This is a genomic window from Pantoea sp. GCM10028869, assembly GCF_042666835.1.
GTDB lineage: Bacteria > Pseudomonadota > Gammaproteobacteria > Enterobacterales > Enterobacteriaceae > Pantoea > Pantoea leporis.
The window spans coordinates 457,751-573,093 of sequence record NZ_JBHTGO010000004.1; the positions used below are offsets into that span (position 1 = coordinate 457,751).

Here is a 115,343-nt window from a genome sequence, read left to right on the forward strand (position 1 = left end):
GGCATATCGATTTCCGGGATCACTTCGATGTTGCGCGCCTGCGCATATTTGACGATCTCGATATAATCGGCGCGGCTGAAATGTCCGGTTCCGTTGTTATTCGTGAGCGGGCCGGAGCCCAATTGCGGCAGAAGACATTGCTGCTCAGTCAGATCGTGACAACGCTTACTGCCGACGTCGGTCAACTCTGGCAGACCGGGGATTTCGATACGCCAGGCTTCGTCATCGGTCAGGTGGAAGTGGAATTTATTCATCTTCCACGCCGCCATTTGATCGAGCATGCGCAGCACCGCTTGCTTGCTGTGGAAATTACGCGCCACATCGAGGAAGGCACCGCGATAGGCAAAGCGCGGTGCATCTTTCGCTTCAAGCGTGGCGATAATCGGTTTACCTTCAGCCGGCACCAGCGACAGTAACGACATTAAGCCGTAGTAAACGCCAGCCTGATCGTAACCAATGATATCGGTGCCGCGCGGTGTGATGCGCAGTTCATAAGCACCGGAAACCGCCTCTGCGCCGTGGAAATGATTGACGGCGATACGGGTATGAATGTCATAACCCGCTGACTGCGGTTTGAGCCCCATCAAATCGAAACGCTGTTTAACTGCATCGGCCTGGTTGTCCGCCAATACCTCAAGATGCAAGGCAACGCCACGGCTCAGATCGACATCCGCCGCATGAACTTTCACCGAACGCGGCGTTGGGGTGATTTGTCCGCGCAGCGCACTGGCAGGCAGTTGCGCCACATCGGCATTCTTTGAGAAGCGACTTTGCGGCAGCATTAACACGTTTTTATCGTCGGCAATGCGCTTCCATTGGCCGCCAAACGGCTTAACAAAGTCGCTGAGGTTTTCGGTATCGGTGCTGGTGATAATTTTTGGCGTGGCATTGGCGGCGGTGACATACCAGCGCGGCATCACGTCGGTGATAAACAGCTGCCAGTATTCATTGACGATAGGGATCTCAATCGACTCACCCGCCGCGATACCTTTGAATTTCTCCGTCGGTTCCAGACGGGTTAAATCGCCGACGATATGGGTCATTTTGAACTGATCGTTATCCACCCGCAGCGTTTCGTGCACGTTGCTCATGTAGATTGCCCAGTTTTTACTGGTGAGCGCCGGACCGTTGTTGGTCAGCGTGATGGTAGCGGTGTTGCAGGATGCCCAATCGGCACCGAGTTTCGCGCAGTTCACGCCGTGATCGGCCGCCTGGTTGTCAGTGACCTGATACTGCACGCCGAACTGACTGATTTGATCGACGACCTGCTGATTACTGCGCGGGGATGAACTGCAGGCGGCAAGGCTCATCACGCTCAGCGCCAGTAAACTGATTTTTAACTTTTTCATGTTGTTATCCTTCTCCACGGAGGTAAGTCTCTGGCTCCTGCCAGATCGGGGTCAAAACAGGGTGAATGGCGCGACGACCATAAATTTGATGTCTTTCTCGTCCTGGAAGATGTTGCCGTAGCCGCCGCTATAGCTGGGAAGATCGCTGTGATTGTCGTAGCGGGTGTAGTGCAGTTTGAATTGGGTGTCTTTGGCGCGGCCTTGCTGGATGGTGTAAACCAGGTCGAGGCTCCACGCTGATTCTTTCAGGCGCTGATTTTGGTCGTAGAGGGGATTGGTGGAAGGCTTCGCGTCCCAACCGTAGGCGTACGATGTACCGACTTGCCAGCCAGGTAATTGCCAGTGTCCCAGATCCACCATCACACCGGCGAAGAGCGCTTTCTCACCGTTGGCATTCCAGTCTGAGCGTGAATCCCACCACACGTCCATGCGGCCATTCGAGCTGGCGTAAGACGGCGTCATACGTTGCAGGAAGAAGCCCTGATTACCCTCGGCTTTTACCCATGTGCCTTCGAGGCGGAAATCGAACGCGCCGAGCGTGTAGCCGAACGTCAGCGCCTGCAGCCACGCGAGACCATCGTAAACATCGTTGATCTGGCCAACGCCGCTGTTGTCACGATCCTTCGCGCCATAAAACTGATAACTGGTGCGCAACGGTGCATCGGCCAGCGGCAGCTGATAAGAGGCTTTGGCGAAATACTGATCCATGTAATTCGCCGCCTGGCCGTAGGCACCTTCCAGCACCAGCGCGTTTTTAAAATCGTATTTGGCACCAAAGGATTGCAGCCACGGAATCTCCGTCACGCCATCGGCTTTACGGAAGTTGTACATGTCGCGATACCACGGCGCTTTGTATTCGTCAGTCCACATCCAGGAGACGGAAAGGGCGCCGGCGTCGCTAAAATCAAAGGTGGTGCCGGCCTCAACGCCGCGATAGGTGCCGGGCAGGAAGCTCCAGTGCGGTGCCAGCAGCGTCTGCCCGGTGGGCTGCAGATAGCCTACGCGCAGCCAGTTATCCTGCCATTTTGCCTTGATGGCGGCTTTATAGAGACTTAAGCCGCTCTTATCTCCGCTCCAGTCCTCATCCCAGCGCGTACGGGCATTGCTGAAACCAATTTCATTCGGTGCCGCCGGGCCGCCGTTGCTTAACTCCAGCGCGCCAAACGCTGCCAGATCGAGGCCGATCACCTCGCCGGCGTAACCGGATGAGAAGTCGAGATTGGCATTCGCAGAGGCGTGATGCAGATTGGCATCATACTGACCGTACGAGCCTTTTTGCGGATCCATCTCTTTGCGATCGCGCTGGCGTTGCCAGTAAAACAGATTGCCAGAGAGAGTGGCGTCTTCGACAAAACCCACGGCGTGGGCGGAGGGAACCGGCACAAAAGTGCCGGCAAACAGGGCAGAGACAATGGCCGCAGAGAGCGGCGCGCGTGGAATCCGACGCATAGCAAATCCTCCGTGATGCTTCCATAAACAATTAACAAATCCGTATTGTTTCGTCATGAAACAAGTTGCCGGGGATGCTATTTTTCGCGACGCGAATTATCAATGGGATTTATTACAAAGTATGACGCAGCACGCAAAAAAGCGTCGTTTTAAGGCGTTTTATCAATAAGTTACATGAATGTGTAATTTGTTACTTTGTGAGCCAGATTCCAGGAAAGCGGCGTTTACTTGCTTTACCCCAACTTGTTCCCTATGCTCGCCAACGTAGTTTTGACTCGGGGTGCCCCTTTAATACAGGGCTGAGATACACCCGCCGACCTGATCTGGATAATGCCAGCGTAGGGAAGTCAGATGCCTGACCGCATTCGCCTTCTTGATCGCCGGTTGGGAGCCTTATGAAACAGCCTGACCTTCTTTCCCCCGCGCAACTCGCGCACTCTCTGCAACTGCTGCGTCAGCAAGCGCCGCTGGTGCACTGCATGACCAATGACGTGGTGCAAACCTTTACTGCCAACGTGCTGCTGGCACTGCAAGCTTCGCCCGCGATGGTGATCGATCCTGAAGAAGCGGCGCAGTTTGCCGGTTTTGCCGATGCGTTGTTGATAAACGTAGGTACGCTGACGCGCGACCGTCGTGATGCGATGTGGGCGGCGGTGCAAGCGGCGCAAACCGCAGGCACGCCGTGGACGCTGGATCCGGTGGCGGTCGGCGCACTAACGCTGCGCACCGCATTCGGCCAACAGTTACTGAGCCTGCAACCGGCGGCGATTCGCGGTAACGCTTCAGAAATTCTCGCCTTGGCGCAACAGGCTAGCGGCGGACGCGGTGTCGACAGTCTGCATCAGGCCGATGCCGCGTTAAGCGCTGCCCAGCAGCTGGCGCGTGATTACCACACCGTTGTGGCGGTGACCGGTGAAGTGGATTATGTCACTGACGGCGTGCAGACATTCGCCATCCCCGGCGGCAGCCCGCTGATGACGCGCGTGGTTGGCACCGGCTGCGCGTTGACGGCGGTGGTTGCCGCCTGCACCAGCTTGCCGGGCGATCGCCTGCAGCATGTCGCTGCGGCCTGCCGCGTGATGTCGCTGGCGGGTGAGCAGACAGCGCGCCAGGTCGCCGGGCCAGGCAGCTTTGCCGCTGCTTTCCTCGATACGCTGTGGACGCTGGAGGTCGAGGCATGAAACGCATCAATGCATTGACCATTGCTGGCACCGATCCGAGCGGCGGCGCAGGTATTCAGGCCGACCTCAAAGCTTTCTCCGCGCTGGGCGCGTATGGCACCAGCGTCATCACCGCGCTGGTGGCGCAGAACACCTGCGGCGTGCAGTCGGTGTATCGGATCGAACCTGATTTTATTGGCGCACAGCTCGATTCGGTGCTGAATGATGTGCGCATTGATGCTGCGAAGATTGGCATGCTGTCAGAAACCGCGATTGTCGAGGTGGTCGCCGAGCGGCTGAAACGGGCCAGCCTGCCGTTTGTGGTGCTGGATACGGTGATGATTGCCAAAAGTGGCGATGCGCTGCTGTCGCCGGATGCGGTGGCCAGCGTGCGCGAATTGCTGCTGCCGCAGGTATCGCTGATCACACCAAACCTGCCGGAAGCCGCCGCGCTGCTGGGACGCGCGATGGCGCAGGATGAGAAAACCATGTTGCAGCAGGGCGATGCGCTGCTCGATCTTGGCTGCGAAGCGGTGCTGATGAAGGGCGGACACCTTAGCGATGCCGAAAGCCCGGACTGGCTGATTACCCGCGACGGACGTCAGCGCTTTACCGCGCCGCGCGTCAATACGCGCCACACGCACGGCACCGGATGCTCGCTTTCAGCCGCGCTGGCGGCGTTGCGTCCGCGCCATGATAGCTGGGCAGCGACGGTCGCTGAAGCCAAGGCGTGGCTGCAACAGGCGTTGCTGCACGCCGATTCGCTGGAGGTCGGTAAAGGCATTGGGCCGGTGCACCATTTCCATCAATGGTGGTAGGGCGTAACGCCAGATTGCCGCTTTTTCACTGCGCATCCGTCTGAAAAATGGAGTCAGCAATTTGCCAGCCTGGCGCTTTCCGGTCCAGCCTGTTGGGGGCGAATCGGCAACGGCCGGTTCCAATCCAGCCATTTATCAGGAGCGAACATGACGGACATCGTACAGTTATTGGGCAAAGAGGCGGATAGCCTTCTTCAACATCGCTGCATGACCATTCCAGCGGATAGCCTCTATTTACCCGGCGCGGATTATGTTGATCGCGTGATGATCGACAACAATCGTTCTCCTGCCGTACTGCGCAACATGCAAACGCTATACAACACCGGACGTTTAGCCGGCACCGGCTATTTGTCGATTTTGCCGGTCGATCAGGGCGTTGAGCACTCGGCGGGCGCATCCTTTGCGGCCAATCCAGCTTATTTTGATCCAAAAAACATTGTTGAGCTGGCGATTGAAGCCGGCTGTAACTGCGTCGCCTCTACCTACGGCGTGCTGGCTTCGGTTTCTCGTCGCTACGCGCACCGCATTCCGTTTATGGTGAAGCTAAACCACAACGAAACGCTGAGCTATCCGACGCAATACGATCAGACGTTGTACGCCAGCGTGGAACAGGCCTTTAATCTGGGCGCGGTGGCGGTTGGCGCCACCATCTACTTCGGTTCTGAACAATCACGTCGCCAGATTGAAGAGATCTCGGCGGCCTTTGAACGTGCGCACGAGCTGGGCATGGTGACGGTGCTGTGGGCCTATCTGCGTAATGATGCGTTCAAGAAAGAGGGCGTCGATTACCACGCCAGCGCCGATTTAACCGGCCAGGCCAACCATCTGGCGGCGACCATCGGTGCGGATATCGTCAAGCAGAAGATGGCGGAGAATAACGGCGGCTATAACGCGGTGAAGTTTGGTCACACCGATGAGCGCGTCTACAGCAAGCTGACGACGGAAAACCCGATTGATTTGGTGCGTTACCAGTTGGCGAACTGCTATATGGGACGCGCAGGTTTGATCAATTCCGGCGGCGCTTCTGCGGGCGAAACGGATATCGCGGAGTCAGTGCGTACGGCGGTGATCAATAAGCGTGCCGGCGGCATGGGGCTGATTCTGGGGCGCAAGGCGTTTAAGAAGACGTTGAAAGAGGGCGTGCAGCTGATTAATGCGGTGCAGGATGTGTATTTGTCGAAGGATGTGACGATTGCTTGATTGAGTGGGGGCTGTGCTGATTTTCCCCCTCCTCGGTCCTCCTTAATAAGTGCGTGCTGTCCCCCTCCTCGGTCCTCCCCCATGGATGGGGGAGGAAGATGCTGCCATATGTCAGTGTTAAAGCTGCATGTGGCAGCATCTCCTTCCCCCGCTCGCGGGGGAAGGCCGGGATGGGGGACAGCGAGCACTAAATCAAGGCGCCTCAAACCACTCACTATTACGCTCGGCAATCGGCGTAATGGTCAAAATCATCTCCTGCAGATGACGGCGCATCGCGCTTTCAGCTGCCTCAACATCATGCGCTTTCAAGGCGTTATAGATATCTTCATGCTGCTGAATCAAACGCTCCGGCGGTGACACTTCGCTCAGGGTCAGAAAGCGCACGCGGTCCATGGTAGCTTTGATGTTCTCCACCGTTTCCCACGCCAGCAGGCAATTAATCCCTTCAGCAATTAAGCGGTGAAACTCATCGTCCAGCCCCAGGAAAGCCTGGCTGTCATGACGTTCAGCGGCGAGACGCTGCAGCTGCAGGTTATGCTCCAGCGCCATCAATCCGGTCGCACCCATCTCCTGCGCGGCGCGGCGAACCACGGCGATCTCTACCGCTTCACGGATAAAGCGACCGTCGGCCACGCGCTGAGCGGAGATTTTGCGCACGAAGGTGCCGCGCTGCGGTAGCACCTGCACCAGTCCGGCTTCCGCCAGCTTGATAAAGGCTTCACGTACCGGCTGACGTGACACGTTAAAACGCGCCGACACTTCCTTCTCCGACAGCAGCGAGCCCGGATGAATAACGCAGGTCACAATATCTTTGCGCAGATAACGATAGATCTGCTGATTTACCGGTTCGCTGGTGGTTATGGTATAGGCAGTCGACATGCAGCAATATCCGTATTACGGCTGGCATCTGCCAGCCCGTTAAGAAAGGTTCAGTCTAATCAGCACGCTGCGTCTGCGCTACACATTTGTGCAGGCGCTTAGCCTTGTGTGACGAGGCTTTGAACGGTGGCGCGCGCGCCCTGTTTAACCAGTTGCTGATAGAGTTCAGTCACGCGTGAGATAAAGGCGGGCTGCTGCTGCAGATCGTCACCGAACACGGCGTTGAGGCTGAGCAACGCCTTAACACGTGGCGCACCGTCCTCACTGTTGCCCACAATCTCCGCCAGCTGATCTTTCAGCGGATCGCGAATCTCAATGGCCTGACCTTGCTCATCCACACCGCTGACATAGCGCATCCAGCCCGCCACACCCAGCAACACGAAATCGCACGAGGTGCCATTGCGCAGATGCCAGCGCGCGCTATCCAGCAGGCGCTGCGGCAGTTTTTGCGTGCCATCGGTGGCGATTTGATAGGTACGATGTTTGATGGCGCGATTCTCGTAACGCGCAATCAGGGAATCAGCGTAGGCTTCGAGATCGACGCCCTGCGTGCGCAGCGTCGGCGCCTGATCCTGCAACATCAACGCGCGCGCCGCCGCACGATAGCTGGCATCCGCCATGCAATCGCTGATGTGTTCATAACCGGCGAGAAAACCGAGATACGCGAGGAACGAGTGGCTGCCGTTGAGCATCCGCAGCTTCATCTCTTCGAACGGCAGCACATCGCTGACCAACTCAGCGCCCGCGTTTTCCCACGCCGGACGTCCGTTAACGAAGTTATCTTCGATGACCCACTGGAAAAACGGTTCGGCTTCAACCGCCACCGGATCGCGGCTGCCCAAACGTTCCGCCAGCGTGTCGAACGCGGCATCGGTCATGGCCGGGACGATGCGATCAACCATGGTCGAAGGGAAAGTAATGTGCGCCTGGATATACTCCGCCAGCGCAGGGTTGTGGCGCGCGGCCAACTGGGTGATCACGTTGCGCGTGACATGACCGTTCTCTGGCATATTGTCGCAGGACATCACGCTAAACGGCGGCAGATTGCGTTCGCGGCGGCGGATAATGGCCGCCAGAATCAAGCCGGGCAGCGAACGTGGCTCACCAGGATGAGCGAGGTCGTGCACAATATCGGGATGATCGGGATTGAGCTTGCCGCTCGACGGCATGTAGCAATAACCTTTCTCGGTTACGGTCATCGAGACAATCGCCACGTCCGGCTGGCTCATCGCCTCGATCACCGCCTCAATGCCGTCGCCTTTGCCATGCAGCGCTTGCGTCACCACGCCAATCACCCGCGTGTGTAATCTCTCATCCGCCATTTCGGTTAGCGTGTAGAGCAGATCCTGCTGACGCAGCGCCTGAATCAGCGTGCCGCTGTTGAGATTCACCTCGCAATAACCCCAGTCGCTGCCCTGAGCGGCCAGCTTATCGGTCGCCAGCGCCTGATGCGCGCGGTGGAAGGCGCCAAAGCCGATGTGCACCATGCGGGTCTTGAGTTGGCTACGATCGTAAGCGGGGCGTTGGACATCAGCGGGGAGGCGTTCAAGCTCTAACATAGTCATTCCTTTTAGCAAATGGGGCGCTCAGCGCCCCATGAGAATTACACTGAAACCGGTTTATTGGTGGCTTTAGGTTCACGAATCACCAGCAGTACCAGCAGCGCGCCGACGCCAGCCACCGCACCTGCGAGGATAAAGGCGCTGTCAAACTTACCGGAGTGCTGCACGATGAAGCCAGTCACCACCGGGCCGATCACACCGGACAAGCTACCAATCAGATGGATAAAGCCACTGATGCTGCCGACACGGCTTTTGTGCACCACGTCCTGCACAATCGCCCAGTAAATTGCGCCGGTGATGTAGAGGAAGAAGATCGAGATCGACATCATGATCACCGCCGAGTTGACCTCTTTTATCGTACCTGCCAGCGCCACGCAAATCGCCGCGGCGGTAAGTGAAACCACCAGCACAATTTTTCGTGAAAGCAGCAGCTTGCCGGTGATGTTGAAAATCTTATCGGAGATCCAGCCACCCAGCGCCAGGCCCACGAAGCCAACAATCCACGGGATCATGGTGGTGATGCTCATCGCTTTGATATCGAGGCCGTGCGCCTGCACCAGATACGCCGGGAACCAGCTCAGGAAGAAGAACAGAATGTAGTTGTAGCAGAAGAAGGCAAAGGCGGTGACCAGAATGATCGGCTGGCGCAGATAAAAGCCTAAACCATGCGCGGCGCCGCTTGAGTCGATCACGTCGGCCGGTTCTTCGGCTTTCAGTTTTTCTACTAAGGCACGCTCTTCTGCCGATACGCGCTTACTTTTCGCCGGATTATCTGACGCGAAGAAGAACCACAGCGCCAGCCAGACGAAGCCAATCGCGGCGATCACTACAAATGCCGGACGCCAGCCGAACGACAGCGCCAGATAGCCAACAATCGGACCGGCAACCGCGCCACCCAGCGGTGAACCCGAGCTGAGTAAGCCCATTGCGGTGGCGGCCTGTTTTTTCGGGAACCAGCCGTTAATGGCTTTGTTCGCTGAGGCAGAGATGGGGCCTTCCGCCATGCCAAACAGCACGCGCAGAATCATCATCGACCAGAAGCCAGTCGCCATCGCGGTCAGGCCGCAGAACAGCGACCACATGCCAACGGCGGTGCCGAGCACGATGGTCGGGCCAAATTTATCCGTCGCCAGGCCACCGATGAAGTTAAACAGGGCATAACCGAAGAAGAAGCTGCCGAAAATCATGCCGAACTGCTCGGCGTTGATCATCAGGTCTTTTTCCACCAGCGGTACCGTCAAAGAGAGGGCGATACGATCAAGGTAGTTGATCATAAACACCAGGAACAACAGCAGTACGAGGGTCCAGCGCAGGTTCTTAAACATAGAAACTCCGTCATCGTCATTTTTTATAGTAATAATGCCGGCGGGTAAGGGACCGGCATGGGGACACCTGGTGTGCGGGTTAACTTAACCCATTTGTAGGATCACTTTGCAGCAGGTGCGGGGATCTTTTTCGAACAGCGTCATGGCTTGCTCAACGTCTGCCAGCGGGAAATAGTGCGTCACCAGTTTCTCCGGCTGGATTTGGCCTTGCTCAATCCACTCAATCACCTGCGGGAAGCGATTGCTGTTGAGACGCGAGGTGAACAGCGACAGCTCTTTACTGGTGAGACTTTGCTGCGTGATGCTGCACGGCTCGCCAGAAAAACCCAGCAGGCCGATACGCGCCGCCGGTGAGGCGATGGCGGCGGCTTCTGCCAGGATCGAAGGGTGACAGGCGGCGTCGATAATCAGCGTTGGCTGCACGCCTTCCAGCTGCGCGGCGAGTGGAATTTCGCTGTTGTTGAACACCTGATCGGCACCGTTTTCCTGCGCCAGCGACAGCCGTTCTGGCAGACGATCAACCACTAATACCTGTTCAACGCCATACACGCCTTTCAGCACCTGAATGGCGGTGAGGCCCATTGGCCCGGCACCGTAAATCAGCGCCACATCGTTTGGCTGTGGTTTGAGGAAGGCGGTGATATTGGCCGCGATGGTGAAAGGTTCGACCATGCTGGCGAGTTTGTCGGGAACGCTATCCGGCAGGCGGAAGGCGTTTTTTGCTGGCGCCACGGCATATTCGCTAAAGCCACCGTCGCGGTGCACGCCAATCACCTGTAGCGCTGTGCAGACGTTCGGGCGTCCAATCGAGCAGGGATAGCAGTGACCGCAGCTGACGACCGGATCGACCGCCACACGTTCGCCAATGCGGCTGGCGGCAACGTCATCGCCGACCGCATCAATCAGGCCGAAGAATTCGTGACCAATCACGCGCGGATATTTAGCGAAAGGATTGTGACCGTGCCAGATATGCACGTCGGAACCGCAGATGCTGGCAAATTGCACCTTCACGCGTACTTCACCGGCAGCGGGTTGCGGCAGCGGACGCTCTGCCACTACCAGTTCACCCGGTTGCTCAATCACTACACTTTTCATCATTAACTCCAACGGGAATGCAATGATGAAAAAATACGCGCACTAATACTACCATACAAGTCGGCGTTAAAGAGTTGTGAAGAGAATCACAGAGGAACAGTTACGTAGGGGCGCCATTCATGGCGACCAGGGAATCACGGCCACCCTAAATGGCGACGCTGAAATGACAAAAACCCGCTCAGGTTTCCCTGAGCGGGTTTTTTAAATTTGGCTCCTCTGACTGGGATCGCCTTTGCCAGCAAGTGGCTAATAAGTAAGCTAAACCTGAATTCACTTGTTGTCAAGACCACCAGAATGACCACCATTTTTCTTGGCTTTTCCTTCCGGCACGCAGGTCCAGTATTATGGCCTGTATGCTATATGGCTAACTAACTCCTGGAAGCGAAGCGTTATTGATGCTTCAATCAGCCTTACTGACTTAGGATCTGGTGACGGCCTTGTTGCAGGCATAGATTGTGGAATTTTAGACTCACTCCTTACATAACAGCGGAAGCCGGGGAATACACTCAGGCATTCGTTATGTATGTTGCACGTTTACAGCCTCATCACAAATCACATCAAAAACGTATCTTTAGGTACGACAAGTACAACCGCAGATATGGATTTCAACCATATAAAAAATATGGGCTTAAGCTTCTGACATTTGCATAATGTCAGGTAAAATAAGCACGTAACTACCATAACGGTTGCGATTGGGCCTAGCATAATAAGTGCCTGTACCACCTTTCGAATACAAGTCGTCTCGCGAGTATTTCACATAGTCCTCTAACGCTGTGTTTAGTGCGTTAATACGTCCATATCCGATTTTCAAAATGCAGTTGTGCCAGAAGGAATTGAAGACATGCAATTCGAACAAAATCACTACATTCGACATCTTCCATTACCACAAAGTGTCAGAGATGCCATTACCGAAGCAAGAAAACAGGCCGGTACGTTTTACGCTTTTACCGAAGCAGATACACCACTACTGATTCAATCCCAGGATGGTACGGCGAGCGGTAAAAGCTATAACGTTTTCGCTCAATACATCGAAAGCGTAAATCCAGCAATCAACCCTGGCAATAGTCATCGCAATCTGGTGTTTATCACACCCTTGAAATCACAAATTGACATCCCGGAACAACTCATCGCTCGCGCCAGTGATAAGAAGATTGAATTGTTACCTTATCTTTCGCAAGGGGATATCGCAGATCTTGACTTTACGTCATGGGTCAAACCTCCTGAAGGGAAAACACCTACAAACCGGGAACGTTATCGTCACTGGATCAAGCAAGCCAACAAATTGATGTCGGGTGAAATTCAGCTTATTTTTCAACGCCTGAAAGCGGAAGTTGATGCGCGTAATAGTTTGAAAGTACGTCTGGAAACAGAGATTAAAGTAGGGGCAACGTTTGAACAAAAACGTCTGGAGGATGAGTTACGTCTCAATAGTTTTCATTTAGCAGGTCGCTTACAGGAAGCGACTGTGGCGATGCTTAATGCCTTGAATCAGAATCTGGAGGTTTTACTTGATGGGGAAACGACTAACCCTCGATATGCACTGGCGACGGAAATGGTTAAACATCTTTTCCCGTTTCAAATTGCACTGTATCGCCGATGTATCCTGCTGGCCACGACGAAAAAGTTCGATGGCAGTGTGCTGTTACTGAAACGCGATAAAGAAGGCGGCTATCACCGAAGTTCACAACAGCTGGACCACGTTCTGGGTCAGAAAAAAAGCCTCCAAGTGAATCCGTTAGGTGAGATTGCTAACCAGACTAATCTACAGCGAATTGAGAGCTTAAAAGAGCAATATTGGATAACCGACGAAGACTCACCTTTTGTACAACGTGATATTCGTTTTACATTAGTTCTGGACGAAGAGCACGAAGCCTATCGTATCTTCCAACAGAGTGTTTGCCAGACATTAATGAACGACGACCAGCAACTTCCTTCGTTACTGGCAATTTTACATCGTGTACTGGAATATGTGGATGAATGTTCTTCAGATGAAAGAGCGCCAGGGTATACCCCTCTGAAAAATTATGTCGATGAGATCAACAAAGCCTTATTACAATGTGATTTACGACCAGATTTCGAACTTAAGAAGCTGACCAGACTCTTTAGAAATAGTTTGCTTGATATCGTCGTCGATAGCCGTAATGCTGAGCAGGTTATCGCGTTAATTGGTAATATTTTCAGTTATCAGATTCAGCGATTTTACCGTGAGTCAGATCTTCGTCGAATTCATTTACGTAGTCACGGGCGTCACTCATACACTGAAGTCTATGTTTCTGAAGATGAAAAAAAAGTTCCAGATGAATTTACCTTATATGAACTGTATCAGACACTAACCGCTCTATTATTAGCCTCTGCCCGGCTGGAAACACCCAAACATGTCTGCGATTTGCTGGCACAGCAGGAGATGGCAAATCAGAATAACCCATTATCAGTTTTCATTCGTAAAGCCCAAAGCATTAAAGGAGATATAGATCATTTATCTTCCAGTGAGCCTCAGAAAGAACAGTTGATAGATGACTTTTTTACCTATTTTCGACCTAAAACATTGTTTTCCCTTTCGCCACGTGAACAGGTAAGAATTGAGGCTGAACAACTGAGGGGATGGGTATTACTCAAATTTCGGATGGAGTTAATTAAGGAGTTACCCGAAATAGCATTATTACGTGTGCTTTATAATACACGTAATACTATTATTTTACTGTCTGCTACAGCAGGATTTCCTGCAACGTATAATGGGCAGTACAGCCGACCGTTTCTGGATAAATACGCCCGTGACTTGAACTATCGCATCAGGCAGAGGAATGTTGATTCTGCTTCGCCCCTGTCGGCGATCCGTGACAACAGAAACCTTCATCGTCCTGTAGCACTGGAGGTATTTGACGATCAGGAACTAGAGTTTTTACCACAAAACGAGGAGTCTGAGTTCAGGAATGCATATCGTTTTTGGCTCAAAATGCTTCAACCATACTCTACAGCAGTTCAGTTTAATCGCTATCATAAACGAGAATTTCATCGCCAATTACAGTGTATGTTACTTGCAGCTTATACTGGTCGGCACATTTTATGTATCGGGATCAGTAACCGTTTTTTTGCGATTATAGGGAATTTTCTTCGTGCCAATAAGTTAAGTGCAAATCCCTATCGCGGGGTTGCCATTCTTGACAATGAAACACGTCGGGGGAATGATTTACCTCGTGTATTTGAAATTACCCCTTTTGCTGAGCGGCACAGATTGCGTGTCGTCATGTTTGATTCAAAACTCAACCGGGAAGATCCGGTAAGAGACTATCTGCAAATTGATCATCAAAATTTAGCAATATGCATGGTTTCCCATTTCCAGGGGGCCGGGACAGGACTTAATTATTATGTCACTTATCCGGCATCGCCAGAACCTGCAGGAGCAGATTCAGAGCAAATTGACTTTGATGAATTAGCCATGGTCTGCGGTAGTTACTGGAGTCAGATTAATGCAACTCCATCGCGAAATACGCTGGAAAATTATATTACCTTACTCAAGCATTATGCTCATGGAAGTGTGCCTCGTCAGGTTGGTGATTTCGATACGGATTTAGTTGATTCTGATGCGGCCCAATTGCTGAATACTGAACATACCGTCGAGCTTCATAAAATAGCAATGCAAACTATTGGCCGTACAGAACGGCGCGATGCCCAAATGAATGGGATTATTCGTTTACCTTCTGGTGTTCATCATAATGCATTGTGTGTTTTTCGGGATTTGGATCGTCACCCAAATGCACAATCGTTACTTGCTTCCCTAAGTCTGCATAACCACCTATGGTTTAAACGCTCAAAAAAGGATTTATTAAAAGCCAGTTTTTCTTCCGATAGTCAACGTAGCGAATTTGAAAATAAAGTTGCTAAAGCAATAGATATGTATAGCGACTTTGAAGCTGAACTGAAGAATAAAATTCTGCCGCTGGCAAGACAAGGTGATCAAGATGCAATTGAGTTAAATGAAGCATTGCGTCACCGGGACAGTTTTGCCGATCCTCAATCATATATAAAGCGTCTTAAACGCAACGCGATTATTAAGAAAAATACTTACTTTAGCGACTGTGTAAGCCATTTTTATCTGGAGCGTACTGCCGATTGGAAAAATGTAATACTGGCTAAAACCTTAGATGGTTATGGATTAACAGATATTTCAGCTGGAGCAAATCCATACAAACCGGAATATTTTTTACCCCAATATCATGAAGCTATGACTGAAGAGTCATCCGGAACTGAACAGCGTATTTTTGCGAAGATTCTGGGATTAGATGCCACGCATTTACAACAATACATCCCCATACCTTCATTGATGCCACTTCTAATTGGCAATATTGGGGAATGGCAATTACACCTTGTGCTCCAGGAAATGAATATTACGCCCATTCCACCACAAGAGCTATCACACTATTTGGATAGTCATTGTTATGAGTTGTTTGATGTGTATTGCATTAACAAGAACCGAATTGTTGCAATTGATGTAAAAAACTGGCGAATGCAAGGAAATAATCGTCAATTAGCGAAAAAAATGCATAATAACTCATTGAGGAAAATCAGTAAGTTGCAGGAAATAGTTGCAGCAAAAACACAGTTTGATGGTGTTGACGTCGTTTATCTTAATACCCGATATGCTTTAAACAGCCTCAACATTCGTGCCGAACACTCTAAACATAAGGGCATCTGCTATTATAACCTTTTTAAAAATATTTCATCTTATGAAAAAGATAATGGCAAAAATCCTTATGATGCAAAAATAAAATCAGAATTAAGAATAAATCAATACTTACTTAATCTCTTAGGAGTGAATTATGACTGATGTAACTGATAGTCTACAGCATAATGAAACGGATGTTGTGATGGCTGCCGAATGGGACCTTCAGCCTCCAGATTATGCACCTAAAGCACGAACACAGCTCTTTGATATTCATGATGCTGCAGATGTAACGTTGGAAAAACTTCTGCAATTACCCTCGGCAAATGGTTGGGGAATTGATGCAATCTGTATCAACAAGGTAAAAGAATACACCATGAAATGGGATGATTTTTTTATTGAATTGCACAGAGAGATTCAAAATATATTATCCTTAAAACTAGGTGTGAAGAATAACAGAGATTTCCAGTATCAAACGTTAAGAAAAGCAAACAGCTATCTTGTGATGTTTCTGTCACCTGATGCCCGTCCGTATCATCAATGGGTTAATGAACTAAAAATTAAGGGCTTTGATCAATATAAAATTGCTCAAACTGTGCTCGGGTTGCGCCTGAAACTATATTTTTTAGAGAATGCCGGGAAGTATTTTGAGGTGAGTCATGGGGCCTATAATAGCGAAGTTTTTCTGGGTGCCGTTGTACAAAAAGAAGAACCAGACAAGAGAGGAAACTATTACGTCGATGCATTGCAAAGTGACCTCTTTTACAGCCCAGATTATGGTGACCTCACCTTTACCCTGAAAGGGGTCTGCTTCAGAGCTAAAGCGGAAGAGCTTGGTGTACTCAGCGATTATGGCCGGATTATAGTTAAGGGTAAAAAATCATTGCAGTTGCTCGAAAAAGTGGATGGCAGAAAATACCGGAAAATGCCCTATATGCGTTTTGTCAGTAAAACTTATTCTGGCTGCAAAAATCATGCAGAAAATCTGGTTCAGAGCGTGCTCTGTAATATCCTGTCTCAGGCTGACATAACTTTTTCACCACGTGTTTTTTGTGCAACCCACTGTCAGTTAAACTTTTTAACGACCGATGCTAAAATACTCCAGCGTCCGTTAGTTATTATAGATAATATTAATAGTGGAGAAGATCCAAAGGCGCATCAGCGATTTATTCAATATCTGAAAAAAGAATTAGATGCAGTAGATATAATTTCACCTCGGGAACTTATTGATCTTGATAAAGATGTTAACTATCTGGTACTGAATCAGTCCAAAAAAATAAATGGGTCTAGCATTTCTCTTGGTGAAGATACCTTTTTAAACTCTACCTGGCAGGCACTAAATGAGGCAAAAGCAGGTAAAAAAGATCTGTTAGATTATTATTCTAGACTAAAAGTGGATTTTATCCTTGATTTTGATAAAAATTATCAGCGAGTCTTTCAGGGATGTAATATTGAAGCCATAGAGCAGAATAAAAAAGATCCTGTTAACCTGGTGGTTAAAAAAGTTCTTAATCCTGTGTCTGTCGCTAAGTTGGAAATGATTCGCAGCGAACTCTGGCTAAAAGAAGCTGTGCTGGTGAGAAAGAAACTTACCGGTTTTAGCATTAACGATGGTGAGTATATTCTTGTCTCAATTCGGTGTTCCTCTTCCGGAAACAGAAGAGGGAATGATTTTTATGGCGTTGCTACGCCGGTAGTATTCAGCCATGGCGTAATGAACATCGCAGAGCCGAAAATGTATACCGATGAGAACGATTTGCGTAATAATGTTCAAGGGATGAATATCAACTGTATTGATAAATTGCGTGATGATAATTTCTATCTTGTTGATACAATAAATCAGGTTGTGATTAAGCGATACAATACTGTTCGTATTCCGAGATTATTAGGTTCTGCAGAGCGTTGTTCTCTTCAGATAGCAGAAGAGAATTATGATAAAATTAATAAATTTGGTGCAGCGGATAAAACATGTTTGCCTTACTATTTAACGCCAAAACCTAAAAGTCATGCTGTCAGCCAGTATCAACAACTCTTTATTGAAAAACGAGGTAATGAAGCATTACTTTTTTGTACCAAAAGTAACCAGCCCAACCAGATTATGGACAGAGCAACCTTAGTTTATAATCTGGTGGCGACAACATTTGACGGCAAAGAGGCTGATGTGATGGTGCAACCAGCAACTGAATTATTGTTGCGAACTTTAACTTACGATACCACACGCTATAATGAAGTCAGTCAGACATCTCTTCTGGAAAAAATATCGCGTCTGATGCTGCATAACTAATTTTATCAGCGTTTAACGTGGGTTATTTTTGATCAGGCCATGTGCTATGGCCTGATAATTTTAATGTCTGATAGTATTGATCCTGTTTGTTTACTGAATCAATTCCGGCAACCTATAAAGCAAACGCCTTGCAGATGGCCAGCCTGCATCCATAAAAATATCCAGACTTTCTAACAAACAGGTGCTTCGATGTTCTTCTTCAAAAATGATTTTATAGTCGGCAAGAAACATCCCCATCATTTTTACCAGTTGTTCCATTCCCATATGTTCATTCTGGAAACCAAACCTTGTTCCGTGACGTAAGGCATGGGCCATCAGATCAAAACATTTTGCTGGATCGACAGGAACAAGCGTTTCCAGCAGTTCCAGAAGGTAGTAAATAGTATGTGGCGTGCTGCAATCACCAATGCGCCGCATGTGCAGTTCAGTTTCGTTTAGAAATCTCTTAAGTTCTTCTTCTGCTAATGATTTCTCAGGATTATCTTTCCCTTCACAAACAAAGCGAAATTGCAGACATGCTCCGTCTATAATGGCAAAACAGCGTCTTACTTCTTCCAGTTCAACCTCTGTCAGATCGGTGCGGGGTGAATACTCTTCCAGTTTTTTTCCGGCAGCATCAATAATGCTATAGGCTATATCTAACGCCCGTCGTCTGATTCCAATGTCTTTCGGTGTACTCTGTTCGGTAAAGCCAAGAACGAATCCATCGCTTAATGTAAATAAAATTTGTTTAAGTTCAAGGCTATAAATAGTGGGATCGACAATCCAGCATTGAAGAATATCATATGCTTCTCTAATTTCATGGACTCCCCAGAGAATTGCCAGATCGATGCTAACTATCTTGCGAATGCGATGCTGCCGTTCAGGATCGTTACTAAAACGTCCCAGCAGTTTCTGGATAAGACAGAAAGCACGCATCGGGTCGATATATTGCAGACGTCTGATTCCCTCCCCAACCATATGCTCTATTATGCCGGTATTGATTTCCTGCTCCACGCGTTCATTCAGGAAATGCCATACGCTATCCGGAGCAATATCCCACAACCTTAACAGGCGTGTTGATGCCTGAAGACGAACGGCCGGGTGAGGGTCAATCAGCATCCTTTCGATATCAGGTTTCAGTCGGTCATACAGATCGGGACGTAAAGGAATTACATCCAGAAAAATTCGTGCAGCATCAATCCTCGGTGAAGGAGAGCCCCAGCTAACGCAGTTGGCAAAATTATCCTCGGTATCTTCATTGACAGTTGGAGATATTGCGCGAGAAGTCATATGCAATAAATCCAAAAAATGAGGGGTCAGTTCATCTACCGGGTTGTCATTGGTAGGTGGTAATAATTTCTGTTCAACAGCCGCAGCGCAGGCCCGAACAAGAACATCCTCTGCAGTTGTGCGCACATAGGTATGAATATTTACAGCATTGAGTTGTTCACGAAGCGGCTCGAGAATGCCAAAAACATCTTCCAGCGATAATTCAGAGGAGAGTGTATTATTTGTCGTTAACCCCAGTGCAGTTTTCACTGTTTTAACAGCACTGATAAGCATGGCATTGGCTGGCTCATTTCGATCCAGACCTTCGATAAAATCATAAGGTATACCCGTACTAATGTTGACCGGAGAAATATCGAAAAGCCTTTTATTTCCTGATATTTCATCATCCCCCTGCGTTTTATTCAGAAAGTCCCGGGCGGCTTCAGTAGAAAGATTATCTGATCCAATCGTGTTGAAAAGGTGATATAACAGTTGTTTCTTTGCTTCTTCCGGGTAAATATAGTCAGAGAAATTATACTGGAATGCTGCATTCTCCAGCATTTGCCGTTCCTCCAGTGGACGCCGGGCAATTCCTTTGCTGACCAAATCGATAGCATCTTTACGAGTATCTTCGTTCCGGATAAACGCTTCCTGCGATGCAATGGGCCAGAGAAAATCAACCAGGCTATCATTACGTTCATTTGCCCCCAGAAAGAGCCTGGCCCAGAAGATTGCCAGTGAGGCTTTTTGACGAATAAGTTCTGCGAGAACTAACACGTCTGGTTCAGTCGCGCTTTTCAAATGCCGAAATAGTTTCTTAATCAGTACTTCTCCGTCATGCGCGTGTTCGCCTGTAGGATTGTACGCCCATATGTGGCTGTGATCGGCTTTAAGAGAGATATCATTCCCGGAAATGGATAAATGCATCACAGGGGAATCGACAGGATGGTACCGGGCAACGTATCCATTTAAAGCGTTGACGGCAGCATCAACAGCCTGTTCGGGATGTTGTTCGAGAAAATGGGAGAAAAACTCACCGAGGGAATAACGAGCCGATTCATAGTCCTGTCGGGCGTTTGATCTCAGAGGCAGAATTCGGCTGTTCCCCAGCGTTGTTTCCCGTTCTTCGGTGACATCGTAGCGATAGACAAACTCGAATACTTTGGCAACAAACTCAGGTGCACGATCCGCGATTTTCTTGATGTTGTAACAGAGTATGGGAATTTCCTCTGAACCATAACGCTGGAGACGTTCGACGGAAATAATTTGCTCCAGTAAACAGCAAGATGAATCAACATCGGTATTGATCGTATCTGCAACGAGAGGTATAGCACTTCTGACAAAATAGCCCGGCTCACACTGCTTAAGGCCATAAGAAAGCAGGGCGCGGCAGGTTGTACCCAGAATATTGCGTAGATCAGGATCAGTCACCTGTTTAGTAAGCGGATGCAGCAAAAATCGCAACGTCTCCGCGACTTTATTGATGTCAGGCGTTAAAGCAGAGACCAGATATACCCACGGAAGCAGAGCCACTTCTTTTTCATCTTCAAACCTAATTGCCAGCGCACCGCAGAGATGACTGAGCGTAGAAATAACGTTCTGATCGTCCATTGCCACACGTTTAGCGAGCCAGAGCAGGTCGTTTTGTTCAACAGGATATTCAGCCGCAATTCGGCCTGTCGAACTACGGATAATGGGATCGCCATCGCTATCATTAACCAGATGACTTACCGCTTGCCAGAAGCCGTGATGATCCTCGTTATAATGCCAGATTTCCTGAAGCACAAAACCCAGTGCGGGAGAAAGCATCAACCCCATAGCCTGCTGTTTAGGAAAATGCAAGGTTCCCGCAATAAGTGCGTCAGGATCGAATGATATTTTTGCCGCAGCATAGTCAAAGAGCAGATGATGACGAAACTGTACCCAGCGATCGTTAGTCTCCCTGACGACAACGCCTTCACGAGAGAGTGTATCAATCATATCAGCATCTGCGCCCGTCAACAGGGATGGAGTCCTGAGTGAACGAGTGGCAATCATATGATTAACCAGAGCCTTAATACACTGCCGGGCGCTCAGCCCATATTTCTCAACGCGATACTGCCAGTAGAGTTTTAATAATTCGCTCTGGGATGAAATACGACTCAGATTAATATCCGCATGTTGCGAAACCAGGTCGGCCAGCAATCGTGTATTAAATGGTACTTTTGCTAAATCGCGAAGCCTGTCAGAAAGCTGCTTGAGTGCTGCTGTCAGCGCCGAAGATTGTTCAAGTAACTGGCTGAATTCGTTATCTGACCAGCGTGGAATAACAATATGGCGAACCGAAGAAAACTGCGTATCGGCACATTCCGACACTGGAGGATGTCCTTTAAACAGTTCGCGAAGCTTCACACCCATACGTAAATCGAAACTGCGAATGGAGGCAATAACGCGCCATCGCCCCTTTTGATTCAGTACCTGTTCAATCAGGGGACGAAAAACGGCCTCACCTTTCCCCCCACGGGTCGCATCCAGTGCATCAATAATCAGCCAGCCGTGAGACGTACCATCCCATGCTTCAAGCACTTCAGTCAGACAATGTTCTAGCCGGAGTTCACGGCTCAGTCCTTCGAGCGACTCAACCGAATAGTGATCAACCGCCAGTTCAAGAACATCGTCCCCACGATTGCGCAGGCTACGTGCCAGCACATTTAGTACGCCGCTTTTACCGGCTCCGGGTTCACCAATAATTAATAACGAGCCGGACTGCACAGCCTGCTCAACTGCATCCTGGCATTCCCTGCGCAAAGTAAGCGGCTGGCCGGAGGGATTATCGATGGTTTCATACTGCTGCAAGACATCAGCAACGTGCTGAGAATGGCGGATAAGTTGATGGATATCCGCCTGATATTGTGGCGGTGCGGCCAGTTTAATCCCTTTTCCTGCCAGCAGGTTACGTAATAATAATGCATCACAGCCATCACGTCGGGACATCATCTCCCCACAGGTGGTGACAAGAATACTCAGAGCTGCTGCTGAGTCAGTTTCTCTGGCAAGGCTGCGGCTAAGTCGCATCTGAAGTATTGATGCGATATTTTCAACATCAACAACGTGAATGACAATCAGACGGGCAAGTTCGGCTAACAGATCTGATGGCCGGGGCTCCGTGGTAATCCGTACCCACGCGGTCAACACACAGCGTTCGAGAATATCAGACGCTGATTTCTGTTTCCTGTTCATAGCTCCGCGACCTTGCTGGGAAAGATGGTGTAACGCGGCGGAAAGATCGGTCCGAACAGCCGCTGATGCTTTGGTGCTTACGGATAAAATTAGCCGATCTTTCTCCGCCGAAAGAGGGCGGTTCCACGCCAGAGAACCATCACCATCCCGACAGGTTAGCCAGTGTCGGACGAACTGTTCAATCGTCCGGTAAAAAGGACTCTTTTCATTGTCTGAAAGTGAGACGGTTGTTTTTGCCTGAATTGCGAGAAATCCGCCCACAGATGTTGCCACAAGAATATCATCAACTGGCGCTTCAGTTTCGAAACGAAGCCGAACAGGTGATGCATCACCCAGTATCAATGAAGGATCCAACGGGTCATTATTCAGGATCTGAGCGGCAAAAAACGCGCCTAATTGTTGTTGAAAGACAATACCGCTGCTGGTTGCCGCGCCACCACCGTTTGAGGGGCTGCTCAGATTCGTATCAGACAAGTTCCACCTACATAGCATGAATTCCGTGTTGGCGTTTATTTTACGGACAGGCGATTGGTAAAACAAAGAGATAAAAATACAGTACCCGGGTAAAACCGTCATTGCGACAATGGCATTTCAAATGCGGGCTCTTGCCGCCCATCGCCAAATGCAGTATCCGTAATCCGCGCCTGCAAAATCAGGTGCCGGGATTGGAACCCTGAGAAATGTTACAGGCGACATACGACGCGCCCGCGTCTTTTTTTATGTCGTGCGCTTGGCTATACCTCAATGGTGGGCTGGGCGGGGGCACCGAAAGGTGCGCCGGTTGCCTGTAACGCCGGTAGTTCCAACCCCGTTCAGTCCACCACCATGAGATTGGAACCTCTGGTGGTGGGTTTTTAACCCGTTACAGGATAATGTCTTTATGGCTACGATCCCCACTCAAGCACTCCCGTCACTTGCTGTTCCTTTCAGTGCCACCACGGATTTCACCGTACTCGCCGGTCACTGCGAAACCTTTGCCGAAATCCTGATTGAAAGCAACGACCCCGCGTTGGCTGCGTACTGCCGGTGGCGTGAAGTTTATCGACGGTGTGGAGGTCAGAGCATGATTAAGTCTGTCTGGCATCCTGCCGACATTATCGCCGGGCTGAAAAAACGTGGCACTTCGCTGTCAGCACTTTCTCGTCAGGCGGGGCTGGCATCCTCCACGCTGGCTAATGCGCTTACCCGCCGCTGACCTAAAGGTGAAAGGTTAATTGCCGAAGCGTTAGATATCGCGCCTGAGCAAATCTGGCCTTCGCGCTACCGCTGATGTTCCTACGGCACAGCCCGGATACGGAAGCTGCGCCGCATTTTGTTTATCCGATCCGTCATAATCCTTTGAACTGCAAAAACAGTTTTCTATTATCGGCCTTCTTTGTTACGCACTAAGCTCCCGCCTGTACAAAATGCTTCATGACCTGAAAGAAGCGCCTTGTGTATCAGGATGGTCGCCGTTTTTTCGGCAACGCCGCCTTTGAAAACGGCTGGATCTGTCCTTCGATGGATTAAGGCTTTCTTCACGCTTTATTACGCTAAGGAAATCACAATGAATCAGATGAATAATTGTGCATCGCCTGCTGTAGATGTTATATTAAAATATAATATCAGGAGGTGCTCTATGTATACAACTCGCCTGAAAAAGGTCGGCGGATCCATCATGCTGGCAGTTCCCCCCGCCGTGCTGAAAACGCTGGAGCTGTCGATGGGCAGCGAAGTGGGTATGACTATTGATAATGGCTGCCTGATTATTGAACCCCAGAAACGGCCCCGTTATTCGCTTGAGGAACTGCTGGCGCAGTGCGATCCGCACGCCGAAATGAGTGAAGAGGATCGGGAATGGATTGATGCGCCTGCGGTGGGCAAGGAGATCCTGTAAATGGACAGAGGGGAAATCTGGCTTGTTTCACTGGATCCGATTGCCGGCCACGAGCAAAGCGGAAAACGTCCGGTGCTTATCGTATCGAAGGCATCATTTAACACGCTCACCCGGTTGCCCGTTGTTGTCCCTGTGACCAGCGGCGGAAACTTTGCTCGCGAAGCCGGTTTCACCGTTTCACTGGACGGGGCGGGAACAAAAACAACGGGCGTGATCCGCTGCGACCAGCCCAGAACCATTGATATGGGAGCCCGAAATGGTAAGCGACTGGAGCGCATACCCGACGCTGTCGTGAATGAGGTGCTGGCTCGACTGGAAGCCATTCTGAGCTGATATTTTTTATGTAACCTGAACGAGGGCGCTGTCACATACAGCGCCCTCATTTTTTATAACAACAAGTGATTAAAAAATCTTTTGCAGGTAAAAACAGTTTCTTTTTCCCCCGCCAGCGGCACTGGCGTAGTCTCCCCCTTGCTCTATGCTGTCGTAGACAGCGCCCAACGCTTCACAACCTGAAAGAACCGCCTGTTATCAGGACGCTTGATCCGTTTACCGGTGCAGACCTCTGCAAACACCGGGTCGCAGAACATCGCGACGAAGGCCCGAGTTTTAACACGATACGTCCTTTACTGCGCCAGCCTGCTGGTCTGAATTTGCACCGTGCCGGAATTTTCCTGGCTAACCTGTACCCTCAGCGCCTTTTACCTTACGGACTGCGGCCTGCATTGCCGCAAGGCTTTCCTGCTGCGTGGTCGTAAAACTACACCAACAATAAATTTTCAGACACTGCACCAGTCCAGTGCGCCACTTTAACCGCGCAGAGCGGGAAGTGACGCACGCAGCCTTTTCGACCTGCACCAGAAAACTCAACTGCGCCAGCTCACGGCTGGATCCTGACACCGCCTTTTCAGGCCATTTGACCAAAAAGGAGAACATGAACCGATACCAGAGGGGAATCAGGACGATCCGGGGGATGACCCGCTAAGGCGGGCCGCTGCTCAGAGAGCACAACCGAAGCCCCACCACACCTCAACAGCGACCGCCCCGGCGCTCAGGTATCGTTCGCAGCCCCGACAAAAAAACAGGGGCTATCGGCCTACGCGCCGGGGAAAGCTGTATCAGTGTAGGGTTTTTGGAATGAGTTTGCGGCATTCATGAAAAGGGGAATGTATGGAAATACTGGAGCAGGAAATGAAGCGGCTTGCGCAGCAGGCAGGCGCAGAGCGAGCGACTGAACAACTGTTCTCTTGGTCTGTCTGGCGCATCCCGTAACGGTACAAAGCTGGCGATCACGTCGGAGCACTATCTTATCTGGCGCAGGGATTTTGTGAGAAGGAAGCGCTGGCAATGATGGCGATGGATTTGGGGCACGGCGACGGGCGCGGGCTGTATGTGGCGCAGGTTTACGGGCGAAAGGATGACATTGATAGTCTAAGGCTTGCAATATGGTGTTATTCATCGGTTTTAACCCAAAATTATTTGACCCCAAATCTGACCACCAAATTCTCCCGATGCGGAGGGAAAACTGAAAATACAGCGGGAAGATTTTCACACCCACTGATTGCTTCAACGCCATACAGGCAGGGGCTCCAGCGCATAAAAAAGCAAAAATCCCGCTTAGTTTCCTAAGCGGGCTTCTCTAAATTTGGCTCCTCTGACTGGACTCGAACCAGTGACATACGGATTAACAGTCCGCCGTTCTACCGACTGAACTACAGAGGAATCGTTTGAACGGGGCGCATATTATCGAGCGGCCCTCGCCTTGTCAAAACTCTTTTTCACAATTCGTTCTGACTGCTGAATAAAGCGTCAATTGCGCGCTATGAGCGGACTCAGCGCGGCAAAATCACGACTGATACAACCTCTTTTGTGACGATGATCACCATCTCTATGCAAAATTACATTCTGATTTGTCGATTTTGTCAGATACCTCGCATGCATGATCACAGATATTTCATTTCGCCGTTGTCGGGGCCAAAAGCGAAACATATATTCCAGATCAACTCTTAAGCGAACGCGGGAATAGTCATGAATAAAGTCAGAATTGGAATGATTGGCAGTGGTTACATCGGTCGTTGTCACGCGATTGCTTACGCTCAGGCACCTACGGTTTTTGCCCTGAAAGGTGAGATCGTGCGTGAAATGCTGGCGGAAGTGAACCCAGAGCTGGCAGCAAAACAGGCGGCAACTTTTGGCTTTGCCCGTTCTACCGGCGACTGGCACGAGTTGGTGCGCGATCCGAACATCGATGTGGTTGATATCTGCGCGCCGAACTTCCTGCATAAAGAAATGGCACTGGAAGCGATTCGCAACGGCAAGCACGTTTACTCAGAGAAACCGCTATCGCTATCAGTGGCCGATGCGGAAGAGATGGTACAAGCGGCGCAGCAGGCCGGCGTTAAAACGCTGGTCGGCTTTAACTACATGAAAAACCCCACTAGCCAACTGGCGCGCGAGATTATCGCGCGTGGTGAAATCGGCGATGTGGTGCACTTCTACGGCACGCACAATGAAGATTATCTGGCACGTCCGGAAACGCCGCTCGACTGGCACTGCCAGAAAGCGCTGGCCGGATTAGGCGCACTCGGCGACCTCGCTGCGCATATTGTGAATATGGCGCACTATCTGGTCGGTGATATTGAAGAAGTCAGCGGCGATATGATGACGGTGATTAAAGAGCGTCCGGATCCGAAGGATGCTTCACGCCTGCTGCCGGTGGAAAACGAAGATCAGGCCAGCGCCTTGCTGCGCTTTAAAAACGGTGCGCACGGCGTGTTTGAAACCTCGCGAATCGCCTGCGGCAGCAAAATGGGCCTGACCTATGTGGTTACCGGCAGCAAAGGCACGCTGCGTTACACCCAGGAACGTATGGCCGAGCTGGAACTGTACATCCACGATGAACCGGCAGGGCGTCAGGGATTCAAAACCATTTTGACCGGTCCGGCGCATCCGGATTATGCCAATTTCTGCGTTTCAGCCGGGCACGGCATCGGTTTCAACGATCAGAAAACCGTCGAGATTCGCGATTTAATCAATGGCATTGCCGCTGGCGATCGCATGTGGCCAGATTTCGCCGAAGGATTGCAGGTGCAAAAGGTGCTGGAAGCGGTTGCGGTTTCCGCGCTGGAACGCCGCTGGATGAAGGTGTAATCACAGTTAACTGAACAACATCGTAGCGGCGCAATGTATTGCGCGCCGTTGAAAGCGCGCCGCTACGGTAATGTGCGTTAAGCAAGTAACGGGCATTGAGGCGGTAAACGGCAGCTCAGTGCGCCCGCCATCACTTCAATCTCAAACTCACTTCCCGTCAGCGGTTCGCCATCCAGATTAAACGTCATCTCATGGGGTGAACGGATGGTGAGCGACTGCAGCTGCGCCGTGACGATATTCGGATTTTCATCATCACGCGTCAGCGAATGCAGCAACGTTGGCAGCAGCTCTTGCGCGGTGACGATGCTGAGGTTGAGCTGTCCGTCATTGATTAAGGCATCCGGGCAGAGCTTTTGTCCGCCGCCGGCCTGACGTCCATTGCCGATGCCAATTACCAGCGCATCGCCTTGCCAGTTAAAGCCGGGGCCGCTGATTTCACAGCGATCCGGTTTCAGCGCATCGACGCGCATCAAACCATGAATAAAGTAGGACACGCCGCCGAGCGCCGATTTCAGCTTTTCAGGCGTTTCGGTGGTGATGCGCGTGCCAAATCCGCCGGTCGCCATATTGATAAAGTAGCGATCGCCGTTCACGCGCGCCAAATCGATAGCCGTGGCTTTTCCCACCAGCGCGAGACGTAAAGCCGGTTCCATCCCTTCAGGAATACCGACGCTGGTGGCGAAATCATTGGCGGTGCCGAGCGGTAAAATGCCCAGCGCCGGACGCTGCTGCTCGGGTAATCCCGCCAGCGCGGTCGCGATCTCATTAATGGTGCCATCACCGCCGCCAGCCACCACGGTTTCTGCCTGCAAAGCGACCGCTTCTTGTACATAACGATCGCCATCACCTTTTTCCCAGGTGACGCGCACCGCCAGATTAAAGCCTTCATCACGCAGCGTATTCACCGCAGCGCGCAAATCTTCATTACCTGCGCCTTTCCCGTTGAGGATCAGCAGCGTCAGCGGTTTGTTTTGCATTATCAGTTCCTTGATGCGAGAGACAGAGCACTGGTTATAGCATAGCTGGGGAGAGAACTTTATCGGCGGGCGACGAAAAAATCGGTGGGCGATTAAAAAAGAAAACCCGCACGGGGGAGCCGGGCGGGTGAATGAGGTGGTTCCTGGTACTACCTGCTTTTATTCTTACTCGTTAGCAGCAGGCGAGATTCTAAAGCGAGGCGAAGAAAGGGTCTGTGATCCTACTCTAACTTCGCCATTTTCTTTTCTTTATGTGCGATTTTTCCCGTGAGGATCGTAGGTGCTGTTGCCATCGGTGAAGTTACGCAGCAGCAGGGCAAAGGCGAGGTTGACCGATTCCGGTACCGGGATCCACACGCGATGTCCATCGCCTGGCGCCACGTCTACCGCCGATCCTTTATCGTTCTGCATGGTTTCCAGCGTGCAATTGAGGTTACCTTGTGGCGTCATGATCTCGACAAAATCCCCGAGCATAAACTTATTCTTCACCGCAATTTGCGCCCAGTTGCCGCGACGTTCGCCGGTGAATTCTCCGACAAACTGCTGGCGCTCGGAGATGGAGAAACCTTGCTGGTAGTTCTGATAGCTGTCATGGGTATGACGACGCAGGAAACCTTCGGTATAACCGCGATGCGCCAGACCTTCCAGCGTCTCCAGCAGCGCCGGGTCGAAGGGTTTACCCGCAGCGGCATCATCAATGGCACGGCGATAAACCTGTGCGGTACGCGCGCAGTAGTAGAAGGATTTAGTGCGGCCTTCGATTTTCAGCGAGTGCACACCCATTTGGCTTAGGCGTTCAACGTGCGCCACCGCGCGCAGATCTTTAGAGTTCATGATGTAGGTGCCGTGTTCATCCTCGAAGGCGCTCATCACCTCACCCGGCTTCATCTTCTCTTCCAGCAGGAACACCCGGTCGGTGGTGGCGCCGACGCCCAAAGTCGGCTCCTGCACCTTAACCGGCTCATGGAAACCGACGATATTGCCCATCTCATCCTGCTTGCCTTCTTCCACTTTGTATTCCCAGCGGCAGGCATTGGTGCAGGTCCCTTGATTAGGATCGCGTTTGTTGAGGTAGCCCGAGAGCAGGCAGCGGCCGGAGTAAGCCATGCACAGCGCGCCGTGCACGAAGATCTCAATCTCCATTTCCGGCACCTGCTGACGGATTTCTGCAATCTCATCCAGCGATAGCTCGCGTGAAAGAATCACGCGCGTCAGCCCCATCTGCTGCCAGAATTTCACCGTGGCCCAGTTGACCGCGTTGGCCTGCACCGACAGATGAATCGGCATCTGCGGAAAGGCTTCACGCACCAGCATAATCAGGCCGGGATCGGACATGATCAGCGCGTCCGGCTGCATGGCAATGACCGGCGTCAGATCGCGGATAAAGGTTTTCAGTTTGGCGTTGTGCGGGGCGATGTTGACCACCACGTAGAATTTCTTACCGAGCGCATGGGCTTCATTGATGCCCTGCGCCAGAATCTCGTGGGTGAATTCGTTGTTGCGCACGCGCAGGCTGTAGCGCGGTTGGCCAGCGTAGACGGCATCAGCGCCGTAGGCAAAGGCATAGCGCATATTCTTCAGCGATCCCGCTGGAGAAAGCAGTTCAGGTTTTAACATGGATTTTCTCACTGATGTCAGGTCAGCATGCCATCGTGGATGGCAGGTGCAGCGGCCGCATTATACGGCCCTGCAAAAGGTGGGGAATTGTAGGCAGGCCCGTACCCGATGTAAATTGACCTGGATCAATGTAAGCCGTTGCAGGCTACAGCAAGCGGCAGACGTCCGCTTCCCAGCGATAACCCATGCCGTACACCGCGCGGATAAACGGCTGTTCCGCATCGAGGCTTTCCAGCTTGCGGCGCAGGTTTTTGATGTGACTGTCGATGGTGCGATCGGTGACTACGCGGTAATCGTCGTAGAGATGATTGAGCAACTGCTCGCGCGAGAACACTTTTCCCGGCTCCAGCGCCAGCGTTTTCAGCAGACGAAATTCGGCGGGCGTTAGCTCCAGCTGCTGTTCACGCCAGCTGGCCTGAAAGCGGCTCTCATCAATATGCAGAGGCGATTCCTGCTGCGCCTCTTCCGGCGAACGTTTGACGCGGCGCAAAATGGTTTTGACGCGCGCCACCACTTCACGTGGGCTGAACGGCTTGCAGATATAGTCATCCGCGCCGATTTCCAGCCCCAGCAGGCGATCAATCTCCTCGGTGCGCGCGGTCACCATGATGATCGGCAGTTCCGAGAAACGGCGAATTTCGCGGCACAGCGTTAAGCCGTCGCGGCCGGGCAGCATCAAATCCAGCAGCATCAGGTCCGGCGGCGTGTGCTGAACATAGCTCAACACCGCGTTACCGTCGGCAATGTGGTGCGTGCGATAGTTGGACGCCTGCAGATAATCAATCATCAGCTGCGCCAGTTTGGGTTCATCTTCTACAACAAGGATCAGAGGATCGCTATTTTCCGGGCTCATAAGTGGCGTCTAGTGAGGAACATACGGCAAGTTTAGCGTGATTTGCAGTCCACCTAAATCAGAGTGATCCGCACTGATGCTGCCGTCATGCGCTTCCACGATGTTTTTACAGATCGCCAGGCCAAGCCCAGAGCCGCCGCTGGCGCGATTGCGTGAACTTTCCGCGCGGAAAAATCGTTCAAATAATTGTGCCTGATGGGCCGGATCAACGCCCGGCGCGCTGTCCGCAAAGCGCAGCTGCCAGTTTTCGCCCGCCAGCTGCATCGAGAGCTGCACCGCGCCGCCGCTGTCGGTGTAACGCAGGCTGTTTTCCAGCAAATTGGTGAACAGCTGCATCAGGCGATCGGGATCGCCAAAGCTCTCCGCCTGCGCGGGTAACGCCAGATTAAGAGCTAAGCCGCGGCTGCGATAGCGTTCGCCGAAGCTGCCGGCCACCACTTCCAGCAGAGTGACCAGATCAACCGGCTGCTTGCGATAGGCGAGGGCGCCCGCGTCAGATAATGACAGCTGATGCAGATCCTCCACCAGTTTCGTCAGCACCACCACTTCACTTTGCAATGAACTGATGGCTTCCGGCGTCAGCTTGCGCACGCCATCCTGCATCGCTTCCAGTTCACCGCGCAGAATCGCCAGCGGCGTGCGCAGTTCATGGGAGATGTCGGCCATAAAGGCGCGGCGGTTGCTTTCGTTCTTTTCCAGCGAACTGGCAAGCTGGTTGAAGTCGCGGCCCAGTTGGCCGAGTTCATCGCTGCTGCCGACTTCCACGCGGGTAGCGAAATTGCCCGCCGCCAAATGGTGCGTGCCATCCACCAGCCGTTTTACCGGTGCCAGTAAACCGCGCGCCAGCAGCCAGGTGACCAGCGCGGCGAGTAACCCAGTCAGCGCCACAATCATCCAGCTGGTGCGTCGCTGCTGCTGATCAAAGTTGATGTCGGTGCTGCGCGTCAGACGTTCAGCCGGTGAGGCAATCACCCAGCCAACAATTTTGCCGTTGCTGGTGGTGATATTGCGCCGGGTACCTTCCGGCGGCACCGGCTGGCGCGGCCCTGACAGCACTTTGTATTGCTGATCGATAATCCAGAACTGCGTGCGCCAGCCGTGCGGCGGTAACTGATTAACGCTGCCCGGATTCTGCTCCAGCGAGCGCAAAATAGAAAAAATCAGCTTGTCATTGCTGCGCAGAAAATCCCAGCTACCGTGCTGTTCATACTGATCGGCCAGCGCATCGCTCAGCAAGGTTAAGCGCTGCTCGTTGCCTTTTTTGATGTAATCGACAAAGCCGTGCTCAAAGCTGAGCCGCACGCCCCAATGCATGGTGATGATCACCAGCATGCAGGTGGAAAAAATCGCCGCAAACAGCTTGGCACCAATGCCCCATTTTACCGGCCGCTTCATCCTTTGCTCCTGCCTCTAAGGTCAACGTTTTTACTGACATCCTTCGGTACGCGCCAGAACACCAGCGCCGGCAGCGCAATCACCAGCGCCATGCACAGATAGGTGTAAATGAAGGTTTGATGCGCCGCCGCGCTGTCGGTTACCACGCCGTGGCCAAATGCGCCCAGCAGCAAACCGGCCACGGTGACGCCAATACTCATCGACAGTTGCATGATCATCGACAACAACGAGTTGCCGCTGGAAGCCAGATCGTCCGGCAGCTCTTTGAGCGTCAGCGTGTTCATCGAAGAGAAGCGGATGGCGTTGACCATGCCCTGCAGCAATAACACCACCGGCAGTAGCCAAATCCATCCCAGCAGCGCCACCAGCGGGAACAGCAGCACCACCAGCGCCAGCGCCAGGGTCGCGCCGACCAGCGCATTGCGATAGCCGAACAGGTTGACGATGCGCACCACCACGCGCTTAATGCCCATGTTGCCGAGCACCATTGGGATCATCATCAATCCGGCGTGGAATGGGCTGTAGCCGAGGCCGACCTGCAGGAAAATGGGCGTCATAAACGGCAGCATGCCGCTACCGATGCGGCCGGTAAAACTGCCGATCAGGCCAATTGAATAGATGCGGTTATCAAACAGTTTCAGGCTAAACAGCGCGTTATCGTTGTTGCGGCCGTGCATCAGGTAGAACAACAGCGAAAACACCCCAACCAGAATCAGTAAGCCGAGCAACAGCGGCGATCCGCCGGCGCTGCGCTGACCATCCAGCGCCAGCGTTAAGGTCGCCATGCCGACGGCCAGCAGCACAAAACCGAGGAAATCGAAGCGCCGCGTCTGCATGGTGTAATTCGGCATCAGCGTCAGCGTGGCAATCGCACCAATGATGCCAACCGGAATGTTGATCAGGAAAATCCAGTGCCAGCTGGCGTACTGCACCAGAACCCCGCCCAGCGCCGGGCCAAGCAGCGGACCAATTTGTCCCGGCGTGGTGACGAAGGTCATCGCCGACATATATTGCTCGCGCGGCACAATTTTCATCACCGTTAAGCGGCCAACCGGCACCATCATCGCGCCACCAATGCCTTGCACCACGCGCGCCATAATCAGCTCATCGAGCGTGGCGGAGAAGGCGCACAGCAGCGAGCCGATGCTGAACAGAACAATCGCGCAGAAGAAGATATTGCGCACGCCAAAACGGTCCGCCAGCCAGCCGCTGATCGGCAACGTAATCGCCACGGTCAGCACATAAGAGACGATCACCGAGTGCATATTCAGCGGGCTGACGTTGAGATCGCGCGCCATCGACGGGATCGCGGTATTGACGATGGTTGTATCCAGCGCCTGCATAAAGAAGCCAAACGCGACGATCCACAGCTGCCAGCGCACGGTGGCGTTTTGAGGTGACATGCAGGTACCCGTTATGTCAGATCCAGTTTTCGCAGATCAGCCCATTCACGCGTGAAAATTCACGCAAATTGTTCGATACCAACGTCAGGGCGGCACTGCGTGCATGAGCGGCGATGTGAAGATCGTTCAGGCCGATCGGCGTGCCATTTTTCTCCAGTTCTGCGCGGATAGCGCCATAATGGAAAGCGGCTTTGGCATCGTAATTCAGCACATCAAGGCGTGAGACAAAATCTTCAACGATGCGTAAGTTCCGCTCTGGAAAGGCGCTCTTTTCTGAGCCATGGAACAACTCTGCCAGGGTGATCGTCGAAATAACCATCCGGCCGACATTGGCGTTGAAACGTTCGAGCACTTCAATCGGCCGCCGCTTGATGACGTAGATAACAATATGGGTATCCAGCATGTAGCGATGCATTAAAACGCTTCCCGCTCAGATTGTTCCTGCGAAGCACGCTCATCCATAAAATCATCACTCACCGTCGGACCGTCGAGGAAAAAACTGTCCCAGGCGTTCTCTATGGGCGTGAGGATGCGCTCCTTGCCGATTGCTCTCACAGTGACGTTTTTCACATCATCAGGAAAACGAACGTCTGCTGGAATGCGAACGTTTTGCGTCCTGTTGCTGGTAAACACGGTACCTTGTGACATATAAACCTTCACGGTAATGAACGGGTTAAAGTTTACGCTCTTCATGCTACATAGCAAGCGTATGTAGCAGGTCATTCAGCGGCTAACTGAACCTTTTTCTTACGCCGCCGCAGCTTATCCATCATCAAATAGACCACCGGCGTGGTGTAGAGCGTCAGCAGCTGGCTCATCACTAAACCCCCGGCGATGGTGATGCCGAGCGGCTGACGCAGCTCCGCGCCGTCACCGCTGGTCAGCACCAGCGGCAGTGCGCCAAACAGTGCGGCGAGGGTGGTCATCAGAATCGGGCGGAAACGCAGCTGGCACGCCTGGAAAATCGCGTCGCGCGGCGACAGATTGCCGTTGCGCTCGGCATCCAGCGCAAAGTCGACCATCATGATGGCGTTCTTCTTCACGATACCGATCAGCAGCAGAATGCCAATCAGCGCAATCAGGCTGAACGGCGTGTTGAACAGCTCCAGCGCCAGCAGCGCGCCGACGCCCGCCGACGGCAGCGTGGAGAGAATGGTCAGCGGATGCACGTAGCTCTCATACAGAATACCCAGCACGATATACACCGCCGCAATCGCCGCCAGCATCAGGTAGAGCTGATTGGATTGCGACTGCTGGAACACCTGCGCGGTGCCGGCAAAGCTGCCGCGCACGCTGGAAGGCACGCCAAGCGCGGTGATGGTGCGGTCAATAGCTTCAGACGCCTGCGACAGCGATACGCCTTCCGGCAGGTTGAAGGAAACGGTGGACGCCGCCGACAAGCCTTCGTGGTTCACCGATAGCGGCGCGTTGGCCGGTTGCCACTTGGCAAACCAGCTCAGCGGAATCGCTTTGCCGTCGCTATTAATCACAAACATCTGATCGAGTGAACTGATGTCCTGGGTGTAGCGCGGATCAACTTCCATCACCACTTTGTACTGGTTGAGCGGTTGATAAATGGTGGAGATCTGGCGCTGACCAAAGGCGTTATTCAGCAGGGCATTAGCGGCCGAGACATCAATGCCGAGCCGCGCCATGCTTTCACGGTCGTAAGTCAGGTTCATTTCACTGCCGTTGTCCTGCTGATCCGAGTTGACGTCCGCCAGCTCGGGCAGGGCGGCGAACGCCTGACGGATTTTCGGCTCCCATTCGCGCAAATCATTCAGGTTATCCGACAGCAAACTGTACTGATAGCTGGCGTTGGACTCACGTCCGCCAATGCGAATGTCCTGCACCGCGTTGAGATAGAGATTGGCACCGGGCTCTTTCGCCAGCTTGATACGCAGCCGGGCAATCACTTCCTGCGCGCTTTCGCTGCGCTCGGAGAGCGGCTTGAGCGAGACGAACATCGAGCCACTGTTAGTGCGCGAACCGCCGGTAAAGCCGGTGACGTTATCCACTGCCGGATCGGCTTTGATGATGTTCATGAAATCCTGCAGCTTGCCGCGCATCGCCTGGAACGAAATGCTCTGATCCGCCGAGATAAAACCTTGTAAGCGGCCGGTATCCTGTTCCGGCATAAAGGTTTTCGGGATCGAGATGAACAGCCAAACGGTGAGCGCCACGGTGCCGAGCAGCAACATCAGCACCCAAATGGCGTGATTCAGCACCCAACCCAATGAGCGCGCGTAGCCGTTTTGCACCTTCATCAGCAGCTTGCCAAAACCGCGGAGACGCGGCTGGCTGCGTTTGACCTGCGGCTTGAGCAGATAGGCGCACATCATCGGCGTCAGCGTGACCGAGATAAACAGCGAGATCAGAATCGCCACCGACAGCGTAATAGCGAACTCCGAGAAGAAGCGGCCAATAATACCGCCAATCATCAGCAGCGGCAGGAACACGGCAATCAGCGACAGGCTCATCGACAGCACGGTAAAACCGACCTCGCGCACGCCGGTCAGCGCCGCCTGCAGCGGCTTCATGCCCGCTTCGACGTGACGCGCAATGTTCTCCAGCACCACAATGGCGTCATCGACAACAAAACCGGTGGCGATGGTCAACGCCATCAGCGACAGGTTATTCAGGCTGAAGCCACACAGATACATGGCGGCGAAGGTGCCAATCAATGAAACTGGCACCGCAGCGGCGGGGATCAGCGTGGCGCGCCAGTCACGCAGGAAAGCAAACACCACCAGAATCACCAGCGCGACGGCGATGATCAGCGACTGCTCCACTTCATGCAGCGAGGCGCGAATCGTTGGCGAACGGTCCTGCGCAATTTGCAGATCGATGGCGGCGGGGATCACGTCGTGCAGTTCCGGCAATTCGCCACGAATGCGATCGACGGTATCAATGATGTTGGCTTCCGGCGATTTACGCACCACCAGCAGCACCGCCGCTTTACCGTTGGTCATCCCGGCGTTGCGCACATCCTGCACCGAATCCTGCACATTGGCGACATCGCTGAGGCGCACCGCCGCACCGTTGTTGTAATGCACCACCAGCGGCTGATATTCGCTGGCGGTTTGCAATTCTCCGTTAGTACGTAACTGCCAGCGCTGCTGCACGTCATCAATCGCGCCCTGCGGACGGCGCTGGTTGGCGTTACTGATGGCGGTGCGCACCGCATCCAGTGATACGCCCTGGTTGAACAGCGCCTGCGGATTGAGTTCAACGCGCACCGCCGGCAGCGAACTGCCGCCGACCGTCACATCGCCCACGCCCTCAATCTGCGACAGTTTCTGCGCCAGTTGCGTTGAGGCGTAATCATACAGCTGACCGGGATTATAAATGTCTGAGGTCAGCGTCAGGATCATGATTGGCGCATCGGAAGGGTTGGCTTTGCGATAGCTGGGACGACTCGGCATGCCGGTTGGCAGCAGGCTTTGTGCGGCGTTGATCGCCGCCTGCACATCGCGCGCCGCACCGTTGATGTCGCGATCAAAATCAAACACCAGAATGATGCGCGTGCTGCCCAGCGAGCTGGTGGAGGTCATTTCGCTGACGCCCGCGATGCGCCCCAGCGAGCGCTCCAGCGGCGTTGCCACCGATGCCGCCATGGTTTCCGGCGACGCACCGGGCAGCGAAGCCGAAATCAAAATCACCGGGAAATCCAGCTGTGGCAGCGGCGCCACCGGCAGCAGACGGAAGCCGAGAATACCGGCCAGCGCAATCGCCAGCGTCAGCAAGGTAGTGGCGACCGGACGATGGATAAACAGCGCGAAAAACTTCACGACTGCGCCTCCGGGCGCTTAAAGCGACGGCGCGTTGCGTGCGACAGGCGATCAAACAGCAGATAGATCACCGGCGTGGTGAACAGCGTCAGCACCTGGCTCACCACCAAACCGCCCACCATGGCGATGCCCAGCGGACGACGCAACTCCGCGCCAACGCCGGTGCTCAGCATCAGCGGCAGTGCACCGAGCAGCGCCGCCAATGTGGTCATCAGAATTGGGCGGAAACGCAGCAAGCACGCCTGATAAATCGCCTCGCGCGGCGGCATACCTTGCTCACGTTCCGCTGCCAGCGCGAAGTCGATCATCATGATGGCGTTTTTCTTCACGATACCGATCAGCAAAATAATGCCGATAATGGCGATGATATCCAGCTCATTACCGCTCAGCATCAGCGCCAGCAGCGCGCCGACACCGGCGGTGGGCAGCGTCGAGAGAATGGTGATGGGATGGATAAAGCTCTCATACAACACGCCGAGCACGATATACATCGCCACCACCGCCGCCACGATCAGCCACACGGTGCTGGACAGCGCCGCTTCAAAGGCCAGCGTGCTGCCCTGGAACTGCGTCATCATTTCGGCGGGCATGCCCACCTGATCTTCCGCTGCGCTCACCGCTTTCACCGCATCGCCCAACGAATACCCTTCCGCGACATCAAACGAGAAGGTCGCCGACGGGAACTGGTCGAGATGGTTAATGCTGAGCGCGGCGTGGCGCTGCTCAATCTGCGCGATGGCGCTAAGCGGCACGCTGCCGCCGTCGCTGCTGGTCAGGCGAATGCCGTCGAGGCTCGCCAGTCCTGGCGTGGCATCGCTGTTCTGCTCCAGCACCACGCGATACTGATTAGCCTGGGTGTAAATGGTGGAGATCAGGCGCTGGCCAAAGGCGTTATACAGCGCGTTATCCACGTCGGCCATGCTGATGCCGAGGCGGCTGGCGCTGTCACGATCGACTCTTACAAAAGCTTCCAGACCTTGATCCTGCCAGTCGCTGCTGACGTCGCGCAGTTGTGGCAGCGTGTTAAGTTGCGCCAGCAGTTTCGGCACCCACAAACTCAGCGACTCCAGCGAACCCGATTGCAGCGTGAACTGGTACGGCGTACGGCTCGCCTGGGTATCAATGGTCAAATCCTGCACCGGCTGCAGCCACAGCGAAATGCCTGGCACTTTGGCTAACGCCTGTTGCAGACGCTGCTGCACGGCCGGAATGCGATCGTCACGCTCATCCAGCGGCTTCAGGTTGATTTGCAGGCGCGCGCTGTTGAGCGCGGCGTTGGTGCCATCGACGCCGACAAACGAGGTCATGCTCTGCACCGCCGGATCTTTCATGATGATCGAGGCGACATCGCGCGTGCGCTCTGCCATGTTGGCGTAAGAGACCGACTGCGGCGCCTGCAAGGTGCCCTGAATAATGCTGTTATCCTGCTGCGGGAAGAAGCCTTTGGGGATCATGATCCACAGCAACACGGTGATCAGCAAGGTGCCGAGCGCTACCGATAAGGTGATCCACGGATGCAGCAGCACGCGCGTTAAGCCGCGTCCGTAACGGGCAATAATGCGGTCAAACATCGCTTCGCTGGCCCGCGAGAAGCGGTTCTGCTTGCGCAGCGATTCAGCGCTTAACATGCGGGCGCACATCATCGGCGTCAGCGTCAGCGACACCACGGCGGAGATCAAAATCGCCACCGCCAGCGTCACGGCGAATTCGCGGAACAGGCGGCCAATCACATCGCCCATAAACAGCAGCGGAATGAGCACCGCAATCAGCGAGAAGGTGAGGGAGATAATGGTGAAGCCAATCTCGCCCGCGCCTTTCAGCGCCGCCGTCAGCGGCTTTTCGCCTTTTTCGATATAGCGCGAGATGTTCTCGATCACCACGATGGCGTCATCAACCACAAAACCGGTGGCAATGGTCAGCGCCATCAGCGTCAGGTTGTTGATCGAGAAGCCCAGGAAATACATCGCGGCAAAGGTGCCGACCAGCGACAACGGCACGGCGACGGCGGGAATGAGGGTCGCCGGAACGTTACGCAGGAACAGGTAGATGATCATCACTACCAAACCCATCGCCAGCATCAGTTCGTGCTGGGTATCGCTGACCGAAGCGCGGATGTTGGTGGTGCGGTCGGTAAGCAGTTTCACCTCCACCGATTTCGGCAGCGTGGCGGTTAATCCGGGCAGCATGGCGCGAATATTATCGGCGGTGGCGATGATGTTGGCGCCGGGCTGGCGCTGCACGTTGAGCACAATCGCCTGCTGACGGTTCGCCCAGGCGCCCAGCCAGCTGTTTTCGGCACCTTGTTCGATGGTCGACACATCGCCCAGTCGCACCGGCGCGCCGTTGTTATAGCTGATGATCAGCTTGCGATAATCTTCCGCCGAGGTCATCTGGTCGTTGGCCGACAGCGTAATTGAGCGCGTTGGGCCGTCGAGGCTGCCTTTCGCCGAATTGACGTTAGCGTTAGTAATGGCGGTGCGCACCGATTCGCTGGTCAGGCCGAGCGCAGCCAGCGCCTGGGTGTTCATCTTCACGCGGACCGCGGGACGTTGCCCGCCCGACAGCGTGACTAAACCTACGCCCGAAACCTGAGAAATCTTCTGCGCCACGCGCGTTTCCACCATATCCTGCACCTGCGTGAGCGGCATGCTGGTGGTGGTGACGGCGAGCGTCATGATCGGCGGGTCGGCCGGATTTACTTTGCTGTAGACCGGTGGATTTGGCAGATCGCTCGGCAGCAGATTGGTGGCGGAGTTGATCGCCGCCTGTACTTCCTGCTCGGCAACATCCAGTGGCAGCGTCAGCTGAAACTGCAATGTGACAACCGACGCGCCGCCCGAACTCTGCGACGCCATCTGCTTCAGGCCAGACATCTGGCCAAACTGGCGTTCCAGCGGCGCGGTAATGGAGGAGGTCACCACATCGGGAGAAGCGCCGGGATAGAGCGTAACCACCTGAATGGTCGGATAATCGACTTCAGGTAACGCGGAGACCGGCAGAAAACGGTAGCCGAGCACGCCGGCTAACAGAATGGCGATCATCAGCAGCGTGGTGGCGACCGGGCGCAGAATAAACAGGCGCGAAGGTCCACCGCTGCTGTCAGGAGGCATCACCTGCATTATTGACGCTCTCCGCGTGCGGGCTGCGCAGCGCGCGTGCTGTGGGTCGCGGCGCTTTGCGGTGCCACCACTTCAACGGTGGCACCTTCCGTCAGGCGATCGAGCCCGTCGGTCACCACGCGTTCGCCTGCTTCGAGGCCCGCACTGATCACCACTTTCTGGCTATCCTGTAACCCAGCGGTGACGCGTTTTTTGCTCACTTTGTTATCACTGTTGACCACCCAGACAAAGTGACCGTCGTTGCTCATCTGCAACGCGGCGGTGGGGATCACCACCGCATCCTGCAAGGTGTCCACTTTCAGACGCGCATTGACAAACTGATTCGGGAACAGCGTGTCATCTTCGTTGCTGAAGCGTGCTTTGAGTTTGATGGTGCCGGTGGTGGCATCAATCTGGTTATCGAGGCTTAACAGCGTGCCGCTGGTCAGCAGCGTTTTGTTGCTGCGATCCCAGGCTTCGACGATCAGCGGCTGTCCGCTTTTCTGCGCTTTGAGGATTTGGCTGATGTTGTTCTCGGCGACGCTGAACACCACGTCAATGGGGTGCGTTTCGGTGATCACCACCAATCCGGTGGTATCGCCGGAGGTGATGTAGTTGCCGACATCCACCTGCTTCAAGCCGACCCGTCCACCAATCGGCGCAGTAATGCGGCTGTAGGTGAGATTGAGCTGGGCGCTGGCGACGTTGCCTTCATCAGCTTTAAGGGTGCCGAGCGTTTCGCTTACCAGCGAACGTTGCGTATCGAGTTCCTGCTGCGATACCAGCGAGGTTTTCGCCAGTTTTTCATAGCGACTGAGATCGCGGCGCGCGTTGGCGAGCGTAGCCTGGTCTTTTGCCAGTTGGCCCTGCGCCTGAGTTAATGCCACCTGATAAGGGCGCGGATCGATTTCCGCCAGCAGCGCGCCAGCGGTCACTTGCTCTCCTTCCTGGAAGTGCAGCGCCATCAATTGGCCGTCAACGCGGCTGCGCACCGTAACGGTGTTGGCGGCGGTCACGGTGCCAAGGCCACTGAGGAAATACGGCACGCTTTGGGTGGTGGCAGCGGCGGCTTGCACTGGCGCTAAGGGGCGTTTGCCACCTGCGCCGCGACCACGCTGCTGCTGACCTTCGGCCTGCGGCTGTTTATTCGGTTCCGCTGGATGCTGCCACCAATAATAGCCGCCCGCCAGCACGGCAATCACGGCTACGGGCAGTAAGCTTGTTTTAATTCGACGGTTCATCAAGGCGTGTGCTCTCCAGCATTTTTCGTTTTCCCCAATGCGAAATATAAAAATAGCCATTTCGCAAACGAATGATTGTAGTCGCCCGGACCGGGCAAAAATTGAAGGAAATAAGAATATCGCCCCATTGAAGGTAAGTATTCATATTCTGTAAATATTCTGCCAGCAATAGGCATAAGCGCGGCAATTTCCTTTGCTAAGCTCAATACAGACCTGTCTCGTTTGAATAAGGAGAACAAAATGAGTCAACAGAAACTCCGCCAGCTCGGCGACAGCGGTATTGAAGTTCCCCGTCTCACCTTTGGCGGCAATGTGTTTGGCTGGACGGTGGATGAGAAAACCTCATTTTCCCTGCTTGATGCGCTGGTGGAGAAGGGCTTGTTCTTCATCGATACCGCCGACGTTTATTCGCGCTGGGCGCCGGGTAATGAAGGTGGCGAATCGGAAACCATCATCGGTAAATGGCTGAAGAAAAGCGGCAAGCGCGACAGCATCGTACTGGCCACCAAAGTCGGCATGGAGCTGTCGCCGGAGAAAACCGGCCTCAAGCCGGCTTACATTCGTCAGGCGGTAGAGGATTCGCTGCGCCGCCTGCAAACCGACGTCATCGATCTTTATCAGGCGCACCGCGATGATGACGCGACGCCGCTGCTGGACACGCTGAAAGCCTTCGACTCGCTGATCAAGGAGGGCAAAGTGCGTGCCATTGGCGCGTCCAACTACAACGCTAAACGTCTGCAGGAAGCGCTGGACGTGAGCAAGCAACATGGCCTGGCGCGCTATGAAACCCTGCAGCCGGAATACAATCTCTACGATCGCCAGGAGTATGAAAGCGGTCTGGAGCAGGTTGCGGTGAAAAATGGCCTCGGCGTGATTAACTACTATTCGCTGGCCAGCGGCTTCCTCAGCGGTAAGTACAAAAAGCCAGAGGATGCCAGCAAAAGTCAGCGCGGGCAGGGCATCGTTGACAAGTACCTGAATGAACGCGGTAAGCGCATTGTTGAAGCGCTGGAAGATGTCGCCGCCTCGCACGATGTGTCGGCAACGCAGGTGGCGTTGGCGTGGCAGATTGCCCGTCCGAGCATTACCGCCCCGATTGTCAGCGCCACATCGCTGGAGCAGTTGGATGAGTTAGTGAAAGCTACACAGCTCGAGCTCAGCAAGCAAGAGATCGAAGAGCTGGCGAGCGCCAGCAAACTGTAAGGTTTTCAGGGACGCTACGGCGTCCCGCTATTTTCCAGCTCTGCCTCACAAAAAATGCCATTTCCCACAAAAGATTTTCAATCATCGACAGACGTCACAATTGCGCTAACGAACTATCATCCTGCGGTAAACTGCGCACATATTTGCAAAAACTGACAAATCCTCAGCACTATCCTCTGTTCGATCCATTCCAGTAACTTCATATAAGAATAACCATCATGAACAGAAAAGAAGCAGTGCAGCATTTACCCCGCCTGGCAGCGGGAACTCTGATGTTTGCGATGCTGAGTGCATCTGCGCTGGCCGCTGATGCTTTCAGTTACGACTCTCCCTATATGTTTGGTGATTGGGGCGGTTACCGAACGCAGCTGGAAAATGACGGCATAAAATTCGACGTTAACTACACCATGGAAAGCGGCTCCAATCTGGCGGGCGGCGCCGATACCAACACCTCAATGCGCTACAGCGATCAGTGGGCGTTTGGCGCTAACTTCGACCTGGAAAAACTGCTCAACTGGCAGGATGCGCAATTCCAGATGACGATTACCGATCGTAATGGTCAGAACATTTCCGACCAGGTCGCCGATCGTCGCACCGGCATGTTGTCCTCCACTCAGGAAGTGTACGGACGCGGCCAAACCTGGCGTTTAACCCAGTTCTGGTTAAGCAAAGGTCTGTTCGATAACACCGTGAACCTGAAAGCCGGTCGCGTTACCGTCGGTGAAGATTTCGATAACTTTGACAGTAAGTTCCAGAACCTGGCGTTCGGTAGCGGCCAGGCCGGTAACTGGCGTGGCGATCGCTGGTTCAACTGGCCGGTGTCCCAATGGGGCGGCCGCGTGAAGGTGAATATCACACCTGAAGTGTTCTTCCAGGTGGGCTTCTATAACCAGAACCGCGCCAACTACGATCGCGGCGACGGATTCCGTCTTGATACCAGCAACTCCGAAGGCAATCTGGTGCCGGTAGAGTTGGGCTGGAAACCGACGTTAGGCGCCGACAAGCTGCCGGGTAATTACCGTATCGGCTATTACTACTCTTCGGCTAACGGCGACAACTACGGCAGCTGGCGCGATGGGGCTTATCAAAGCCAGGATCACGCTTACGGCGGCTACGTGCTGCTGCAACAGCAACTGACCGCGCAGGGCGGCGATGCCAGCCGTGGTTTAGGCGTCACCGTTCAAGCGGTGATGAACGACCACAAAACCTCGAAAACGGATAATTATCAGTCGGTGAGCTTCACCTGGAAAGGGCCGTTTGATGCGCGTCCGCAGGATGAGATTGGTGTGGGTGCGGCACGTATTCACGTTAACAGCGCCTACACGCGTTCGCAGCGTGAGCAGAACAACGCGAACGGTGAGACTGACTTCAATAGCCCAACCTATCTGCCGATTCAGGATGGCTCAGAGTACAACTATGAGATCTACTACAACGCGCAACTGACCAAATGGCTGCAGCTGCGTCCGAACCTGCAATATGTGGTGGCGCCGGGTGCGGTAAGTGAAGTGAAAGATGCGTTTGTGGGTGGGATCAGTGCGAACGTGAATTTCTAATCTGGCAGAATCTGTGGCTTTGCCCTCTCCCTTTGGGAGAGGGCAGGGAGAGGGGATTATCTGAACATCACTTCAGCCCAGCGGGCGAGGCCGGCGGTCACCGAGGCGAAGTCATCGCCGCTGGCGATAGGCGTATCGGGCAGCGCCTGTTGTAGCGCCGCGCGCAACACCGGAGAACGTGCGCTACCGCCGGTGAGATAAATCACTTCCGGCTTGGTTTCGCAGGTGGCGAGCGCCAGATGCACTTGCTCCAGAATGCGCTCCAGCGGTTGATTAATCGCTTCTTCCAGCTGCGCAGCGCTAATTTGCGCCTGCAATTGCGCGGCGATAAACGCCAGCGAGGCATCGGTCTCTTTCACCTCCGACAGCGCAATCTTGCTCTCTTCCGCCGCACGCACCAGACGATAGCTCAGCTTCTGCTGCCACACTTTCAGCAGGTGCGCCACTTTGTCGCTGTGTTCAGCATCGCGAATCAAATCGCGCAGCAGTTTGCCGCTGGCCGCAGAATAGAAGTCGCTCTGTGCCGGAACGTCGTTGATCGCCACCGCATTCCACCACGGCAGCGCGGGCAGCGCGGTGCCTTTCTGCGTATTGCCACCGAGGCCCAGCAGCGGCATCAGGGTTTTAAACGCCAGCATAATGTCGAGATCGTTCCCGCCCACGCGGCATCCGCTGTGGCCAAGTAAACTTTCACGCCGATCGGTTTTATGACGCCATTCCGGCCCCATCAGCAGCATCGAGCAGTCGGTGGTGCCGCCGCCGATATCGACGACTAATACGCGCGTCTCTTTCTGCAGCGTGGCTTCGAAATCGAGGCCCGCCGCCACCGGCTCAAACTGGAACTCCACATCACGAAAACCGGCGCGCTGTGCCGCACGCAGCAGAATGCCTTGCGCCTGCTGGTTAGCCTCTTCGCCGCCTAAACCCTGGAAGTTAATCGGGCGGCCAATCACCGCTTGCTCAATCGGGCGATCGAGCTGGGCTTCGCCTTGCTGACGAATATGCAGCATCATCGCGCACACCAGATCTTCAAAGAAGGCGATCTGCTGTGGCTTCAGGCCGTTAGCGCCGAGGAAGGATTTCGGTGACTTCACGAACCACACTTCTTCGGGATCGACCATATATTGCTGCAGCGCGGTCAAACCGAACTGCACGCTGCCTGGCGTGACGTCGATATCTTCTTCGCGGTTATAGCGCAGCGCACGCTGCAATAAGGCGGTGCCTTCGCTGTCCGGCGTTGGGACTTGATGATGGCGATGCAGCCATTCGCTGATCGCTTCACGCGTTGGCGCGCAAATCATGGAGGGAAGCAGGCGCTGACCATTCTCCAGTGTCAGCAGGCGCGGCGTGCCATTATCGCTGACCGCAATTGAGCAGTTTGCTGTGCCGTAATCGAATCCGATAAACATATTTATCCCCCATGCCGGAAAAAAGGGGGCGACTTTAGCGCAGCCAGCGCGGGCTGGCAATGGGCAGACGTGGCAGATTACATCTGCACTTCCTGATAAACGTGATACTGACCACGGCCCGCGTGTTTTGCGCTGTAACAGGCGACATCGGCCTGTGACATCACCACATTGCTGATGCAGTTACGTTGATCAATTTGCGTGATGCCGGCACTCGCGCCGACGTGATAAGTCTGCTCCTGCCACATAAAGCGATATTCGCTCACGGCGGTGACGATACGCTGCACCACGTCGCGCACCTGATCCACTTCGCAATTCGGCATTAGCACGCCAAATTCGTCGCCGCCCAAACGCGCCAGCATATCGCTGCTGCGCAGATGATGCAGCATCAGCTCTGCCAGTTCGCGCAGCAGCGCATCCCCGGCGGCATGCCCGGCGGTATCGTTCACCGCCTTGAATTTATCCAGATCGATAAATACCAAGACGTGATGGGTATTGTTGGCCGCCGCATCATTCACCAACTGCTTCAAACGCTGCTCGAAGCTGTGACGATTTGGCAGGCGCGTCAGCATATCGTGTGAAGCGCTGTAGCTCAGGCGCTTCATCACCTTGCGCGATTCACTGACGTCCTGAATAACCATCACCGCGCCGATGCTGGCGCCAGTCAGGGTTTTCAGCGGCGTGATGCTGTAGTGGATCTCCACGCGCGTGCCGTCTGGTGTATGCAGCACCAGCTCTTCATCGAGTTCGGGAGAGATTTTTTCGTCCGGCAGCTGGCACAACAGCAAATTATCGACGCGCGGGCCGCTCGCGCCGCGCGTGATGTTAAGCAGTTCGGTAATGGGTACGCCTGCGGCTTTTTCCTGTGGCCAGCCGCTCAGCGTTTCGGCAACCGGATTCATAAAGGTGACGCGCATTTCATCATCGGTACTGATCACCGCTTCACCGATGGAATCGAGGGTGATCGCCATGCGCTCTTTTTCCTGGAACAGCGCTTCATTCAGCGCGCGCAGCGGCGTGATGTCCTGACAGATGCCGAGCATACGTTCAATCTGACCATCCTGACTCAGAATGCGGTTGGCCTCAGAGCGCACGTAGCGCGGGCCTTCCGGTAAATTAATCCGGTATTCCAGCTGGAAAGCGCTGCGGCGTTCGATGGCCTGCTGCACCACAAGCGTGGCGGTTTCCCGCTCGGCCGGATCAAGCAGATGCACCCACAGATCGTAGGTGGGCGTCTGGTGCGGACTTAAGCCAAACAGCTCATACATGCGCTTGTCCCACAACATCTCGCCGGTCAGCAGATTCCACTCCCACACGCCAATGCCGCCAGCTTCATTGGCCAGCGTGATGCGCTCCATCAAGCGTCGATTAATCTGCTCACTCTGCTTCAATTCGGAGATATCGATAATCTGCGCGATGAAGTAGTGCGGCTGTTGCGCGGCGTCGCGCACCATCGATACCGTCAGGCGCGCCCAGACGATTTCGCCATCCTTGCGAAAATAGCGCTTCTCCATGGTGTAGGTCATGATTTCACCCGCCACCAATCGCTCCAGCTGCTGTAAATCGTTGTTGAGATCGTCGGGATGGGTGATTTGCTGGAAGGTGAGCTTTTTCAGCTCATCGGCCGGGAAACCCAGCGTCTGGCACAGCGAATGATTGACCTGCTGCCAACCGCCATTCGGCGAAACCAGCGCCATGCCAATCGCGGAGTATTCCATAGCGTTACGGAAGCGGGTTTCACTCTCGCTGATATGATGCTTCTCGCGCTGGAAGGCATCCATCACCAGCGCCATCACGTGGCTCGGCAGCAGCACCAACAGAAACGGCAGCCAGGTGCTGACCTGGCCGAGCAGCATGCCGTTTTGCGCCAGGTTGACCCAGTTAAAGGCCAGCAGAATCGAGATGAAACTGGCGTTGAGGAAGAACAGCAGAAACGCTTCGAACTTGGGTAGCCGCACCGAGCACCAAAAAAGAATCACCACAATAAAAGTGAAGGGCCACGGCAGAAAACGCAGCGACAAATAGCTGGCGAGCAGCGTGACAAGCAGCGTCAGGCCGGTTTCCAACTGACGGCCTGGCGTCAAAATCTGGCGCAGCGGTTTATTTGGCCACAGCAATAACACCGGGCCAAACGCCAGCACGCCGATCACCTCAGAAATCACCCACGTCGAGAAGAAGGGCAGTGACGCATTGCTGCCTACATGCAGCATCCACAATGCCACGACGCCACCTAACAGCGGCGCAATCAGGCCGGCGCACAGGGCAAAGCGCACCCAGTCGAGTAACGAATTGAGCGGGGCGCGGCGATCGAGCAGCGCGCGCAGCATCACGCCGCCCAGAATCGCCTGTACCATATTTAAGATGGCGAACTTAATGTTACTGAGTGCGGGACCAATAATGATCAGATTGGCCAACGCGGTACCCAGTACGCAGGCAAGCAGCAGCAAGGGAACGTGTTTGGAGTGGGCGCGAAACACGATCACCGTCATCAGCGCGGTGGAGTACCAAAGCGGCGAAATACGGCCACTGACAACAATCAGTTCCAGGCAAAATAGCGTCAGTAGAAAAGTGAGCCCGCCAATGAGCAAGGCATTGAGCCAGGTTCGCTGTGGCCTTTCCTGTGAAGTTAGTATCTCGAGGGTCATGCAAGAATCCAGCAGCGCGCACCTGATTCACGATGGAAAATGCGCCAATCAATCACTATTTTGCATGCTAGCACATCTGTTTGAGATGTCTGCGGGGAATTCGACTTTAGTCGTTATTCACTGAATTGATTGGCCCTTTGCGCGCAAAGGGCCAAACGGGATTAGCGAAAAAGATCGGCGCGGGTAAACGGCTTTTCTAAGCCGGCAAGATTGGCAGAGAAGCGTTCGAGGAACTGTTGCGTGGTGGCGACGCGGCCGTGGCTCAGCAGCAACAGCGGCACCAGCAGCGCGACGCCAATCTGCGGCAGGCTAAAGCCCTTTAGTGAAGTGCGGCGCTGCGTCAGCAGGAATGCGGTGCTAAGCGTAAAGCCAAGCATCAGGCCCGCCAGCACTTCGCTTTTGGAGTGCGCGTGGATGACCAGGCGCGACAGGCCAACCATCAACGGGATCAGATAGCCGATGCCAATGGTAAACAGGCGCCAGCGCGGCGACCAGCGGCCGGAGATCAGCCACATCATCACCGGCCAGAGCGTGGCCGACATCGCGCTGTGGCCGCTGAAGCCGGTAAAGTTGAATCGGGCGCTACCAATGCCAAAGCCGAGAAACAGGATTTTCGAGACGCTCACCACCAGGCCAGCCAGACCAAACGCCAGCACCCAATACCAGACGGTTTGGCGGTTGTCGCTTTTCCATGGCAAGACCAGCGCGATGATCACCGCGGTCGGGATCAGCAACATGCTGTCGCCAAAATAGGTCAGGGTTTTCCAGCTCATACTTTTCCTTGCGGCTATATTCGGAGTGCCAACGCCGGCTGCAGTGTTGGCAGATGAACAGTGTATCGATTAAGCGTCTGGCCGCAAAAGGGGATATTCTGAAAAGCCGTTGGCCCATTTCTCTGGCATCAACCCGGTGAAATACCTATAATTGCCGCCAACTAACCCTCTCATTCGGCCCGTTGCAGCTTCGGCTTAGGCAGGCTCCAGTTATCAGGTCTTAAAAAAGTATGACTGACAAGTCTCATCAGTGCGTGATCGTTGGCATCGCAGGTGCATCCGCATCCGGAAAAAGTCTTATCGCCAGCACGCTCTATCGTGAAATCCGTGACCAGGTCGGTGACGAGCATATCGGTGTGATCCCCGAAGATGCCTACTATAAAGATCAGAGCCACCTCACCATGGAAGAGAGGGTGAAAACCAACTATGACCATCCGAGTGCGATGGATCATGATCTGTTGTTGCAGCACCTGCGCGCGCTTAAAGCTGGTCAGGAAATTGAGTTGCCGGTTTACAGCTATGTTGAGCACACCCGCACCAGCGACTGTATTCATCTCAAATCGAAAAAAGTCATCATTCTCGAAGGCATCTTGCTGTTAACCGATGCGCGCCTGCGTCAGGAGATGAATTTCTCTATCTTCGTCGATACGCCGCTGGATATCTGTTTGATGCGCCGCATGAAGCGCGATGTGAATGAGCGCGGTCGCTCTATGGATTCGGTGATGAGCCAGTATCAGAAGACCGTGCGTCCGATGTTCCTGCAATTTATTGAACCTTCCAAGCAGTACGCTGACATCATTGTGCCGCGCGGCGGAAAAAACCGTATCGCCATTGATATCCTCAAGGCCAAGATTAATCAGTATCTTTGACGACATGGCGTCCGCCCCGGCGTGACGCGCTGTCGTAGCCATTCGCTACACTTAATTCATGGAGTACCTGCGATGAGATTATGCGATCGCGATATTGAAGCCTGGCTGGACAACGGAAAGTTGGCGATTGAGCCGCGCCCGCCAGTGGAACGCATCAACGGCGCCACGGTGGATGTGCGCCTCGGCAATCAGTTCCGCACTTTTAGCGGTCATACGGCGGCGTTTATTGATTTGAGTGGTCCAAAGCATGAAGTCAGTGCCGCGCTGGACCGTGTGATGAGCGACGAGATTGTGCTGCCGGAAGGCGAAGCCTTTTTCCTGCATCCTGGCGAGCTGGCGCTGGCGGTAACGCTGGAATCGGTCACCATTCCTGACGATCTGGTCGGCTGGCTGGATGGCCGCTCTTCGCTGGCACGCCTGGGTTTAATGGTGCACGTCACGGCGCACCGTATCGATCCGGGCTGGCAAGGCCGTATCGTGCTGGAGTTCTATAATTCAGGCAAACTGCCGCTTGCGCTGCGTCCAGGCATGTTGATTGGTGCATTGAGCTTTGAGCCGCTGTCGGGCCCGGCTGCGCGACCGTATAACCGTCGCGAAGATGCCAAATATCGTGGTCAGCAGGGCGCGGATGCCAGCCGCATCGACAAAGACTGACTATCAGTAAGTGACCGGGGTGAGCGAGCGCAGCCAACGCTGCTGCAACGTGAAGTATTAAGGCAATGAGGATGTGATGAGAAGAGTGATAACAACGCTGGCCATCCTGTTAGTGGTGGTGGTGGCGGGCATGACGGCATTGGTGTTGCTGGTCAATCCCAACGACTTTCGCACCTACATGGTAAAGCAGGTAGAACAGCGCAGTGGTTATCAGCTTCAGGTAGGCGGCGATCTGCGCTGGCACGTCTGGCCGCAGCTTAGCATTCTCGCCGGACGCATGAGTCTGACCGCGCCGGGTGCGACGCAGCCGATGGTCACCGCCGATAATATGCGCCTGGATGTCCATCTCTGGCCGCTGTTGTCGCATCAGCTTAGCGTCAGCCAGGTGATGCTGAAAAACGCCATCATCCGCGTCACGCCAGACAGCGCCGCACAAAAGCCGAGCGGCGCGCCAGTGGGGCCGGGTGATGCCGAGCCAGTGAGCAGCAGCGATAACGGCTGGTCATTCACGATTGGCAAACTGCGTCTTGCCGACAGCCTGCTGATTTGGCAGCAGCCCGGCGGCGACGAATATAATTTCCGCGACCTCAATCTCAACCTCGATCAGGATGCCAGCAAGCAGGCCAGCATCAATCTGGCTACCCGGATTTCGCGTAATCAGCGCAATGTTAGCGTCAATCTCAAAGGTCAGATGAATGTGGCGCAATACCCACATCGTCTGGTCGGACAGCTGGATGAGTTGAATTACGCCATCGACGGCGCCAATCTGCCGACGCAGGGCATCAAAGGCACCTTGAGCGGGCAGGGCGAATGGAACGGTGACAATCAGCGTTTCTCCCTACAGAAGATGCAGCTCACCGCCAATGACAGCGCCTTGGATGGCAGCGCCGAGGGGCGTCTGGCGCTGCCGCAGCAGCTTAATCTGGCGCTACACGCCACCCGTTTAGACATCGACGCGTTGATGGCGAATGCACCGGTGACGGATAGCAGCGCGCCGCAGCGAGCCAATGTGGTGAGCACGCCAGTGATTGCTGAACCGCGAATGCGTGATAACAGCAACTCGCCGCTGAATCAGCTGGATTTGACGCTCAATCTCACCGCCGATAGCAGCGTGTGGCGCGGCCTGACGCTGACCAACTTGCAGATCGATGCCAGCAATCAGCAAGGTTTGATGACGCTAAGTAAGCTGCAAGGCAAATTTGGCGAAGGCCATTTCTCCGTTCCCGGTTCAGTGGATATCCGCAAACCGGTGGCGCAAGTGGCATTCCAGCCTGAGCTGGATAACATCGCCATTGCGCCGCTGCTGAAAGCATTAGAACTGCCAGAAACGCTGCAAGGCACGGTTTCACTGCAAGGCGATGTGAGCGGCGCTGGATTGAGCATTGAAGAGGCAAAACGTAACTGGCAGGGCAGTGCGGATCTGGAAGCCACTAATTTGCAGCTTTCGCAGCTGAATCTGCAGCAGATGGTGCGCCGTGCGGTGGCGCGCGTCAGTAATCGTGTCACCAACGATCAACCCGACGATCAGGGCATTCAGCAGTTGAGTGGGCGCGTGAGTCTCAAGCAAGGCATCTTCAGCTTGCCGGATCTGCAGGGCGGCAATAGTCGTCTGGCGGTGCAAACCAAAGGCAATGTCGATATGGTTAAACAGCAGCTCGACGTCACCATTAATATGATGCTGCGCGGCTGGCAGGGCGACGATAAATTAGCTGCGCTGCTGAACCAGCAAACTATTCCGCTGCGCATGTACGGCAGCTGGAATAATCTGCAGTACTCGTTGCCGGTGGATGACGTGGTGCGTCAGCAACTGCAAAGCGAAGCGAAGTCGCGGCTCAATCAGTGGCTGGATCGCCAACAACCGGCGAAGCAGCCGTAGGGGCGCCATTTATGGCGCAATGCCGCTCAGTTAAGCGCCGTCTCAAATCACCGCACATTCCGTAGCGGCGCGATTTATCGCGCAATGAATTGCGCCGCTACAATGTGTGCTCTCGGTAATTAGGGTTTTCATGTTTTAACTGACAAGCATTACGCCATTTATGGCGACCTGGTTTATTACGGTGCTATCGGCACTATTTCCACTTTCTGCACGCGGTGATTTTCTACCTGCAACGTTCGCAGCAGATAATCACCGATCTGTAACTCTTCGCCTTCCTGCGGCACATGTTGCAGGCTGTCCATCAGTAATCCTGCCAGCGTGTGGTAATTGCGCTTTTCATCAAGTGGCAGCTGCACGTAGACGGCTAAATCCTCTAACGGCATATGACCATTCGCCACCCAACCGCCGTCGGGCAGCACTTGAATATCATAGCGCGCATCGATTTTTTCCCCTTCATTCGGCAGATTGCCGGCGATGGTTTCCATCAGATCGCTCAGCGTGACCACGCCTTCCACCGAACCAAACTCATCCACCACAAAGGCGAAGTGGGTGCGCGCGTTGCGGAACTGTTCCAGCGCCTGTAATAAGGTGACGCGCTCAGGAAAGATTAATGGCTGGCGAATCAGCGAGCGTAAATCCAGTGATTTGCTGTGCAACGATTGATGCAGGAGATCAATCACATGCACCACACCGAGCGGGTCGCGGCCCTGTTCGGTCACCAGAATACGCGTGTGTTGATTGCGATCGAGCTTCGCCATAATCTCCGCCGGATCTTCGGTGAGGTCGATATGCTCGATGTCGTGGCGCGACGTCATGATGCTATTAATCTGGCGCTGACCCAGCCCCAGTACGCGCGCAATCATGCGCCGTTCCTGACGGTTAAATAGCGCGCCCTCTTCGCTATCGCTGACCAGTGAAGCGGTATCGGCGTCCAGTTCCGCACGCTGCGCCTCGCCGCGCAGAATGCGCAAAACGGCTTCTGACGTACGCTGACGCAGTGGACGGCCGGCAGTGAGAAAGCGGCGGCGATTGAACATCGCCAACTGATTGAGTATCTCGATGACGATAGAGAAACCAATCGCCGCGTAGAGATACCCTTTTGGAATAATGAAGCCTAACCCCTCGGCCACCAGGCTGAAGCCGATCATGAGCAGGAAGCTCAGACAGAGAATCACGATGGTTGGATGGCCGTTAACGAAACGCGTCAGTGGCTTACTCGCCAACAGCATCAGCAGAATCGCTATCGTTACTGCCGCCATCATCACCGGCAGATCGTTGACCATGCCAACGGCGGTAATCACCGAGTCCAGCGAGAAGATGGCGTCCAGCACCACTATTTGCGCCACCACCGGCCAGAATTTAGCACCGTTTTTATTTTGACCGGTTTCCTCGTCAGCGCCTTCCAGGCGACTGTTTAACTCGGTGGTGGCTTTATAAAGAAGAAAGAAGCCGCCGCACAGCAGCAGCAGATCGCGGGCGCTGAAGTCGTGGTGCAACAGAGTAAACAGCGGTTGTGTCAGGGTTACCAGCCAGGAAAGTGAGGCGAGCAGCGCTAAACGCGACACCAGCGCGAGAAGCAGGCCGATAATGCGCGCACGGTCGCGTTCCTTCGGCGGCAGCTTTTCGACGAGGATGGCAATGAAAACCAGGTTATCAATGCCCAACACCAGCTCCAGAACGATTAGCGTTACTAATCCTGCCCACAGCGACGGATCAATGATCCACTCCAACATGTGTTAATCACCTTAATGTCTGTGTTATGCGCTTAATCTGATGATAGTGAAACGGCGTTAAGCCTGTAAATAGCCGCTGACTCGGTCAATTGGCGGGTCAGCCAGAAGAGAAGAATATCCCTGATTGCCGATTTGCACCGATAAGATGAAAGTATGGATAAAGATTGCACCTGAATGAAAGAGACAATTATTTTTTTTCAGCAGATAACCACGTGCATTTTTAATGCAGTCTATTGGGTGGTTGAGTATCGAATTAATCTGAATTTTGCAGAGGAATGGCCTGAAAGGGCTGGCATCAATACTTATCGCTGGTAGTCTTTTTCCTAAAATAGTGCAGGGAACACGGGGCCTACTTGTAAACAAGCCAGTAATAACTAGTATAGCAACGTGTTAGTAAATGTCTGCGCCAAAGTTGTTTATAGCGTGCTCCTTAGCCTCTTAATGTTGCGAACTGTGATCGCACGCGGACCACGGCCAGTAATTAGCGCAAAAATGCCGCATAAAACAAGTTGTAATTAGGATGAAAGCGGTATTGGCAGCGACAGCCAAGGGCGGTAGCGTGCCTGAAGCGCCTTTCTCTTGGTTTAATGGTCTGCCACTGTGGTAAGGGAAGTCGGACTAATCTGTTGGTATTAATCACAATTCTCTTGCTTACTATTGTGAGAATTGATTTGGCCTCAGAGAATTTACCGCAGATTGCCTCAACAAATGCAGTGAATATTTCGCTCATTTATCAAACAGCGTTGAGGCATTAGGGATTAAAGAAATAATATAAAAGAGTTAACTATGCGCGATAACGAAATTACATATAAAAGTCTTCTGACAAAAATTTTACTGGCGTGCTCGGATTTAATTTGTTTCAACGCAGCATTATTTATTGCGATGGCATTGATTAATTCGTTTACCCATTCTCCACTGGCAGATATATCTGAAAAATACCTGCATTTAAAAATTGCTACGCACATTGCGCTTTCCGTTATTTGCGTGGGCTGGTTCTGGGTTCGCCTGCGTCATTATACCTATCGCAAGCCATTCTGGTTCGAGCTCAAAGAGATCTTTCGTACCATTCTTATTTTCTCTGTCATCGATTTGTCAATTTCAGCCCTTTCACAGTGGCAAATGTCGCGCTTTGTATGGGTAGCGACCTGGGTTCTGGCGTTGATTATGATTCCTTTAGCGCGCGCCATCTCTAAGCGTGTGCTGAATCATTATGGCATGTGGAAGAAGCAAACCATCATCATCGGCAGCAGCCGCAATGCCCAGGAAGCCTGGCAGGCGCTGCAGAGCGAAGAGGTGATGGGCTTCGATGTTATCGCCTTCTTCGATGTCGATAAGAGCAGCCCACAGGCCAGCATCTCAGGCGTGCCTGTGCTGCACAATGAACAAGAGTTGTGGCAGCTGACCAACAGCGAAACCCAATTCATCGTGGCGGTGGAGTTCGAACAGAGCCAGCACCGCGACCACTGGCTGAAAACCCTGGCGATGCACAATTGCCGCTCGGTTTCTGTTATTCCAACACTGCGCGGTGTACCGCTGTACGGCACCGACATGGCTTACATCTTTAGCCATGAAGTGATGATTCTGCGTGTGAATAACAATCTGGCCAAGCGCACATCACGTTTCCTTAAGCGTGCATTCGATATCGTCGGCGCGCTGAGCATTATCCTCGCGCTGTCCCCGGCGTTGCTGGTCCTTGGATTTATGGTTGGCCGCGATGGCGGACCACCGATTTACGGTCATGAACGTGTGGGCTTAGGCGGCCGTAAGTTCAAATGCCTGAAATTCCGCTCAATGGTGATCAACTCGAAAGAGGTGCTGGAAGAGGTACTGCGTACCGATCCTGTTGCCCGCGCCGAGTGGGATAAAGATTTCAAACTGAAGAACGATCCGCGCATTACCAAAGTCGGCCATTTCATCCGTAAAACCAGTCTGGATGAGCTGCCGCAGCTGTGGAACGTGGTACGTGGCGATATGAGCCTGGTGGGGCCGCGCCCGGTGATTGAAGATGAGCTCTGCCGTTATGCCGGTGATGTCGATTATTACCTGATGGCGAAACCAGGCATGACGGGATTGTGGCAGGTTAGCGGTCGTAACGACGTTGACTATGAAACACGCGTCTATTTCGACTCGTGGTATGTCAAGAACTGGTCGCTGTGGAATGACATCGCGATTCTGTTTAAGACGGTTGGCGTAGTACTGAAACGCGACGGCGCCTATTGATAGACAGCGAAGCCGGGGAGGGCAGCAAGCTCCCCGGTTGAAAACTGCGGGTGCTGGGTGTGTCGTTATTAGACAGCTGCACTGATTGAGTCTGTATAACCATTTTAATTGATGTCGTCTTTAGACTCGGTGACAACATAAAACCAAGGGAGCGCATAATAATGACCCACAGTTTCAGTGTTTAACCCGTCACATTCCATTTTTGTAAGACGCTACACAGCGGGCGATTTCGCCTCTATCAATCAATAACTGATAGCGAAGAATCAGATGATAATGAAAATTAAATTGATACCTTTACTGGTATCCGCGACTTTTCTCTCCGGATGCACCATTGAGCCGGGTTCTCACCTTTCCACCAGTGGAAAAGATGTCATAGAGCAACAGGATAGCAACTATGACATCGACAAATATGTCAACGTCTTCCCGCTGACGCCGCGTCTGGTTGAACAGATGCGTCCGAAGCCGTTAGTCGCGCAGGCTAACCCGATGCTGCAAAATGAAATTCAGAGCTACGAATACCGTATCGGTGTCGGCGACGTGCTGAACGTCACCGTCTGGGATCACCCAGAGTTGACCACACCTGCCGGTCAGTACCGTAGCGCCAGCGACACCGGTAACTGGGTACAGGCAGATGGCACCATTTTCTACCCGTACATCGGTAAAGTGCGCGTAGCAGGCCGAACGGTTACCGAGATCCGCAGCGAAGTGGCGCGTCGTCTGGCGCAATACATCGAAAGTCCGCAGGTTGACGTTAACGTCGCCTCGTTCCGTTCGCAGAAAGCGTACGTGACCGGTTCGGTCACCACCTCCGGACAACAGGCGATCACTAACGTGCCGCTGACCGTGCTGGATGCCGTCAACGCCGCCGGCGGTTTAGCGGCTGACGCTGACTGGCGCAACGTGGTGCTGACGCACAACGGCAAAGAACAACGTCTCTCGTTGCAGGCGCTGATGCAAAACGGCGACCTGAGCCAAAACCATCTGCTCTATCCGGGCGACATCCTTTACGTGCCACGTAACGACGATCTCAAAGTCTTCGTGATGGGTGAAGTGAAGCAGCAGTCAACGCTGAAGATGGACCGCAGCGGCATGACGCTGGCCGAAGCACTGGGCAACTCGCAGGGTATGGATCAGACCACCTCTGATGCCACCGGCGTGTTCGTGATTCGTCCGATTCGCGGCGCCAACCGCACCAAGATCGCCAACATCTATCAATTGAATACCAAAGATGCGGCATCGATGGTGATGGGCACCGAATTCCAACTGGAGCCGTACGACATCGTCTATGTCACCGCGACACCAATCACCCGTTGGAACCGTGTGATTTCGGGCCTGCTGCCGACCATCGTAGGTATTGACGATGCCAGCTCCTCGGCCCTTCGTTTCCGCAACTGGTCGAACTAAGGGTTCGCCATGATTAAGTCCGTGTTAGTCGTCTGCGTCGGCAATATCTGCCGCTCCCCCACCGGGGAGCGTCTGTTCAAACGCGCGCTACCAAACATCCGGATTGCCTCCGCAGGGCTCAGCGCGCTGCAAGGCTATCCGGCGGACCAGAAAGCCCTGGCTGTGGCCGCCGAACACGGCGTGTCGCTGGAAGGGCATCAGGCTCAGCAGTTAACGGCCAGCATGTGCCGTGACTATGACCTGATTCTGGTAATGGAAAAGCGCCATATTGAACAGGTGAATCGCATCGATCCAGCCGCACGCGGAAAGACCATGCTGCTTGGCCACTGGCTCAATCAGCAGGAAATTGCGGATCCGTACAAAAAAAGTCGCGAGGCCTTTGAAGAGGTCTACGGGTTACTGGAAAACGCTACCCAGAAATGGGTCAACGTATTAAGCCGATAGTTGGGAATATCCATGAATATCAAAAACAAGGTTATGACCGCGCCAAAGGAAGATTCGAATGGATGGGATCTGGCGCATCTTGTGGGACAGCTGATTGATCATCGCTGGATCATTGTTGCCGTTACCGCCTTCTTCATGCTGGTAGCCACGCTCTACACACTGTTTGCTACACCAATCTACAGCGCGGATGCGTTAGTCCAGGTTGAACAGAAGAATGCCAGCTCAGTACTGAATGAGTTAGACAGCATTCTGCCGCCAACGCCGGCGTCCGATACCGAGATTCAGATTCTGGAATCGCGCATGGTTATCGGTAAAACCGTTGACGATCTGGGTCTGGACACCGTTGTCACCCAGAACTATTTCCCGGTAATTGGTAAAGGTCTGTCGCGTTTGATGGGTAACAAGCCATCAACCGTCGCCATCTCCCGCCTGGAAATTCCACGCACCATCGATAAACGTACCGTTGAACTGGAAGTGACCGGTCCAGACTCGTATACCGTGTCAGCGGACGGTGATGAGCTGTTCAAAGGTAAAGTCGGTCAGCTGGAAACGCACGGTGAAGTGACCATGCTGGTAAGCGGCATCAATGCCGATGAAGGCACCAGCTTCAGCGTTACCAAACTGAACGAGCTGCAGGCGATTAACTCCGTACTGGCCAACCTGACCGTTGCGGATAAAGGCAAAGACACGGGCGTGCTGGGTCTGGAGTATCTGGGTGAAGATCCAGAGCAGATCAGCAAAGTGCTGAACCAAATCGTCAATAACTACCTGCTGCAGAACGTTGAACGTAAATCTGAGCAAGCGGAAAAGAGCCTGGAATTCCTGCGCAACCAGCTGCCGCAAGTGCGTGGCAAACTGGATGATGCCGAAGACAAGCTGAATACCTTCCGTCGCCAGAACGAGTCGGTTGACCTGTCGCTGGAAGCGAAATCGGCGCTGGATTCTTCTGTCAGCGTGCAGAGCCAGTTGAACGAACTGACCTTCCGTGAAGCCGAAGTGTCTCAGCTGTTTACTAAAGATCATCCAACCTACCGCGCCTTGCTGGAAAAACGCAAAACGCTGGAAGGTGAGCAGGCGCAGCTGAATAAAAAGATTTCTCAGATGCCACAGACGCAGCAAGAGATCTTGCGTCTGACGCGTGATGTGCAGTCTGGTCAGGAAATCTACATGCAGTTGCTGAACCGTCAGCAAGAGCTGGGTATCAGTAAAGCCAGCACCGTGGGTGATGTACGCATCATCGATGGCGCAGCAACCGGCAACAGCCCGGTGGCACCGAAGAAACTGCTGATCATCGCGGCGAGCGTGATTCTGGGTCTGATGGTTTCTGTTGGTCTGGTGCTGCTGAAAGCGCTGCTGCATCACGGCATCGAAAATCCAGAGCAGCTGGAAGAGCTGGGCATGAACGTCTATGCCAGCGTACCGCTGTCAGAATGGCAACGTAAGAAAGATACCGAAGCACTGGCGCGTCGTGGCAACAAGGTGAAAACCGATCCCCACGAAACGCTGCTGGCGCTGGGCAATCCAACTGATCTGTCAATCGAAGCGATTCGTAGCCTGCGTACCAGCCTACACTTCGCGATGATGGAAGCGAAAAACAACATCCTGATGATCACCGGCGCCAGCCCAGGTATTGGTAAAACCTTTATCTGTGCCAACCTGGCAACGCTGGTCGCCAAAGCGGGCCAACGTGTGCTGTTCATCGATGGTGATATGCGTCGCGGTTACACCCACGAACTGCTGTCAGCCGATAACAAATCCGGTCTGTCTAACGTGTTGTCAGGCAAAACCGAGTTCAGCCCGGCGCTGATTCAGAAAGGCCCGTACGGTTTTGACTTCCTGCCACGCGGTCAGGTGCCACCAAACCCATCTGAACTGCTGATGCATCGTCGCATGGGTGAGCTGCTGGATTGGGCGAGCAAGAACTACGACCTGGTGTTGATTGATACGCCTCCGATTCTGGCGGTCACCGATGCGTCCATCATCGGTAAGCTGGCCGGTACGTCGCTGATGGTGGCGCGTTTCGAAACCAACACGCCGAAAGAACTGGATGTCAGCTTCAAACGCTTTGCCCAGAACGGTATTGAGATTAAAGGTGTGATCCTCAACGCCGTGGTGCGTAAAGCCGCCAACTCTTATGGTTACGGTTACGACTATTACGACTACGAGTATGGCAAACCGACCAAAAGTTAATTTGCCCGTCATTCACAGTTAATGATGAGGGTAATCCGGTGAAGAAAGGGGCGGGTTGACCGCCCCTTTTGATCGCACCGTTTGAATGACGACACGCAACGATTTACACAGGTGATTCTCTCTATAACGCCATTAAAAGCCACCGCTGGCACGAGAACTTGTGGAATTAAGGAATCACACCATGGCTCCATATTGGTATTTATCAGGGTTTTTGCTGTTGCTTGCGCTGGTCGAAATCCTGTTGAAGAAAGACGAACGCACCACCCATATTCTGACTTACCTGCTGTGCATCGCCACGGTCACGCTGATTATTTTTGCCGGTATTCGCGGTCTCGGTACCGGGATGGACGACTATCAATATCGCAGCTTCTTTGCCGACTTCGTCCGCCGTATTGAGGTCAACGGTTTTGCCAACACCGTCGCCTTCTTCCGTTATGAACCGCTGATTTTTGCTATCGCGTGGATCACCAGCCTGTTTTCACACAATGCCAGCGTGTTCCTGTTTGTGTTCAGTATTCTGGCAGTTTCAACCAACGCCATCTTCTTCAAAAAGATGTCACCGTATCCGGTGTTGGCATTGGCGCTTTACTCGGCGCATATCTTTATCAACAAAGACGTAAACCAGATTCGTTTTGGCCTGAGCTCGGCGCTGTTCCTTGGCGTGATCTGGACTATCTACCTCAAGCAATACTGGTGGGCGTTTGCCTTCTTTATTCTGTCCTTCCTCAGCCACAACACCGCAGTAATGGTGGTGACGATCATTCCGTTCCTGTTTATTCGGGAATCGCGCTGGTGGCCGGTGGCCATCATCCTGTTCAGTGTGCCACTTTCGGTGGTGGGCGGGACCGGCTTTATTGCCTTGATCGCCGGACATCTGGGATCGATGGGCGAAAGGGCCGCAGGCTACAGTAACGAAGCCTCGAATGCCGGTGACGGCAGCGTGGTGTCAGTGTCCAACCTGAAAAACATCATGCTGGTGTTTATCTTTGTCTACTTCATGCTGAGCAACCAGCTCAAGCGTGAACAGTACGACGTGTGGAAGCTGAACTACCTGTTGATTCTCACTTTTGCCATCGGCGGCGGTATCAGGATCTTCTTCTACAACTACTCATCGGGTGCGCGCCTGTCGAACTACCTGCTGCAGGTCGAACCGATTATTTTGACGTCGCTAATCTTCCAGTCAAAACGCGTACTGAAACCCGCGATGTTTGCGATGTTCGCTTTCTTCCTTGTTTATTACCTCTACTACAACACGATCTCACTGAAGCAGGCCGTTGTGGGCTATGAAGTTGCTCGTGAATTCAAATTGTTTCATTAACCGATGAGAGGAAATATGCGGAAGACTTTACTGGCAGTTCTGATCACCTCTGCGCCGTTTCTGGCGCAGGCAGAGGATCATCCCGGCACCTTTATCATCGCCGCCTACGGTGACTCCACCACCGCCGGCGTTACCGCGTCGGGCAATCGCAATATCCTCAGTAAAAATAATGAGGTGAGTTTTTTGCAGCAGATGTTGCGTGAGAAATACGGCAACAACATTGAGGTGAAGAACCACGGCATGCCGGGCGCACAGGTTTCGGTGCTGGTGTACAACAAAGACAATACGCCGATGGATTGGTCAGAACGCATGGCGAAATCCGATGCCAACATGATTCTGATTAACTATGCGATCAACGATGCGCGCATCAACTTCTTCAAAGACAAAGGCGAGCGCATTGAAACGCCGCAAGAGTATAAGCGCATCATCACCGAGCTGGTCAAAGGCGCGAAGGCGAATAACAAGCTGGTGGTGTTACAGGAACCGAATCCCATTTGTGGCAAAGCCGAGCGCTGGAACGTCTGGCCGTATGTTTATCAGTTAAATGAAGTGGCTAAAGAGCAGCAGGTGCCAATTGTGAAGCAGTACAGCGTCATCAAGCAGAACCGTGACTGGCAATCTGAGATGTCGCCTGATTGCATTCACCCGAACGAGATGCTTTATAAGCAGAAAGCAGAAAGAACCTTCAACGTCTTAAGCAGCACTTTCGATAGCGTTTTGTCGCGGCACAGCAGCTAACCCAACTCAGATTCAGGAGCTGACATGTATGTATTAATCATGGTGCTGTCATTTTGTCTGGCGCTAATCATTCTGCGAGTATTCTCCTTCCACAAAGGCGTGTACAACAGTAGCGGTATCAAAAGTATCTCTGGTATGCGCGCGCTGCTGGCCAGCATCGTGGCGTTCTCACACTTCGCGCACTACATCTATTCGCTGGATGGTCAGTGGGTGTTCGATAAAGACTATTTTGCCTGGTTCTCCGAAGGCAACTTCTTCGTTAACTCCGGTAAATTCGGTGTACTGCTGTTCTTCATGATCTCCGCCTTCCTGTTCTATCGCTGGCTGGATAATGAAACCCTGACGCCAGGGCAGCTGACGCACAAGCTGCTGAAGTCGCGTATCCGCCGTATCGTCCCGATGTTCTGGTTCTCCGGTTTTGTCATCATCGCGGTAGGCGTGGTGCAGGGCGATCTCACTTATAGCCTCACGGCAGTAAAAGATGCTGTGCTGTGGTTGCTGTTTATTGGCAGCTACCGCATGGGTGATTTCCTGACGGCTGATGTCAACGCCGGTGTGGAATGGACGCTGCGCCTCGAATGGTTGCTGTACCTGTCGATTCCGCTGATCTACGTGCTCAACCGCGCCACCAAAGGTAAATACAAAACGCTGCTGATTCTCGGCTCGATCGGCGTGATTTTCTGCGTGGCGGTTGGCCTGCGTCTGTGGGGCAAAACCTATACCGATCCGCGTCCGGTGCTGGGCTTCGCCATGGGTTATCTGGCGTATAAGTATCGCGACATGTTTGCGCACTACAAAACCTCCAGCCTGGCCGGCTTTGCGGTGATTGTGCTGTCGCTGTTCTCGCTGTCGTTCACCAGCAACACCTTCTGGTATCTGATTTTCCTCTGCTGCCTGACGGTAATCTTCTTTATTGTCAGCAGCGGCAACGCGGTGTTTGGCATTCTGGAAAACAAAACCCTGATGTCGATTGGTGAGGTGAGTTACAGCCTGTATCTGATTCACGGTGTGGTGCTCTATTTCATCAAGCAGATCCCGGAAACGCTCTATCCGCATTCGTTCCTGTTCTACACCTTGCTTTCAACGTTGTTCTTTGTCGCCTCCTTCTATGTGGCGAAATTGACGTATCTGTTTGTCGAGAAACCGTTTATCGGCAGTAGCAACAAGAAGAAAGTGGCGATGAAGACCTCGCCGACAAATTAGGACATCACCCATTATTCTTTTGAGCCCACAAGTTATATCATTGATTTTGTAACTTTTTTAATGAGGTGCTGGCAATGCAGGAGATTCGCTTCTCAATTGTTATTCCCGCGTATAACGCGTCGAAATCGATTGTCACGACGCTAGATTGCGTCAAAGCGCAAACCTATCGCAATTTTGAAGTCATTATTGTTGATGACAAATCGGCCGATGCGGCTGAACTGGCGCAGGTGGTACGCAGCGAACGTTATCAGGATCTGGCTATCAAACTGGAGCTGTCTGAGGTCAAACTCAACGGCGCTGGCGCCCGTAACAAAGGTATTGAGCTGGCAACCGGCGACTTTATCAGCTTCCTCGATGCCGACGATGAGTGGCATCCGGACAAGTTATTGGTGGCGAGTGAAACCATCGCCAAACTGGAAGCGCAGGGCAAATCGCGCTACGTCATCTTTAGTCAGGTGAACATCCATCAGGATGGCAGCTTCCTCAAGGTGATGCCGATGCAACCGCCCGGCAAAAACGAAACCGTGGCCGAGTATCTGTTTGGCTGTTACGGCTTTATTCAAACCAGCACCATTGTGCTGAAGCGTGAAGATGCGGCGCAGATCCAGTTTGATGCGCGCTATATTCGCCATCAGGATTATGACTTCTGCATCCGCGCTGACCGCATGGGTTATGCCTTCGTGATGATCGATAAGCCGCTGGCAACCTACCATCTGGTGACCAAATTTGGTTCCAAGCACAAAGGCGAATCGGTCAAATACTCCTTCTTCTGGCTCGATACCATGAAGCCGCATCTGACCACGCGTGACATCCATACTTACAAGGCGTTCAAGCTGCCGCTGCGCTACAAGATGGATGGTAAATCGCTGCAGGCCAGCCTCAGCTTTGCACGCTACTTCTTCCTCACCAACCGTGACAATCGCGCCTACTTCATGAATCGCCTGCTCGATAAGGTGAAGTCGCGCTTCTCGGGCAGAAGAGCCGTCTCCTGATTCACTTTTAAACACTTTCACTTGCTCCCTACACGGGGGCAATTTTTTGGTTCCTGAAACTCCGGGTAGACAAATGACAAATCATGTTGGCACCGTCGGTATTGTGATGCCGATGTATAACGCGCGAAATACCGTTCTGCGCGCGGTTGAGTCGATCATCAACCAGACCTACAGCGACTGGCATCTTTACCTGATCAACGACAAATCCACCGATGATTCACTCGCCTTGGTGCGTGAACATTGTCAGGACGCGCGTATCACCATTCTCGACAACGAGGTCAATCAGGGCGCAGCCGAAACCCGTAACGTGGGGCTGCGCGCGGCGAAAGAAGCGATCATCGCGTTTCTCGACAGCGATGACGAATGGCACCGCGAAAAACTGGCCGAACAGACGGCCGCGATCGCCGCCGGCGACGATTTCGTGATCACGCATTATCACTACAAAACCAAAACCGCTGACCACGATATCAACTACAGCAAACCCTACCTGCAGCAGGAAAACTTCGTGAAGAAGCAATATCGCGTTTGCTTCTCCTCGGTGTGTTTCCGCCGTCCTCCGCAGGGCATCTTCTTCCAGCGCAAAGGCCACGAAGACTTCCTGTTCCTCTATGAGTTGTTCCTCCGCTACAAACAAGCCCGCGTGATCCAGAAAACCCTGGTCAACTATTACGAGTTGGGCGATTCACTGTCGCGCAACAAAAATAAAGCGGCGAAGTGGCACCTCGAATTATTAAGAATTATCTATAAAAACAATCCGTTAAAAGTATATTACTATTATACATGGTACATGGTGAACGGGGTTCTTTTTGCCTTAAAACACCGCTAAGCGCAACGGTGATTTAGCTGCTTATATATTTTTGAGGTGGAAAGGATTGTATGAAAAAGATCGTTTTGGTGATTAAAGATGCCTACTCGTATGCGGGCACGGAAAACATCTGCAACTTTATGTCTGAATGCCTCGGCGAGCAGCATGAAGTCACCATTTACTCGCTGGAAGGCCATGGCAAAACCTTTTATCCGTTCGAACGGGTGAAAAAAATTGTCAGCTTTGAAGGCCACAGCAACCCAATTAAAAGCGCCGTTAGCAGCATTCATCAGGAAGGCTTCGACAGCGTATTCCTGATCAGCATGGGCCGCCTGAGCGTGATGTTCGCCTTCTGGAATCTGATGGCGCTGAAGAAGAAGCGCTTCAAGGCGTATGCCTGCGAACACATCGCGATTAACTCGTTCAGCAAGCCGATTAAGCTGCTGAAGTGGCTGATGCTGCGCTATTACGACCAGGTGATCGTCCTGACCGACAAAGATCATCAGGTGTTTAACCGCTGGAATATTGCCAGCCAGCAAATCCCCAATCCGGTGGTGTACAAAGCGTTTCAACGTCAAACGCGCAGCCGTCAGGCGCTGGCGGTGGGACGTCTTGATAACCAGAAAGGCTTCGACCTGCTGCTGGATATCTGGGCCGACTTCAGCAAGAAACATCCCGAGTGGAAACTGGTGATTGCCGGTGACGGCGAACTGCGCCAGCAGCTACACGATCAGGCTGCGGCGTTAGGTATCACTAATAGCGTTAACTTTGTCGGCAAAGTCAGCAACATCAACGATTACTACCGCGAAAGCGACATGGCGCTGATGACGTCGCGCTATGAAGGCTTGCCGCTGGTGCTGCTGGAAGCCAAATCCTGGTCGCTGCCGGTGGTGGCGTACGATTGCCCAACCGGGCCGCAGGAGATCATCAACCACGGTGAAGATGGCTTCCTGGTGCCGATGAATGACAAAACCACCTTTATCAAGCGGATGGAGCAGCTCGCCAGTGATGATGGCCTGTTCTACGCCATGAGTGAAAAAACCAAAGAAACCGCGCTCAAGTTTGACGGTAATCAGATCAAGCAGAGCTGGCTCGCCCTTGTTTAGCGACAATTATCGTGCCTCGGGAATCCTTTTTGGCCGCACAACCACGGGAATTGAAGCATGAAAAGAAGAGAAGTCTTGCAGGCCGCAGCCTCCTCGATTGTTACTGCGCTCTCAGTGAGTGCGTTTTCCAGCTACGCCGCAAAAAGTGGTCAGCCAACGTTAAAATCCGTCGATCCTGCCAGCGTACCGGCAGGCGATGTGCCGATTCTGACGCCAGAAAACGTCTATACCATGCCGCCGCAATTCTGGCAGAACTTCGAGGGCAAACTGTGGATCGGTAAAGCGGGCAGCGATGCCAGCCAGGCCGGCAATCAGATCCCGGTGTTTCTGCGCGATGCCAATGGCAAAGTGTCACAAATCAGCCAGCCGATTGCGTTGAACAAGGGCAACTTCGCCCAGTTCATTCACGACAATGCGGCGTTGATCGCCAATCCCGCGCACTCAATGGTGGTGGAGGACGATCAGGGCCACACGCTGTTCTCCATTAGCGATGTCTCGCGCCCCAATCAAAGCAACTTCAGCCAGCGTCTGGCGCAGCCGAACGGCTACCAGCTGATTGGTGAAATACCATCGGTGGAAGAGCTGCGCAAAACCCGTCCGCTGTTTGCCGGTGCCAAAATCAAGCTGAAAAGCTGGCACGAAGGGCTGGAAGTGGGCGGCGGCGAGTTCGTCGGCACCTTCGGCGATGGCAAAGATGATGGCGGCGTGAACTTCAGCGGCAACGGTTTTACCTGGCGTCGCGTGGTGGAAGATTTTAATCGCCTGACGCTGTTTGATTTCGGTGCTATTGCCGACGGCAAAACCGACACTGCACCGGCGATCAAAGCCATGTATCAATGGTCGATTGATGCCAGCCAGCAGATTTGCGTGCAATTCCCGGCTGGCACCTTCTTTGTCTCTGAATGTGATTTCGGTGACGAAGGACGTCGCTTCTTCCGCATTTCCGGCGCGATGGTCAACTTCGGTTATTTCCCGGCGACCACGCTGGTTTCCGACGGTCGCTCCGAATTCCTGTTCCAGGTGAATGCGCGCTGGACGGAAATCTCCAACCTGAATTTCAACGGCAACACCGACAAGCGTCCGAACAAGCAGGGTTTGTTCCGCAACACCTGTCCGGGCGGCCAGTTCTTCCGTGGCGCCTGCTTGCGCTTCAATCAGGTGGGCGGCGTTTCGCTTAGCCTGCTGGATACGCTGGATTGCAAAATCGATCAGTGGTACGCCAACGCCTGTACCGGCGATGTGATTAAAGCCAGCTGGTCGGGGCAAAAGGCCGGTGCCTGGGATCACAGCACCGCGATTGAGCTCTCCAACTTCAACGCCCAGCACTGTAAAGGCGGCATGGTGTTGAATCTGCCGCGCTGCAGCCAGTCCATCATTCATAACGGCTGGATTGAGCACAGCGATTTCCCTGGCGACATCTCGAACGGCCAGTGGATTGTCGATGCGCTGAGCATTGAGGATTGTAAGAACCCGCTCAATGCGCGTAACTCGCGCCTTAATATGCGCCAGACCAATCTGCAGTCGGGCAGCTGGATTGATAACTCGCTGGAAGGCGAGCGCTGGCTGAACATCTGGGAAATGGGCTCAACGCGCGTTGAATCTTACGGCGTCGCCATTGATGGCAGTCTGAAATACAACTACATCACCTCGCGCTTCCGCCTGACCAACAACAGCGATCAGCAAACCTGGTTTGAACTCGGCAACTTCTACTCGCCAACGGTGGGCGATAGCTGGGAGATCGAGGTATTTGGTCAGTCACAGTTTAATAACGGTACTGCCAATCAGCCGCTGATGGATGTCATCGACGGTAAAGGCACTGGCGGACGCGCGGTGATTCATCTGCAGCGCAAGAAAAACAAAGCGGAAGCCAGCTGGTCAGCGGAAGGTAGCTCGCCGGTGGTGGAGGTACGTTTCGAACCGCGCACCGATACCGACACCAAAGTGTTCGTGAAGTTAGCGGGCTGGACGCCGACCACCGCTGTGCTGATCAAAAGCACCGCCAAGGATCGCTTCCTGACCGGTCGCTGCGCGCGCGTTGACGCCGTGATGGACAAAGGCGCGCCGGGCAGCGCAGCGCAACAGGCCCCGCAGCGTTTTAGCCTGCACAACGGCAAAGCCGGCGTCGGCGGTAACGAGCAGGGCGATCTGCTGCTGGCCTCGCGCGCGCTGAAGCCGGAACAGGTGGATACGCGCGAACCTAAAGGTTTCATCTCGGTGGTGATCAATGGCGAGCAGGTGGCTATGCCTTATTTCGCCGTTAAATCGTAACGCACACTAATCGTAGCGGCGCAATTCATTGCGCAATGCCAATGTCAGGTACGCGCGATGAATCGCGCCGCTACGGAATGTGCATAGTTTGTAAGCAGTACTGAATAGAAATGCAATTAGCACCACTTTTTTGGGGTTTACTCCCATTGCAGTCCTTTGAATCAGAGTTCACTTTGCCAGTGCAGCTATTGGCGGCTTGTAAAAATTACAAAAATTTTTCCGGAGTTTTTTTATGAAGATTTTATTGGTAGGAAACCATACCTGTGGAAATCGTGGGGATGGCGCGATTTTACGTGGGCTGATTGATTCACTGAAATCCGCGCGTGCGGATTTGGATATCGATGTGATCAGCCGTTATCCAACAAGCTCTGGCTATTTACTGCAGCAGGATATCCAGCAGGATTCCCTGTTCCTGCACAACAGCAAATCGGGCAAAGGGTTAGTGGGCAGCCTGAAACGCAAAGTGGCGAACCGCTTGATGCCGGACATCATGATGGCGCACCTTGGTAAAGGCGGCGTATACAAATCCTTCTCGGTGCCACCGCATCTGGCGGCGTTCACCCAAAGCCTTGCGCAGTACGACGCGATTATTCAGGTTGGCGGCTCGTTCTTCGTCGATCTCTACGGCGTGACCCAATTCGACCACGCGCTTTGTGCGCTGATGGCGAAAAAGCCGCTGCATATGGTCGGTCACTCGGTCGGTCCGTTCGAGAACCCGCGCGTTAATGCGCTGGCGAACTTTGTCTTTGATCGCGTTGACAGCCTGGTGCTGCGCGAAGAGGTGAGCTACGACCGCCTGAAGCAGGATGGCGTTACCACCAGCAAAGTGAAGAAGGGCGTTGATACCGCGTTCCTGGTTGAAGCGCGTGAAGTGGCTAATCCAAGCCATAACCTGCTGCACTGGCAGGCGATTATCAGCGCACGCAAAACCATTGCGATTACCGTGCGTGAACTGGCGCCGTTCGACAAACGTCTCGGCGTCACGCAGAAAGAGTATGAAGCTGCCTTTGGCCGCGTGATTAACGCGATGATTGCCGAAGGTTATCAGGTGGTTGCCTTCTCTACCTGTACCGGTATTGATAGCTACGCCAAAGATGACCGCATGGTGGCGCTGACGTTGCGCGATCATGTCGAGCATCCCGAGCATTACCATGTCATCATGGACGAGTTCAACGACCTCGAACTCGGCATCCTCCTCAGCCATTGTCATCTGACCATTGGTACCCGCCTGCACTCCGCCATCATCTCCATGAACTTTGGTACGCCAGCCGTGGCCATCAACTACGAGCACAAGTCGCTCGGCGTGATGAAACAGCTTGGCCTGCCGCAGATGGCCACCGATGTGCAGAGCCTGATGGACGGTTCGCTCATCGATAAAGTGCAGACGGTGCTGGCCGACTACGACAACGTGAAACACAAAGTTGATACCGCGGTGGCGCAGGAGCGTGAGATTGGTAACCGCATTACAGCAGAAATTCTCAACGTCCTGGGGTGAAGTGATGAAGCTGACCTTTTTCACCATGCGTTTTCCTGTTGCCTCTGAGACCTTCGTGCTCAATCAGGTGACGCATTTCATCGACGCAGGCTACGACGTGGAGATTATCTCCGTGTTTCCGGGCGATATGATTAATCGCCATGCCGCGTTCGATGACTACAATTTGGCAGCGAAAACCCACTATTTACTGCCGGAAGAGAAAGTATCCAACCTTGATAAGCTGACGCAGCGTATCGGGTTGATACTGCCGAAAATCACCAAAGGTGCACTGCTGAAGTCGCTGAATGTGCGTCGCTACGGCGCACAGGCCAGCAAACTGCTGCTGCCGGCGATTGTCGCCAACACCAGGCAGCCTTACACCGCCGATGTGTTTCTGGTGCACTTCGGCTATGCCGGCGCGCTGGCTAACAAGCTGCGCGAACTCGGCGTGCTGAAAGGCAAGCAGGCGACGGTGTTCCACGGCGCAGATATTTCGCGTCGTCACATCCTGGAAGAGCACAAGCTCGACTACGTCAACCTGTTCAAACAGAGCGAACTGATGCTGCCTATCAGCCACTTGTGGGAGAACAAGCTGATTGAGATGGGTTGTCCGCGCGCCAAGGTGCACGTCACGCGTATGGGCATCGAGCCGGAGAAGTTTAACTTCCGTCCGCGCGAGGCGTTCCATCAACCGCTGCGCATCGTCTCAGTGGCGCGTCTGACCGAGAAGAAAGGGTTGGATGTGGCGGTGAAAGCCAGCGAAATCCTGCGCAATAACGGCGGCCAGTTCCAGTTCACCATCATTGGTAACGGCGAACAGGATGGCATGATGCGCGAGCACATCGCGCGCGCTGGATTGCAGGATTACGTCACCATGCCGGGCTTCAAGCCGCAGGATGAAATTCGTCAGGCGCTGAATGAGGCGGACATCTTCCTGCTGCCGTCTAAAACCGCCGCAGATGGCGATATGGAAGGCATTCCGGTGGCGCTGATGGAAGCGATGGCGGTTGGCTTGCCGGTGGTGTCGACCTATCACAGCGGCATTCCTGAATTGATTGAGAATGACGTCAGCGGATGGCTGGTGGCCGAAAACGATCCTGATGAGCTGGCAGCGACCTTGCTGCGTCTGTCGCGTGGCGATGTGGATGTGGCACCGGTGGTCGCCGCCGCGCGGCAGAAAGTCGAAACTGAGTTCAATCAGCACATCGCTTACGGTGAGCTGGCGAAAATTCTGGAGCGCATGGTGTGAGCGGATTAAAAAAACAGGCCGTTTGGCTGTTTGGTAGTACCTGTTTTGCCGCATTGCTTCAGGTGTTACAGCTCGCCGTGCTGGCGCGCAAACTGGAAACGCACGAGCTGGGTTTACTGGCGATCATCAATGCGATTCTGGCGGTGGCGACCGTGCTGCAGGATATGGGCATGAGCAGCTATATCGTGCATCGCCAGGATATTAATCGCCGCGAGCAGAGCACCATTTACTGGGTGAACGTGTCGCTCAGTTTCTGCACCGGCTTAATTATGCTGGCGATTGCCTATCCGGTGGCGTGGTTCTATCACTTGCCGGAGCTGGTGGGCCTGATCATGCTCACCAGCCTCAACTTCCTGGTATTGGGACATCTGTCGCAGTATCAGGCGCACTATGTGAAAACCAAACGCATGGTGACGCTGGCGAAGATTGAGATGGCCACCAAGCTGTTCGCGTTCCTGTGTACCGTCGCGATGCTGTATTACACCTCGCTTACCGTGGCGGCGGCGATTCTTGGTCTGTTCATCAACGCCTTCACGCGCATTCTCTGCATGATCTACTTCGGCGAGAAATCGTGGCGACCGACCTGGGAGTTCGACGGCAAAACCTTCGTCAGCGCCGTGCGTTATGGCGTGTATCAGCTCGGTTCGCAGACCATCAATCAGCTGCGTACCCAGGCCGATGCGCTGATCGTCGGTAAAGTGATGGGTGCGGAGATGCTGGGGATTTACTCGCTGGCAAAAGAGCTGATTCTGCAACCGCTGAAGCTGGTTTCGCCGGTGATTAACCGCCTGGCATTGCCGCGCTTCGCTGAGAAGCAGCACGATCCAGAGCAGCTGAAAAAGCTGTTCCTGAAAGGCACCTTCGTCATCATGCTGTTCAGTAGCGCGATGTATCTGGCGATTGGCATTCTTTCCCCAGTCATTGTGCGCGTGCTGTACGGCGCTTCACATGAGCAGGTCTACCATCTGATTCCGCTGATGCTGCTGTTTGGCATGCTGCGCCCGATGGGCGGCTTAACCGGCGCGATTTCGCAGGCCAACGGCCGCACCAATGTTGAGTTTTACTGGAACATTGTGGCGAGCTTAGTGGTGGTTGCGGTGCTGGCGACAACCTACATCTGGCCAAACGTGCTGTATGTGGCGCTGACGCTGTCGATCTCGCAGGTGCTGATTTCGGCCTTTGCCCATCCGTTCTTCATCAAGCCGGTGATTGGCATCCGCTTTATGCCGTATGCGCGTCAGTGGGTTTCGGTGTCGGTGGTGTTTGTTGCGCTGATGATGCTGGTAAACCACTTCAACCTGTTCGTGATGCCGGAATGGTTTGAGGGCTGGCTGTAGTCATCTACATCCAACCCGCGTGATGAATCTCGCCGCTACAGATGACTCAATGTTTACACGGTCCGTAGCGGCGCAATTTATGGCGCATTATCGACACAGCTTCCAGTCATTCTCTGATCTCGTCATCACAAATCCTTTCACGATTTTTCAGCGGTTTAGCGCATCGGTTTCCCATAGGAACTTCGGCGTTTTTACCGGCCAAATTGGCGATTTTTGATGGTGTGACAGAGAGTTAGTGCCGGTTTTTCAGATAAAGATTATACTTGCTCGACCGGCCGATCCTGCATAATCGACCCCACGTATTCACTTCATGAAATGGAATAAATATGACCAAGCTTAAAGCAGTAATCCCCGTTGCGGGTCTCGGTATGCATATGCTTCCTGCGACGAAAGCCATTCCGAAAGAGATGCTGCCAATTGTCGACAAACCAATGATTCAATACATTGTTGACGAATGCGTCGCGGCTGGCATCAAGGAGATTGTGCTGGTCACCCATGCTTCCAAAAATGCAGTGGAAAACCACTTCGATACCACTTACGAGCTGGAAGCGCTGCTAGAAGCGCGCGTTAAACGTCAGCTGCTGAGCGAAGTACAGTCAATCTGTCCGCCGGGCGTGACCATCATGAACGTGCGTCAGGCCAACCCGTTAGGCCTGGGCCACTCTGTGCTGTGCGCGCGTCCAATGATTGGCGACAACCCATTTGTGGTGGTGCTGCCAGACGTGCTGCTGGATGACTCCACCGCTGACCACCTGCGTTATAACCTCGCATCGATGGTTGCTCGCTTCGAAGATACCGGCCACAGCCAGGTGCTGGCGAAACACATGCCGGGCGAAGATCTTACTGAATATGGCGTGCTGACTACCGAAGAGCCGATTGATAACCCAGGCGATATCAGCACCATCACCAGCTTTGTTGAGAAGCCAGAAGCGGGTTCTACCGACTCTGACCTGACCGCAGTTGGCCGTTATGTGCTCTCTGCGGATATCTGGGAAGAGCTGGAGCGCACTGAGCCTGGCGCATGGGGCCGCATTCAGCTGACCGATGCTATCGCCTCTCTGAGCAAGAAGAAGCCAGTTGATGTGCAGCTGCTGACCGGTACCAGCTACGACTGCGGTCGTAAACTCGGTTATATGCAGGCATTCGTCTCTTACGGCTTGCGTAACAACGATCAGGGCCGCGATTTCCGCGAATCTATTCAGAAAATCCTGGCGAAATAAGCTTTCTCATTCTCTACCGCGCCTTTAGCGCGGTTTAAAGGAGTACACATGGCTATTTTGGTAACGGGCGGAGCGGGTTACATCGGCTCCCATACGGTGCTGGCGCTGTTAGAGCGCGGCGACGACGTTGTGGTCCTGGATAACCTTTGCAATGCTTCCCGCGAAGCCATCAACCGCGTGGAAAAGCTCTCAGGCAAAAAAGCGGTGTTCGTCGAAGGCGATATCCGCGATCGCGCCTGCCTGCGTGACCTGTTTGCCACTAACGATATCAGCGCTGTGATTCACTTCGCTGCACTAAAAGCCGTTGGTGAATCCACGCGCATGCCGCTGGAATATTACGAAAACAACGTGGCTGGCACCGTGGTGCTGCTGGAAGAGATGCGCGCGGCTGGCGTGTGGAACTTCATCTTCAGCTCATCTGCGACCGTTTATGGCGCAGATGCACCGGTTCCTTACGTGGAAACCACGCCAATCGGCGGCACCACCAGCCCATACGGTACCTCGAAGTTGATGATCGAATTCGTGATGCGCGACTTCGCTAAAGCCGATCAGAACTTCAAGGCCATCGCACTGCGTTACTTCAACCCGGTTGGCGCGCATGAATCTGGTGAAATCGGTGAAGACCCAACCGGCATTCCTAATAACCTGCTGCCGTACATCGCGCAGGTGGCGATTGGCCGTCTGGAGAAGCTGGGCGTGTTTGGCGATGATTACGACACGCCAGATGGCACCGCACAGCGCGACTACATTCACGTTGTCGACCTGGCAGAAGGGCACCTTAAAGCGCTGGACCACTTAGCCAAAGTTGAAGGCTATAAAGCTTACAACCTCGGCGGCGGCGTGGGCTTCTCCGTGCTGGAGATGATCAAGGCGTTTGAGAAAGCGTCCGGTAAGCCGATTCCGTTCGAGTTTAAACCACGCCGTGACGGCGATTTGCCAGCGTTCTGGGCAGATGCCACGCTGGCGAACAACGAACTGGACTGGCGCGTGACGCGCGGGATCGATGCCATGATGCGTGATACGTGGAACTGGCAGTCGAAGAATCCGAATGGATTTGAGTAACATTACAGCGGGCCCAACGCCCGCATTTTTAACACCTCGTCTGAAAATCACTTCTAAGCTTTCATCAAAATCTGATTGAGTTGAATTATTGACTCAGCAAACATCACCTCCGACCCAAAGCGGTCAATACTTAAACTAACACCCCGGTAAAATCTGTAATTTGTTCGTCATTGAACTTTACGAGTGGTAGAATTCTTAGCTGCTTACCGTTAAACCCTATTTATCGGTTTCGGTAATAAAGAATAGAGTTAACAGCAAGATAGCAGCATTAAAGCCGGTGCGCTTTTAATTAAATTTTGCCTTAAACATCAGCTATGTGGGAGCTGCAACCCAAGGGCGGTAGCGTGGCTGAATGACACAGTAGAATAATTCCAATTGGTATAAGCCTCACTGAGCGAGTCAGGAAAAACGGGACGTTATGAAAATCTTAATTACAGGTGGTGCAGGATTTATCGGTTCGGCAGTAGTTCGTCATATTATCAACCATACCAATGATGAAGTGATTAACGTCGATAAATTGACCTATGCTGGCAACCTTGAATCACTGAAAGCTGAAAGCCAAAACGCGCGTTATAACTTCAGAAAAGTTGATATTTGTGATGGTGTAGCTTTACTGAACGTATTCAACGAATTTCAGCCTGATGCGGTAATGCATCTGGCAGCAGAGAGCCATGTTGATCGCTCTATTACTGGACCATCAGAATTCGTTCAGACGAATGTCGTCGGAACCTATGCGTTACTGGAAGCAAGCCGCCAATATTGGGCTGCATTGGACGCTGATAAAAAACAGGTTTTTCGTTTCCACCATATCTCTACAGATGAAGTGTATGGCGACTTACCTCATCCTGATGAAACATCAGGTGAGCTTCCATTGTTCACTGAAGAAACCCCGTACGCACCAAGCAGCCCATACTCTTCTACCAAAGCCGCAAGCGACCATCTGGTTCGCGCATGGGGCCGCACCTACGGCTTGCCGATCGTTGTGACCAACTGTTCCAACAACTACGGCCCTTACCATTTCCCGGAAAAACTCATCCCGCTTATCATCAGCAATGCGCTGGAAGGAAAACCGCTGCCAATTTATGGTAAAGGTGACCAAATTCGCGATTGGCTGTATGTAGAAGATCATGCTCGTGCGCTTTATACCGTAGTGACGCAGGCGAAAACTGGCACCACTTACAACATCGGCGGCCATAACGAGAAGCAAAATCTCGAAGTGGTGCACAAGGTATGTGAACTGCTGGATGAGCTGCGTCCGAAAGAGACTTCATACGCTCAGCAAATTACCTATGTTGCAGATCGTCCGGGCCACGATCGTCGCTACGCGATTGACGCTTCGAAAATTGAACGCGATCTCGGATGGAAACCGCAGGAAAGCTTTGAGTCCGGCTTACGTAAAACCGTGCAGTGGTATCTCGACAACCAACAGTGGGTTGAGCATGTTAAAAGCGGGGCGTATCAAAACTGGATTGAGCAAAACTACGAGAAGCGTAGCTAATGAAAATTTTGCTATTAGGTAAAAATGGGCAGGTTGGTTGGGAACTGCAGCGTGCTTTGGCACCGTTGGGTGAGATCATTGCTTTAGATCGTCATTCAACAGATTACTGCGGCGATTTAACTGATCCTACCGGCATCGAAAAAACGGTACGGGATATTAAGCCTAACGTGATTGTGAATGCCGCGGCTTATACGGCTGTCGATAAAGCTGAAAGCGATTTGCACAATGCTGAGTTGATCAACGCAACCAGCGTAAAAGCATTGGCCTGCGCGGCGCGTGATGTCGGGGCGTTACTGGTTCACTACTCAACGGATTATGTTTTTGATGGCAGCGGCGAGCGTCCCTGGAACGAAGACGATGCGACTGCACCACTGAATGCTTATGGCAAGACTAAGCGTCAGGGTGAAGAAGCGATCATCGCCAATGCACCACACTATTTAATTTTGCGCACCAGTTGGGTCTATGCCGCCAAAGGCAATAACTTCGCTAAAACGATGATTCGTTTGGCGCAGGAACGAGAAGCCCTATCTGTCATCAACGATCAATTCGGTGCGCCAACCGGCGCAGAATTGATTGCGGACAGTACCGCGCATGCAATCAAAGCGACTCTGGCTAATCCTGAAAAATCGGGCATTTATAATCTTATCGCTTCAGGCGTGACAACCTGGCACGCCTATGCCGAGTTCGTGATTAATTGTGTCCGTGAAAAAGGTCTAGAGCTGAAAGTAAAAGCGGTGAACACCGTTGAAACTGCAGCTTTCCCTACGCCAGCAAAACGCCCATCTAATTCAAGGCTCAATACCAGCAAGTTCACCAGCGCTTTTGAATTAACGCTTCCGGAATGGAAGGTTGGTGTAAAACGTATGCTGGATGAACTTTATAATTAAGCAGTATTGAGACAGATTACTAAATTAAAGGATAACGTTGTGAATAGTAAAAAAGGAATCATCCTTGCTGGCGGTTCAGGAACACGCCTTTATCCAGTGACGATGGCCGTCAGTAAGCAGCTATTGCCAATTTACGATAAGCCAATGATTTACTATCCGCTCAGCACTCTGATGTTAGCGGGCATTCGTGACATTTTAATTATCAGCACGCCGCAGGATACGCCGCGTTTTGAAAGCCTGCTTGGCGACGGTTCCCAATGGGGCTTAAACATTCAGTACAAAGTGCAGGAAAGTCCAGACGGTTTGGCGCAAGCTTTCATTTTGGGTGAAGAGTTCATCGGTAACGATAACTGCGCGTTAATTCTAGGCGATAACATTTTTTATGGTCACGATTTACACAAGCAGCTCGAAGAAGCCTCAAGTAAAAAAAGTGGTGCGACAGTATTCGCTTATCATGTTCACGATCCAGAACGTTATGGTGTTGTTGAGTTTGATGAAACTGGGAAAGCTGTTTCACTAGTAGAGAAGCCTACTGAACCTAAAAGTAGCTATGCGGTAACGGGCTTATATTTCTATGACAATAGCGTTGTTGAATTGGCTAAAAATCTTAAGCCTTCACCACGTGGTGAGTTAGAAATTACTGATATTAATAACTTGTATTTAGAAAAGGGTGAATTGTCAGTGTCCATTATGGGGCGCGGTCACGCCTGGTTAGATACAGGGACTCACCAGAGCCTGATTGAAGCGAATAACTTTATACAAACCATCGAAACCCGTCAGGGCCTTAAAGTTGCATGCCCGGAAGAAATTGCGTTCCGTATGGGCTTTATTGATGCTGAAAAATTGAAAGAGCTGGCGCAACCGCTGCTGAAAAATGATTACGGCAAATACCTGATGGCGCTCTATAACGGAAAGCTCTAATGAAGATTATTGATACTGATATTCCTGATGTGAAAATCATTGAGCCAGCCGTTTTTGGTGATGAAAGAGGTTTCTTTATGGAAACCTGGCAACAGAAGAAATTTGAAGAGCTGGTGTGTCCACGGACCTTTGTACAGGATAACCATTCAAAATCTTCAAAGGGTATTTTGCGTGGTTTACATTATCAAACCACAAATACACAAGGTAAACTCGTCAGAGTTGTCTCTGGTGAAGTGTATGATGTCGCAGTTGATATGAGAAAGTCCTCACCAACTTTTGGAAAATGGGTTGGTGTATACCTGTCAGCTGATAATAAGCGTCAGCTGTGGGTTCCAGAAGGCTTTGCTCATGGTTTTTATGTTACATCTGAAAGTGCTGAATTTGTTTATAAATGTACTGATTATTATAATCCTAAAAATGAACATTCATTACTTTGGAACGATTCAGTTCTCAATATCACTTGGCCAATCGATGCAAATGAAACCCCCGCGCTTTCTGCTAAAGATAAAGACGGAACGCCATTTGCACAAGCAGTGACATTTGATTGATTCCCGAAACTAAGGATGAGGATTAACTCATCCTTTTTTTATATAGCTGATGATGATGAGCGATAAAGGAAAAATAAGTATCCTGATGGGTACTTATAATGGTGAAAAATATTTAGAAAAGCAACTGCGTTCCATTGCTTCTCAAACTTATACTAATTGGACGCTCATTGTTTCTGATGATGGTTCAACAGATAGCACCTGTGAAATCATTACCCGCTTTGCCAAAGAATTTTCTGAAGGCAGAGTTATCCTGTTTCAGGGGCCAGGTAAAGGATTTGCTGCGAATTTCTACAACCTGCTTAATAGAAAAGATATTGATTCGCCGTTCTATGCCTTCTGTGATCAGGATGACATTTGGTGTAACAATAAGCTGGAAGAGGCTATTAATCAGTTAACAACAAATGATTTCTCTACTGACAACTATGCTTTATATGGCTCCCGCACAAAGCTAATTGATTCTGACGAAGTTAATATTGGTTATTCACCCTGTTTTCTCAAAGAATTTACTTTTAGTAATGCACTTTTGCAAAGTTATGCGGGCGGCAACACGATGGTTTTTAGTCGTGGACTAAAAACGGTGTTTGAGACATTCCCTGCCAACCTTCCGATTGTTTCTCATGACTGGATTTTGTATATCATATGCAGTGCAATGAATGGAACAGTAATCTACGATCGGGAACCAAAGATTCTCTACCGCCAGCATGGGCAGAATTTAGTGGGCAGCAACACGGGTATTTTGTCTAAGCTCACAAGATTTAATCGTTTGTTTGCAGGTGAATTTAAATGCTGGAGCGAAAAAAATTGTATGGCGCTTGAGTGTTTGAAAGACAGAATGCCGGCTGACAACAGACGTGATTACGAAAGATTTAGTGCTTTGAATGGAAGTCTTTTGAAACGAATTACTAACTTTATTAAGGGTGGATTTTATAGACAAAGCTTCATTGAAACATGTGCTTTCTTTATCATGAATCTCTTTAGGAAATTAGTTTAACCATCGACGGTGTTAATATGAAAAGAATTATTTTTATGATTATCAGGTTTTTCCTGAAAATTGTAATTTATCTATATTATGGCGTACTATCAATTCGCGATGATATTAAGACAAAAAAATATACGAATATTAAAGTCAAGAATGACTTCACGGGTGGCAAGGTTATGCTGCTTGCGCTCTATGAGAAATCATCGCTTAGAAATGATACACTTGAGCTGTTAAAAGAAGCGAAGCGCAATAATGTATTTGTTATTGCCGTTAATACCTTAAGGTTAGAAGAACAAAATTACCCTTCTGAGTTAACCGATGTTTATATAGAGCGTGATAATTACGGGCGTGATTTCGGCAGCTATAAAGCAGGGATGAAATATTTCTACGATGCAGGTTTTGAAGAAAAATGTGAACGGTTACTTATCATCAATGACAGTGTGTTTTTCTCAAAGAAAGGCTTGCCTGAATTTGTTAAAAATTTATTTGATACTAACGTTGAAGTAATCGGTGCTACAGAAAACAGTCAGCACTCTCATCACCTTGGCTCATTCTGTATTTCAGTAGCAGGAAAAATAACTAAGAATGAAAAATTCAAAAGTTTTTGGTTAAACTATAAGTCATCGAACGTTAGACCTTTAGTAATAAAAAGAGGTGAGTTCGGTTTAAGTAAGCTTCTTAAATCACTGGTTAATTCAGAGCAAAATTTCAAGTCTCTTTTCAATGTCTCGTTCATGGAGAAAAAGCTTAGCAGTGATGAGGTTTTCTATGAGAATTACTATTACTATCGTCGTGAAGGTGTCAGTGCCTGGACAAATAAATCCATTACCGGCTTAATCGCAAGTGATGAAGTCTTATCATCTTATTATAATAAATACATTCTCTCTAATAAGAGAACTGAAAAGTTGGTATTTGCAAGTGACAATGTTGTGGAATACAACTCTGTTGATAAAGAATATTCAACACTAAGCTCAAGCAAGGTTGATTACTTAGAAGCAGTGAATTTCTTCAGAAATTACTCGCACAAAGAAGCATTGCTAAACAGCCAGTTCAAACAAAGATTGATATCTTTGTATCTGGATGAATTTACGATGGGGTCGCAAATCCACGTTAATTGCCTCGCATTGCATAATTGTGGTTTACCTATAATTAAGCTTGATTTGATGTTCCGCTGCGTTTGTAGCATGAATGATATTATCAAGTTAAGAGATCAGCTTGATGAATCTCAAAGGGAAGAGTTTATGACACTTATCTTGGCTCGTCTGTGCGGTGATAAGTTCCTTGTCGGATTAAATCGTCTGGCGTACCAATTTGGAATTTTGTAATGTCGAATAAGCAAAAATCAGTAGGGTGGGATGACTTCACCTCTGCGTTAAGAAACTTTCACGTTGTAAAAGTGATGGGTGGTCAGGACATTAAGATGCGATACAAACGGTCCAAGATGGGGCCGTTTTGGATCACAATTAGTATGGCAGTTATGATCACGACCATGGGATTAGTTTTTGGTAATCTTTTCAAAACCAATGTCAAAGAGTTTTTGCCCTATCTAACTCTTGGTTTGATAACATGGAGTTTTATCCAAAGCTCCATCTCAGAAGGTTGTGATGCCCTGATATCTTCAGAAGGGATTATTAAGCAGTTACCTGTTCCATTACACGTTCACGTGATGCGTGTAATTTGGAAAAACTTCATCATCTTCCTGCACAATATCGTTATATTCCCTCTGGTTCTGATTGCAGTGCAGAAAAGTGTAGACTGGACTGTTTTCCTGGTGATACCTGGTTTTATCCTGCTGATTTTGAATTTAACCTGGGCATTAATGATTCTTTCGATGATTTGTGCGCGCTTCCGTGATATGACACAAATTGTGTTAAGTATTATGCAGGTTATTTTCTATCTGACCCCAGTAATTTGGATGCCGAAACTTCTCTCACACAGTGCTGCCGCAGCATTACTCACCTTTAACCCTCTTTATCATTTGATTGACTTGGTAAGAGGTCCATTATTAGGTGAGATCCCAATGATGAGCAGTTACATCATTGCTGGCGTTATGGCAGTAGTCGGTTTGGCTCTATCGATTGCGATGACGAGCAAATATAAATACCGCGTTCCTTATTGGGTGTAATGTAATGGCTATTATTAAATTTGAAAACGTGGGTATTGATTTCCCAATATTCAACGCCCAGGCAAGATCGATTAAAAAGAACTTTATCAATTTTGCTACCGGTGGAAAGGTTGGTCAGCACGATGGTAAAGTTGTGGTTTCGGCCCTTAATAATCTTAACTTCGAAATCAAAGATGGCGAGCGAGTCGGGCTAATTGGCCATAATGGTGCGGGTAAAACAACGCTGCTAAGGATGTTTAGTAAAGTCTATCATCCAACCAGCGGCAGCGCTAAGATTGAAGGCGACATTGGTTCGTTAATTTCTATTTCATTAGGGATCAATCAGGAATTTACGGGAAGAGAAAATATCTATATTCGCGGTGCCTTATTAGGATTGCGGAAAAAAGAAATCGATACGCGAATTGAAGAGATCATTGAATTCACCGATCTGGGTGACTTCATTGACATGCCTGTTCGTACTTACTCGTCTGGTATGCAGATGCGTTTAGGGTTTAGTGTTAGTACTATTTTTACTCCCGAAATCCTCCTTATGGATGAATGGCTATCTGTAGGCGACGAAGGCTTTAAAGAAAAAGCTGAAACTCGATTAACCAATATTATTAATGCAACGAAGATATTGATTCTTGCAAGCCATAGTAACGAATTGTTAAGAAAAACCTGTACAAGAATTCTTTGGCTCGAGCACGGCACGGTAAAAATGGACGGTACTCCAGAGGAAGTGTTGCCGTTATATTTCAAGTCAAATATCAAAAAAGGTGATTTGTTAACCAATACATAATCATCCACATTTCTTGTGTGTTTTATCATCGCACCATTCACTACCTTTATTGGTGATAGATGAGTTAACATATTTGCCACTTCAATCACAAACTTGTGTTTGTGACGGTAACTTCAGACAGGAGTAGATAATGTCCAAGCAACAAATCGGTGTTGTCGGTATGGCAGTTATGGGCCGTAACTTGGCTCTTAACATTGAGAGCCGCGGCTACACAGTCTCTATTTTCAACCGTTCACGCGAAAAGACGGATGAAGTCATCGCTGAGAACCAAGGCAAGAAACTGGCACCTTTTTACACCGTTGAAGAGTTTGTTGAATCGCTGGAAAAACCACGTCGTATCCTTTTGATGGTACAGGCTGGTGAAGCTACAGATAAAACGATTGCTTCTTTGACCCCGCATTTGGACAAGGGCGACATCTTGATTGATGGTGGTAACACCTTCTATAAAGATACTGTCCGCCGTAACAAAGAACTTTCTGATCAGGGCTTCAATTTCATTGGTACCGGTGTTTCCGGTGGTGAAGAGGGCGCACTGAAAGGGCCTTCCATCATGCCTGGCGGCCAGAAAGAAGCATATGAATTGGTTGCACCAATTTTAGATAAGATTGCTGCTCGTGCGGAAGATGGCGAAGCTTGTGTTGCTTACATCGGTCCGAACGGTGCTGGTCACTATGTAAAAATGGTGCATAACGGCATCGAATACGGTGATATGCAGCTGATTGCTGAAGCTTATGCACTGTTGAAAGGCGCGTTAGGCCTCGACAATGAAGAGCTGGCAAAAACCTTTACTGACTGGAACAACGGTGAGTTAAGCAGCTACTTAATCGACATCACCAAAGATATCTTCACTAAGAAAGATGAAGACGGTAAATACCTGGTTGATGTGATTCTGGATGAAGCCGCTAACAAAGGCACCGGTAAGTGGACTAGCCAGAGCTCACTGGATCTCGGCGAGCCGCTCTCACTGATCACTGAGTCAGTATTTGCACGCTACCTTTCTTCTCTGAAGACCCAACGTGTTGCAGCTTCTAAAGTGCTGAGCGGCCCTCAGGTTAAAGAATTTACTGGCGATAAGGCTGAGTTCGTCGAGAAAGTCCGTCGCGCTCTTTATCTGGGCAAGATCGTTTCCTATGCTCAGGGCTTCTCACAGTTGCGCGCTGCGTCGGAAGAGAATAACTGGGATCTGCAATACGGTGAAATTGCGAAGATTTTCCGTGCCGGATGCATTATTCGTGCGCAATTCCTGCAGAAGATTACTGATGCATACGCACAGGACGCTAACATTGCTAACCTGCTGCTGGATCCTTATTTCAAGAACATTGCAGATGAGTACCAGCAGGCGCTGCGTGATGTAGTGTCTTACGCCATTCAGAACGGTATTCCAACGCCGACCTTCTCAGCTGCTATTGCTTACTACGATAGCTATCGTTCAGAAGTTCTGCCGGCAAATCTGATTCAGGCTCAGCGTGATTATTTCGGTGCGCATACTTATAAGCGCATTGATAAAGATGGCGTATTCCACACTGAGTGGTTGGATTAAACTATAGAAAAAAAGCCTCTTTAAGAGGCTTTTTTTTAAACTGACATTGGCTGTATCAAAAATGATGACAGATAATTATGTTTCGAGTTGTCTGCAATAATAATTTCTTCTGAAAGGAGATGATCATAGATTTCAGGGTTAAATTCCTTGAGGAAGCCCGTTCTGAAAAAACAAGCGTTAGGTGTTATTTCTGATGATACTGAGAATGTATGTTTTTCAGCAATGACTTTAATTAGTTCATTTACACCATCACATCTAAATAGATTAACTCTTTTGTTATGTATTTCGTAATCTAATAAACACGTTGTGACTGTAGAAATACCATACTCACAGTATGGTATTAAATCATCAGAACCTTCTATTCCACCGAAATAAATATCTTTATCCATTCCATATAAATATATATTTTTAGGTCTGTAATCTAACGCATTTGAACTGAATGCATGTTCAGATAGTTCTGCAGGGTGAACACACCAAATAAAAACTTCCGCAGGGTTATTTTTAGCATAATTAAATATTTCAGCATAAAAAGCCCTTTTATCTGAAGGTGAATATAGATACCAATTAGTATTAGACGTGATTAAAGTGAATTTTGGTAACTGCCTTGTTTTGTAAGATCCTTTTTTTATTGTTCTTGGATATCCAAATCCCTGATCGCCAAACCACTGTAGCTTTTTATCAGAAATTGATGGCAACATACCACCAAAACCAAAGTAATGTGAACGTGTACTTATTAGTTTTGAGTCATCAGCTAAGTTTATTCCTGTCTGGAACATGCCATGTGGGATTTCGTATATAGGTAATTTCACCTTCAAACAAGCAGAGACAATTTCATTAATTGTAATAGGAATGAATGGAACTACATAGCCCAAGAAAACCACTGCCTTATCCATATTTGGTAAAAGTCCAGCAACAGAATCTTTGTCAAGTATGAATTTTATTTTACTTTCTGGGTTTAATGTTAAATACTCTCTTGCAATTAATTCAAAGTTTTCGGAATATATGTAACTTTCATAACGACTTTGCTCTGCAACAATTAAGGCAAGTTCAAAGTGAGACCTATTAAATGGCAAGTAGATAATGTGACTATCATTCCTATTATTTCCAGCAGAAGTAAAGATACCTTTGATAGTGAAATTATTCATAAACTGTAACCTGCAATTGCTGAGTCATATGCTTTAAGCGAAGCGTTAGTAATAGCTTCCGGATTATCAAATAAATAAGAAAGAGTTGCATACCATTCATCCTCAGTGGAGCATATCCAACCATTTTCGTTATTTTTAATACAATCAACGTATTCTGCAACGGAAGATGCAATAACAGCAACACCCTGAGATGCGGCTTCTATAAACTTGATATTTGATTTAGCATCATTAAAAACTGTTTTTTCTAACGGGACTAAAACGATGTCATGTTTATTAATTTCAGAAAGCATTTCATTAAAATTAACTAATGGTAAAAAATTACACTCTACACCGAGATGTGAAAATATAGACGTTTGGTCGCTAACCATACCTAAGAAACTCAAACAAAACTTATTAGGATAATCTTGCGCCAGTTTCATCAGGGGGCCACTGATTGTACTATAGTCCTTTAAGTGAGTTTTTGATCCTGATAAATACAACACCCGGACTTTTCTACTAATAATTTTTTTGCCTAAACTCTCTCTGGGAAGAAAATACTCTCGAGGTAATTTGTTTTTAGAGATTGTGATGTTCTCAATCAAATCAGAATGTAAATTGGCGATGGTTTTAGTTGAACATACCATCTGGTCTGCGCCTAATAAAATAGATGAGTCTCTGGTCATATCCTTAAGTATTTGATGGTAATCAGAAATACCTGAGCGAACAGCCCCTTTGTACTCCGAGTAATCTGGAAGTAAAAGATCATCCACATCAATTATGATTTTTACATTCAAAGTACGGCAAAGATGCATAAAGTATTTTGTTTTTCGGCTACCATTACTGGGGCGGATGAATACCATCTCTTTTGCTGTAAAAATCTCTTTAACGGAGTCCAGAAAACTCGTGTCCTGATGGATGATTACCGAAGAATTTTTTCGCACTTCTGGGAAGTATCCGCGATAAAGAAAAGAAGCATTTGTCTTAACAGTGTCAAAGAAAATTATTGATTGTCCAGATTCAAAGCGTTCTGATTTTTTTATAGCACGAAAATTAGGTTCAAAAAATTCGCGCCCTTCTTTGTATCCATATGTATAGTAATGATAAGTCCCCGACAATCCGGAGTTTTTTATATCTTGATAGAATGAAAGATATTGTTTTTCATCTAATAAAAGACTTTTGATATACGCATCTGATAAGTCCGGACGCGACCTTGCAAGATTGGATAAAAAATCCGCGAACTGGTCTTGTGAGGGCACATGCGTACTATTCTGTGATTGTGAGTTCGAAGCCGGGTCACTCCGAAGTAGTTTAAAAACAGACGAATATTTCATATGAGTTCAATCTATCAATGGGTTGAAAAAAGAGGATAAAGTCGCCATCCGTTATCATCACGCTTGGGATTTTTCAAATTCGAATGTTATGCTAATGTCCTGGTAAGTGTAAAATTATATTTCTTCGGAGCGTTCATATCAAGGTTTATGATGTGTTGAACAAGCGATATTAAAATGTGTATATGATAAATTAGTAAAAGAGTTAGTGTTAATAAACAATCATAGTTTTAATGTTACTTTGCGAGTTGATAAAATGAACTATTTGAAGCAACTGTACCAGCAGCATGAAGGTAAATCTTCGGATAAATGGGATATTTATCTCGATGTATATGATGAACTTTTTTTTGACCGGCGCTCTAATGTGTCAAGTTTTTTAGAAATTGGCGTACAAAACGGAGGTTCGCTTGAAATTTGGAGTAAATACTTTTCTTCGGCTCAACATCTGGTTGGCTGTGATATAAATCCTGATTGTGCCAAATTAAATTATGACAATCCTTCAATCGAAGTGGTAATAGGAAACTCATCAACAGTTGAAATAAAAGAAAAAATTTTATCAATTTCCTCTGCATTTGATGTGATCATTGATGATGGCTCACATTTTTCTTCGGATATAATAAAATCTTTCTTGCTTTACTTTCCATTAATTGCTGATGATGGGATATATATCATTGAAGATCTTCATGCAAGTTATTGGGAAAGCTTTGAAGGTGGGTTGTATTATCCCTATTCTTCAATGTCATTCTTAAAAAAACTTGCAGATGTTCCAAATCAGGAGCATTGGGGTGTTAAGCGTGATGCGAAAGATTATTTATCTCCATTTTATCGTTTTTATAATTGTGAATCCATTGATAGTGTAGACTACTCAACTATTCATTCAGTTACTTTTGTGAATTCATTATGTGTAATAAAAAAGAAAAAATCAGAAAGTAACATTCTTGGTTCTCGTCATATCGCAGGAACTGAGTGGGATGTTTTTTCAAGAAATAAAAACTCGCAGGGTTTAAAAATAAATTGTATACCACAAGAGAAAAACATCTGGAGCCAACTTGATACATTCCCTGAAATGGAATGGACAAAGTTAGTTACGAATGGAGTTGATAACGAAAATATTAATATTTCTTTGCAACAACAAATTGAACTTTCTCAACATGAATTAAATGTTAAGATTAAAACTTTGCTCAATGAGATTAGTCAAAAAGAGTTGTCTTACGAAAACTTATTAGAAGAAAATGCTCGTATTTCTGTGAAGCTAAAAAATATTACTACAGAAAATCATGCAATACTAACCTCTAATAGCTGGAGGATTACCCAGCCTCTAAGAGCTTTAATGAGAAAGTTTAAACGTAACTGAGTACTGGTTTTTATTGAAATTGAACAAAATTTGTTGGCCCACTTATCTTGTTGGGCCAAATATTCAACCCTATTTAGTTCTAGAATTACACCACCAACAACTCCCCCCGTCTCCCAGCATTCTCCCCAGCCAGCCTCACCACCAACATCCCCGCCGTCACAAACTTGGTCAAATTCCTCGCATACAACACGCCACCAAACTCTGCCACCAGCGGCATCACCTGGTCAGTAATGGGATCAACAACCTCCGCCACTACTTCCCCAGCCTTAATCCACTCGCCCAAATTACGTCGGTAAAACACCAATCCAGATTGCGCCGCATGAATATACTCACATCCCGCCAGCGCCGTCGCCGGATGAATCAGGGCAGGGGATTCACCTACTTCACCCGCAATATATCCGCCCTCAATCAGCGCATTGATAATCGCGTCGGCATCTTTCTCCGCCATCTCAGGCGATACATCCGCGACACCGCGCAGTTCCAGCGTCACCGGCAGCAAGCCGCGCGGCATCGGATACTCATCACCAAAACGCTCTGCCAATGTTAGCCACGGCTCACAGCAAGCCTCATCAAACGGTTCACCGCCAGATATCTGCGCCAGCAACTGCACTTCACTGCCTAACCAACGCGCCAACGGTTCAATGTCCGGCCATGCGTGCGGCGTGGTGTAGAGGTGTGGCAGCGCATCCCAGTCACAATGCAGATCAATCATCAAATCGGCTTGGCTCGCCATACGCATCAGCGTAAAGCGCTGGGCATCCAGTTCGGTGCGGGCAATGCGGTCACGATAATGGCGATCAATCGCTTCCCTGATCAGGCGTTTGTTTTCGTATTCACTTTGCGTCAGTGAGCCAGCGAGTTCCTCAACCAAGGCTTCACCCAATGCCGGGAAGCGGCGGTTAAAGTCTTGTCCTGATAACGTATGGAAACGCCCGAGATGGCTACCGTGCCAGTGTTGTCCCATGGCTAAAGGATTCGCCACCGGCACCAATGTGATTTTGGCTTTGAGTTGTCCGGCAGATTCCAGCGCCAGCAGTTTCTGTTTCAAGTACCATGCCACCGCCATGCCCGGCAGTTCATCGCCGTGCAGCGCAGCCTGAATATAGACGCGTTGCTGCGAATCCGTACCGAAGTGGAAGCTGACAATTTCGCGTTGCGTGCCCAGCGAGGCGCTTAATAGAGGATGATGTTGTTGTTGCATAACGCTATCGATGTCCTTTATTCATGGCACGCTTTCAGCGACGCCAGATGCATTTTCTGATGGAATTATAGTGCTGAGTGCAAAAAGGGCGGCAAAAAAGCCGCCCAAAAGATTACTGCTGGATGGAGATGTCAGTTGCGAAGTACTTTTTCTGAATTTTATCGAAAGTGCCGTTCTTCTTCAGTTCGGCAAACGCGTTATCCAGTGCGGTTTTCAGTTCGGTGTCGCCTTTACGCAGACCAATCGCGGTGCCCGGACCGATAATCGGATCCTGCACAATCGGGCCGGCCAATTCGAAATCTTTGCCCTGCGGATGTTTCAGGAAACCATTGGCGGCTTGAGCAGCATCGGTAAACACCACATCAAGACGACCCGAAATCAAATCGCTCTCAACTTGTGCCTGATCGCCATAAGGCACAACCTGCACGCCATGCGGCTGCCATTTGGCCAACGCATAACGCTCCTGCACGGTGCCTTGTTCAACGCCCACGGTTTTGCCTTTCAGCGATTCAGCAGTTGGCAGCAAGCCAGATCCTTTACGCGCAATCAGCTGCGTATGGGTGTCGTAGAGCGGCACGGTGAAATCAATCTGCTTCAAACGTTCTTCGGTGATGCCCATATCCGACAAGATGGCGTCGAACTTACGCGCTTTCAGCGCCGGGATCATGCCATCGAACTGGCTCTCCACCCACACGCATTTTGCCTGCATCTGCTGGCACAGCGCATTGCCGAGATCGATATCAAAACCGACCAGTTTGCCCTGTGGCGTTTTGGATTCGAAAGGAGGATAGGTGGGATCCACTGCGAAACGCACCTGATCAATTTTTGCCTGTGCGCCAAACGCGCAACCTGCCAGCACAGCCAGCGCCAGCGTGTGACGCAGGCGGGCGGTTAAACGAGAACTTGCCATAATATCGGTCTTCTTTGGATGTGATGTTGAGTCAGAAAGAGTACCGCTCAGGGCCTGGCAAGGCAATTAGAGGATTATTTTCATCACGTTACCATTATGCAGTGCCTGGTAATCTGCAATGTTGAGCACTACCGATTGCTCCAGCAATCCGGCATTGAAGGCGATTTCGTCATAGCGTTCAAACAGCAGCGGATCGACCACCAGCTGTAAATCAGGATGGAAGCTAAACGGCGGAATAGCCCCAAATACGCAGCCGGTCAGCGTATCCACTTCCGCAGGCGAGGCCAGCGAAGCGCGTCGACCGCCAACCGCTGCAGCAACCTTGCTGAGATCCGCTTGCTGATCGGCAGGCAGCACCGCCAGCACATGTTGCTTGATGCCGTTGCCTTTCACATGACACACCAGCGCCTTCGCGCCTTGCCCTACTTCCGTGCCACGAATTGCCGCCACCGCTTCGCACTTGCCGGTCGCTTCATGCTCCATCACACGATAGCGCGCCTGATGTTGGTCGAGCAGGGCGATCAGTTTTTCATGGGTGGTCATGGTGTTTTCCATGCTGATGAATAGCGTAGGGTGCGCATTTATGCGCGCCTGGGACATTGGTCGCCATGAATGGCGACCCTACGAAACGTTATTTATGACGCGCGCGCAGATTATTGATGATGGTGCTCAAATCCAGCTCCTGATCCTGCAGCAGCACCATCAGGTGATAAAGCAGATCCGAAGCTTCATTGGTCAGCTCGTGACGATCGTTAACCGTTGCAGCCAACGCCGTTTCCACGCCTTCTTCACCCACCTTCTGCGCGATACGCTTGGTGCCGCTGGCATAAAGCTTCGCGGTGTACGAACTCTCTGGATCGGCGCTTTTGCGCGAAGCCAGCAGCTGCTCCAGCTGATAGAGGAACGTCCAGTCTGGCGCAGCCGGTGAGAAGCAGCTGGAAGTGCCGAGATGGCAGGTTGGGCCAATCGGATTGGCCAGCACCAGCAGCGTGTCGTTGTCGCAGTCCGGCGTAATGCTCGCCACTTGCAGGAAGTGGCCCGAGGTTTCGCCTTTGGTCCATAAACGGTTTTTGGTGCGAGAGAAGAAGGTGACGTTGCCCTCGCTGAGGGTTTTTTGCAGCGCTTCTTCATTCATATAACCGTGCATCAGCACTTCGCCGGAAACGTTGTGCTGGACGATAACGGGCATCATGCCCGCGGTTTTGACCCAATCCAGCCTGGCCAGTTGTTCTGCAGTTAACACGCGCGAATCTCCACACCGTTGTCGATCAGGAAGTTTTTCAACTCGCCGATATTGATAATTTGTTTGTGAAACACCGAAGCCGCCAGCGCGCCATCGACGTTCGCCTGCACAAAGGCGTCAAGGAAGTGCGGCATCGTGCCTGCGCCGCCGGAGGCGATCAGCGGCACTTTGCACACATCGCGCACTTTCTTCAGCTGCACCAGATCGTAGCCGTTACGCACGCCATCCTGGTTCATCATGTTGAGTACGATTTCACCCGCGCCCAGCTTCTGCACTTCCTGTACCCAATCCAGAGTTTCCCACGTGGTCACTTTGGTGCGCGCTTCGTCGCCGGTGTATTGATTGACGTGATATTTACCGCTCACTTCGTCAAACCAGGTATCGATGCCCACCACGATGCACTGCACGCCAAAGCGATCGGCCAGGCGCGTAATCAGCGTCGGATCGGCTAAGGCCGGCGAGTTGATGGAAATCTTGTCGGCACCAAACTGCAGAATGCGCGCCGCGTCTTCTTCGCTCTTAATGCCGCCCGCCACGCAGAAAGGAATATCGATCACTTCCGCCACGCGCGACACCCAGCTTTTGTCCACGACGCGGCCATCTGATGAGGCGGTGATATCGTAGAATACCAGCTCGTCCGCACCTTCCTGCGCATAGCGCTGCGCCAGCGGCACGATGTCGCCGATGATTTCGTGGTTGCGGAACTGCACGCCTTTCACCACTTGCCCGTCACGCACATCGAGACAAGGAATTATCCGTTTTGCCAGCATGCGATTGCCTCCGCCACCGTGAATTTATCTTCCAGTAACGCGCGACCAACGATCACGCCCTGTGCGCCGCTGCCGCGTAACGCCGCGATGTCATCCAGCGAACCGATGCCGCCTGAAGACTGAAAAGCGATGTCCGGGAAGGCCGCAGACACTTCTTTATACAGCGCGACGTTGGATCCGCTCAGCGTGCCGTCGCGCGAAATGTCAGTGCACAACACATGCTTAAGGCCAACCGGCTGATACCAGCCAATCACCTCTTCCAGCGTCACGCCCGCCGCTTCCTGCCAGCCGCTGATCGCCACCTCTTTGCGGTTGTTGGCATCAATGCGCACATCTAATGCCAGCACGATGGCGTCGGCGCCAAACTCGTTAAACCAGCTTTTGACTTCTTCCGGTTGCTTCACCGCGGTGGAACCGACCACCACGCGCGTGGCACCCGCTGCCAGCAGCGCCGCCACATCATCGCGATGGCGGATGCCGCCGCCGACCTGCACCGGCACGGTCACGCCGCGCAGTAAGGTGGTGAGCAGGGGAATCTGACGTTTGGCCGGATCTTTCGCGCCGGTCAAATCCACCAGATGCAGCACTTCAGCACCCTGGCGTTGGTAATCCTGTAAGCGCGGCAGCGGATCGCTACCGTAATCGCGCTGCTGGCCGTAGTCGCCCTGATGCAGGCGCACCACTTTGCCGTCGATTAAATCTAATGCGGGGATAATCATCACATCTCCAGGAAATTTTTCAGCAGCTGCGCGCCGGCTTTGCCTGAACGCTCCGGGTGAAACTGAACGCCGAAGAAGTTATCTTTTTGCAGGGCAGCGGTGAACGGATAGCCGTAATCGCACTGGGCGATAGTGGCGGCATTCACCGGCATGGCGTAGCTGTGCACGAAGTAGAAGTAGCTGCCATCGGGAATGTCGCGGAACAGATGATGGCCGGCTTTAGCGGTGATCTGGTTCCAGCCCATGTGCGGCAGCGGTAAATCCTGCGTGTCCATTAGCGTCACCGGCTCATCAACCAGGCCGAGCGTGGTGACGCCGCCATTCTCATCGCTACCGCGACCGAGCAGCTGCATGCCGAGGCAAATACCGAGCACCGGCTGAGTACAGGCTTTGATTAAGTCGATGAGATCGCGCTCCTGCAGCTGATTCATCGCCGCCTGCGCGGTGCCCACGCCGGGCAGCAGCAGCTTGTCGGCATGCAGCACCACATCCGGGTCGCGGCTCACCTGCGGCGTGTAGCCGAGGCGCTCAATCGCCCACTTCACCGAAGACAGGTTGGCGCAGCCGGTATCGAGGATCACCACGTTCATCACAGCACTCCTTTCGAGCTCGGCAAGGTGTTGCCTTCCACGCGAATCGCCTGGCGCAGCGTGCGGCCAAAGGCTTTGAACAGGCTTTCCACACGATGGTGATCGTTACGGCCTTTGGTTTTCAGGTGCAGCGTGCTCATCATGGCGTAGGAGAGGGAGCTGAAGAAGTGCTCGACCATCTCGGTGCTGAGATCGCCGACGCGCTGGTAGCTGAACTCGGCTTTGAATTCGATGTGAGGACGGCCGGAGATATCCAGCGCGCAGCGTGCCAGGCACTCATCCATGGGCAGTACAAAGCCGAAACGGCCGATGCCACGTTTGTCGCCCAGCGCTTTCAGCAGCGCTTCGCCGAGCGCCAGGCCGGTATCTTCCACGGTGTGGTGATCGTCGATGTAGAGATCGCCTTTCACATCAATGTTCATGCGAAAGCCGCCGTGCACCGCAATCTGGTCCAGCATGTGATCGAAGAAGCCGACGCCGGTGTTAATTTTGCTGCCGCCTTCACGATCCAGCCACACTTCGACTTTAATCTGCGTCTCTTTGGTGTTGCGTTGCACCAGCGCGTAACGATCGCGTTTGGTCAGGCGCGCCTGAATCGCATCCCAATCTTCGCCTTCCGCACCGTAACGCAGGCCCTGAATGCCCATGTTCTGCGCCAGCTGAATATCGGTGAGACGATCGCCAATTACGTAGCTGTTGGCGGTATCGAGCGCACCGGCGGCCAGCCAGGCTTCCACCATTTTGGTCTTCGGCTTGCGGCAATCGCAGTTATCTTCCGGCATATGCGGGCAGATCAGGATGTCGCTGAAATTCACGCCTTGTGAGCGGAGAATTTGCATCATCAGGTTGTGCGGGCCGTCAAAATCCGCCTGCGGGAAGCTGTCGGTGCCGAGGCCATCCTGATTGGTGATCATCACCAGCTGATAGCCCGCTGCCTGCAACGCCAGCAGCGCCGGAATGGCGTTCTTCTCAAACGCCAGCTTCTCCATGCGATCCACCTGATAATCGGTGGGTGGCTCAGAAATGATGGTGCCGTCGCGGTCGATAAAAAGGATCTTCTGACTCATGCTTGCTCCACTGATAAGGCTTGCAGCGCGGCGATCAGGCGCTCGCACTCTTCACGGGTGCCGATGGAGATGCGCAGGCATCCCGCAAGGCCGGGGTTTTTATTTTGGTCGCGCAGAATAATGCCTTGATCCCACAGCGTTTTAAACACTTTTGGCGAATCAGTGAAGCGCGCCAGAATATAGTTGGTTTCACTCGGGAACACCTGCTGCACTACGCTAATCTGCGGCAACTGCTCAAACAGCCAGGCACGATTGGCGTTCAGCTCGGCAACGTGTTGACGCATCAGCGTAATGCCTTGCTCGCTCAGCGCTTGTCCAGCCACATCCGCCACCGGCGTCGCCAGCGGATAGGGCGCAATCACCTTCATCAGCAGATCGATCACCGGCTTGTTCGCGAGGGTGAAGCCGCAGCGCAAACCGGCCAGCGCAAAGGCTTTAGACAGCGTGCGCAGAATCACTAAGTGCGGATATTCCTGCAGCCAGCCCGCCAGTGTCGCGTCCGGGCAGAACTCGATATAGGCTTCATCGGCCACCACCAGCGCTTTACCGGCGGTCATCGCCAGCAGCGCGCGGATGTCATCCTGATTGATCAGGTTGCCGGTCGGATTGTTCGGGCTGCACATATAGACGACTTTCACGCCGTCGAGCTGATCAGCAATCGCCGGCAGATTCAGCTGCCAGTCATCGAGTGCCGCCACGGTGCGGTATTCAATGCCGATGGTTTCGGCGCTGACGCTATACATGCCGTAGGTTGGCGGGCAGAACAGAATCGCATCTTTGCCCGGCTCGCAAAACGCGCGCATCAGCAGTTCGATACCTTCATCCGCACCGCGGCTGACCAGAACCTGCTCCGGCGTCAAACCAGCGTAAGCGGCGTAGCGCTCAATGACAATCTTCGGCTGGCATTCCGGATAGCGGTTCAGCGTCTGCTGCGACAGCTCAAACGGCACCGGCAGCGGGAATTCGTTGGCATTCAGCCACACATCACCGTTACCACCCAGACGACGCGCCGATTGATACGGCGTCAACGCTCGCACGTTGGCGCGCGCTAACTCTTCAATATTCAGGCTCATGCTTGCTCCTTTAGCGCGGCAACACGCAGGGTAACGGCATTTTTGTGGGCTTCCAGCTGCTCGGCGGCGGCCAGCGTTTCAATCGTCGCGGCAAGATTGAGGAAGCCTTGCGGCGTCAGCTCTTGCACCGTCATACGTTTCTGGAAATCGGCCAGGCCAAGGCTGGAACAGGTCGCGGTGTAGCCATAGGTCGGTAGCACGTGATTAGTGCCGGACGCGTAATCGCCCGCCGATTCCGGGGACCAGTCGCCAAGGAATACCGAACCGGCGCTGGTGATGCTTTCGACCAGATCGCGCGGCTGGCGCGTCTGAATGATCAGGTGCTCCGGGCCGTACAGGTTGGAGATCTCGATGCACTGCTCCAAATCGCGCAGCACAATCAGGCGGCTGCTCGCTAACGCCTGACGCGCGGTAGCCGCGCGCGGCAGCTGCGCCAGTTGCTCTTCAACCGCTTGCGCCACGCCTTCGGCCAGTTGCAGCGACGGCGTCAGCAGAATTACCTGCGAATCCGGGCCGTGTTCCGCCTGCGACAGCAAATCGGATGCCACGAACGCGGGCGTGGCGCCTTCATCGGCAATCACCAGCACTTCCGATGGACCGGCTGGCATATCAATTGCCGCGCCATCTAAACGCTGGCTGACCTGACGTTTGGCTTCGGTGACATACGCGTTGCCTGGGCCAAAAATCTTGTCCACTTTCGGCACGGTTTCGGTGCCGAAGGCGAGGGCGGCGATGGCTTGTGAACCGCCCACCTGAAACACCTCTTTCACGCCACACAGCTGGGCGGCGTAAAGAATTTCATCGGCAATCGGCGGCGGCGAGCACAGCACCACGCGACCGCAACCGGCGATGCGTGCCGGTGTCGCCAGCATCAATACGGTTGAGAACAGCGGGGCGGAACCGCCAGGAATGTACAAACCTACCGATTTGACCGGACGGGTAATCTGCTGGCAGCGCACGCCAGGCTGAGTTTCCACATCCACTTCCGCCAGAATCTGCGCGTTGTGGAAGGTCTCGATATTAGCCACGGCCACGGCCATCGCCTGCTTCAGCGTGTCACTCAGACGATCGCTGGCCGCTTGCATCTCTTCGGCGCTGACGCGCAGGTTATCCACCTGCGCTTTATCGAAGCGTGCGCTAAATTCACGCAGCGCCGCATCGCCGCTCTCTTTCACTTGCACTAACACGTCGCGCACGATCTGGCTGATAGTTTCTGAAGCCGAAATCGCCGGACGCATCAGCAGCGCTTGCTGCTGCTCTGCGCTGCACTGCTGCCAATCAATAGGTGTCATCAGCGTGCTCATGGTATTACTCCAACATTTTTTCAATTGGCAGCACGAGGATCGAGCTGGCACCCAGCGACTTCAGCTTTTCCATGGTTTCCCAGAACAGCGTTTCGCTGCTCACCATGTGCATCGCCACGCGGCTCACATCGCCGGCCAGCGGCAGCACGGTTGGACGCTCAGCACCCGGCAGCAACGCAATCACCTCATCCAGGCGCTCGCTTGGCGCGTGCAGCATGATGTACTTGGATTCACGCGCTTTAATTACGCCCTGAATACGCGTCATCATTTTGTCGACCAGCTCTTGCTTGGCGGCAGGCAGTTCGCCATCGCGCTGAATCAGCACCGCTTTAGAGCGGTAGATCACTTCCACTTCGCGCAGGCCGTTGGCTTCCAGCGTGGCGCCGGTTGAAACCAGGTCACAAATCGCATCGGCCAGACCCGCGCGTGGTGCGACTTCAACCGATCCGTTCAGCAGGCAGGATTTAAAGGCGACGCCTTGTTTATCGAGGTATTTCTTCAGCAGGTGTGGATAAGAGGTGGCGATGCGGGCGTTATTCAGGCATTGCGGGCCGGTGTACTCTTCATCAACCGGCATCGCCAGCGACAGGCGACAACCGCCGAAATCCAGACGACGCAGCGTGAAGTAACGCGGATCTTCGCCCTGAGCACGGCGATTCAGCAGCTCCTCTTCCAGCACGTTTTCACCGACGATACCGAGATCGACCACGCCATCCATTACCAGGCCAGGGATATCGTCATCGCGCACACGCAGGATGTCGATCGGCATGTTCTCCGCAAACGCAATCAGACGCTGTTGCTGAAGGTTAATTTTGATACCGCAGCGTGCCAGCAGTTCGCGTGATTCATCACTTAAACGGCCAGATTTCTGCATAGCTATGCGAATACGGGTGTTATCTAACATGGTTCCTGTCCTCTTATTCAATCCTGTCTGAACGTGTTGGTTGGCGTTCGCCCATAAAAAAACCCCCGGAAGATGATCTTCCGGGGGCTCTCTTTGCGTTCGCACCACTGGAAGATCCTAATCGTCTCCCAGCACACATCGCCTGAAAGACTAGTCAGGGTGATGGTGATGATGGTGGTTGAACTGAACGCGTGTCATAGTAAATTCCGTTGCTGAATGAGTATTCATTTGCGTGCTGAATAACCTAACGAAGATGGTGACAATTGGCAACCCTTTTTTAACCGTCAATTTCCGGAATCTCCCGAAACAGTTTACGCTGGTTTGGCACATCTACCCGCACTAAGATGAAGTGTGAGCCCATAGCAGGAGTCGATATGAAAAAGGTCGCGATCGTAGGTCTGGGATGGCTGGGTATGCCGCTGGCGATGGCGCTAACGGCACGCGGCTGGCAGGTCACCGGCAGTAAAACCTCGCCGGATGGCGTGGACGCCGCACGCCGCTGTGGCATTGAAGCCTTCCAGCTGGTGCTGACCCCGGAACTGGAGTGTGAAGCCGAAGAGTTAGATACGCTGATGGCAGTCGATGCGCTGGTGGTGACCTTGCCTGCCAGCCGCACGGTGAAAGGCGGTGAAGATTACATGCAGGCGGTGCAGAACGTCGTGGATACCGCGCTGGCAAACAAAGTGCCGCGCATTATTTTCACCAGTTCAACGTCAGTGTACGGCAGCGGTGAGGGCGTAATGAAAGAGAGCAGTCCGCTGCAGCCGGAAACCGTCGCCGGCAAAACGTTGATGGAGTTGGAGAACTGGCTGCACGATCTGCCCGGTACCAGCGTGGACATTGTGCGTCTCGCAGGATTAGTGGGGCCGAATCGTCATCCGGGGCGTTTCCTTGCCGGTAAAACCGGGCTGGAAAACGGCGGTCATGCGGTTAATCTGGTGCATCTCGATGATGTGGTCGATGCGATTGTGCTGTTGCTGCAAACCCCGAAAGGCGGGCATGTCTACAATTTGTGTGCCTCGAAACACCCGTCGCGCGACAGTTTCTATCCTAGCGTTTCGAAGCAGTTGGGGCTTGAGCCGCCGACGTTCATTGTTGAGCCCGAGCGTTCTAACGGGAAAGTGATTGATGGCTCGAAGATCGCGAGTGAGCTGGGGTTTGAGTATACGTATGATGACCCGATGAAAATGCCGTTAGAGTAATTATATATAGCCCAATCATTTTAAAACTGATTGTTAATATTGATGAATATTTGAATGTTGTTGAATATAAGGCCGCAAGTGCGGCCTAAAAAACTCAAAATATGAGTGTTTTATTATTGGCTGTTTTTATTCACATCATACTGAAAAACTTTACCCATTGAGTCACGTTCGACAACAGTAACTATCACATAATCTGGTTTATAATTTAATATTATTTCTTTTATTTTTTCAGGTGTTACTCTTGCATGATGTATCTGAAGGGTTTCGGAAAAAGTTACTGCCATTAACCTAGACATTGCCGTGCCAAATGAATCTCTTAACCAAACAACCTTTTTATTATTCAAGGCATTAGGCGATTTTATCAGAAGGTTTTCTTGGGGTGAATCAATCGGTGTGTTTTTACCATTATAAATTACTTTACCGGTAGAGTATGAAGATTCAATTATATTATAATTGCTAATTGATTTGTTTTTAATCGTAACATTGACGTCATTAAGGAAATCACCAGACCTTTGAAAATGAGATAAATCACCAGGTGCTCTAGGATACTGGTCAAACTCTAATTTTTCTGAAGGCCAAATTAATCCATCATTATTGTTTTTTGATTTCTCTTCAAGAGCTTTAAAAGCAAGAGATGCACCTAATTCATTCCAGTGTGTATCCGTCTTGAAATATAATGGATTACTGTTATTACCCTTTTCAGACCTAATTTTAGAGAATGTATCTACATAAACAGAAGGATTTAAGGAAAGCAACTTTTGAGGAATTTGATTAGCGTTAGGCTCATACCAATCAGGCATATATTCAGGATAAATGCTCTCTTTATCGGGACCAATTACTATATAGAACCTTTTGCAATCAAGGCTATTTAAATATTCTGACCAACTGTTGATGGATTTATTTACACTTTGAATTTGGTCCTCAAAGGATTTTTCCCCATTAATTTTTTTCATTAATGTTTGGTTGAAATCTTTGCCTAAAAATAACCATCCATCCTTACCTTGATAAACACTGCTGGGATCTATAGATATACCAAGTTTATTACCAAGGCTGCCGAGTACTGATAAAATGGGATCAATATTGTAGGCCTGATTCAAAGCACCATGTAAGCTTTTTGCTTTGTAAAATGTTATGCCGTCATAAAGTCTATATGCTGGAAGTGCAAGAACCGAAAGAATAAAAATTAACAAGAAGGTGATGGATTTAGTCTTCATAGTTACCTCAGAAATTAAAATAGAGAAATACCGCACTTTCTGAGTGCAGACTAAGATAAACAGCCATGGATGAAATGAAGGCCAATATGACGATTTTAAAATAACCAATCCTTTGGCCAATTATTATTTCTTGTGAGTTTTTCAATGAGCAGCAAAGTAATGCTATCGCTGACATGATAAAGACTGAGGAATATGCTGCTATACCATATGAGATGTTTTTAGCTACCCATCCTGCAATTTGTCCATATCGTGATAGATCATTCAAGGGCAGTTGTTCAAGAGAAATGTTTCTCATATTGGAAATCGTAAACATATTAGAAAGAATAGTGGAGGCTTGTCCAAAACTTTCAGACCTGAAAAAAACCCAACTGATATTTACAAACATGAATGTTATAAACCAAGCAATAGGTTTGTACATCCGCATGCCAGTAGCTTTCCAGGCGCGATGAATAATAAGGGCTGCGCCGTGCATTGCTCCCCAAAGTACGAATAACCAACTTGCACCATGCCATAAACCAGCAATAGTAAAGGTGAAGAATAGGTTGAAGTAAGTCCTAAACGGAGAAAGTCTATTTCCGCCTAAAGGTATATATATGTAATCGCGTAAATATCTGCCCAGTGTAATGTGCCATCTCCTCCAAAAATCTTGTATATCAACAGCTTTATAAGGAGAGTTAAAATTTATAGGAAGCATGATGTTAAACAGCAAGGCAGCACCAATTGCCATATCACAATAGCCACTAAAATCGAAATATAATTGGAAGGTGTATGATAAACTCGTCGCCCATGCGCTATAAAAATCATGTACATAGCCCGGAGAGTATCCTTCTTGCGCAAATACCGCAAACGTGTCAGCAATAATTACTTTTTTTATCAATCCAATTGAAAAAATGCATAGTCCAGAAAGTATATTGGAAAAATTAACTTTGTTATTATTATGATCTTTAAATTGCGGCATCATTTCGCCATGATGGAGGATTGGCCCCGCAATCAAATGAGGAAAGAACGTTACAAAAAGAATGTAATTGATAAAGCTATATTCTTTAACTTTTCCTTTATAGCTATCCACCAAAAAAGCAATTTGAGTGAATGTGAAGAAACTTATTCCAAGAGGGAGTAATAAATGAAGAGGAGTGAAACTATTATCAAAAAATGAGTTTACGTTCTCGAGGAAAAAATTAGAGTATTTATAATATCCCAGAGCGCCAATATTTATAAGTATGCCAAATATTAAAATATATTTTCTTTTTTGACTTTTAATGTCATCTTTAGGTGTAATTATATTTCCGATCACGAAGTTGAAAATGATTGATGAGAGAAGTAAAGGTATATATTTCACCTCCCAATAACCATAGAAAAACAAACTAGCCAGACATAACCATGCTTTACTGGTTTTATAGAAACCATATTTGTTTAGTGAAAAATAAACAATTGCGCATATAGGTAAAAATACGAAAATAAAGTATGAAGAGCTGAAAAGCATCAAATCACCCGAAAATTTGTAAATGCTAAAGTGCCAATGTAAGGTTATTATAATCTAATTGTTTTGATATTGACAAGGATAACGAGCGGAAGTCAGAGGAGAGTTTTAATAAAAGTTATGATGTGCATCACACTGATAATTTACAATTAAAAATAATTTTTCAGTTTAGATATAAATTAGCTAGCACCTCTTAAATGAAAAATGCTAGCTAAACACTGGGATGATTATTTATTTTTTGATCAGTTCCATTGACCAACCTGGGGGATTAGTATGGATTAATACTTTCTCACCATTCTTTGCCTTATTAAAGACAGCAACGTCTTTATCGTAGCCGACATTGTCCAGAGGAGGCATTCGATAAGATACAGTTAAAGATGAAAATAGAGTTATACAGAACAGTAAGATAATAGTATAAGGCCTAACTTTTATCCGACTCATTATTATTAAGCTTAAGCAAAAAATGCCCATACCGCTCAGTATGAAATAGCGACATCCTACGATAGGAATTAGGAAGAGAGGCCACTGTTCCTCGCTATGATTTATAACAGGCTTATATAGTGATACGAGTAGCGTGAAGAATACATAACAAAATGCAGCTTTATATCTCCAGTCCATTTTTACCAGAAAGAAAAATGATGAGATTATAAAAACGAGTGATATAAATGCATTAATAATAGGTTTCCCAATTATCCATTGGACGTTGTTTAAATCAAAAAATGCACCAAGAATGACTTTGTACGACATTATTTCAAAAAAGAGCGGTATTGTAGCTCCAAGACTTGAAGGTGTTCTGGTGTTGTCGCCAAACATAACCGAACCAGCTTGAATCAACATACAACAAGCGAAAACAACATCGAAAGTGTTAATGCCTTTTATGGCATTTAATATTGAACCTCTTTCATAATATCTTTTTATCGCAAGTGAAGGGGCGAGCAACGCAATGAATGGACCGCTAATACCTGATAAAATTAGAACAAGTATATCATGTGTTTTCCATACAATGTTTTTAGAGTCTTTAGCTAAAATAACGGCCAAAAGATAGATTGCAAGATAGGTGTGAGCATTTGTGATGTTTACATATGCTTCTTGTATGTTGGGTTGAAAAAGGAAGTATAAGCAAAATGCCAGTCTAAAGCGCATATCGATGTAATTAAATCGACTGGTCATAATGAAAACAACAAATAAGCAGCGGAGTGAAATTGCTATAGATGTTGATATGAGAGCAACATAACTAAGTCCAAATGACGAGGCAATTGCCATTGTTATTTTAGGAAGAGACTGATAATATCCATCTCTTGGAGTCATTATGGAAGTTAGAAACCCTTGATTCCACACTGGTTCTAAAAATGCCTTACCATCCTCTGCCCATAACTGTGGATGATTTATAATGTCAGGTCGTCTAGTGATAATAATAACTGCCGCTACTATAAATATGGCAATAAAATACCAGGGTGATAATTTGTCTTGTTTTGAAATCATGATTCACCTTTAAAGCTTTACATGCAAACAGCTGTTGAAATTAAAGCGATTTTAAAATGCTATTTTATTTGCTTCCTGGATACGATATATCTTGGTCGGCCTTTAGTCTCAACATAAATCCTACCAATATATTCCCCAAGCACGCCAATCCCAATGAGCTGTACGCCACCTAAAAACAGCATTGAAACCATAATTGAAGGATAACCTTTAACAGGGTTGCCCCAGAATATAGTATCAATCAGCATCCATGCGCCATAGATGAATGAAAGGGCAGCGACGACAAGTCCGAGATAAGTCCAGATCCGAAGTGGGAAGGTTGAAAACGAAGTAATCCCTTCAAGCGCAAGATTCCACAGTTTCCAGCCATTAAATTTTGTTGTACCAGCAACACGTTCAGCGCGAATATATTCAATGACCGCAGTTTTGCCGCCGACCCAGCTGAGAACACCTTTCATAAACAGGTTACGTTCCTGCAGCAGTTTAATATTTTCCACTACGTCACGTGACATTAAGCGGAAATCACCTACGTTTTCTTCGATCTTCGGCGAACTGATCTTGTTATGCAGTTTGTAAAACCACTCGGCAGTCTTACGCTTTAGATGAGAGTCGGTGCTGCGATCAACACGTTTCGCCAGAACAATATCCGCGCCCAATTGCCATTTATCAACCATCAAAGGAATGACATCTATAGGATCTTGTAAATCCACATCGATTGGAATGATGGCATCGCCAGTTGCCGCTTCAAGGCCAGCGAAAAGGGCCGGTTCTTTACCAAAATTGCGTGTGAACGAAATATGTTTGACTAAATCATCATTAGCCTCAATTTCATTGAGAACCGCTTCTGTGCTGTCTGTGCTGCCATCGTTTATAAAAACGATTTCAATATTATATTTTTTAAAAGGTTTAAATTCGCGTACTGCTTTATAGAAGAGGGGAATGGCTTCCTCTTCATTCAATACAGGAACAATCAGAGAAAATTTCATTTACTCGTCCTAAACACGAAAAACTTAGAGTAGGCGAAGCCGCAAACCAAGCTGAGTGCAGAGAAGAAAACCAATGTAATAATTGGATTAATGTGCAGATAGTCAGCTGTCCAGCCCACGGCTGTTGCCATTGCGCCCATGAAGCAGATATAGAGAAGATATCGGGTGGTGGTCGCTTCTGCATTAAACGTCCATTTTGCGTTAGCAAAGAAGGAAAAGGTTACCGCAACACAAAACGCCACGAGGTTAGACAGGGATTGGCTACCAACGATGGCAAAAAGTGCGGCAAATACGCCCCAATGAATGAGCGTATTAATTACACCTACAGAAGTGTATCTGGCGAACAACCTCAACATTTTGCAGCCCAAAAATTAAAGAGCCCGATCCTGACATTACTGCTGTTTTATAGCAAGTTTTGGTAAAGGAATGTCGAGAAATTGTAATCAGTGGTTCACACCCCAAACCGATCCCTTAACGCATACCACGCCGCCCCCATTGCGGTGAGCGGCACCTTAAACCGTCTCCCACCTGGAAACGGCAGATGCGGCAATTTCGCAAACGCATCAAATCTCTCCGCATGCCCACGCAGCACTTCAGCAATCAGCTTCCCCGAAAGATGGGTACAGGTCACGCCATGTCCGCTGTCGCCCTGCATAAAGAACGCATTCTTCTCCACCTGCCCAAACTGCGGCATGCGCGATAGCGTGAGCAGGAAATTGCCGCTCCAGCGGTGGCTGATTTTGATGTCACGCAGCTGCGGAAAGGTGCGCAGCAGCTTAGGGCGAATCAGCGCTTCGATGTCATCCGGCTCGCGTGCGCCATACACTACGCCGCCGCCGTAGAGCAGGCGGTTATCGGCGGTGAGGCGGAAGTAGTCGAGCAGATAGTTACAATCTTCAACGCAGTAATTGTTCGGCAGCAAACCCAGCGCCTGATCGCGCGTTAAAGGTTCGGTGGTGACGATCTGCGAACCGCACGGCATGCTTTTGCCCGTCAGGCGCGGTTCAAGCTGTGACGGCAAATAAGCGTTACCTGCAAAAATCACGAAGGTGGCGCTGACTTCGCCCTTAGCGGTTTTTATTCGATGCGGTGCACCATATTTCACTTCAATCGCCGCTGACTGCTCATAAATGCGCCCGCCGTGACGGCGAATCGCTTCGGCTTCGCCCAATGCGAGATTAAGCGGATGCAGATGTCCGCCGCGTTTATCGAGCAAACCACCGACGTAGCGATCGGTCGCCACTTCGCGCCGAATACCGCGTTCGTCGAGCAGCTCTAAATCGTGATTGCCATAGCGCGCCCAAAGGGCTTTTTGGTTGCGCAGATGGCCCATTTGCCGCTGATTCAGTGCGGCGAAAATGCCGCCGGGGCGATAGTCGCAGGCGATAGCGTAACGGTCGATACGATCGCGAATGATCTCCGCGCCTTCAAACATCATGCTGCCAAGCATTTGTGCGGTCTGTTTGCCGTAGCGCTGCTCAATCACATCCACGTCGCGGCTGTAGGAGTTGACGACCTGGCCGCCATTGCGGCCGCTGGCGCCAAAGCCGATTTTCGCCGCTTCAAGCAGCACCACGTCGTAACCGGCTTCGGTGAGAAACAGCGCGGATGAGAGTCCGGTAAAGCCGCCGCCGATGATGCAGACATCGCACTGCACTGACTCTTGCAGCTCCGGCCACGGCTCATGGGCGTTGGCGGTAGCGGCGTAATAACTTCCCACATGTTGCATGACATCCTCCTTAAGCGCGAAACCTTAGAAATTGGCGGGCGTATGCGCGCTAACAATGCGACACGGCTGATCTGAGGTATTGGTAAAACTGTGCGGCAAGCCGGTATCAATCACATAGCTTTCACCGCGATAGAGATGGTAACTCTGGCCGTTGACCACCAGCGTGATTTCCCCTTCCAGCACGGTGCCGGTTTCCTCGCCGGGATGGCGTAACTTCTCTCCGGTGCTGGCACCGGGTTCATAGCGCTCCAGCAGCATCGCCAGCGCGCGCCGTGCGGCACCGTTATCGATCAGCATCAGCGATACGCCAAGGCTGCCGATCTCCACGCACTCTTCCGGGCGCACAATCACCCGCGGCGTGGCATTGATTTTGGGTTCGGAGAAAAACTCTGACAGCGAAAGCCCATAAACTTTTAGCAGCTTCTGTAAGGTGCTGACGGCCGGGCTCACTTTGTCCTGTTCGATAGTGCTAATGGCGCTGTGCGTTAAACCTGATAACTCAGCGACGCGACGCTGAGACAATCCCAACTCCTGCCGGATCTGCGATAAGCGACGTCCGGGTGCCAGAGTGGCATCATTCATGGCTGTTTTTCCTTGTGATAACAGACAGCGGCGTGGATAAAGGCCTCAAACAAACGGCGCGAGACCGGATCGCGATCGGAGTGCCATTCCGGATGCCATTGCACCGCGAGGGCGAAAGGGTGCTTTGGCAGGCTCACGGCTTCAATCAGCCCGTCGGGCGCGCGCGCTTCGACACGCAGCTGTGGACCGGTTTCGCGAATGCCTTGCCCGTGCAGCGAATTCACCGCGAAGGGTTCGGCGCTGCCCAGCAGCTGGCTCAGCATGCCATCCACTTCTGGCTGCACGGTATGCACCGGCGCATATTGCTCATCCAGCGGCAGCGCGTCGTTTTCACGATGCTCCTGAAACAGATGCGTCATATGCAGTTGGCGATGCAATGCACCGCCGTTAGCGACCACCAGCTCCTGCAAGCCGCGACAGATACCGAACATCGGCATCTTTTTACCGATCGCATGGGTGATTAGCCCGAAGGCGAGGCGATCGCGCGCCGGATCGGCATGCGCCTCTTTACCGTCTGCGCCGTAATGCCATGGTTCAATGTTGCTGGGACTGCCGGTCAGCAAAATGCCATCCAGCACGGTCATACTGTTTTCTAATAGATGAGGTGCCTGCATCAGTTGATGCGGTAATGGCAGCGGCACGCCACCGGCAAGCACGATAGCGTCGAGATATTTGTTGTGAACCGTTTGCCCTACGTGGCTGCCAATAAAGTTCTGGCACATCACTACGCCAATCAAGGGCTTGTCAAAAATAATGCCCATAACGTCTCCGCGTTGCTGTTCAATATTTTCGCCGGAAATGCGCGGCTGGCCTTAAAAGTGTGCAATATTTTGTCAATCTAGCAACCGATCGTTCATTCCTCAAACAGAATTGTTACATTTGCACACTTTTTGCGTTAGCGCTATGTTAGTGGAGTGGCTGTTATTTTGAGCATTGCGCGCACCAATATTAAACGGTAAAGGGCGGGTGGGATCATGACGAACCTCGTAGAAGTAGAAGACTTCACGCGACACAGTGAAGAGAAACGAACAAGCGCGTTCCAGCTGGAGGTCAAAACCTGGCTGGAACGCCATCCTGAAACGCAGTATGTCGATATTCTTCTTAATGATTTAAATGGGGTATTTCGCGGTAAACGCATTCCCATCTCCGCATTGGCAAAACTGGAAAAAGGGTGTTACTTCCCGGCCTCGGTTTTCGCTATGGATATTCTCGGTAACACCGTCGAAGACGCCGGACTGGGTCAGTCACTGGGCGAACCCGACCACCTCTGCATGCCGGTGCCCGGCACCTTAATTCCTTCTGCCGCCGATCCCACGCACATCGCTCAGCTGTTGCTGACCATGTGTAACCAAGATGGCACTCCCTTTGACGTTGAACCCCGTAATGTCCTTAATCGGCTGTGGCAACAGCTGCGTAATCGAGGATTGTTCCCGGTGGTAGCGGTAGAGCTGGAGTTCTATCTGGTGGATAAAAAGCGTGATGCGGAGGGCTTCATTCAGCCGCCGTGTTCGCCGGGCAGCGACGAACGCAATATGCAGAGCCAGGTGTATTCGGTGGATAATCTCGATCACTTCGCCGACGTACTGCGTGACATCGACCATCTGGCCAAGCTGCAAGGCATTCCCGCCGATGGCGCGCTGGCGGAAGCCTCGCCCGGCCAGTTCGAAATCAACCTGCATCACACGCGCGACGTGCTGAAAGCCTGCGATCACGCTATTCAGCTGAAACGGCTAGTGCGTCAGGTGGCGGAAAATCACGGCATGACCGCCACTTTCATGGCCAAGCCTTATGAAGAGTACGCAGGCAGCGGCATGCATGTGCACATCAGCATGCTGGATGCCGCCGACCACAACGCTTTCGCGCTTGATGACGGCAGCGATTCACCGCTGATGAAACGCGCGCTGGCGGGCATGATCGATTTAATGCCGGCTTCAATGGCGTTGCTGGCGCCGAATGTGAACGCTTATCGCCGCTTCCTGCCGGAAGCCTATGTACCGCTACAGGCGTCATGGGGACACAACAACCGCACGGTTGCGCTGCGTGTGCCTTGTGGCGATGCGGATAACCATCGCATCGAGTATCGCGTGGCCGGTGCGGATGCAAATCCCTATCTGGTGGTGTCAACAATTCTTGCCGGTATTTTGCACGGTCTGGATAATCAGCTACCTTTACCGCATGCGGTGCAGGGCAATGGACATGAAGCAGAAGGGCTGGCATTACCGATTCGGCAGAGTGATGCGCTGTATGAATTCGAGAATAGCTATCCGCTGCAAAAGCTGCTGGGCGAGCGTTTTAGCGGGGTGTGGCACAGCTGCAAACAGTACGAACTGATGCAGTTTGAGCGCTTAATCACCTCGACGGAAATCGACTGGATGCTCAAGAATGCCTGAGTGCCGGAAGAATTGATCTAACGTCTTGTGCCGATGGCATAAGTTGGGGCAAAATACGCGCCCTGCAAAATGAGAACTAACCGACGTTAACCGCGTCGGTTATTTTTTTGCATGATGTACTCACTGACATTCACACGAGGCCGGACACGCATCCGGATAGATAGATACTGACAAACACGCTTGTGCGTGAGATTTGAGGAAAACAAAGATGGGACTGTTTAACATTGCACCAGCGCAGGCTGGTTCTCGCTTCCGTGATGACTACGGCGCCGCGACAATCGTAAACACTTATATCACTTCTCACTGCAGCAAATTGCGCAGTAGCCCTGTAGCCCAACCGATCGCGGTTGTCGTCTGCGGGGGCCTGAACAATGTCGCTTAACACCTCTGCCGCACCTCAGCGTGCACACCTGAAAAAATCTCTGACCCTGATCCCGGTTGTCATGATGGGCCTGGCGTATATGCAGCCAATGACCCTGTTTGATACTTTCGGTATCGTGTCTGGATTGACCGACGGCCACGTCGCCACCGCTTATGCTTTCGCCCTGATCGCGATTCTGTTTACTGCCGTGAGCTACGGCAAGCTGGTACGCCGCTTCCCATCTGCGGGCTCCGCTTACACCTATGCTCAGAAGGCAATCAGTCCGCACGTCGGCTTTATGGTTGGCTGGTCATCACTGCTGGACTACTTGTTCATGCCGATGATCAACATCCTGCTGGCGAAAAGCTACTTTGAGACGCTGGTGCCGGGCATTCCGTCGTGGATTTTCGTGGTGCTGCTGGTGGCCTTTATGACCATCTCCAACCTGCGTGGAATCAAAACCGTTGCCAACTTCAACAGCGTGATCGTGGTGCTGCAGGTGGTAGTGATGGTAGTGATTACCGGTATGGTGGTTTACGGTGTGGCACACGGTGTTGGCGAGGGGACATTGACCAGCAGCAGACCGTTCTGGTCTGAGAATGCGCACGTAGTCCCGATGATTACCGGTGCGACCATTCTCTGCTTCTCGTTCCTTGGCTTTGACGGTATCAGTTCGCTGTCAGAAGAGACCAAAGATGCTGAACGCACGATCCCGCGCGCGATTTTCCTCACCGCGCTGATTGGTGGTGTGATCTTTATCGGTGTTTCTTACTTCCTGCAGCTGTACTTCCCGGACATCTCGCGTTTCCAGAATCCGGACTCTTCACAGCCAGAGATCATGCTGTTCGTGGCGGGTAAAGCGCTGCAAATTGGCATCCTGATCTTCTCGGTGGTGACGGTGCTGGCATCCGGTATGGCCGCGCACGCAGGCGTTTCACGTCTGATGTACGTGATGGGCCGCGATGGTGTGTTCCCGCAGCGTTTCTTTGGCTTCGTGCACCCGAAATACCGCACGCCGTCACTGAACGTGCTGCTGGTGGGCGCGGTCGCGCTGATGGCGATCAACTTCGACTTGGTAACCGCAACTGCGCTGATTAACTTCGGTGCGCTGGTGGCGTTTACCTTTGTGAACCTGTCGGTGATTGCGCAGTTCTGGATCCGTGAGAAGCGTAACAAGACGCTGAAAGATCACATCAACTATCTGGTGCTGCCAGTGATGGGCGCTCTTACAGTCGGTGCGTTGTGGATTAACCTGGAAGAGACCTCCATGGTGCTCGGCCTGGTGTGGGCAGCGATTGGTATTATTTACCTCGCCTTTGTGACCCGCACCTTCCGCAACCCGGTTCCGCAGTTCAGCGAAGAAGTGTGATTTGATCGACGTCGCTGTCCCCCTCCTCGGTCCTCCCCCATAAATGGGGGAGGAAGATGCTGCCATATGTGAGTTCTGAAGCTGCATGTGGCAGCGTCTCCTTCCCCCGCTTGCGGGGGAAGGCCGGGATGGGGGACAGCGAGCACCGACCGAAAGGGACAGCACGCACTATCCCGCCAACACCAACTCCCAACTCCCCGCACTCAACGCCTCGCGTCCCGCTTTACTCAACCCCGCATCGGTAATCAAGGTATCAAACCGCTCCAGCGGTAACGCCAGATGCGTCGCAATCTTGTTGTACTTCGAACTGTCGCTTAACAACACGCGCTTACTACTCACATCGCTCGCCGCCAGCTTCACCGGCACCTTATCCTCATCCGGCGTAAACAGCCCGCGCGGGCCCCAGCAGGACGCGGAGATAAACGCGATATCGATCGCCAGCTGGCGCAAACTTCTGGCGGCCGCTTCACCGACGCTGGATCGGTTCTCACGACATACCGTGCCGCCGGTGTGAATCAACTTGCAGCCGCTGCTCTCCATCAGCAGGCGCGCAATCACGAAATCGTTGGTCACCACCAGCAAGTCATCACGCTCAAGCAACTCGCGCGCCAGCGCCAGTGTGGTAGTGCCGGCATCGAGATAGATGCAGCTATTACGCGGAATATGACGCGCGGCATACTGCCCAATCGCCATCTTCTCGCCGCTGTACATATTGGTTTTCGCCAGATGCGATGGCTCCGCCGCCAGGCGATCTGCTGAGCGCACGCCGCCCGAAACAGACAATACCGCACCTTGCTCTTCCAGCTTCTGCACATCGCGACGTATCGTCATATGCGACACACCCAAGCGCTCAGTGAGCTCGGCAATGCTAACCACGCCGCGTTCGCCCACCAGCGCTAAAATTTGTTGATGACGTTCAACCGGAATCACCTTGCTCTCCCTGAATTATCATTTTTTCACATTGTAGATCATCGATTCACAGCCCGCAGCACAATTTATCTTGCCGTAATCTAAGCAGAAATCCCATCTGGACTGACGTCGATGCGCTGACCTCCGGCTGTGAATCGATGTTAATCCTTGCGCGCATAAGTTAATTTTTGTGATATTACGCACGTTTATTCGCCACCGACTGCGGCAGACTTAACACCAATGAACAAATTATCACTTAAATTAACAATGGAGGTTTGCTATGTCAGCAACCGTGAATAACATCGGCGTGATTGGTTTAGGTTCCATGGGCATGGGTGCCGCGCAGTCTTGCATCTGTGCAGGATTAAATACCTGGGGTGTTGATCTCAATCCGCAGGCGCTGGAAATCCTGCGTCAGGCCGGTGCACGTGATGCGCAAACCTCCGCTGCCCGCTTTGCCGCTGAACTCGATGCGGTGCTGTTGCTGGTGGTGAACGCCGCGCAGGTTAAAGCGATTTTGTTCGGTGAAAACGGCGTAGCGGCGCAGCTCAAGCCCGGCACCGTGGTCATGGTCTCTTCTACCATCTCTTCACAGGATGCGCAGGCGATAGAACAACAGCTGGCGCAGCATCAGTTGCTGATGCTGGATGCACCGGTTTCCGGCGGCGCAGCCAAAGCCGCAGTCGGCGAGATGACGGTAATGGCTTCCGGCAGCGATGAAGCTTTTGCCCTGCTCAAGCCCGTGCTGGATGCGGTGGCGGCGAAAGTCTATCGCGTGGGCAGCGAAATCGGTCTCGGCTCAACCGTCAAAATCATTCACCAACTGCTGGCGGGCGTGCACATTGCTGTGGGCGCAGAAGCGATGGCGCTGGCCGCGCGCGCCGGGATCCCGCTCGACACCATGTATGACGTGGTGACCAACGCCGCCGGTAACTCATGGATGTTCGAGAACCGCATGCGTCACGTGGTGGATGGCGATTACTCGCCGAAATCAGCGGTCGATATCTTCGTTAAAGATCTCAATCTGGTGGCGGATACCGCCAAGTCGCTGCACTTCCCGCTGCCGCTGGCTTCTACTGCGCTCAATATGTTTACCGAAGCCAGCAACGCCGGCCACGGTCGTGAAGATGACAGCGCAGTGATCAAGATCTTCAGCGGCATCACGCTGCCGCAGGCGAAGGAGCAATAATCATGCGTTTAGGCGTTATTGCAGACGATTTTACCGGCGCAACCGACATCGCCAGTTTTCTGGTGCAGAACGGTTTGCCGACCATCCAGTTCAACGGCGTGCCGGAAAGTCATGACGCGCTGAGCGCGCAGGCGATTGTTATCAGCCTGAAGTCACGCTCATGCCCGGTGCAGCAGGCGATCGATCAGTCGCTGGCGGCGCTGCAGTGGCTGCAACAGCAGGGCTGCGATCGTTTCTATTTCAAATATTGCTCCACCTTTGACAGCACCGAGCAGGGCAATATCGGCCCGGTGACTGATGCGCTGCTGGCGGCGTTGGGCGAAACGCAAACGGTGATCTCGCCATCGCTGCCGGTTAACGGTCGTACGGTGTATCAAGGCTATCTTTTTGTCGCCGATCAGCTGCTGTCCGAATCGGGCATGCGTCATCATCCGGTAACGCCAATGACCGACAGCAATCTGGTGCGTTTGATGACGCGTCAGGCCAAAGGCCAGGCCGCGGTGATCAACGCCGCGCAGCTCGATCAAGGAGCTGATGCGGTGCGTGCGCAGCTGGATACCCTGAAAGCACAGGGCATCAACTATGTGGTGCTGGATGCGCTGCACGAGCAGCATCTGCTGACGCAGGGCGAAGCGCTAAAACAGACGCGTCTGGTGACCGGCGGTTCAGGCCTGGCGATCGGTATCGCCCGCGCCTGGGCAACGCAGCAGCAGAACAGTGATGCTGAACACGCCGGGCGCCCACAAGGCGATCGCGCGGTGGTGATCTCAGGCTCCTGCTCGCAAATGACCAACCGTCAGGTGCAGGCTTATCGTCAGCAAGCGCCATCGCACGAAGTGCTGGTGGAGCGCTGCCTCGATAACACCGAAAGCTATGCGCAGGAACTCTGTGACTGGGTGGCAGCGCATCATCAGTCCGATCTGGCACCTTTGCTGTTTGCTACCGCCGATGCCCAGCAGTTGCAGGCCATTCAGCAGCAATACGGCGCAGCGCGCAGCAGTGAAGCGGTTGAGCAGCTGTTTGCTGCGGTAACTCGTGAACTAAAAACCCGTGGCTGGCAGCGCTTCATCGTTGCTGGCGGAGAAACCTCGGGCGTGGTGGCACAAAGCCTTGGCGTTACCGCATTCCACATTGGCCCGATGATTTCACCGGGCGTGCCGTGGGTACGCGATATCCATCAGCCGCTGTCGCTGGCGCTGAAATCAGGCAACTTTGGCGACGAACAATTCTTTGCCCGCGCACAACAGGAGTATTCAGCATGACGGAACAACAAGCACGCGAAGAAATGGTACAGCTCGGCGCGTCCTTCTTTCAGCGTGGTTACGCCACCGGTTCAGCGGGCAATTTGTCGCTGCTGCTGGAGGATGGCAACTTGCTGGCGACGCCAACCGGCTCCTGCCTCGGCGAATTGCAGGCCGATCGTCTGTCGAAAGTGACGATTCAGGGCGAATGGATCTCCGGCGACAAGCCGTCGAAGGAGGTGGCTTTTCACCGCGCGCTCTATCTGAACAATCCCGCGTGCAAAGCGGTGGTGCATCTGCACAGCCACTATTTGACGGCGCTCTCCTGCCTCAACGATCTCGACACAGCAAACTGCATCCGTCCGTTCACGCCGTATGTGGTGATGCGCGTCGGCGATGTGCCGGTGGTGCCGTATTATAAGCCGGGCGATCAGCGCCTGGCAGACGATCTGGCCAATCTGGCCTCGCGCTATAACGCCTTCCTGCTGGCCAATCACGGTCCGGTGGTGGTGGGCAAATCCCTGCGCGAAGCCGCCAATAACACTGAAGAACTGGAAGAGACCGCGCGCCTGATGTTTACGCTCGGTGACCGCTCGATTCGTTATCTGACCGATAGCGAAGTCGCGGAATTGAGGAATGTTTAATGCCTAAGTTTGCAGCCAATCTATCTACGCAGTTCGGTGAGTTGCCGTTTATCGAACGCTTTGCCGCCGCGGCCAATGCCGGTTTTCGCGCCGTTGAATTCCTGTTCCCGTATGACTTTCCGGCCGAGGTGATTAAAGCCGAGCTGGAAAAACATCAGCTGGAACTGGTGCTGTTCAACACCGCCGCAGGCAACGTGCAGGCGGGTGAGTGGGGCGTGTCCGCCATTCCGGGCCGTGAACAGGAAGCGCGTGCCGATATCGATCGGGCGCTGGAGTATGCGCTGGCGCTCAACAGCCAACAGGTGCATGTA

At 51.7% G+C, this 115,343-nt stretch carries 91 protein-coding genes, 1 tRNA gene, 2 pseudogenes, 1 riboswitch and 1 other annotated feature (2 of these 96 running past the window's edge); of the genes and pseudogenes, 49 read left to right on the forward strand and 45 right to left on the reverse strand.

Annotated elements, in window-relative coordinates; translation table 11 throughout:
* Together ACFQW4_RS13450 and ACFQW4_RS13455 are read right to left on the reverse strand one after the other, a co-directional pair.
* On the reverse strand, window positions 1-1,349 hold the 5' portion of the coding sequence (locus ACFQW4_RS13450) for a family 20 glycosylhydrolase (RefSeq protein ID WP_377725761.1). 1,315 nt of this gene lie to the left of the window's left edge; the window shows 1,349 of its 2,664 coding nt (coding positions 1-1,349); it begins with the start codon at window positions 1,347-1,349; the stop codon falls past the left edge of the window.
* A gap of 51 nt (window positions 1,350-1,400) precedes the next feature.
* Window positions 1,401-2,798, reverse strand: a complete 1,398-nt coding sequence (locus ACFQW4_RS13455) for an OprD family outer membrane porin (RefSeq protein ID WP_377725763.1) — start codon at window positions 2,796-2,798, stop codon at window positions 1,401-1,403.
* 266 nt (window positions 2,799-3,064) lie between these two features.
* Window positions 3,065-3,160, forward strand: a riboswitch (TPP riboswitch).
* Window positions 3,161-3,193: 33 nt separating this feature from the next.
* Between ACFQW4_RS13455 and thiM the strand changes: the two genes are divergently transcribed.
* The 3 genes from thiM to fbaB all read left to right on the forward strand — a co-directional run bounded on the left by thiM (window position 3,194) and on the right by fbaB (window position 5,976).
* On the forward strand, window positions 3,194-3,979 hold the full coding sequence (gene thiM, locus ACFQW4_RS13460) for a hydroxyethylthiazole kinase (protein WP_101763336.1): 786 nt from the start codon (window positions 3,194-3,196) through the stop codon (window positions 3,977-3,979).
* Entirely contained in the window at window positions 3,976-4,776 is an 801-nt protein-coding gene (thiD, locus tag ACFQW4_RS13465; RefSeq protein ID WP_377725767.1) for a bifunctional hydroxymethylpyrimidine kinase/phosphomethylpyrimidine kinase, read from the forward strand. Before thiM ends, thiD begins: the two co-directional genes overlap by 4 nt.
* Before the next feature lie 147 nt (window positions 4,777-4,923).
* Complete coding sequence (fbaB, locus tag ACFQW4_RS13470) at window positions 4,924-5,976, forward strand: class I fructose-bisphosphate aldolase (protein WP_192233358.1); 1,053 nt, start codon at window positions 4,924-4,926, stop codon at window positions 5,974-5,976.
* A 192-nt stretch (window positions 5,977-6,168) separates the two neighbouring features.
* Here the strand turns inward: fbaB and ACFQW4_RS13475 are convergent, their stop codons facing one another.
* The 4 genes from ACFQW4_RS13475 to ACFQW4_RS13490 form a co-directional block, all read right to left on the reverse strand.
* On the reverse strand, window positions 6,169-6,855 hold the full coding sequence (locus ACFQW4_RS13475; RefSeq protein WP_210081979.1) for a GntR family transcriptional regulator: 687 nt from the start codon (window positions 6,853-6,855) through the stop codon (window positions 6,169-6,171).
* Window positions 6,856-6,953: 98 nt separating this feature from the next.
* A complete protein-coding gene (locus tag ACFQW4_RS13480; protein WP_377725771.1) occupies window positions 6,954-8,414 on the reverse strand; it encodes a mannitol dehydrogenase family protein in 1,461 nt (486 codons plus the stop codon).
* Window positions 8,415-8,458: 44 nt separating this feature from the next.
* Window positions 8,459-9,742, reverse strand: a complete 1,284-nt coding sequence (locus tag ACFQW4_RS13485; protein ID WP_101763341.1) for an MFS transporter — start codon at window positions 9,740-9,742, stop codon at window positions 8,459-8,461.
* A gap of 84 nt (window positions 9,743-9,826) precedes the next feature.
* The gene (locus tag ACFQW4_RS13490; RefSeq protein ID WP_377725857.1) at window positions 9,827-10,837 is read right to left on the reverse strand and encodes a Zn-dependent oxidoreductase; all 1,011 of its coding nucleotides are present in this window, start codon (window positions 10,835-10,837) and stop codon (window positions 9,827-9,829) included.
* Window positions 10,838-11,678: 841 nt separating this feature from the next.
* Here ACFQW4_RS13490 and ACFQW4_RS13495 point away from each other — a divergent pair.
* Window positions 11,679-15,662, forward strand: a complete 3,984-nt coding sequence (locus tag ACFQW4_RS13495; RefSeq protein WP_377725773.1) for a hypothetical protein — start codon at window positions 11,679-11,681, stop codon at window positions 15,660-15,662.
* A complete protein-coding gene (locus tag ACFQW4_RS13500) occupies window positions 15,655-17,781 on the forward strand; it encodes a hypothetical protein (RefSeq protein ID WP_377725775.1) in 2,127 nt (708 codons plus the stop codon). The genes ACFQW4_RS13495 and ACFQW4_RS13500 overlap by 8 nt, the downstream gene beginning before the upstream one ends.
* A 90-nt stretch (window positions 17,782-17,871) precedes the next feature.
* On the opposite strand, the gene ACFQW4_RS13505 is transcribed toward ACFQW4_RS13500, so the two are convergent.
* Window positions 17,872-22,725 (reverse strand): ATP-binding protein, encoded by a 4,854-nt coding sequence (locus tag ACFQW4_RS13505; RefSeq protein WP_377725777.1) that lies wholly within the window; start codon window positions 22,723-22,725, stop codon window positions 17,872-17,874.
* A 270-nt stretch (window positions 22,726-22,995) separates the two neighbouring features.
* On the opposite strand from ACFQW4_RS13505, the gene ACFQW4_RS13510 reads away from it, so the two are divergent.
* The 5 genes and pseudogenes from ACFQW4_RS13510 to ACFQW4_RS13530 all read left to right on the forward strand — a co-directional run.
* A complete protein-coding gene (locus ACFQW4_RS13510; RefSeq protein WP_003842117.1) occupies window positions 22,996-23,109 on the forward strand; it encodes an ash family protein in 114 nt (37 codons plus the stop codon).
* Window positions 23,110-23,314: 205 nt separating this feature from the next.
* Window positions 23,315-23,521 (forward strand): annotated as a pseudogene (locus ACFQW4_RS13515) (helix-turn-helix domain-containing protein).
* 348 nt (window positions 23,522-23,869) lie between these two features.
* Window positions 23,870-24,127 carry an AbrB/MazE/SpoVT family DNA-binding domain-containing protein gene (locus tag ACFQW4_RS13520; protein WP_075808466.1) on the forward strand — a complete coding sequence of 86 codons (258 nt, stop codon included), beginning with the start codon at window positions 23,870-23,872 and terminating at the stop codon, window positions 24,125-24,127.
* Window positions 24,128-24,460 (forward strand): type II toxin-antitoxin system PemK/MazF family toxin, encoded by a 333-nt coding sequence (locus ACFQW4_RS13525; RefSeq protein ID WP_277973770.1) that lies wholly within the window; start codon window positions 24,128-24,130, stop codon window positions 24,458-24,460.
* Window positions 24,461-25,435: 975 nt separating this feature from the next.
* A pseudogene (locus ACFQW4_RS13530) lies at window positions 25,436-25,546 on the forward strand (DNA-binding protein); the annotation flags it as partial.
* Between the two features lie 227 nt (window positions 25,547-25,773).
* Here the strand turns inward: ACFQW4_RS13530 and ACFQW4_RS13535 are convergent.
* A tRNA-Asn gene (locus ACFQW4_RS13535) sits at window positions 25,774-25,849 on the reverse strand.
* A 306-nt stretch (window positions 25,850-26,155) separates the two neighbouring features.
* Between ACFQW4_RS13535 and ACFQW4_RS13540 the strand changes: the two genes are divergently transcribed.
* Window positions 26,156-27,277 (forward strand): Gfo/Idh/MocA family protein, encoded by a 1,122-nt coding sequence (locus ACFQW4_RS13540; protein WP_101763343.1) that lies wholly within the window; start codon window positions 26,156-26,158, stop codon window positions 27,275-27,277.
* 77 nt (window positions 27,278-27,354) lie between these two features.
* On the opposite strand, the gene yegS is transcribed toward ACFQW4_RS13540, so the two are convergent.
* From yegS to ACFQW4_RS13590, 10 genes are all read right to left on the reverse strand, one after another.
* Complete coding sequence (yegS, locus tag ACFQW4_RS13545) at window positions 27,355-28,254, reverse strand: lipid kinase YegS (protein ID WP_110866633.1); 900 nt, start codon at window positions 28,252-28,254, stop codon at window positions 27,355-27,357.
* A gap of 249 nt (window positions 28,255-28,503) precedes the next feature.
* Window positions 28,504-29,871 (reverse strand): tRNA 5-hydroxyuridine modification protein YegQ, encoded by a 1,368-nt coding sequence (gene yegQ, locus ACFQW4_RS13550; RefSeq protein ID WP_377725782.1) that lies wholly within the window; start codon window positions 29,869-29,871, stop codon window positions 28,504-28,506.
* A 145-nt stretch (window positions 29,872-30,016) separates the two neighbouring features.
* A complete protein-coding gene (baeR, locus tag ACFQW4_RS13555; RefSeq protein WP_101763346.1) occupies window positions 30,017-30,724 on the reverse strand; it encodes a two-component system response regulator BaeR in 708 nt (235 codons plus the stop codon).
* 9 nt (window positions 30,725-30,733) lie between these two features.
* Window positions 30,734-32,119 (reverse strand): two-component system sensor histidine kinase BaeS, encoded by a 1,386-nt coding sequence (baeS, locus tag ACFQW4_RS13560; protein ID WP_101763347.1) that lies wholly within the window; start codon window positions 32,117-32,119, stop codon window positions 30,734-30,736.
* Window positions 32,116-33,522 carry a multidrug transporter subunit MdtD gene (gene mdtD, locus ACFQW4_RS13565; protein ID WP_377725785.1) on the reverse strand — a complete coding sequence of 469 codons (1,407 nt, stop codon included), beginning with the start codon at window positions 33,520-33,522 and terminating at the stop codon, window positions 32,116-32,118. Before mdtD ends, baeS begins: the two co-directional genes overlap by 4 nt.
* 16 nt (window positions 33,523-33,538) lie before the next feature.
* Complete coding sequence (gene vapC, locus ACFQW4_RS13570) at window positions 33,539-33,937, reverse strand: tRNA(fMet)-specific endonuclease VapC (protein ID WP_350260894.1); 399 nt, start codon at window positions 33,935-33,937, stop codon at window positions 33,539-33,541.
* A complete protein-coding gene (vapB, locus tag ACFQW4_RS13575; protein WP_101763423.1) occupies window positions 33,937-34,170 on the reverse strand; it encodes a type II toxin-antitoxin system VapB family antitoxin in 234 nt (77 codons plus the stop codon). Before vapB ends, vapC begins: the two co-directional genes overlap by 1 nt.
* Before the next feature lie 71 nt (window positions 34,171-34,241).
* Window positions 34,242-37,313, reverse strand: a complete 3,072-nt coding sequence (gene mdtC / locus ACFQW4_RS13580) for a multidrug efflux RND transporter permease subunit MdtC (protein ID WP_354466388.1) — start codon at window positions 37,311-37,313, stop codon at window positions 34,242-34,244.
* Window positions 37,310-40,432 carry an MdtB/MuxB family multidrug efflux RND transporter permease subunit gene (locus ACFQW4_RS13585; protein ID WP_377725788.1) on the reverse strand — a complete coding sequence of 1,041 codons (3,123 nt, stop codon included), beginning with the start codon at window positions 40,430-40,432 and terminating at the stop codon, window positions 37,310-37,312. The genes mdtC and ACFQW4_RS13585 overlap by 4 nt, the downstream gene beginning before the upstream one ends.
* A complete protein-coding gene (locus tag ACFQW4_RS13590) occupies window positions 40,432-41,652 on the reverse strand; it encodes an MdtA/MuxA family multidrug efflux RND transporter periplasmic adaptor subunit (protein ID WP_377725791.1) in 1,221 nt (406 codons plus the stop codon). The genes ACFQW4_RS13585 and ACFQW4_RS13590 overlap by 1 nt, the downstream gene beginning before the upstream one ends.
* 240 nt (window positions 41,653-41,892) lie before the next feature.
* On the opposite strand from ACFQW4_RS13590, the gene ACFQW4_RS13595 reads away from it, so the two are divergent.
* Together ACFQW4_RS13595 and ACFQW4_RS13600 are read left to right on the forward strand one after the other, a co-directional pair.
* Window positions 41,893-42,855, forward strand: coding sequence for an aldo/keto reductase (locus ACFQW4_RS13595; protein ID WP_110866641.1), 963 nt, complete (start codon window positions 41,893-41,895; stop codon window positions 42,853-42,855).
* A gap of 218 nt (window positions 42,856-43,073) precedes the next feature.
* Window positions 43,074-44,408, forward strand: a complete 1,335-nt coding sequence (locus ACFQW4_RS13600; RefSeq protein ID WP_167391199.1) for a carbohydrate porin — start codon at window positions 43,074-43,076, stop codon at window positions 44,406-44,408.
* 56 nt (window positions 44,409-44,464) lie between these two features.
* On the opposite strand, the gene yegD is transcribed toward ACFQW4_RS13600, so the two are convergent.
* The 3 genes from yegD to ACFQW4_RS13615 form a co-directional block, all read right to left on the reverse strand.
* The gene (gene yegD, locus ACFQW4_RS13605) at window positions 44,465-45,817 is read right to left on the reverse strand and encodes a molecular chaperone (RefSeq protein WP_377725794.1); all 1,353 of its coding nucleotides are present in this window, start codon (window positions 45,815-45,817) and stop codon (window positions 44,465-44,467) included.
* 77 nt (window positions 45,818-45,894) lie between these two features.
* Window positions 45,895-48,459, reverse strand: a complete 2,565-nt coding sequence (locus ACFQW4_RS13610; RefSeq protein WP_377725796.1) for a diguanylate cyclase — start codon at window positions 48,457-48,459, stop codon at window positions 45,895-45,897.
* 161 nt (window positions 48,460-48,620) lie between these two features.
* Complete coding sequence (locus ACFQW4_RS13615; RefSeq protein ID WP_101763357.1) at window positions 48,621-49,232, reverse strand: phosphatase PAP2 family protein; 612 nt, start codon at window positions 49,230-49,232, stop codon at window positions 48,621-48,623.
* 230 nt (window positions 49,233-49,462) lie between these two features.
* Between ACFQW4_RS13615 and udk the strand changes: the two genes are divergently transcribed.
* From udk to asmA, 3 genes are all read left to right on the forward strand, one after another.
* Window positions 49,463-50,101 (forward strand): uridine kinase, encoded by a 639-nt coding sequence (gene udk, locus ACFQW4_RS13620; RefSeq protein ID WP_008104883.1) that lies wholly within the window; start codon window positions 49,463-49,465, stop codon window positions 50,099-50,101.
* Between the two features lie 72 nt (window positions 50,102-50,173).
* Window positions 50,174-50,755 carry a dCTP deaminase gene (gene dcd, locus ACFQW4_RS13625; protein ID WP_007888946.1) on the forward strand — a complete coding sequence of 194 codons (582 nt, stop codon included), beginning with the start codon at window positions 50,174-50,176 and terminating at the stop codon, window positions 50,753-50,755.
* A gap of 76 nt (window positions 50,756-50,831) precedes the next feature.
* On the forward strand, window positions 50,832-52,631 hold the full coding sequence (gene asmA, locus ACFQW4_RS13630; protein WP_377725799.1) for an outer membrane assembly protein AsmA: 1,800 nt from the start codon (window positions 50,832-50,834) through the stop codon (window positions 52,629-52,631).
* A gap of 176 nt (window positions 52,632-52,807) precedes the next feature.
* Here the strand turns inward: asmA and ACFQW4_RS13635 are convergent, their stop codons facing one another.
* Window positions 52,808-54,364, reverse strand: a complete 1,557-nt coding sequence (locus ACFQW4_RS13635) for a TerC family protein (RefSeq protein WP_377725801.1) — start codon at window positions 54,362-54,364, stop codon at window positions 52,808-52,810.
* A gap of 786 nt (window positions 54,365-55,150) precedes the next feature.
* Between ACFQW4_RS13635 and wbaP the strand changes: the two genes are divergently transcribed.
* From wbaP to gndA, 25 genes are all read left to right on the forward strand, one after another.
* On the forward strand, window positions 55,151-56,584 hold the full coding sequence (wbaP, locus tag ACFQW4_RS13640; protein ID WP_101763360.1) for an undecaprenyl-phosphate galactose phosphotransferase WbaP: 1,434 nt from the start codon (window positions 55,151-55,153) through the stop codon (window positions 56,582-56,584).
* 273 nt (window positions 56,585-56,857) lie between these two features.
* Window positions 56,858-57,988 carry a polysaccharide export protein gene (locus tag ACFQW4_RS13645; RefSeq protein WP_101763361.1) on the forward strand — a complete coding sequence of 377 codons (1,131 nt, stop codon included), beginning with the start codon at window positions 56,858-56,860 and terminating at the stop codon, window positions 57,986-57,988.
* A gap of 9 nt (window positions 57,989-57,997) precedes the next feature.
* The gene (locus tag ACFQW4_RS13650) at window positions 57,998-58,432 is read left to right on the forward strand and encodes a protein tyrosine phosphatase (protein WP_101763362.1); all 435 of its coding nucleotides are present in this window, start codon (window positions 57,998-58,000) and stop codon (window positions 58,430-58,432) included.
* Window positions 58,433-58,444: 12 nt separating this feature from the next.
* Entirely contained in the window at window positions 58,445-60,622 is a 2,178-nt protein-coding gene (gene wzc / locus ACFQW4_RS13655; protein WP_192411528.1) for a tyrosine-protein kinase Wzc, read from the forward strand.
* Between the two features lie 181 nt (window positions 60,623-60,803).
* Window positions 60,804-61,940 (forward strand): EpsG family protein, encoded by a 1,137-nt coding sequence (locus tag ACFQW4_RS13660; protein ID WP_217548638.1) that lies wholly within the window; start codon window positions 60,804-60,806, stop codon window positions 61,938-61,940.
* Between the two features lie 15 nt (window positions 61,941-61,955).
* Complete coding sequence (locus ACFQW4_RS13665; RefSeq protein ID WP_377725808.1) at window positions 61,956-62,678, forward strand: SGNH/GDSL hydrolase family protein; 723 nt, start codon at window positions 61,956-61,958, stop codon at window positions 62,676-62,678.
* A gap of 24 nt (window positions 62,679-62,702) precedes the next feature.
* A complete protein-coding gene (locus ACFQW4_RS13670; protein WP_110866650.1) occupies window positions 62,703-63,881 on the forward strand; it encodes an acyltransferase in 1,179 nt (392 codons plus the stop codon).
* 74 nt (window positions 63,882-63,955) lie between these two features.
* Window positions 63,956-64,873 (forward strand): glycosyltransferase family 2 protein, encoded by a 918-nt coding sequence (locus ACFQW4_RS13675; protein WP_101763367.1) that lies wholly within the window; start codon window positions 63,956-63,958, stop codon window positions 64,871-64,873.
* A 73-nt stretch (window positions 64,874-64,946) separates the two neighbouring features.
* Window positions 64,947-65,699: a glycosyltransferase family 2 protein gene (locus tag ACFQW4_RS13680; protein ID WP_210081884.1), complete on the forward strand. Its 753-nt coding sequence runs from the start codon at window positions 64,947-64,949 to the stop codon at window positions 65,697-65,699.
* A 50-nt stretch (window positions 65,700-65,749) separates the two neighbouring features.
* Entirely contained in the window at window positions 65,750-66,784 is a 1,035-nt protein-coding gene (locus ACFQW4_RS13685; protein ID WP_101763369.1) for a glycosyltransferase, read from the forward strand.
* Window positions 66,785-66,841: 57 nt separating this feature from the next.
* Entirely contained in the window at window positions 66,842-69,052 is a 2,211-nt protein-coding gene (locus ACFQW4_RS13690) for a phage tailspike protein (RefSeq protein WP_110866652.1), read from the forward strand.
* Between the two features lie 232 nt (window positions 69,053-69,284).
* Window positions 69,285-70,547: a colanic acid biosynthesis pyruvyl transferase WcaK gene (wcaK, locus tag ACFQW4_RS13695; RefSeq protein WP_101763371.1), complete on the forward strand. Its 1,263-nt coding sequence runs from the start codon at window positions 69,285-69,287 to the stop codon at window positions 70,545-70,547.
* 4 nt (window positions 70,548-70,551) lie between these two features.
* On the forward strand, window positions 70,552-71,775 hold the full coding sequence (locus ACFQW4_RS13700; RefSeq protein ID WP_101763424.1) for a glycosyltransferase: 1,224 nt from the start codon (window positions 70,552-70,554) through the stop codon (window positions 71,773-71,775).
* A complete protein-coding gene (locus ACFQW4_RS13705; protein WP_008104858.1) occupies window positions 71,772-73,112 on the forward strand; it encodes an MOP flippase family protein in 1,341 nt (446 codons plus the stop codon). Before ACFQW4_RS13700 ends, ACFQW4_RS13705 begins: the two co-directional genes overlap by 4 nt.
* 326 nt (window positions 73,113-73,438) lie before the next feature.
* Complete coding sequence (gene galF, locus ACFQW4_RS13710; RefSeq protein ID WP_101763372.1) at window positions 73,439-74,332, forward strand: UTP--glucose-1-phosphate uridylyltransferase GalF; 894 nt, start codon at window positions 73,439-73,441, stop codon at window positions 74,330-74,332.
* A 48-nt stretch (window positions 74,333-74,380) separates the two neighbouring features.
* Entirely contained in the window at window positions 74,381-75,394 is a 1,014-nt protein-coding gene (gene galE / locus ACFQW4_RS13715; RefSeq protein WP_377725812.1) for a UDP-glucose 4-epimerase GalE, read from the forward strand.
* Window positions 75,395-75,812: 418 nt separating this feature from the next.
* On the forward strand, window positions 75,813-76,892 hold the full coding sequence (rfbB, locus tag ACFQW4_RS13720) for a dTDP-glucose 4,6-dehydratase (RefSeq protein WP_377725814.1): 1,080 nt from the start codon (window positions 75,813-75,815) through the stop codon (window positions 76,890-76,892).
* The gene (gene rfbD, locus ACFQW4_RS13725; RefSeq protein ID WP_110866654.1) at window positions 76,892-77,779 is read left to right on the forward strand and encodes a dTDP-4-dehydrorhamnose reductase; all 888 of its coding nucleotides are present in this window, start codon (window positions 76,892-76,894) and stop codon (window positions 77,777-77,779) included. Before rfbB ends, rfbD begins: the two co-directional genes overlap by 1 nt.
* A 39-nt stretch (window positions 77,780-77,818) precedes the next feature.
* A complete protein-coding gene (gene rfbA / locus ACFQW4_RS13730) occupies window positions 77,819-78,700 on the forward strand; it encodes a glucose-1-phosphate thymidylyltransferase RfbA (protein ID WP_101763425.1) in 882 nt (293 codons plus the stop codon).
* Window positions 78,700-79,248 (forward strand): dTDP-4-dehydrorhamnose 3,5-epimerase, encoded by a 549-nt coding sequence (rfbC, locus tag ACFQW4_RS13735; protein WP_192411534.1) that lies wholly within the window; start codon window positions 78,700-78,702, stop codon window positions 79,246-79,248. Before rfbA ends, rfbC begins: the two co-directional genes overlap by 1 nt.
* Before the next feature lie 85 nt (window positions 79,249-79,333).
* Window positions 79,334-80,239, forward strand: a complete 906-nt coding sequence (locus ACFQW4_RS13740) for a glycosyltransferase family 2 protein (RefSeq protein ID WP_158238611.1) — start codon at window positions 79,334-79,336, stop codon at window positions 80,237-80,239.
* Window positions 80,240-80,256: 17 nt separating this feature from the next.
* A complete protein-coding gene (locus tag ACFQW4_RS13745) occupies window positions 80,257-81,552 on the forward strand; it encodes a rhamnan synthesis F family protein (RefSeq protein WP_110866656.1) in 1,296 nt (431 codons plus the stop codon).
* A complete protein-coding gene (locus ACFQW4_RS13750) occupies window positions 81,552-82,352 on the forward strand; it encodes an ABC transporter permease (protein WP_101763379.1) in 801 nt (266 codons plus the stop codon). Before ACFQW4_RS13745 ends, ACFQW4_RS13750 begins: the two co-directional genes overlap by 1 nt.
* A gap of 4 nt (window positions 82,353-82,356) precedes the next feature.
* Window positions 82,357-83,130, forward strand: a complete 774-nt coding sequence (locus tag ACFQW4_RS13755) for an ABC transporter ATP-binding protein (RefSeq protein WP_101763380.1) — start codon at window positions 82,357-82,359, stop codon at window positions 83,128-83,130.
* Between the two features lie 130 nt (window positions 83,131-83,260).
* The gene (gene gndA / locus ACFQW4_RS13760; protein ID WP_101763381.1) at window positions 83,261-84,670 is read left to right on the forward strand and encodes an NADP-dependent phosphogluconate dehydrogenase; all 1,410 of its coding nucleotides are present in this window, start codon (window positions 83,261-83,263) and stop codon (window positions 84,668-84,670) included.
* Window positions 84,671-84,705: 35 nt separating this feature from the next.
* On the opposite strand, the gene ACFQW4_RS13765 is transcribed toward gndA, so the two are convergent.
* Entirely contained in the window at window positions 84,706-85,815 is a 1,110-nt protein-coding gene (locus tag ACFQW4_RS13765) for a hypothetical protein (RefSeq protein WP_192411536.1), read from the reverse strand.
* Window positions 85,812-87,050 carry a glycosyltransferase gene (locus ACFQW4_RS13770; protein ID WP_192411537.1) on the reverse strand — a complete coding sequence of 413 codons (1,239 nt, stop codon included), beginning with the start codon at window positions 87,048-87,050 and terminating at the stop codon, window positions 85,812-85,814. Before ACFQW4_RS13770 ends, ACFQW4_RS13765 begins: the two co-directional genes overlap by 4 nt.
* Window positions 87,051-87,330: 280 nt before the next feature.
* Between ACFQW4_RS13770 and ACFQW4_RS13775 the strand changes: the two genes are divergently transcribed.
* Window positions 87,331-88,476: a class I SAM-dependent methyltransferase gene (locus tag ACFQW4_RS13775; RefSeq protein WP_377725819.1), complete on the forward strand. Its 1,146-nt coding sequence runs from the start codon at window positions 87,331-87,333 to the stop codon at window positions 88,474-88,476.
* A gap of 85 nt (window positions 88,477-88,561) precedes the next feature.
* Here ACFQW4_RS13775 and ACFQW4_RS13780 read toward each other — a convergent pair whose 3' ends face one another.
* From ACFQW4_RS13780 to hisL, 12 genes are all read right to left on the reverse strand, one after another.
* Window positions 88,562-89,677, reverse strand: a complete 1,116-nt coding sequence (locus ACFQW4_RS13780; protein WP_377725821.1) for a succinylglutamate desuccinylase/aspartoacylase family protein — start codon at window positions 89,675-89,677, stop codon at window positions 88,562-88,564.
* Between the two features lie 112 nt (window positions 89,678-89,789).
* The gene (locus tag ACFQW4_RS13785; protein ID WP_377725823.1) at window positions 89,790-90,587 is read right to left on the reverse strand and encodes an ABC transporter substrate-binding protein; all 798 of its coding nucleotides are present in this window, start codon (window positions 90,585-90,587) and stop codon (window positions 89,790-89,792) included.
* 66 nt (window positions 90,588-90,653) lie between these two features.
* A complete protein-coding gene (locus ACFQW4_RS13790) occupies window positions 90,654-91,130 on the reverse strand; it encodes a YbaK/prolyl-tRNA synthetase associated domain-containing protein (protein ID WP_312180223.1) in 477 nt (158 codons plus the stop codon).
* An 88-nt stretch (window positions 91,131-91,218) separates the two neighbouring features.
* The gene (gene hisIE, locus ACFQW4_RS13795; RefSeq protein WP_101763386.1) at window positions 91,219-91,830 is read right to left on the reverse strand and encodes a bifunctional phosphoribosyl-AMP cyclohydrolase/phosphoribosyl-ATP diphosphatase HisIE; all 612 of its coding nucleotides are present in this window, start codon (window positions 91,828-91,830) and stop codon (window positions 91,219-91,221) included.
* Complete coding sequence (gene hisF, locus ACFQW4_RS13800; protein WP_101763387.1) at window positions 91,824-92,600, reverse strand: imidazole glycerol phosphate synthase subunit HisF; 777 nt, start codon at window positions 92,598-92,600, stop codon at window positions 91,824-91,826. Before hisF ends, hisIE begins: the two co-directional genes overlap by 7 nt.
* On the reverse strand, window positions 92,582-93,319 hold the full coding sequence (hisA, locus tag ACFQW4_RS13805; protein WP_192411542.1) for a 1-(5-phosphoribosyl)-5-[(5-phosphoribosylamino)methylideneamino]imidazole-4-carboxamide isomerase: 738 nt from the start codon (window positions 93,317-93,319) through the stop codon (window positions 92,582-92,584). Before hisA ends, hisF begins: the two co-directional genes overlap by 19 nt.
* The gene (gene hisH, locus ACFQW4_RS13810) at window positions 93,319-93,909 is read right to left on the reverse strand and encodes an imidazole glycerol phosphate synthase subunit HisH (protein ID WP_101763389.1); all 591 of its coding nucleotides are present in this window, start codon (window positions 93,907-93,909) and stop codon (window positions 93,319-93,321) included. The genes hisA and hisH overlap by 1 nt, the downstream gene beginning before the upstream one ends.
* Window positions 93,909-94,976 carry a bifunctional histidinol-phosphatase/imidazoleglycerol-phosphate dehydratase HisB gene (hisB, locus tag ACFQW4_RS13815; RefSeq protein ID WP_137386098.1) on the reverse strand — a complete coding sequence of 356 codons (1,068 nt, stop codon included), beginning with the start codon at window positions 94,974-94,976 and terminating at the stop codon, window positions 93,909-93,911. The genes hisH and hisB overlap by 1 nt, the downstream gene beginning before the upstream one ends.
* On the reverse strand, window positions 94,973-96,049 hold the full coding sequence (gene hisC, locus ACFQW4_RS13820) for a histidinol-phosphate transaminase (RefSeq protein ID WP_137386097.1): 1,077 nt from the start codon (window positions 96,047-96,049) through the stop codon (window positions 94,973-94,975). The genes hisB and hisC overlap by 4 nt, the downstream gene beginning before the upstream one ends.
* Entirely contained in the window at window positions 96,046-97,353 is a 1,308-nt protein-coding gene (gene hisD / locus ACFQW4_RS13825) for a histidinol dehydrogenase (protein WP_377725828.1), read from the reverse strand. The genes hisC and hisD overlap by 4 nt, the downstream gene beginning before the upstream one ends.
* 4 nt (window positions 97,354-97,357) lie before the next feature.
* Window positions 97,358-98,257, reverse strand: a complete 900-nt coding sequence (gene hisG / locus ACFQW4_RS13830) for an ATP phosphoribosyltransferase (protein WP_008104821.1) — start codon at window positions 98,255-98,257, stop codon at window positions 97,358-97,360.
* 53 nt (window positions 98,258-98,310) lie between these two features.
* Window positions 98,311-98,432: a sequence feature (His leader region), on the reverse strand.
* Complete coding sequence (gene hisL / locus ACFQW4_RS13835) at window positions 98,408-98,455, reverse strand: his operon leader peptide (RefSeq protein ID WP_100396937.1); 48 nt, start codon at window positions 98,453-98,455, stop codon at window positions 98,408-98,410. Its footprint overlaps the feature before it by 25 nt.
* A gap of 176 nt (window positions 98,456-98,631) precedes the next feature.
* Between hisL and ACFQW4_RS13840 the strand changes: the two genes are divergently transcribed.
* Window positions 98,632-99,459, forward strand: a complete 828-nt coding sequence (locus ACFQW4_RS13840) for an SDR family oxidoreductase (protein WP_377725830.1) — start codon at window positions 98,632-98,634, stop codon at window positions 99,457-99,459.
* A 113-nt stretch (window positions 99,460-99,572) separates the two neighbouring features.
* Here ACFQW4_RS13840 and ACFQW4_RS13845 read toward each other — a convergent pair whose 3' ends face one another.
* The 8 genes from ACFQW4_RS13845 to puuD all read right to left on the reverse strand — a co-directional run bounded on the left by ACFQW4_RS13845 (window position 99,573) and on the right by puuD (window position 107,690).
* Entirely contained in the window at window positions 99,573-100,673 is a 1,101-nt protein-coding gene (locus ACFQW4_RS13845) for a hypothetical protein (RefSeq protein ID WP_350260877.1), read from the reverse strand.
* A gap of 7 nt (window positions 100,674-100,680) precedes the next feature.
* Window positions 100,681-102,012, reverse strand: coding sequence for an MBOAT family O-acyltransferase (locus ACFQW4_RS13850; RefSeq protein ID WP_350260876.1), 1,332 nt, complete (start codon window positions 102,010-102,012; stop codon window positions 100,681-100,683).
* A gap of 372 nt (window positions 102,013-102,384) precedes the next feature.
* Window positions 102,385-103,635 carry a glucosyl transferase gene (locus ACFQW4_RS13855; RefSeq protein ID WP_192411548.1) on the reverse strand — a complete coding sequence of 417 codons (1,251 nt, stop codon included), beginning with the start codon at window positions 103,633-103,635 and terminating at the stop codon, window positions 102,385-102,387.
* Window positions 103,636-103,694: 59 nt separating this feature from the next.
* Window positions 103,695-104,618 carry a glycosyltransferase family 2 protein gene (locus ACFQW4_RS13860; protein ID WP_350260875.1) on the reverse strand — a complete coding sequence of 308 codons (924 nt, stop codon included), beginning with the start codon at window positions 104,616-104,618 and terminating at the stop codon, window positions 103,695-103,697.
* Window positions 104,615-104,974: a GtrA family protein gene (locus ACFQW4_RS13865; RefSeq protein ID WP_210081856.1), complete on the reverse strand. Its 360-nt coding sequence runs from the start codon at window positions 104,972-104,974 to the stop codon at window positions 104,615-104,617. Before ACFQW4_RS13865 ends, ACFQW4_RS13860 begins: the two co-directional genes overlap by 4 nt.
* A 95-nt stretch (window positions 104,975-105,069) precedes the next feature.
* Window positions 105,070-106,347, reverse strand: coding sequence for an FAD-binding oxidoreductase (locus tag ACFQW4_RS13870; protein WP_110866673.1), 1,278 nt, complete (start codon window positions 106,345-106,347; stop codon window positions 105,070-105,072).
* A gap of 24 nt (window positions 106,348-106,371) precedes the next feature.
* Window positions 106,372-106,929: an HTH-type transcriptional regulator PuuR gene (puuR, locus tag ACFQW4_RS13875; protein WP_008104818.1), complete on the reverse strand. Its 558-nt coding sequence runs from the start codon at window positions 106,927-106,929 to the stop codon at window positions 106,372-106,374.
* Window positions 106,926-107,690: a gamma-glutamyl-gamma-aminobutyrate hydrolase gene (gene puuD / locus ACFQW4_RS13880; RefSeq protein ID WP_377725832.1), complete on the reverse strand. Its 765-nt coding sequence runs from the start codon at window positions 107,688-107,690 to the stop codon at window positions 106,926-106,928. The genes puuR and puuD overlap by 4 nt, the downstream gene beginning before the upstream one ends.
* A gap of 213 nt (window positions 107,691-107,903) precedes the next feature.
* Here puuD and ACFQW4_RS13885 point away from each other — a divergent pair, with 213 nt between their 5' ends.
* Window positions 107,904-109,319, forward strand: coding sequence for a glutamine synthetase family protein (locus ACFQW4_RS13885; RefSeq protein WP_101763399.1), 1,416 nt, complete (start codon window positions 107,904-107,906; stop codon window positions 109,317-109,319).
* A 371-nt stretch (window positions 109,320-109,690) separates the two neighbouring features.
* Window positions 109,691-111,049, forward strand: a complete 1,359-nt coding sequence (locus ACFQW4_RS13890) for an APC family permease (RefSeq protein ID WP_101763400.1) — start codon at window positions 109,691-109,693, stop codon at window positions 111,047-111,049.
* A gap of 168 nt (window positions 111,050-111,217) precedes the next feature.
* Here ACFQW4_RS13890 and ygbI read toward each other — a convergent pair whose 3' ends face one another.
* Window positions 111,218-111,979: a DNA-binding transcriptional repressor YgbI gene (gene ygbI / locus ACFQW4_RS13895; protein ID WP_101763401.1), complete on the reverse strand. Its 762-nt coding sequence runs from the start codon at window positions 111,977-111,979 to the stop codon at window positions 111,218-111,220.
* 259 nt (window positions 111,980-112,238) lie between these two features.
* Here ygbI and ltnD point away from each other — a divergent pair, with 259 nt between their 5' ends.
* The 4 genes in view from ltnD to ACFQW4_RS13915 are tightly spaced (at most 2 nt apart) and all read left to right on the forward strand, a layout consistent with a single transcriptional unit that may run on beyond the window.
* Window positions 112,239-113,147 carry an L-threonate dehydrogenase gene (gene ltnD, locus ACFQW4_RS13900; protein ID WP_192233436.1) on the forward strand — a complete coding sequence of 303 codons (909 nt, stop codon included), beginning with the start codon at window positions 112,239-112,241 and terminating at the stop codon, window positions 113,145-113,147.
* A 2-nt stretch (window positions 113,148-113,149) separates the two neighbouring features.
* On the forward strand, window positions 113,150-114,409 hold the full coding sequence (gene otnK / locus ACFQW4_RS13905; protein WP_377725833.1) for a 3-oxo-tetronate kinase: 1,260 nt from the start codon (window positions 113,150-113,152) through the stop codon (window positions 114,407-114,409).
* Entirely contained in the window at window positions 114,406-115,032 is a 627-nt protein-coding gene (locus tag ACFQW4_RS13910) for an aldolase (RefSeq protein WP_192233438.1), read from the forward strand. Before otnK ends, ACFQW4_RS13910 begins: the two co-directional genes overlap by 4 nt.
* Window positions 115,032-115,343, forward strand: the 5' end (the start) of a protein-coding gene (locus ACFQW4_RS13915) for an HPr family phosphocarrier protein (RefSeq protein ID WP_377725835.1). The gene runs 468 nt beyond the window's last position; 312 of the gene's 780 nt are visible here — the first part of the coding sequence; the start codon lies at window positions 115,032-115,034; the stop codon falls past the right edge of the window. Before ACFQW4_RS13910 ends, ACFQW4_RS13915 begins: the two co-directional genes overlap by 1 nt.

Excerpts from the sequence above, each read along its gene's own strand:
- ACFQW4_RS13455 (WP_377725763.1), bottom strand. The coding sequence starts at position 2,798 with ATGCGTCGGATTCCACGCGCGCCGCTCTCTGCGGCCATTGTCTCTGCC.
- thiM (WP_101763336.1), top strand. The coding sequence starts at position 3,194 with ATGAAACAGCCTGACCTTCTTTCCCCCGCGCAACTCGCGCACTCTCTG.
- thiD (WP_377725767.1), top strand. The coding sequence starts at position 3,976 with ATGAAACGCATCAATGCATTGACCATTGCTGGCACCGATCCGAGCGGC.
- fbaB (WP_192233358.1), top strand. The coding sequence starts at position 4,924 with ATGACGGACATCGTACAGTTATTGGGCAAAGAGGCGGATAGCCTTCTT.
- ACFQW4_RS13475 (WP_210081979.1), bottom strand. The coding sequence starts at position 6,855 with ATGTCGACTGCCTATACCATAACCACCAGCGAACCGGTAAATCAGCAG.
- ACFQW4_RS13480 (WP_377725771.1), bottom strand. The coding sequence starts at position 8,414 with ATGTTAGAGCTTGAACGCCTCCCCGCTGATGTCCAACGCCCCGCTTAC.
- ACFQW4_RS13485 (WP_101763341.1), bottom strand. The coding sequence starts at position 9,742 with ATGTTTAAGAACCTGCGCTGGACCCTCGTACTGCTGTTGTTCCTGGTG.
- ACFQW4_RS13490 (WP_377725857.1), bottom strand. The coding sequence starts at position 10,837 with ATGAAAAGTGTAGTGATTGAGCAACCGGGTGAACTGGTAGTGGCAGAG.
- ACFQW4_RS13495 (WP_377725773.1), top strand. The coding sequence starts at position 11,679 with ATGCAATTCGAACAAAATCACTACATTCGACATCTTCCATTACCACAA.
- ACFQW4_RS13500 (WP_377725775.1), top strand. The coding sequence starts at position 15,655 with ATGACTGATGTAACTGATAGTCTACAGCATAATGAAACGGATGTTGTG.
- ACFQW4_RS13510 (WP_003842117.1), top strand. The coding sequence starts at position 22,996 with ATGGTGGGCTGGGCGGGGGCACCGAAAGGTGCGCCGGTTGCCTGTAAC.
- ACFQW4_RS13520 (WP_075808466.1), top strand. The coding sequence starts at position 23,870 with ATGTATACAACTCGCCTGAAAAAGGTCGGCGGATCCATCATGCTGGCA.
- ACFQW4_RS13525 (WP_277973770.1), top strand. The coding sequence starts at position 24,128 with ATGGACAGAGGGGAAATCTGGCTTGTTTCACTGGATCCGATTGCCGGC.
- ACFQW4_RS13540 (WP_101763343.1), top strand. The coding sequence starts at position 26,156 with ATGAATAAAGTCAGAATTGGAATGATTGGCAGTGGTTACATCGGTCGT.
- yegS (WP_110866633.1), bottom strand. The coding sequence starts at position 28,254 with ATGCAAAACAAACCGCTGACGCTGCTGATCCTCAACGGGAAAGGCGCA.
- yegQ (WP_377725782.1), bottom strand. The coding sequence starts at position 29,871 with ATGTTAAAACCTGAACTGCTTTCTCCAGCGGGATCGCTGAAGAATATG.
- baeR (WP_101763346.1), bottom strand. The coding sequence starts at position 30,724 with ATGAGCCCGGAAAATAGCGATCCTCTGATCCTTGTTGTAGAAGATGAA.
- baeS (WP_101763347.1), bottom strand. The coding sequence starts at position 32,119 with ATGAAGCGGCCGGTAAAATGGGGCATTGGTGCCAAGCTGTTTGCGGCG.
- mdtD (WP_377725785.1), bottom strand. The coding sequence starts at position 33,522 with ATGTCACCTCAAAACGCCACCGTGCGCTGGCAGCTGTGGATCGTCGCG.
- vapC (WP_350260894.1), bottom strand. The coding sequence starts at position 33,937 with ATGCATCGCTACATGCTGGATACCCATATTGTTATCTACGTCATCAAG.
- vapB (WP_101763423.1), bottom strand. The coding sequence starts at position 34,170 with ATGTCACAAGGTACCGTGTTTACCAGCAACAGGACGCAAAACGTTCGC.
- ACFQW4_RS13585 (WP_377725788.1), bottom strand. The coding sequence starts at position 40,432 with ATGCAGGTGATGCCTCCTGACAGCAGCGGTGGACCTTCGCGCCTGTTT.
- ACFQW4_RS13590 (WP_377725791.1), bottom strand. The coding sequence starts at position 41,652 with ATGAACCGTCGAATTAAAACAAGCTTACTGCCCGTAGCCGTGATTGCC.
- ACFQW4_RS13595 (WP_110866641.1), top strand. The coding sequence starts at position 41,893 with ATGAGTCAACAGAAACTCCGCCAGCTCGGCGACAGCGGTATTGAAGTT.
- ACFQW4_RS13600 (WP_167391199.1), top strand. The coding sequence starts at position 43,074 with ATGAACAGAAAAGAAGCAGTGCAGCATTTACCCCGCCTGGCAGCGGGA.
- yegD (WP_377725794.1), bottom strand. The coding sequence starts at position 45,817 with ATGTTTATCGGATTCGATTACGGCACAGCAAACTGCTCAATTGCGGTC.
- ACFQW4_RS13610 (WP_377725796.1), bottom strand. The coding sequence starts at position 48,459 with ATGACCCTCGAGATACTAACTTCACAGGAAAGGCCACAGCGAACCTGG.
- ACFQW4_RS13615 (WP_101763357.1), bottom strand. The coding sequence starts at position 49,232 with ATGAGCTGGAAAACCCTGACCTATTTTGGCGACAGCATGTTGCTGATC.
- udk (WP_008104883.1), top strand. The coding sequence starts at position 49,463 with ATGACTGACAAGTCTCATCAGTGCGTGATCGTTGGCATCGCAGGTGCA.
- dcd (WP_007888946.1), top strand. The coding sequence starts at position 50,174 with ATGAGATTATGCGATCGCGATATTGAAGCCTGGCTGGACAACGGAAAG.
- asmA (WP_377725799.1), top strand. The coding sequence starts at position 50,832 with ATGAGAAGAGTGATAACAACGCTGGCCATCCTGTTAGTGGTGGTGGTG.
- ACFQW4_RS13635 (WP_377725801.1), bottom strand. The coding sequence starts at position 54,364 with ATGTTGGAGTGGATCATTGATCCGTCGCTGTGGGCAGGATTAGTAACG.
- wbaP (WP_101763360.1), top strand. The coding sequence starts at position 55,151 with ATGCGCGATAACGAAATTACATATAAAAGTCTTCTGACAAAAATTTTA.
- ACFQW4_RS13645 (WP_101763361.1), top strand. The coding sequence starts at position 56,858 with ATGAAAATTAAATTGATACCTTTACTGGTATCCGCGACTTTTCTCTCC.
- ACFQW4_RS13650 (WP_101763362.1), top strand. The coding sequence starts at position 57,998 with ATGATTAAGTCCGTGTTAGTCGTCTGCGTCGGCAATATCTGCCGCTCC.
- wzc (WP_192411528.1), top strand. The coding sequence starts at position 58,445 with ATGAATATCAAAAACAAGGTTATGACCGCGCCAAAGGAAGATTCGAAT.
- ACFQW4_RS13660 (WP_217548638.1), top strand. The coding sequence starts at position 60,804 with ATGGCTCCATATTGGTATTTATCAGGGTTTTTGCTGTTGCTTGCGCTG.
- ACFQW4_RS13665 (WP_377725808.1), top strand. The coding sequence starts at position 61,956 with ATGCGGAAGACTTTACTGGCAGTTCTGATCACCTCTGCGCCGTTTCTG.
- ACFQW4_RS13670 (WP_110866650.1), top strand. The coding sequence starts at position 62,703 with ATGTATGTATTAATCATGGTGCTGTCATTTTGTCTGGCGCTAATCATT.
- ACFQW4_RS13675 (WP_101763367.1), top strand. The coding sequence starts at position 63,956 with ATGCAGGAGATTCGCTTCTCAATTGTTATTCCCGCGTATAACGCGTCG.
- ACFQW4_RS13680 (WP_210081884.1), top strand. The coding sequence starts at position 64,947 with ATGACAAATCATGTTGGCACCGTCGGTATTGTGATGCCGATGTATAAC.
- ACFQW4_RS13685 (WP_101763369.1), top strand. The coding sequence starts at position 65,750 with ATGAAAAAGATCGTTTTGGTGATTAAAGATGCCTACTCGTATGCGGGC.
- ACFQW4_RS13690 (WP_110866652.1), top strand. The coding sequence starts at position 66,842 with ATGAAAAGAAGAGAAGTCTTGCAGGCCGCAGCCTCCTCGATTGTTACT.
- wcaK (WP_101763371.1), top strand. The coding sequence starts at position 69,285 with ATGAAGATTTTATTGGTAGGAAACCATACCTGTGGAAATCGTGGGGAT.
- ACFQW4_RS13700 (WP_101763424.1), top strand. The coding sequence starts at position 70,552 with ATGAAGCTGACCTTTTTCACCATGCGTTTTCCTGTTGCCTCTGAGACC.
- galF (WP_101763372.1), top strand. The coding sequence starts at position 73,439 with ATGACCAAGCTTAAAGCAGTAATCCCCGTTGCGGGTCTCGGTATGCAT.
- galE (WP_377725812.1), top strand. The coding sequence starts at position 74,381 with ATGGCTATTTTGGTAACGGGCGGAGCGGGTTACATCGGCTCCCATACG.
- rfbB (WP_377725814.1), top strand. The coding sequence starts at position 75,813 with ATGAAAATCTTAATTACAGGTGGTGCAGGATTTATCGGTTCGGCAGTA.
- rfbD (WP_110866654.1), top strand. The coding sequence starts at position 76,892 with ATGAAAATTTTGCTATTAGGTAAAAATGGGCAGGTTGGTTGGGAACTG.
- rfbC (WP_192411534.1), top strand. The coding sequence starts at position 78,700 with ATGAAGATTATTGATACTGATATTCCTGATGTGAAAATCATTGAGCCA.
- ACFQW4_RS13740 (WP_158238611.1), top strand. The coding sequence starts at position 79,334 with ATGGGTACTTATAATGGTGAAAAATATTTAGAAAAGCAACTGCGTTCC.
- ACFQW4_RS13745 (WP_110866656.1), top strand. The coding sequence starts at position 80,257 with ATGAAAAGAATTATTTTTATGATTATCAGGTTTTTCCTGAAAATTGTA.
- ACFQW4_RS13750 (WP_101763379.1), top strand. The coding sequence starts at position 81,552 with ATGTCGAATAAGCAAAAATCAGTAGGGTGGGATGACTTCACCTCTGCG.
- ACFQW4_RS13755 (WP_101763380.1), top strand. The coding sequence starts at position 82,357 with ATGGCTATTATTAAATTTGAAAACGTGGGTATTGATTTCCCAATATTC.
- gndA (WP_101763381.1), top strand. The coding sequence starts at position 83,261 with ATGTCCAAGCAACAAATCGGTGTTGTCGGTATGGCAGTTATGGGCCGT.
- ACFQW4_RS13765 (WP_192411536.1), bottom strand. The coding sequence starts at position 85,815 with ATGAATAATTTCACTATCAAAGGTATCTTTACTTCTGCTGGAAATAAT.
- ACFQW4_RS13780 (WP_377725821.1), bottom strand. The coding sequence starts at position 89,677 with ATGCAACAACAACATCATCCTCTATTAAGCGCCTCGCTGGGCACGCAA.
- ACFQW4_RS13785 (WP_377725823.1), bottom strand. The coding sequence starts at position 90,587 with ATGGCAAGTTCTCGTTTAACCGCCCGCCTGCGTCACACGCTGGCGCTG.
- ACFQW4_RS13790 (WP_312180223.1), bottom strand. The coding sequence starts at position 91,130 with ATGACCACCCATGAAAAACTGATCGCCCTGCTCGACCAACATCAGGCG.
- hisF (WP_101763387.1), bottom strand. The coding sequence starts at position 92,600 with ATGCTGGCAAAACGGATAATTCCTTGTCTCGATGTGCGTGACGGGCAA.
- hisA (WP_192411542.1), bottom strand. The coding sequence starts at position 93,319 with ATGATTATCCCCGCATTAGATTTAATCGACGGCAAAGTGGTGCGCCTG.
- hisH (WP_101763389.1), bottom strand. The coding sequence starts at position 93,909 with ATGAACGTGGTGATCCTCGATACCGGCTGCGCCAACCTGTCTTCGGTG.
- hisB (WP_137386098.1), bottom strand. The coding sequence starts at position 94,976 with ATGAGTCAGAAGATCCTTTTTATCGACCGCGACGGCACCATCATTTCT.
- hisC (WP_137386097.1), bottom strand. The coding sequence starts at position 96,049 with ATGAGCCTGAATATTGAAGAGTTAGCGCGCGCCAACGTGCGAGCGTTG.
- hisD (WP_377725828.1), bottom strand. The coding sequence starts at position 97,353 with ATGAGCACGCTGATGACACCTATTGATTGGCAGCAGTGCAGCGCAGAG.
- hisG (WP_008104821.1), bottom strand. The coding sequence starts at position 98,257 with ATGTTAGATAACACCCGTATTCGCATAGCTATGCAGAAATCTGGCCGT.
- ACFQW4_RS13840 (WP_377725830.1), top strand. The coding sequence starts at position 98,632 with ATGAAAAAGGTCGCGATCGTAGGTCTGGGATGGCTGGGTATGCCGCTG.
- ACFQW4_RS13845 (WP_350260877.1), bottom strand. The coding sequence starts at position 100,673 with ATGAAGACTAAATCCATCACCTTCTTGTTAATTTTTATTCTTTCGGTT.
- ACFQW4_RS13855 (WP_192411548.1), bottom strand. The coding sequence starts at position 103,635 with ATGATTTCAAAACAAGACAAATTATCACCCTGGTATTTTATTGCCATA.
- ACFQW4_RS13860 (WP_350260875.1), bottom strand. The coding sequence starts at position 104,618 with ATGAAATTTTCTCTGATTGTTCCTGTATTGAATGAAGAGGAAGCCATT.
- ACFQW4_RS13865 (WP_210081856.1), bottom strand. The coding sequence starts at position 104,974 with ATGTTGAGGTTGTTCGCCAGATACACTTCTGTAGGTGTAATTAATACG.
- ACFQW4_RS13870 (WP_110866673.1), bottom strand. The coding sequence starts at position 106,347 with ATGCAACATGTGGGAAGTTATTACGCCGCTACCGCCAACGCCCATGAG.
- puuR (WP_008104818.1), bottom strand. The coding sequence starts at position 106,929 with ATGAATGATGCCACTCTGGCACCCGGACGTCGCTTATCGCAGATCCGG.
- puuD (WP_377725832.1), bottom strand. The coding sequence starts at position 107,690 with ATGGGCATTATTTTTGACAAGCCCTTGATTGGCGTAGTGATGTGCCAG.
- ACFQW4_RS13885 (WP_101763399.1), top strand. The coding sequence starts at position 107,904 with ATGACGAACCTCGTAGAAGTAGAAGACTTCACGCGACACAGTGAAGAG.
- ACFQW4_RS13890 (WP_101763400.1), top strand. The coding sequence starts at position 109,691 with ATGTCGCTTAACACCTCTGCCGCACCTCAGCGTGCACACCTGAAAAAA.
- ltnD (WP_192233436.1), top strand. The coding sequence starts at position 112,239 with ATGTCAGCAACCGTGAATAACATCGGCGTGATTGGTTTAGGTTCCATG.
- otnK (WP_377725833.1), top strand. The coding sequence starts at position 113,150 with ATGCGTTTAGGCGTTATTGCAGACGATTTTACCGGCGCAACCGACATC.
- ACFQW4_RS13910 (WP_192233438.1), top strand. The coding sequence starts at position 114,406 with ATGACGGAACAACAAGCACGCGAAGAAATGGTACAGCTCGGCGCGTCC.